Source organism: Streptomyces sp. NPDC057623 (assembly GCF_042800355.1).
Taxonomy (GTDB): domain Bacteria; phylum Actinomycetota; class Actinomycetes; order Streptomycetales; family Streptomycetaceae; genus Streptomyces.
This window is the reverse complement of the sequence record NZ_JBHVGZ010000002.1, coordinates 81,619-174,658: the sequence shown is the minus strand read 5'-3', so window position 1 is coordinate 174,658 and position 93,040 is coordinate 81,619. Positions and strand designations below refer to the sequence as shown.

Below are 93,040 nucleotides of genomic sequence, written 5' to 3'. Positions count from 1 at the left end.
GTTGGGGCGCCCTGCCCGGAGGGGGGGGGTTTTGGGCGTGTGGAAGAGGGGCCCGGAAAAAGGGGGAAGAGGGGGGCTCCCGGCCCCCCCTGCCCCCCGCCCCCCTCCCGTCTGTCCACGCTCCCCACGACCTGGATTCCTCCACGGACGGAGCACAGGTCGATCACAGAGGAGGATTGCATTCCGCAGGTCAGGGGTATGACGGGCTACGACCGTTTCGAGCAGGTCGGCAATGTGGGAGGGACCCCCAGCATGCTCTTGGAAGCGCTCAGCTCCGCGATCCTCGGCCTGGCCCTGGCATGGGCTGCCGCCCACCGCCTGCCGCACCGCCTGCCCGCCCGTTCCCTGGTCCTGCCGACCGGTGTCGCCGGTGCCCTCTTCGGCGCCTTCGTCACCCACACCGCGCTGGACTTCGGCAACCTCTTCGTGATCCTCATCGGCTCGGCGGTCGTCTCCGCCGCCTCTCTCTCCCTGCTGGTACGCCCCGCGGGAAGACTGAGCCGACACTCGGCGACCGCGTAGACCCCGAGGACTGACGGGCATCTCCAGCCCTTCGGAGAGGGGACGGGTAGGGGCGGCGGGGCGGGAACCCTACGCCGCCAGCCCCAGCGCGGCCATCCGCTTGGTGTGGGCCTCGGTGATCCGCGAGAACATCCGCCCGACCTCCGCGAGATCGAACCCGTCCGCGACTCCCCCCACCAGCATCGTGGACAGCGCATCCCGGTCGGCGACCACCCGCTGGGACTGCGACAGCGCCTCCCCCATCAGCCGCCGGGCCCACAACGCCAGACGCCCGCCCACGCGCGGGTCGGCATCGATGGCAGCCCGCACCTTCTCCACGGCGAACGACGCGTGCCCGGTGTCGTCGAGCACGGCCAGCACCAGCCCACGCGTGTCCGAGTCGAGCCGGGCGGCGACCTCCCGGTAGAAGTCACTGGCGATCGAGTCGCCGACGTACGCCTTGACCAGCCCTTCCAGCCAGTCGGAGGGCGCCGTCTGCTTGTGGAACCCGTCCAGCGCGGCGACGAACGGCTCCATGGCCTGCGTCGGCTCCGCCCCGATCTCGGTGAGCCGGTCCCGCAGCTTCTCGTAGTGGTGGAACTCGGCCGACGCCATCTTCGCCAGCTCCGCCTTGTCCGCCAGCGTCGGCGCCAGCTTGGCGTCCTCCGCCAGCCGCTCGAACGCCGCCAGCTCCCCGTAGGCCAGCGCGCCGAGCAGGTCGACGACAGCGGCCCGGTACTGCGGGTCGGCGGAGGCCCGCGCCCAGTCCTGGGCGGCGACCCCGGTGTGTTCGGCAGGGGAGTCGGAGGGGTCAGGGACGTCGGAGGTGTTGTCAGGCGTCGTCATGAAGCGCACAATAGCCCGCTCACCGTGTCACGGAAGTCCCTGGTCAATCACTGTGACGCCGACTACGTGACCAATTCGGCCATCGCATGTGCGCGTTTCCGGGGTATGGTGGTAATGCGCCCGCTGAGTACCTTGACGTATTCGACGGGCCGCACGTTATGAGGATGCCCGGTCGGTGGCCCGATCGGCTCCGACCCGACAGCCCTCCCCGGCCGTACGGCACTCTGCGTACGACGACCGGAGGGACACCCTCAGCGGTACGAGCGCTAGAGCGTCGGCAGTGGTCCCGTGCCTTACGGCCCGACCGTACGGCAGCCGACGTCCCCGGCACGGTCCGTCAAGACCCCCGCGCTCGCCTCGCACCGCGTACACAGAAGAGGCAGCACCCTGACTACGACTTTCCGAGAGCTCGGAATCCTTCCCGAGACCGCTGAGGCCCTTGAGGCCGTCGGCATCGTCAACCCCTTCCCCATCCAGGAGATGACCCTCCCCGTCGCCCTCTCCGGCACGGACGTCATCGGCCAGGCCAAGACCGGCACCGGCAAGACGCTGGGCTTCGGTCTCCCGCTCCTGGAGCGCGTCACCGTCCCCGCCGACGTGGAGGCCGGGCGTGCCAAGCCCGAGGCCCTCACCGACGCCCCGCAGGCGCTCGTCGTCGTCCCCACGCGCGAGCTGTGCCAGCAGGTCACCAACGACCTGCTGACCGCCGGCAAGGTACGTAACGTGCGCGTCCTCGCCATCTACGGCGGCCGGGCCTACGAGCCCCAGGTCGAGGCCCTCAAGAAGGGCATCGACGTCGTCGTCGGCACCCCGGGCCGGCTGCTGGACCTCGCGGGCCAGAAGAAGCTCAACCTCAAGCACATCAAGGCGCTCGTCCTCGACGAGGCCGACGAGATGCTCGACCTGGGCTTCCTGCCCGACGTCGAGAAGATCATCAACATGCTGCCGGCCCGGCGCCAGACCATGCTGTTCTCGGCGACCATGCCGGGCGCGGTCATCGGTCTCGCGCGCCGCTACATGTCGCAGCCCACCCACATCCGTGCCACCGCGCCGGACGACGAGGGCGTGACGGTCGCGAACATCGCGCAGCACGTCTACCGCGCGCACAACATGGACAAGCCCGAGATGGTCTCGCGCATACTGCAGGCCGACGGCCGGGGACTGGCCATGGTCTTCTGCCGTACGAAGCGCACCGCGGCGGACCTCGCCGACCAGCTCCAGCAGCGCGGCTTCGCGTCCGGCGCGGTCCACGGCGACCTCGGCCAGGGCGCCCGCGAGCAGGCATTGCGCGCCTTCCGCAACGGCAAGGTGGACGTCCTCGTCTGCACCGACGTCGCCGCCCGCGGTATCGACGTCGAGGGCGTGACGCACGTCATCAACTACCAGTCGCCGGAAGAGGAGAAGACGTACCTGCACCGCATCGGCCGTACGGGCCGCGCGGGCAACACAGGTACGGCGATCACGCTCGTCGACTGGGACGACATCCCGCGCTGGCAGCTGATCAACAAGGCGCTGGAGCTGAACTTCAACGACCCGCCGGAGACGTACTCCACGTCCCCGCACCTCTTCGAGGAACTGAAGATCCCCGCGGGCACGAAGGGTGTCCTGCCCCGCTCGGAGCGCACCCGCGCCGGGCTGGCGGCGGAGGAGCTGGAGGACCTCGGCGAGACCGGTGGGCGCGGTGCACGCGGTCGCGGTGGCAGCCGGGGCGGCCGGGACGAGTCCCGCTCGTCCTCGTCGGACCGCGAGCGCTCGGCGCGCACGCCGCGTCGCCGCCGCCGTACGCGCGGCGGAGCGTCGCTGGACGGGGCGGCCGCGCCGGCCGCCGGTCCCGCCGCGGCGGACGAGACCGTCGAGGCCGCCACGGCGGAGTCCGTGACCGCGCCGCGCACCCCGCGCCGCCGTCGCCGTACGCGCGGCGGGGCGGCAGAGCCGACCGCGGCCGTGTCGGCCACGTCCTCGGCGCCCGAGGCGGCAGAGGCGGCCGTCGCCACGGTTGAGGGCCCGTCCCTGGACACCACCGAGGAGGTGTCGGCCAAGCCGCGCCGCCGCCGGACCCGCAAGTCGGCGGAGCCGAAGGCGACTCCGGCGGAGGCCGAGGCCACGAAGGTCACGGAGGCCGTGCAGCCGTCCGAGGCCGCTGCGACTGCGGCTGCCCAGGTCGCGGAGCCCGAGGAGGCTCCCGCCGCCAAGCCGCGCCGCCGCACCCGCAAGGCGACGGCCCCGGCGGAGACCGCCGTCGCCACGGCCGAGGGCACCCCCGAGGCCGTGCAGGAGGCCCCGGAGGCCGCGGAGACCAAGCCGCGCCGCGACCCGCAAGGCGACGGCCGCCGCCGAGACCGCCCTCGACACGGCCGAGGCCACCGAGGCCAAGCCCAAGGCACGCCGCACCCGCAAGACCGCGGCCACCGCCGAAGCCGCCGCCCCGGCCGCCGACATCCCGGCCCAGGCGACGACGGAGCCGGTCGCCACGGAGGCGCCCGCGCCTCGCCGCCGTACCCGCAAGGCCACGGCGACGGCTGCGAGTGTGGCGACGGCCGACGGCACGGCCGAGGTGAAGCCCAAGGTGCGCCGTACCCGCAAGGCCACGGCAGCCGTGGAGCCCGCGGAGAGCTGATCTCCCGTACGACGGCCCGGTCCCGCCCAGCGCGGGGCCGGGCCGTCGGCGTTCGGCGGGGTCTACGGGTGGGGGTCTCGCGGTGCAGCGGTTACCCTCCCCCCGTGACCACCGAACCCGTCTTCACGCCGCCCCCGAACGCCCGCGCCTACCCCCTCCACACCTCCCGCGGCACGTTCGCCGTCGTCGACTCGCCCGCTGCCCCCGGGGTCGAGCCGCGCGGTGTCGCCCTGCTGCTCCCCGGGTTCACCGGCAGCAAGGAGGACTTCACGTTCATGCACGAGCCGCTGGCGGCGCGCGGCTACCGTACGGTCGCCGTGGACGGGCGGGGACAGCACGAGTCGGACGGGCCGGAGCACGACGAATCCGCGTACGCGCGAGGCGAGTTGGCCCGGGACGTGCTCGCCCAGGCGGCGGCCCTCGGCGACCTCGGCGCCCCGCTCCACCTCTTCGGTCACTCCCTGGGCGGCCAGATCGCCCGTGCCGCCGTTCTGCTCGACCACGCGCCGTTCCGCTCGCTCACCCTCATGGCGTCGGGTCCCGCGCAGATCTCCGACTCCCAGCAGCAGCGCGTGAAGCTGCTGCGGGACGCGCTCGCGGTGATGACCATGGCCGAGACCTGGGAGGCGATCCTCGCCATGGGGCCGCCCGAGGAGGTCGGCGGTCCGGCGCGCGGCATCGGCGGCGAGGACCTGCTGCGCCGCCGCTGGCTCGGCACGAAGCCCGCTCAACTCCTCGCCACAGGGCGTCAGTTGTGCACGGAGCCGGACCGTGTCGACGACCTCGCGGCCCTGTCGCTCCCGTTCCACGTCCTGTCGGGAGCCAGTGACGACACCTGGCCGGTCCCGGTCCTCGACGACATGGCCGCCCGGCTGAACGCCCGCCGCACGGTCATTCCCGGCGCCGAGCACTCCCCCAACGCAGACCAGCCGCTGCGCACGGCCCAAGCCGTGGCCGACTTCTGGGACACCCTGGACGGTGACCGCGCCCGCCCGGCAGGGGCCTAGTACTGCGTCTGCAGGTGCTCCCAGAAGCCGTCCCGCAGCGCCCTTCGCAGATCCGCCTGCCCGCGCAGGGAGTACTGCAACAGGCCCTCCGCCTCCACCAGCAGGTCCTGGTCGACGGACCCGGGCAGATACGGATGCCCGGGCAGCAGTTCCACGAGCGACTCCCGGCCGCGTGCCGCGAGCCACTTCGCCGCGATCTGCGCGCCGACGAACCGGACATCCTCCCGCGTCGGCCGGGACCCCGCGGCCTCGTACGCGGCGGCCGTGCGCCGGGAGACGTACGGCTTGAAGAAGTCGAGGTCGAGGGTGCGCTGGCTGTCGACCTCCCAGAGCAGCGGTTCGGCCTGGTTGCGGCCTTCCGGCGCCTCGATGCCCCACAGGTGCACCCGCGCCCCGTACCCCTGCGCCGCCTCGACCGCCGAGACCAGGTCCTCGTCGCCGCCGAGCAGGGCGGCGTCGCTGATGGCGCGGTGTCTGGCCAGGGACTCCAGATCGGTCCTGATCAGTGAGTCGACGCCCTTCTGCTGGTTGTTGGCGTTGAGGTTGCCCAGCCGCACCTTCACATCGGGGAGCTCGGCTATCGACTGCTGCTCCGCCGTGTGGATGCGGCGTCGCGCGCCGTCGTACCAGTAGACGCGCAGCAGCCTGCTGTCCGCGAAGATCGTGCGGGCCCGGTCGATGAGTGCCTCGATCAGCCCCTCGGCGTCCAGATCGAAGGCCCGGCGGTCCTCCGTTCCGGCGACGAGCCGTCCCGCGGCCGCGTAGAGGTAGCCCGCGTCGACGAAGATCGCATGGGTGGAGGGCGTCTTCGCCACCTCGGCGAGCATGCGCTGGAGCAGCTCGTTGGTGTGGTCGATGCGGGCGGCGAGTGCCGCGAGGTCGTCGTTCATCGCCTCTATTGTCCCGGCGGTCACGCTGCGAACACAACCGGTCCCGGTCAGTCTCCTCTTGATCTCTCAGCGACCGCTTACCGGTGAGTAGTTAGTCGTTCGAAAAATTTCTTTAGCGTAGGGAATGTTTGTAACACACAGCCCGTTGCATACGTGTGTAACCCAGTAGTTCTCCTCAGGAGGATGACCAGACGAAGGGAGAAGCCATGCGCTTCGAAATCATGCGACTCGACGAGTTCGACGGGACCCCCGTGGACAGCACCGTCGTGGACGCCGCCTCCGTCAACCGGATCGTTCAGCAGGCCGCCGCGATAGGGCAGCGACTGTGGATCCGACCGGCCGAGACCACGGCCTCATAACAGACGCGGATCACCGCAGCAGCTTCGAAGCCCCCGCACGGCACCAGGCCCGTACGGGGGCTTCGCGCTTACGTCGGGCTCAGGCGCCCCGGATCACCTGCGTGACGCCGTTGATGATCTGCTGCACCGCGATCGCCGAGAGCATCATGCCCGCGAGCCGCGTCACCAGGACCACACCGCCGTCCTTGATGACCCGGATGATCAGCAGCGAGTACCGCATCACCAGCCACAGCACGACATGGATGGCGAGGATCGCCGTCCACACCGACACCTGCATGCCGACGCCGTCCGCCTTCTGCACGGCGAGGATGACCGACACGATGGCACCCGGCCCGGCCAGCAGCGGCATGCCCAGCGGGACGAGGGCGACGTTGACGTCCTTGGTCTGCTGGGGCTCGTCCGTCTTGCCGGTGAGCAGGTCGAGCGCGATCAGCAGAAGCAGCAGTCCGCCCGCGATCATCAGCGCCGGGACGGAGACGTGCAGGTAGTCGAGGATCTGGTGGCCGAGGAGCCCGAAGACCGTGATCACCCCGCCCGCCACACAGACGGCCTGGAAGGCCATCCGCTTCTGCACCTTGGCCGGCCGGCCGGCGGTGAGCGCGAGGAAGATCGGGGTGATCCCGGGGGGATCCATGATGACGAAGAGGGTCAGGAAGAGGGAGCCGAAGACGGCGAGGTCGAACATGGGGAGGCAAGCCTTGCGAGGTGAGGGAAACGCACGGTGGGCGGGCAGCACCGCAGCACTACGCCGTGCCGCTACCGCTACCGCTGTGGGCAGTCGTTCCGCAGGGCGGAACGGGTGGGCACAGCCGGCAACGCCGGGTGCCCCAGAACGAACGTGAAGGTGGCCGGCCTAGACCCCGCCGGCCCCCGGGACCGGAAACGCTCCGGTCGCCCGCCGCGTGATCTCGCCGTACACCTCGGGGTCCGTCGTGTACTCGCCGAGCACGCACGTCTTGCGGCTGCCGTGGTAGTCGCTGGACCCGGTCGCCAGCAGCCCGAGCTCCTTGGCGAGCCCGCGCAGCCGCGCACGCGTGTCGGGGTCGTGGTCCATGTGGTCGACCTCGACGCCGTCGAGCCCGGCCGCGGCCATCTGGGCGATCGCGGACTCCGGCACCGTACGCCCCCGCTTGCTCGCGGCGGGATGCGCGAACACCGTCACCCCGCCCGCGGCCTTGACCAGCCGGATCGCCTCGAACGGATCGGTCTCGTGCTTCGCCACGAAAGCCCGCCCGCCGTCGGCCAGCCAGTCCTCGGTGAAGGCGTCCCCCACGGTCGGTACGACACCGAGCTCGACCAGCGCGGAGGCGACATGCGGCCGCCCGACCGAACCGTCACCGGCGATCCGCAGCACCTGCTCCCAGGTGACGGGCACGCCCAGCTCGTTCAGCTTGGCGACCATGCCCTGGGCCCGGGGCACCCGGTCGTCCCGCACCAGCTCCCGCTCGGCGAGCAGGGCCGGCTCCTCGGGATCGAAGAGATAGGCCAGCATGTGCATGCTGATGCCGTCGAGACGACAGGACAGCTCGGCACCGGCGACCAGGGTGAGCCCCTCGGGCAACGCGGCGATCGCCTCGGCGTGCCCACGGCTCGTGTCGTGATCGGTGAGCGCCACGACGTCCAGCCCCGCCGCGGAGGCGTTGCGCACCAGCTCGGCGGGCGTGTCCGTACCGTCGGAAGCGGTGGAGTGGGTGTGCAGATCGATACGCACGACGCGAACTCCAGACGGGGGACGACACGGAAGGGGCCGCTCAAGGATAACCGGATTTTCAACGACCTCATGTCACACCCACACAGCGCAAGAGACCCCTACACGCACCCACCTCAGGGGCGCGGGGAACTGCGCGACCAGCCACAGAAGACCCGCAGCCGCCACGCAAGAGCCGCCCCCACCCCCGTAGGCGCTACGGCCCGAGCAAGCGCGGGGACAACGCTCCACAGGGCACCAACTCGACCTCGGCCCCCGCATCCCGCAGATCCGTCAGGACGAGTTCGTCGTACATCAGCAACCCCGACTGTTCGGGCCACATGACCGCCCACAGCCACATCCCGAGCGCCTCCCCCGCGAACACGGCACGGTCGTCGGGCGTACCCGACACATGCCACAGCGGCGTCGGACGGCCCGCGGCGAGAACCTTGGCCTGGGGTGGCTTCTCGACGTTCATGTACGACCCCGGATCCGGCCCGTCGATGCCGGCGTAGCGCGCGCCGAGCCCGACCCCGAGTTCCTCGGCGACCAGGATCAGCTCGCCCATGCCGCCGAGCGGGCCGGGACCGGAGCAGGCCACAGCCGTCGCACGGCCTCCGCTGCGGTCGTCGCCCGCACTGGCGACACCCGTGAACAGCCAGCCGATCGGCAGCGGCCACGGCATCCACACCGGCACCTGGGCGCGGTGCACGACCACACCGAGGGCCTCGACACTGGGCGGGATCACGGGCTGCACCGGATGCACGGTGCCGTGCACGTCGCACTGCCAGGTGTCGGCGAAAAGTCCGGGAGCCCTGACCCGGCCACCACACTTCGGGCAACTGGGTTCGCCCCTCATAGGCCCCCACGGTCCTACCCCTTCCGCGTCACGTCAAGGACGATCACCCGTCCGGACGGAACCGGTTCGTCGGCCAATATAGATGTAGCTTGCATTAATTAGCCTAGCTAACATATTATGTGTAGCCGCCAGCTACCTCGTGCGGATCGGAGAAACGTCATGGACCCCCTCGACGCGGGAACGGGCAGCATCCTGCGGCAGCCGAAGGCCGTATGGGCGACGGCCGGCGCGTCCGTCGTCGCCTTCATGGGCATCGGACTCGTCGACCCGATCCTGCCGTCCATCGCCGGCGGCCTGAACGCCACGGCCGGCCAGGTCTCCCTGCTCTTCACCTCGTACTTCCTCATCACCGCCGTGGCGATGCTGGTCACCGGCTTCGTCTCCAGCCGGATCGGCGGCCGCCGGACCCTGCTGCTCGGCCTCGCGTTCGTGGTCGTCTTCGCCGGGCTCGCGGGCACGTCCGGATCGGTCGACGAGCTGGTCGGCTTCCGGGCGGGCTGGGGACTCGGCAACGCGCTCTTCGTCTCCACGGCCCTCGCCGTGATCGTCGGCGCGGCCGCGGGCGGCAGCGCGGCGGCGATCCTGCTCTACGAGTCCGCCCTCGGCCTCGGCATGGCCTGCGGGCCGCTGCTGGGCGCGCTGCTCGGGGACGCCAGCTGGCGCTACCCGTTCTTCGGTACGGCCTTCCTGATGGCGGTCGGCTTCCTGTGCATCGCGGTGTTCCTGAAGGAACAGCCGAAGCCGGCCCGCAGGACCTCGCTGCTGGACCCGGTCAAGGCCCTCGGGCACGGCGGCCTCGCGTCCGTGGCGGCCTCGGCGTTCTTCTACAACTACACGTTCTTCACCGTGCTGGCCTTCACCCCGTTCGTGCTGAACATGAGCCCGTACCGGTCCGGTGCGGTGTTCTTCGCCTGGGGCGTCCTGCTCGCCGTGTTCTCCGTGATCGTGGCGCCGCGCCTGCAGAAGCGGTTCGGTTCGCTGAAGGTGCTCGGCGCCTCGCTGGCGCTGCTCGCCGTGGACGTGCTGGTCCTCGGCTACGGCGACCACACCACCGCCGTCGTCTGCACGATCCTGTCCGGCGCGTTCATCGGCGTGAACAACACCGTCTACACGGAGCTGGCCCTCGGCGTCTCGGACGCGCCGCGCCCGGTGGCGAGCGCGGGCTACAACTTCGTGCGCTGGTTCGCGGCGGCGGCCGCGCCCTACTTCGCGCCGAGGATCGAGGAGTGGACCGGCAGTGTCCGCGTCCCGTTCGCGGTGGCGGCGGTCACGGCTGTCGCGGGCGCGCTCGTGGTCGTCGTACGGCGGAACTCGCTCACGCACGAAGCGGAGGAGCTGGAGACCAGGCACGCGACCGAGGACAGCGTCACCGTGTTCGCCAACTGACGGTTTTCAGCCACCGGTTGGTGAGGTTCCTCACTCCAGCGGGACGGACTTGCGGGCGGGATCCCGCAGGTCCGTCCCGCTCGTCAGCCAGCGCTCCTGGAGGGCCTGGGCGCCGTGCACACGCTTCCAGGCGGCCTCGTTCGCAGTCATGGGAAGCAGCGGCAGGAAGTGCACGGGGTCGGCGGGCCCGTCGAGTTCCAGGTCCTCGACCAGGCCACCCGACTCGGCGACCAGGACCGATGTGAAGGGTGCGCCGGGCCACAGCGGCTCGCCGACGTCCAGGGAGGCTCCGGGGGCGATGATCACACCTTCCACCTGCGGGGACGCGGCGAGCACGGCGAGCGGGCGGAGCGCCTTGTCGGTGTCGGCGATCCCGGCCCGGACGGAGAGGACCAGCTCGGCTCGGGGCCCCTTGACCGGGTCGGCGACCATCGCGGTGGGGTCGCTCATGGGGTGCGCGGACATGCCGAGCGTGGCGTAGCGGACGAGGTCGCCCTCCTGGAAGCGGAGCACCTCGATGCGGTCCGTACCGAGGAAGGTGACCGCCGCGCGCGCGTCCGGTTCGCCCAGCGCGGTGCGCAACCGGGCCTCGACCAGAGGAAGAACATCAGCCATGCGGCGAGCATAGAACTCGTCAGTACCCGGCAAAGCAGCGCCTTGACACTTCAGTCGGCTGATACTCTTGCCCGGTGTTCGGGGCAGCACGCAGAAGCGTCGCGATCGAGTCCCGACGCCTGAGAGACTCCCCTACGGGGAACCCCGAACGGGGTATGGAACGTCCCTTACGAGGGACCGGCCGGAGGAGGTGGGGCTGTCATGGATCGAAGTCGACCGTGCAGTACCACTCGCTCTTCCCGCCGCTGATGTAGCTGATTCGGCTGTTCCGCTCCGGCTGACCGCCGTCCTTTCACGCTTGCGTCCTCACACGGAAGAGCACTTCGTTTCGCTTTGCCTGATCGGCCCGATCTGAATCAGCAACGAAGCCCATCACCGCAACGGTGCGGTGCTCCCCGCTTTGTGGACGTGCCAAACATCCTGAGGCCAGGACGTCCCCATTCCGGGTAGTTCCAACCGTGCTGCGGTTCTTCACGCTTCGTTGCCCGTTGCGAAGGAGCCTGCTCATGTCGATGATCCGCGACCTGCGTGCCGTCGTCCGTCCCTCCCGCGTCTCGCTGCGCAAGGACAGCGGCGCGTACGACACCACCCGCGACCCCGCGACTCCCTCCGCCGTCGTCGACTGCGCCGTGTACCGCGACGGCCGTCGGCTGCAGACCGACAAGCCGCTGACCCCGCACCAGGCGATGCGTCAGGTGCGGCGCGACGGGGGCTTCGTGTGGATCGGCCTGCACGAGCCGACCGAGGCCGAATTCTCCGGTATCGCCGGTGAGTTCGGGCTGCACCCGCTGGCCGTCGAGGACGCCGTGCAGGCGCACCAGCGCCCGAAGCTGGAGCGCTACGACGACTCCCTCTTCACCGTCTTCAAGACCATCCACTACGTCGAGCACGACGAACTCACCGCCAATAGCGAGGTCGTGGAGACCGGCGAGGTCATGTGCTTCACCGGCCGGGACTTCTTCATCACCGTCCGGCACGGCGGGCAGGGCTCGCTGCGCGCGCTGCGGCACCGCCTCCAGGACGACCCCGAGCTGCTCGCCAAGGGTCCGTCGGCCGTGCTGCACGCTATCGCCGACCATGTCGTCGACGGGTACATCGCCGTCGCCGACGCGGTGCAGGACGACATCGACGAAGTGGAGACCGAGGTCTTCTCGCCGGGGCGGAAGGGGACGCCGCGCGGCACGGACGCGGGGCGGATCTACCAACTCAAGCGCGAGGTGCTGGAGTTCAAGCGCGCGGTCTCGCCCCTGCTGCGCCCCATGCAGCTGCTGAGCGAGCGGCCGATGCGGCTGATCGACCCGGACATCCAGAAGTACTTCCGGGACGTCGCCGACCACGTGGCCCGCGTGCACGAGCAGGTCATCGGCTTCGACGAGCTCCTCAACTCGATCCTCCAGGCCAACCTCGCGCAAGCGTCCGTCGCCCAGAACGAGGACATGCGGAAGATCACGTCGTGGGCGGCGATCATCGCCGTACCGACGATGGTGTGTGGCGTCTACGGCATGAACTTCGACTACATGCCGGAGACGCACTGGAAGTACAGCTACCCGGTGATCATGGGCATCACGGTGGGCATCTGCCTCGGCATCCACCGCACACTGAAGCGGAACGGCTGGCTCTGAGCGGGCCGGATCCGGCTGGATAGGCTGGGGGCCATGACAAGCGAGCTGCTCGACCAGGCCCTCGTCGAGGAGGCCACCAAGAAGTCCGGCCTCATCTGGGTCAACGGTCCCGGTGTGCCGGCCCGGACGCTGTGGCACGCGTGGCACGAGGGTGCGGCGTGTGTCGTCGGCGACGGTCCGGGCGAGCAGCCGCTGCCGGGGCTGGTCGACGGCGGCTCCGCCGAGGTCACCGTACGCAGCAAGGACAAGGGGGGCCGGCTGGTCTCCTGGGGCGCGAAGGTCGTCGAACTCGCGTCGGGCTCCGAGGCGTGGGAGGCGACGGTCGCCGAGCTGAAGGGCAAGCGGCTCAACGCCCCCGACGGCGAGGCGATGCCGGGGCGCTGGGCGCGTGAGTGCCGGGTGCTGCGGCTGGAGCCGACCGGCGTCACGGGCGTCCTGCCGGACGGGTCCCTGGCCGAGGCGCCGCTGCCGTCCCCGGCGACGACGCGTCAGCCGATCCCCGCGGGGCTTCCGCGGCTGCTGCTGAAGAAGAAGCGGCGCCGCTAGCCGGTCACGACGTCGGCAGCTGCCTGCCGTAGTCCACGGTGTCGCCCTTCTGCGGCTTCTCCAGGGCGAAGTCCTTGCCCCAGTCGGAGAAGGTCAGGGTGCCTCCGCCGCCCGCCCGGGTCAGCAGCAGGGGATACGGGTCGCCCTCCAGGGAGACGTCGAGGGTGCCGCCGGAGCCCTTGTCCCCGGTGATACGGATGGTGCGGACGCCCGCCTGCTCGTGGTGGCCGTCGGTCGCCACCTTGCCGTGCAGCGTCAGCAGGCCGTCGAGGAGCAGGTCCTTGTCCGTGAAGCCGCTGAACTTCTTGTACGCCGGGTCGCCCTGCGGCACCTTCACGTACTTGCCGTTCAGCTTGTCCACGGCCCCGGCGTCCGCCTTGCCGTCGTTGCCCGCGTCGCTCCAGAAACCGGAGTCGGCCTTCAGATACAGCTGCTCGCCAATCCGAAGCAGCTGGAACGTCGCCCCCTGCGCGGTGACCGACCCCGTGGCGCCGTCGGCCTTCAGCCGCATGTCGAGCTTGTAGGTGCGCCCGCTGGTCGCCACGTTCCCGGACAGGTGCACCGCCTCGGCGGAGTCCGCCGCCGTACGGGCCTTGCGCTGGATCTCGGCGACCGGCAGCTTGCCGACCCCGTTGGTGCCCTCGTCCGGGTCCTCACTGCATCCCGTCAGTCCCGTTCCCGACACGACCAGGGCGCAGATGGCGGTCACCAGCGCGGCCCGGCGAGTACGACCCTGGGGAATCGCAGTCACAGGTGGGGCTGCCTTTCTGTCGTGGGACCTGAGCGGCGTACGGCAGCGTACCCGCACGTCACCCCCCGGGCGGAGCCGGTTCGTCCGGACCGCTCACCAGGGCGTATCGGATCCGGACGGGCTAGCCTGAAGCTCACCCGAGCGGGCAATTCGGAAATGCGGCACACCAGCGCGGCCGCGACAGCGACACTGCACGCCCCGCATGCAAAGGAGCCTCAGCCATGGCAGCCGGCGCTCCCCGGATCTTCGTCTCGCACCTCGCCGGCGTCGCCGCGTTCGACCCGAACGGCGACCAGGTGGGCCGGGTCCGCGATCTGGTCGTCATGCTGCGCGTCGGCCGGCGCCCCCCACGGCTGCTCGGCCTGGTCGTCGAGCTGTCCACCCGGCGCCGCATCTTCCTGCCCATGACCCGCGTCACCAGCATCGAGTCCGGCCAGGTCATCACCACCGGCGTGCTCAACGTCCGCCGCTTCGAGCAGCGCCCCACCGAGCGCCTCGTCTTCGGCGAGCTCCTCGACCGGCGCGTCACCCTCGTGGAGACCGGCGAGGAGGTCACCGTCCTCGATCTGTCGGTGGGGCAGCTGCCGGCCCGCCGGGACTGGGAGATCGACAAGGTGTTCGTCCGCAAGGGCGGCCGGAGCAGGGCCTTCCGGCGGGCCAGGGGAGAGTCGCTGACCGTCGAGTGGTCCGCCGTCACCGGCTTCTCCCTGGAGGAGAAGGGACAGGGCGCCGAGAGCCTCCTGGCCACCTTCGAGCAGCTGCGCCCCGCCGACCTCGCCAACGTCCTGCACCACCTCTCCCCCAAGCGCCGCGCGGAGGTCGCCGCCGCCCTCGACGACGACCGGCTCGCCGACGTCCTCGAAGAGCTCCCTGAGGACGACCAGATCGAGATCCTCGGCAAGCTGAAGGAGGAGCGCGCCGCCGACGTCCTGGAGGCCATGGACCCGGACGACGCGGCCGACCTGCTCGGTGAGCTCCCGGAGGAGGACAAGGAACGGCTGCTGAGCCTGATGCAGCCCGCCGACGCGGCCGACATGCGCCGCCTGATGGCGTACGAGGAGCACACGGCCGGCGGTCTGATGACGACGGAGCCGATCATCCTGCGCCCCGACGCCACGGTCGCCGACGCCCTCGCCCGCGTCCGCAACCCCGACCTGTCCCCCGCGCTGGCCGCCCAGGTCTATGTCTGCCGCCCGCCCGACGAGACGCCCACCGGCAAGTACCTCGGCACGGTCCACTTCCAGCGTCTGCTGCGCGACCCGCCGTACACCCTGGTCAGCTCACTCGTGGACGAGGCCCTGGAGGCCCTGGAGCCGGACGCCGCGCTGCCGGTCGTCGCCGGGTTCTTCGCGACGTACGACATGGTCGCGGCGCCCGTCGTCGACGAGTCCGGGTCGCTGCTGGGCGCGGTGACCGTGGACGACGTACTGGACCACATGCTGCCCGACGACTGGCGGGAGACCGAGTTCCACCTTGACGAGGACACCGGTGAGGGGGTGGCGGTCCATGGCTCCTGAGCGGGAGGGCACGCGCGAGCGCGTGGCATCGGGCGCCACCGCGACCACCCGGGCGCCCCGCGCACGCCTCGACCAACCCCGGCCGCCGCGCCGCCGCTTCCTGCCCGAGTGGGACCCGGAGGCCTTCGGACGGCTGTCGGAGCGGATCGCCCGCTTCATCGGCACCGGACGGTTCCTCGTCTGGATGACGGTCGTGATCGTGGTGTGGGTGCTGTGGAACATCGCCGCACCGAGGGACCTGCGCTGGGACGAGTACCCGTTCATCTTCCTCACCCTGGTCCTGTCGCTCCAGGCCTCGTACGCCGCCCCGCTGATCCTGCTCGCACAGAACCGGCAGGACGACCGCGACCGGGTCAACCTCGAACAGGACCGCAAGCAGAACGAGCGGTCGATCGCCGACACCGAGTACCTGACCAGGGAGATCGCGGCGCTGCGCATCGGTCTGGGCGAGGTGGCCACCCGCGACTGGATGCGCTCGGAGCTCCAGGACCTGACGAAGGAGCTGGAGCAGCGGCACAACGGTCAACGGCACAACGGTCACCGCGAGCCCGGGGTATTCCCGGCAGATCGGTCGCCGGGACGTGACGTAGACGACCGCTGACGGCCTTACCGGGGCATGGCTACCGCGCCGTACCATCGTCCTTATGGCTACGGAAGACGCGGTGCGCGAAGCACTGGCGACGGTGAACGACCCCGAGATCAACCGCCCCATCACCGAACTGGGGATGGTCAAGTCGGTGGAGATCGGTGCGGACGGTGCGGTCGCGGTCACCGTGTACCTGACGGTCTCCGGCTGCCCGATGCGCGAGACGATCACGCAGCGCGTGACGGACGCCGTGTCCCGGGTCGAGGGCGTCACGCGTGTCGACGTCACGCTCGACGTGATGAGCGACGAGCAGCGCAAGGAGCTGGCGAACGCCCTGCGCGGCGGCACCGCCGAGCGCGAGGTCCCCTTCGCCAAGCCCGGCTCGCTCACCCGTGTGTACGCGGTCGCCTCCGGCAAGGGCGGCGTCGGCAAGTCCTCGGTCACGGTCAACCTGGCCGCGGCGATGGCTGCCGACGGCCTGAAGGTGGGCGTCGTCGACGCCGACATCTACGGCCACAGCGTGCCGCGCATGCTGGGCGCCGACGGGCGTCCGACCCAGGTCGAGAACATGATCATGCCGCCGTCCGCGAACGGCGTGAAGGTCATCTCCATCGGCATGTTCACGCCGGGCAACGCCCCGGTGGTCTGGCGCGGCCCGATGCTGCACCGCGCACTCCAGCAGTTCCTGGCGGACGTGTACTGGGGTGACCTGGACGTCCTGCTCCTGGACCTGCCGCCCGGCACCGGCGACATCGCGATCTCCGTGGCCCAGCTGGTCCCGAACGCCGAGATCCTGGTCGTGACGACCCCGCAGCAGGCGGCGGCCGAGGTCGCCGAGCGCGCGGGCTCCATCGCCGTCCAGACCCACCAGAAGATCGTCGGCGTGGTCGAGAACATGTCCGGCCTGCCCTGCCCGCACTGCGACGAGATGGTCGACGTGTTCGGCACGGGCGGCGGCCAGATGGTCGCCGACGGCCTCACGCGCACGACCGGTGCGACGGTTCCGGTCCTCGGCAACATCCCCATCGACGTCCGCCTCCGCGAGGGCGGCGACGAGGGCAAGCCCGTGGTCCTGACCGACCCGGACTCCCCGGCCGGCTCGGCCCTGCGCGCGATCGCCGGGAAGCTGGGGGGCCGCCAGCGGGGCCTGTCGGGCCTGTCCCTGGGGATCACGCCCAAGAACAAGTTCTGAAACACCCCAAGGGGCGCGGGGAACCGCGCGAGCGACCCCCGCTCCGACGGTCCGCAGCCGCGAGACCCCACAGAGCCCTACGGCCAAGGGGCGCCGCACAACCCACGGCGCCCCTTCGTCATGCGTACGACACGATGTCCTTGATCTTGGCGAAGCCCAACCCGTACGCGCTCATGCCCCTCCCGTACGCGCCCACGTGCACGCCCTCCTGGGTCGACCCGGCCAGCACCCAGCCGAACTCGGACTCCCGGTAGTGGAACGGCGTGGGCACCCCGTCCACCGGCAGGGACAGCGTCGACCAGTCCGGACCGTCCAGGTCGTCGGCCAGGGCCCACGCGGTCTCCGTCTGCTGCTCCAGCCAGTCGTCGCGCAGCGAGTGGTCCATCTGCCCCGGCCAGGTGAAGGACAGCAGTCCCACCCCCGCGAGCCACGCCGCCGAGGACACCGACGTGGCCTCCAGCAGCCCCGTACCGTCGGCGCTCCTGCGGTCCGGATTCGCCGCGACGGTCACGACCACCGCGAACTTCTCCCGGTCCTCCGTCGCCTCGTTCCGTACGGAGGGCTCGTCGCCGTGCCCGGTCGAACCGTGTTCCACGGACCCGTCGGCCGCCATGCCGACCTGCATCAGCCAGCGCGGTCCCGTGAAGGCCTCGTCGAGGCCGTACCACGGGAAGGGCGCCAGCAGGTAGCCGTCGACCGTGCGCCGGGCGGAGGGGACCTGCTGTCCGCTCTCCACGGCCGGTTCCTGCGCGACTGCCCGACTAGTCGTCTGACTCGTCGTCTCCATGTGCCCGGACGCCTCCTCGTTCTCGCCGGACCAGCCCGGCCCGCCCCCCTTCGGGCGTACTCGTCCGGTCCGCACAACAACTCGGCAGCATAGCCACACCACTCCGAGCAGCAGGGAAACCGCCCGGCGCGTGGGGCGCACAGAGGGCGGGTTCAGGCCGCGCGCGACCCGGGCGGAGTATGAGAAGGGTCACGTACGGGCGGAGTCCCGCTCGCCTGTCCGTACGGCTCAGGTGGCGTCCGCGTCGTAGGGCGGGCGCTCCTCGCGGGGGTTCTCGGGCTTCTTCGTCATGTCGATGGCGGCGCCGGAGGAACCCGCGGAGGACGACGACGAAGAGGAGGACGAGGATTCCGCGTCACGGCCGTGGACGGCGTCGGCGACCTCGGCCATTTCCTTCTTCATGTCGAAGCCGTTGCGGATCTCCTTGATCCCCAGTTCATCGTTGTCCAGCTGCTTGCGGATGAACGTCTTGGGGTTGAGGTCCTCGAAGTCGAAGTCCTTGAACTCCGGGCCGAGCTCCGACCGGATGTCCTGCTTGGCGCTCTCCGAGAACTCGCGGATCTTGCGAATCGTCCGCGTGACGTCCTGAATCATCTTCGGGAGCTTGTCCGGACCGAAAACGAGCACGGCGAGGACGACGAGCGTCACCAGCTCGAGCGGTCCTATGTCATTGAACACCTGAAGCTCCTTGCGATGTCCTCGGTCCTCGGCCCTCAGTGGTCGATTGCGGGTCTTCCGTGGTCCGGGCCGGATCCACGGTACCCGGCGATCCGCTACGACCGGTACTGTCCCGAGGCTTCCGAATGCGGGTGGGCGTGCGGTTTTCCGCGTTGTTTGCCTTGTCAGGGCATGAGCGGGGCGGGCGGGCGCCGTTAGGTGTGATGTTTCTGTGAGTCTCAGGCGCCGCTCGACGAGCCGAGCGTCAGCGAGATCCTTACCTTCTTGCCGCCGCGCTCCAGGGTCAGTTCCAACCGGTCTCCGGGCCGGTGGGCGCGGGTCCGGACGATGAGTTCCTCGCCCGAGTGGACGCGCTGGCCGTCGACCTCGGTGATGACGTCGCCCGGCCTGATGCCGGCCTTGTCGCCGGGGCCGCCCCCGGTGACCGCGGAGCCGCCGTCGCTGCTCTTGGTGCCGACGCGGGCTCCGTCGCCGGTGTAGTCCATGTCGAGGGTGACGCCGATGACCGGGTGGGTCGCCCGGCCGGTGTTGATCAGTTCCTCGGCGACGCGCTTGGCCTGGTTGACCGGGATGGCGAAGCCGAGGCCGATGGAGCCGGCCTGGCCGCCGTCGAGGTCGGACCCGCTGTCGGCGGAACGGATCGCGGAGTTGATGCCGACCACCCGGGCCTGGGCGTCGAGGAGCGGGCCGCCGGAGTTGCCGGGGTTGATGGGCGCGTCGGTCTGCAACGCGTCCACATACGACACATCACTCGCGTCGCCGCTCTCGCCGCCGGCCGTGATGGGCCGTTCCTTGGCGCTGATGATGCCGGAGGTGACGGTGCCCGCCAGGTCGAACGGGGCGCCGATGGCGACGACCGGGTCGCCGACCTGGACGTTGTCGGAGTTGCCGAGCGGCAGGGGTTCGAGGCCGCTGACGTCGGTGACCCTGACGACGGCGAGGTCGTAGCCGCTGTCGCGGCCGACGACGGTGGCCTTGGCGGTGTCCCCGCTGTGGAAGGTCACCGATATCTCGCCCTCGTCGCCCGCGGGTTCGACCACGTGGTTGTTGGTGAGGATGTGACCGCGGTCGTCGAGCACGAACCCGGTCCCGGTGCCCTGCTCGTCGCTGCCGCTCACATGCAGGGTCACCACGCTCGGCAGGGCCCGGGCGGCGATCCCGGCGACGCTGTCCGGCGCCCGCCCGGTGGGCTCGGCCGCGGCCTGCGGCAGCTCCACGTCCCCCACTCCACCGTTGCGCTCGAAATACGCCCCCACGACGCCGCCGACGCCTCCGGACACGAGCGCGAGCAGCAGGACGCCCACGAGGACGGCCTTCCTCCCCCGCTTGCGCCGCTGCTCGTCGGTGACGACCGCGGCGCCGTTCTGCTGGAAGGGGCCGGCAGGGTGGACCTCGCGGGACCAGGGGTCGTAGTTCTGCCAGGGGTTGCCGGGAGGCGGGGCGTCGGCGTAGGCGGGGGCCGGCACGGCCTGAGCGGGGACGTCGGCTGCCTGCGCCGCCGGGGCGGGACCGGGGGTGGGAGCGGGGTCGGGAGTGGCGCTGGGGGTGGCAGGGGCCGTCGGGACCACCGGGGGCGCCGCCTGCGCGGGGATGCCGGGGGCCGGCACGAGCTGGGCGGGGACGACGGCTGCCTGCGCCGCCGGGGCGGGACCGGAGGTGGGGGCGGGACCGGGAGAGGCGGCGGGACCGGGAGTGGCGCTCGGGGTGGCACGGGCCGACGGCTCGGCTGCCGGGACCACCGGGGGCGCCGCCTGCGCGGGGATGCCGGGGGCCGGGCTCGGCACGGGGGCGGGGGCCGGGGCCGGGGTTGGCGACGGCTCGGGCGCTGCGGGCGTGGCCGCGGGCAGGCCGTGCGTCGGTGAGGGCGGCGGCGGTACGGCCGTCCCGTGCGCCGGCGTCGTCGCCGGGTGCTGGACCGGCGGAGCAGGGGCCCAGGGGCCGGGCTCGCCGTAGGGCGGGGTGCTGTAGGGGTCGGGGTCGTGCAGGGGCCTGGGGCGGGCCTCGCCGGGCTCTGCGGGCGTCCGGGCGGTGTCGTCCGGCGACGGCACGGAGGCCACGGGCGCTCCGACCGGCCGCGCCAGCTCGAAGTCACCGTCAGCGGAACCCGCGTCGGCAGCGCCGCCGCTCACACCGCCGCTCGCGGCGGGCGGACGAAGCTCGAAGTCCCCCTCGGTTGAGCCCTGGTCGCCGACTGCCCCGGCCCGGGGCCGCGCCAGCTCGAAGTCACCGTCCCTGTCACCGCCAGGGCCCCGCTCACCGGTGCCTGCGGGTGCGGTGACCGGCGGCGCGTCCGAAACGTCCGGCGTGGTGTCGCTCAACTCGTCCGGCGTCGGTGCGGCCCCTTCCGCCTGGCCCGAAGGTCCGTGCGGTCGAGGCCGGTTCCACCACTTCGCCTTCGCGGGCTTCCCCTCGTTCATGCTCTGCTTCCTGCTCGCTGCTGACCGTTGCTCGAGTAGGACGTCGGCGGAAGCGGACGCAGGTGGTCCCTGGTTTCACGGCAGGCCGCCACCGGGAACGCCCCGGCGCCCGAATGCCTACTCAACTCTGCGCTGTCGCACTCGGCTTCCCTGAACGAAGCCGGGCGACCCCGTGCTACCTCCCCATCCGGCACGCGGCGTCAACGGCGGCCGCGGTGCATCGACTCCGCGCCCGGCCGACAGACACGGCACGCGGCCCACCCCGGATTCAATCAGGTTCGTGGGCCGCTGCGCAGAGGTCGGGTCAGGGGCCGGTGGCCTCAGAGGCGGAAGGGGATGAGGTCGCGTCGGGGACGGGTGCGGCGAGCAGGTCGGGGGACGCCGTGATCCCGGGGGTCTTGGACCACGCGGTCAGCGCGAGCGGCGGGTTCTCGCTGAGCGGGCGTATCAGCGGGGACATGGCGGCCGCGCCGGCCACCACGGGCGCCGTCAGGGTGTGCATGTCCTGGTCGGCGGGCTGGGCCGGCATCCCGGGCAGCAGCGGCGCCGACACCTCGGTCGGGGCCACCGGGGTGTCGGGTGTCCCCTGGCCCTGCGCGAGCAGCGGGCCGACCGCGCGGCGGCGCTGGTTCTCGGGTGTCGTCGCGGCGCCGGTGCTCTGGGTCCGCGCCGGCGTCACGTTGCTGCCGGATCCCGAGCCGCCGCGGGCCTCCGTGTCGGTCGGCGCGCTCGACGTGACGCCGCCCAGCGCGATGGCGGCCAGCGACACCGCGCCCGCCGCGACGAACGCGAACCGCATCCGGGAGGACGCGAAGCGATCGGCGTCATGACGGCCCACGGGGTGGGTGCGGAAGCCGCTGTCGGAGACGGGGAGCGTGGTGGCGTGCGCACGCGCGGGGACGTATCCGAACTCGAAGCGGTCGCTCCGCCTCACTCCGAACGCCCCGGTGGTACCCGGTCGTCCGGACAGTCCGCCCAGTCCTCCCCCGCCCAGCGGCGAGCCGCCGCCGTCCAGGTCACCTCCACCGGGGAGGCCCTGAAGGCGGGCCAGGAAACTCTCGGAGGGAGGCGGCGGGGCCGCCTCCGCGAAGACGTTCTTCAGTCGACGCTGGGCGTCGACCTCCGACTTGCACCTGGCGCAGGTCGCCAGGTGAGCCAGGACGCGCTCACGCGTCTCATGACCGAGCTCTCCGTCGACGAGGGCGGAGAGTCGGTCGCCAAGGTGCTGCTCGGCCAGGAGCCGTTCGGCGGGGTTGGGTCGAGTGCCACTCACGCGGTCGCGCCCCCTCCCCCCAGAGCGGCCACACGCGGCACGAAGGAGCGGCGCTCGGCGCGCGCCTCCGGCGAGCGGTGGGCGAGGGCCTTGCGCAGCTGCGAGCGCCCGCGGTGGATGCGGGACCGGACGGTGCCGAGCTTGACGCCCAGCGTCGCGGCGATCTCCTCGTACGACAGTCCCTCGATGTCGCACAGGACGACCGCGGCGCGGAACTCGGGCGCGAGCGTGTCGAGGGCCTGCTGGACGTCGGCGTCGAAGTGCGCGTCGTTGAAGACCTGCTGGGGCGTGGGCTCCTTGCTGGGCAGCCGCTCGGCCGCGTCATCGCCCAGCGCGTCGAAACGGATGCGCTGCTTGCGACGGACCATGTCCAGGAACAGGTTCGTGGTGATGCGGTGCAGCCAGCCCTCGAACGTGCCCGGCGTGTATGTCGACAGGGAGCGGAAGACGCGGACGAAGACTTCCTGCGTCAGGTCCTCGGCGTCGTGCTGGTTGCCGGTGAGGCGGTACGCCAGTCGGTAGACGCGGCCGCTGTGCGTGCTGACGATCTCCTCCCAGGTGGGCGGAGTCCACGCCTGCCCGTCCGCGTCGGTGGAGAAGGTCGCGGTCTGGGCGTAGTCGCCGGCGTGGCTGTGGTCAGCGGTGTTGTTCACGGATTTCGGCCTGCCCGCCGATCCGAGGAAGCGCCGCAGCACTCCTCCCCGATCCACAGGCGCAGCCGCACCTCCCCTATCGGCTCTGGTGGTGTCCAGCGGAGCCCCTACCATAGCCACCTCGCCCGTTAGCTCCGGATAAGCGGTTTTACGAGAATTTGATCTGGGCTGACACGGCTGATGCGCCTGCGTCAGCAGTTGCTCGCGGCCCCGCTCGGCATCGTGATCCAACTGTGTCCCCCCGCTCGTCTTCCCACCCCTCTAAACGCGCGGTCCCATCTGCGGGTTCCCGCCCGCAACGGATACAGTCACGCCCAGGCAACCACGGGGACAGGAGAGGGTCATTACCGGCAACCGGCAGACGAGCTGGGCGTTCGCCGACGCCTACGTCGCCGAGGACGACGTCCTGCGCTGGGCCCGCGACCGGGCCCGTGAGGCGGGACTGCGCTCGGTCTCGCCCGGCACGGGCGCCGCGCTGCGTTTGCTGGCCGCCTCGGTGGACGCGAAGGCGGTGGCGGAGATCGGTACCGGCACCGGCGTCTCCGGCATCCACCTCCTGCACGGCATGCGCCCCGACGGCGTCCTGACCACGGTCGACCCCGAACCCGAACACCAGCAGTTCGCCCGCCAGGCCTTCCGTGCCTCCGGCTTCGCCAGCAACCGCGCCCGCTTCATCCCGGGCCGCGCCCTCGACGTGCTGCCCCGCCTCGCGGATGCCGGCTACGACCTCGTCTTCTGTGACGGCGACCGGCTCGAATTCCTCGACTATCTCGCTGAATCGTTGCGCCTGCTGCGGCCTGGTGGCCTCGTCGTGTTCGAGGGCGTCTTCGCCAACGGTCGCACGGTGGACTCGGGTCCCCAGCCCACCGAGGTCATACGGATCCGGGAACTGCTGCGCGCGGTGCGCGAGAGCCAGGAACTGGTGCCGTCGTTGCTGCCGGTCGGTGACGGTCTGCTGTGCGCGGTCAAGCGGTAGACGCCGACATCCTGCCGACCGTACGCCACGCACGACCCTCCGTACGCCACCCGCACACCGGAGAAACAGCGACCCCGGCACCACCTGGGATGCCGGGGCCACCGAAAGGGTATGGTCGCTGCCGCGTCAGCCGACGACCTTCTTGAGGGCATCGCCGAGCGCGTCGGCCTCGTCAGGGGTCAGCTCGACGACGAGCCGACCGCCGCCTTCGAGCGGAACGCGCATGACGATGCCCCGCCCCTCCTTGGTCACCTCGAGCGGGCCATCGCCCGTCCGCGGCTTCATGGCCGCCATGCTCGTTCCCCTTCCTGAAACCAGCTCATCGTCAAAGCCGACGGCCCCATGGGAGGGCACGTGTGTCTGGCATGAGACACGCGACACCGGCATCGAACACATTGCTTCCAGGCCATTATCCCGCATCTCAGGACCCGATGACCAACATCAGTCGGCATCGCTTGGGCAACGCGCGCGAGCAAAACCACTCAATTCGGCGATGTGGCTGCGATACTGCGCCGCCGCACTCGCTTCCGCCGAACGGAAGCGGACTGTAATTCTTTGACGCAGGTCACACGTCCGGTCAGACCCGTGGTCGATGATCTCCGCCATGCTGTCCTTCAGACAGGGGCTTACCGACGAGTAGCCCCGTGCCACGACACCGGAGGGGATACGCCATGGCCGACACCGTGCTCTACGAGGTGAGTGACGGACTCGCGACGATCACGCTGAACCGCCCCGAGGCGATGAACGCGCTGAACGTCGAGACCAAGGTCGCCCTGCGGGACGCGGTCCGAGCCGCGGCGGACGACGACGCCGTACGGGCCGTGCTGCTGACCGCGGCCGGGGAGCGGGCGTTCTGCGTGGGGCAGGACCTGAAGGAGCACATCGGGCTGCTGATCTCCGACCGGGAGACGGGGTCGCGGAAGACGATGAGCACGGTGCGCGAGCACTACAACCCGATCACGCGGGCGCTGGCCGGGATGCGCAAGCCCGTGGTGGCCGGCGTGAACGGCGTCGCCGCCGGGGCGGGCTTCGGGTTCGCGCTGGCCGCGGACTATCGGGTGGTGGCCGACACCGCCGCCTTCAACACCTCGTTCGCGGGGGTCGCGCTGACCGCCGACTCCGGCATCTCGTGGACGCTGCCACGGGTCATCGGCCCGGGCCGCGCCGCTGACCTGCTGCTCTTCCCGCGGAACATCAAGGCGCAGGAGGCGTACGAGCTCGGTATCGCGAACCGTCTCGTGCCCTCGGCCGAGCTGCGCGAGGAGGCCGAGAAGGTGGCGCGGGCGCTGGCCGAGGGGCCGACGGTGGCGTACGGGGCGATCAAGGAGGCGATGGCGTTCGGGCTGTCGCACTCGCTCGAGGAGACGCTGGAGAAGGAGGACGAGCTGCAGACGCGGGCCGGCTCGTCCGAGGATCACGCGATCGCCGTGCAGGCATTCGTCAGCAAGGAGAAGCCGAAGTATCTGGGCCGCTGAGCTCGGGACTACTTCGCCGTCGGGGGCCGCGGGTTCGTCGTGGTTCAGCGCGCCCCCGCGGCGGAGCCGCGTCTCGGCACAGCCCCCGCCCCTGAAGGGCGCCTCGCGCCACGCAGGTCTCCAGGTGATCGTCGACCAGGCCGCACGCCTGCATCAGGGCGTATGCCGTCGTCGGGCCCACGAAGCGCAAGCCCCTCTTCTTCAGGGCCTTGGACAGGGCCGTCGACTCCGGGGTGACCGCGGGGACGTCGGCCAGGGTCTTCGGCACCGGGCGGGTGGCCGGATCAGGGGCGTGGGACCAGATCAGTGCGTCCAGGTCGCCCGGCGTCCAGTCGGCCAGCGCGCGGGCGTTCGCGAGCGTCGCGTCGATCTTCGCCCGGTTGCGGATGATGCCCGCGTCCGCGAGCAGGCGGTCCCTGTCGGTGTCCGTGAAGGTCGCGACCTCGGCGATCTCGAAGGCCGCGAAGGCGGCGCGGAAGCCCTCGCGGCGGCGCAGGATCGTGATCCAGGACAGGCCCGACTGGAAGGCCTCCAGGCTGAGGCGTTCGAACAGGGCGTCGTCGCCGTGGACCGGGCGGCCCCACTCCTCGTCGTGGTACGTGACGTAGTCCGGGGTGGACAGGGCCCACGGGCAGCGCAGGGCGCCGTCCGGTCCGGCGAGGGCCATGCCGTCGCTCACTGCTGGTCCTCCTGGGCGGGTTTGTCCATCGACACATGGCCGCCGGAGGTCTGCGCCCCGGCCAGCGCGGACTCCAGGTCGGCGATACGGGCGTCGCGCTCGGCGAGTTCGGCGCCGAGGCGGCTGAGGGCGTCATCGACGTCGGACATGCGGTAGCCGCGGGCGGCCAGCGGGAAGCGGAGGCTGTCGATGTCCGTGCGGTCGACCGGGCGGTCCAGCGGCAGCAGGTCCTGGAGGCGCTCGGGCGCGGCCTCCGGCAGCGGCCCGTCGCCCTCGCCACCGCCCACCACGGCGAGGGTCACCGCGGCGACCACGACGGCCAGCGCGACGACCAGGAACAAGAACATAACCATCGCGGTGGCCCCCACGGTCGATGAATGCGAGCGGTCGAATCTGTCAGGGTCCGATCGTGCCATGCGACTCTGACAGTTAGGGTCGCAGGCGGCTGAAAGGCCAGGACGTGCCAGGACATACAGGGAGAGGTCACAGGGGATGCTCAGGCTGGGCAGGCGTGAGTTCGACACGCACGAGCCGGTGATCATGGCGATCGTGAACCGGACCCCGGACTCCTTCTACGACCAAGGGGCGACGTTCCGGGACGAGCCGGCCCTCGCGCGCGTGGAGCAGGCGGTGGCGGAGGGCGCGGCCATCATCGACATCGGCGGGGTGAAGGCCGGTCCGGGAGAAGAGGTGTCCGCCGAGGAGGAGGCGCGGCGCACGGTCGGGTTCGTGGCCGAGGTGCGGCGGCGCTTCCCGGAGGTCGTGATCAGCGTGGACACCTGGCGGGCCGAGGTCGGCGCGGCGGTGTGCGAGGCGGGGGCGGATCTGCTGAACGACGCCTGGGGCGGGGTGGATCCCGGACTCGCGGAGGTCGCCGCGCGGTACGGCGTGGGGTTGGTCTGTACGCATGCCGGGGGCGCGGAGCCTCGGACCCGGCCGCACCGGGTGACGTACGACGACGTCATGGCCGACATTCTGCGGGTGACCGTGGGGCTGGCGGAGCGCGCGCTGGAGCTGGGGGTGCCACGGGAGGCGATCCTGATCGATCCCGGGCACGACTTCGGGAAGAACACGCGGCACAGCCTTGAGGCGACGCGGCGGTTGGACGAGATGGTGTCGACGGGGTGGCCGGTGCTGGTGTCGCTGTCCAACAAGGACTTCGTCGGGGAGACGCTGGACAGGCCCGTCAAGGAGCGGGTGGTGGGGACGCTGGCCACGACCGCGGTGTCGGCGTGGCTGGGGGCGCAGGTGTACCGGGTGCACGAGGTGGCGGAGACGCGGCAGGTGCTGGAGATGGTGGCGTCGATCGCGGGGCGTCGGGCTCCGGCGGTGGCGCGGCGGGGGCTGGCGTAGGCGTCTCCCCGCCCGCGCCGCCCCTGCCCGTCCCGTCCCTTGAGGGCGCTAGCGCCCCGCCTCCTTCGACACCAACGCCACCGCCTCCTCCACCTCGTCCGTGACGTGGAAGAGGAGTAGGTCCTTCTCGGAGGCCTTGCCCTGGGCGATCAGGGTGTTCTTGAGCCAGTCGACCAGGCCGCCCCAGTACTCGCTGCCGAAGAGGACGATCGGGAAGCGGGTGACCTTCTGGGTCTGGACGAGGGTGAGGGCCTCGAAGAGTTCGTCGAGGGTGCCGAGGCCGCCGGGGAGGACCACGAAGCCCTGGGCGTACTTGACGAACATCATCTTGCGGACGAAGAAGTACCGGAAGTTCAGGCCGATGTCGACGTAGGGGTTGAGGCCCTGCTCGAACGGCAGCTCGATGCCGAGGCCGACCGAGACGCCGCCCGCCTCGCAGGCGCCCTTGTTCGCCGCTTCCATGGCACCGGGGCCACCGCCGGTGATCACCGCGAAGCCGGCCTCGACCAGGCCGCGGCCGAGGCGGACTCCGGCGTCGTACTCGGGAGAGTCGACCGGTGTGCGGGCCGAACCGAATACGCTGATCGCCGCCGGGAGTTCGGCGAGGGTACCGAAGCCCTCGATGAACTCCGACTGGATGCGCAGGACCCGCCAGGGATCGGTGTGCACCCAGTCCGAGGGCCCGCCCGCGTCCAGCAGTCGCTGGTCGGTCGTACTCGCCGTCACCTGGTCCCGCCTCCGCAGAACCGGTCCCAGACGCTGCTCCGACGGTGGCTGCTTCTTCCCCTCGGGGTTACCGGTAGCCATGTGCGCTCCCTCCGCTGCGGGGCCTGCGAGTGCAGGTCGTTCCACCTCAGCGTAGATCCACGCGGGTTACGGACGGGGGACGTGAGCATGACCGCCGTGAAGCGGTGTCCCGCCCGCCCCCGCCCGCGCGGCTACGCCGTGAGCCACGCCCGCAGCCGCTCCTCGCCCGCGAGGATCTTCGCCGTCTCGACACGCTCGTCCCGCTTGTGCGCCAAGTGCGGGTTGCCGGGGCCGTAGTTGACCGCGGGGATGCCCAGGGACGAGAAGCGGGAGACGTCCGTCCAGCCGTACTTGGGGCGCGCGGTGCCCCCGACCGCCGCCATGAACGCCGCGGCCGCCGGGTGGGACAGGCCCGGCAGCGCGCCGCCACTGTGGTCGTCCACCACGAACTCCTCGACCCCGCAGTCGGCGAAGACCTCGTGGACGTGCGCGATGGCCTCCTCCTCGGTGCGGTCCGGCGCGTAGCGGAAGTTGACGGTCACCACGCACTCGTCGGGGATGACGTTGCCGGCCACACCGCCCTTGATGCCGACCGCGTTCAGGCCCTCGCGGTACTCCAGGCCGTCGATCACCGGGTAGCGCGGTTCGTACGAGGCGAGGCGCGCCAGGATCGGGGCCGCGGCGTGGATCGCGTTCGAGCCCATCCAGCCGCGCGCGGAGTGGGCGCGCTCGCCCTTGGTCCTCAGGAGCACCCGGAGCGTGCCCTGGCAGCCGCCCTCGACCTCGCCGTCCGACGGCTCCAGGAGCACCGCGAAGTCGCCCTCCAGCCACTCGGGGCGGGCCTCGGAGATGTGCTTGAGGCCGTTGAGGTCCGCGGTCACCTCCTCGTTGTCGTAGAACACGAAGGTCAGGTCGCGGTTGGGGGCCGGGACCGTGGCGGCGATGCGCAGCTGGACCGCGACGCCCGACTTCATGTCGCAGGTGCCGCAGCCCCACAGGACGCCGTCCTCGTCCAGCCTCGACGGGACGTTGTCCGCGATCGGCACCGTGTCGATGTGGCCGGCGAGGATCACCCGCTCCGGGCGCCCCAGGTTCGTACGGGCCACGACGTTGTTGCCGTACCGGTCGACCGTCAGATGCGGCAGGGCGCGCAGGGCGGTCTCGATCGCGTCCGCGAGAGGCTGCTCGGTACCGCTGACGGAGGGGAAGTCGACGAGCTGCGCGGTGAGCTTCGCGGCGTCCAGCGTGAGGTCAAGGGAGGTGTCGGCCATGGATGCGACCCTAACGCGCCTGGCGGTGGGCCCACTTTTCCCACTGGGCCCATACCGCTCAGTAACCTCGGCTACCTTGTAGGCGTGCCAGAGCCGTCACCCTCCTCCAAACGCCGTGGCCGCATCTTCCGTCGCGGGGCGGCCTTCATGGTCCTGCTCGCCGTCGCGGGGTATCTCGCGGTGCAGTACGTCACCGGCGGCACCGGCACGCCGGGCTGCGAGGTCGTCTCGGACAAGGGCGACGGGACGCGGTACGAGTTCACGCCGGAGCAGGCGGTGAACGCGGCGACCATCGCCGCCGTCGGCACCGGGCGCGGTCTGCCCGAGCGGGCCGTGACGATCGCGCTCGCCACCGCGCTCCAGGAGTCGGCGCTGCGCAACATCACCCACGGCGACCGCGACTCGCTGGGCCTGTTCCAGCAGCGGCCCTCGCAGGGCTGGGGCACCGAGAAGCAGATCCAGGACCCGATCTACTCGGCCGGCATCTTCTACGAGCACCTGGTCAAGGTCCGCGGCTATGCGCAGCTCCCGCTCACCGTCGCCGCGCAGCGCGTGCAGCGCAGCGGCTATCCGGAGGCGTACGCCAAGCACGAGCCGGACGCGACGCTGCTGGCCGCCGCCCTCACCGGGCGCTCGGCGGCCACGCTGACCTGCGAGGGGCGCCCGGCGACCACCGCGCGCGCCTCGGGTCCGGACGCCGTACGGGCCGCGCTCGTACGGGACTTCGGGCAGGACGCGCTTCAGTCGGCCGGGGCCGAGGTGGGCGCCCGGAAGGCCACGCCCACGCCCGCTCCTTCCGTGATCGAGCGCGACGGGCGGACCGTCCTGCTGCCGGTGACCGGCGCCTCCGGCGGGCGCGGTGTCCGCGAGCGCGGCTGGCAGCTGGCCCACTGGGCCGTGGCCAACGCCTCCGACCTGCACATCAAGCGGGTGTCGTTCGCGGGGCGGGAGTGGACCGCCGGGAACACCGACAGCCGGTGGCGGACGGTCACGGCGTCGGGTGCCGCGGGGGCGGAGAGCGCTCTGGGGTCGGTCCGGATCGTGACGACCCACTAGGACGCCAGGGCGGTACGCGCAGGCGTTCGGCGGCTCACTCCCGAGGATTACCCGAGGTGTCGGCCGGCATTGGTGTGGGCAGGTTTCCGCGCGGTCACCCCGACATCCGCCAAAGCCCTTGGGAATCAAGGGCTGTAAGGATTCCGCAGGCTTTCGGGCGAGGATCTTTTTGCCCGTATTTATCCGCAGGCGATAATGCGACGCATTGCCAACTCTTTACGTTGCGGCGCCGCAACCTTCGCGGGCTTCGAGCGGTAGTCACTGCGTCCGAGCCCGGAGATCAACAGCCAGTCGGTCAACTGCCGGGTGCGGTCGGACACTTCATCGTTCTCATCCGACATACCCGTCGAAGGAGCATCATGTCCCTCCCCCTGACCCGCCGGATCGCCCGTGCTGCGCTGATCGTCGCTGCGGGAGCGGCTGCCGGGGTCGGTGCGGCCGGCTCCGCCAGCGCGGCCCCCGAACTGCCCGACGCCTCCAAGGTCGGCGGGCTGACCGCCCTGGACGGCGCGAGCGTCGTCGACGGCGCGGCCACGAACGCCACCGGGCTCGCGGGTGGTGCCGTCGACACCGCGGTCGACGGTGCGCTGCCGACCGCGGCCAAGGCCGGCGACAAGGTGACCAAGACCGGTGGCAAGGCCGCGAAGAAGGCCGTGCCGACCGCGACCAAGGCCGGCGGCAAGGTCGCGAAGAAGGCGACGCCCGCGGCTCAGCAGACCGCTGGTGGCGTGGCCGGGTCGGTCGGGACCGTCCTCGGCGAGGCGGCCGGTACGGCCACGCAGGGCGGCGTGCCGGCGACCGGCTCGCTGCCGGTGCAGGGGCTTCCCCTCAGCTGACGGTCGGCCCGCGACCGGCTTGAGCCGGCGGGGTTCAGGGAGTTCCCTGAACCCCGCCGGCTTCTTTGTGCGCGCCTGGGGAACGACTGCCCCAGCGGTTCACGACAGGCGCCGCACCGCCGCCCTCACCCGCTCGTCCGTCGCCGTGAACGCCACGCGTACGTGCTGGGCGCCCGCCTCGCCGTAGAAGTCGCCCGGGGCGACCAGGATGCCGAGGTCGGCCAGGGCGGCGACGGTGGTCCAGCAGGACTCGTCCTTCGTGGCCCAGAGGTAGAGGCTGGCCTCGCTGTGCTCGATACGGAAGCCGTGGCCTTCCAGGGCCTCGCGCAGGGCCTCGCGGCGGGCGGCGTAGCGGTCGCGCTGGACGCGGACGTGCTCGTCGTCGCCCAGGGCCGCGATGACCGCCGCCTGGGTCGGCGCCGACGTCATCATGCCGCCGTGCTTGCGGATCTGGAGCAGGGGGCCGAGGACGGCCGGGTCGCCGGCCAGGAACGCGGCGCGGTAGCCCGCCAGGTTGGAGCGCTTGGAGAGGCTGTGGACGGCGACGATGCCCTCGTACGAGCCGCCGTTCACGTCCGGGTGCAGGACCGAGACCGGGTCGGCGTCCCAGCCCAGCTCCAGGTAGCACTCGTCGGAGAAGAGCAGGATGCCGTGCGAGCGGGCCCAGGCCACGACGCGGGTGAGTTCCGCCTTCGACAGGACCTTGCCGGTGGGGTTGGACGGCGAGTTCAGCCAGAGGAGCTTCAGGCCCCGCGGGTCGAGCTCCGTCGGGTCGTCGTACACCTCGTGGTCGGCGCGGGCCAGACGCGCGCCCACCTCGTAGGTCGGGTACGCCAGCCGCGGGTACGCCACCCTGTCGCCGGGGCCGAGGCCCAGCTGGGTGGGGAGCCAGGCGACCAGTTCCTTGGAGCCGACGATGGGCAGGACGTGCCGGTGGGTGACCTCGCGGGCGCCCAGGCGGCGCTCCACCCATCCCGTGATCGCGTCACGCAGCGCCGGGGTGCCCCAGACCGTGGGATAGCCCGGGGAGTCCGCGGCGTCGATCAGGGCCTTCTGGATCAGCTCGGGTACCGGGTCGACCGGCGTGCCGACGGACAGGTCGACGATGCCGTCCGGGTGCGTGGCGGCCGTCTTCTTGTACGGCTCCAGCTTGTCCCAGGGAAAGGTCGGAAGACGGTCGGAGACTGCGGACACGGGATCTGGCTCACTTTCTGGTACTGCCGGTACTGGCCGGACACTGCCGGATACGGCAACGCCTCGGTCCCGTACGGCGATCAAGGGTGATCGAGCCGTACGGGACCGAGGCGGCGCGCGTGCGGGCCGCTCTTACTGGTTCTGCGGCGGCAGCGCGGCGACGAAGGGGTGGTCGCGCTCGATCAGACCCAGCTTGCTGGCGCCGCCGGGGGAGCCGAGCTCGTCGAAGAACTCGACGTTCGCCTTGTAGTAGTCCTTCCACTCCTCCGGAGTGTCGTCCTCGTAGAAGATCGCCTCGACCGGGCAGACCGGCTCACAGGCACCACAGTCGACGCATTCGTCCGGGTGGATGTACAAGGACCGGGAGCCCTCGTAGATGCAGTCGACCGGGCACTCCTCGATGCACGCCTTGTCCTTGACGTCGACACAAGGCTGCGCGATGACGTAGGTCACGCTGTCGTTCCTCCTCGATAGGGCGCTGGCGGGCCTCCACAGGCTCCGCCGCCTGGCGCGCGGGAGCGCGGCGTCGTCGATGCCCGCCCCTAGTATCTCCGTTCTTGGGCATGATCCGAACAGGAGGGGTGAACTGACCTGTGGAAATCTCTGCGACGGGGCGCCTTGCGGTCCGTATCACCGCTGCTGACGTGGGTAAACGGGTCTCCGTACGCCGCCGACACGATCCTGCGACCGAGGGTGAGAAGTTCACCGACACGGTGGGTGTTCTCGCATCATGGGACGACGGTGTGCTGCTGATCACACGGAAGAGTGGCGAAACCGTCCGCATCGCGGAATCCTCGCTGGTCGCGGGCAAGGTGGTGCCCGCCGCTCCGGCCCGGCGCCGGGGGCCCTCCGCCTCGTACGGGGAACTCGCTCGGGCCGCCACGCGCGCGTGGCGGCCGGTGGAGAGCGAACGGCTCGGCGAGTGGGAGCTGCGGGCCGCCGCCGGGTTCACCCGGCGGGCCAACTCCGTGCTGCCGCTCGGCGACCCCGGGATGCCGCTGGAGGCCGCGCTCGACGTCGTACGACGCTGGTACGGCGACCGTGGGCTTCCCGCGTATGTGCAGACCGCGACCGGGGCCGAGGGCACGCAGGAGCTGCTGTGCGCGGAGCTGGAGCGGCTGGGGTGGGTGCGTGAGGTGACCGCCGAGCTGTGGGTCGGGGCGTTGGCACCGGTCGCCGACCTGGACGAGGGAGCCGGGGTGGTGCTGGGCCGGGAGGCGGACGAGGCTTGGCTTGCGCGGTACCAGCGCAAGGGGGTGAGCGAGGTGGCCCTGAAGGTGCTCGGGAGCGGGCCGTCGGTGTGGTTCGCGACGGTGCCCGGTGCGGGCGGTGGTGCGCCCGCCGCCATCGGCCGGTGTGTCGTGGACGGGCGGTGGGCCGGGTTCGCCGCCGTGGAGGTCGATCCGGCGCTGCGGCGGCAGGGGCTGGCCACCCGGGTGATGGCCGCGCTGGCCCGCCGGGCGCTCGACGAGGGCGCGTCGGCGGCGTGGCTCCAGGTCGAGGCCGAGAACGCGGGCGCGCGGGAGATGTACGCCGGGATGGGGTTCGGTGCGCATCACGCGTACCACCACTACCGATCAGTGTGAGCAGTGGTACCGATCGCCGCGAAAGGGCACTAGCCGGCTATGCGTCCCCCCTACCCCCCACCGCCCGAACGCTCCGCCGAGCTGCGGCGGCGGTTCGCCGAAGAGGCACGGTCCGAGCGGCCCGACCTGTCCGCGCTGTGTCTGCTGCTGGGCGCCGAGGCGGACGGGGCGCTGGACGAGGCGGGCATGGATTCCGTGCAGGTGGAGCTGGACGGGCTGGCCGGCCGGCTGCCGTTCCGGCCCGGCGGGCCGCGGTCGTGGGCGGTCGCCCTGCGGGAGCTGCTCGGGGAGCGGTACGGGTTTCGCGGCTCCGCCGCGGACTATCAGCGGCTGGAGTCGTCGCTGCTGCATCAGGTGCTGAGGCGGCGGCGTGGGCTGCCGATCCTGTTGTCGGTGGTGTGGATGGAGGTGGCCCGGCGGGCCGGGGCGCCGGTGTACGGGGTGGCGCTGCCCGGGCACTTCGTGGTCGGGTTCGGGCCGACCGAGGAGCAGGTGCTCGCCGATCCGTTCGACGGGGGGCGGGTGCTGGCGGGGAGCGATGCGGAGCTGCTGGTGGCGGGGGCCACCGGGGCGGCGCTGGAGCCGTCGATGCTGACGCCGGCCGATCCGCTGGATGTGGTGCTGCGGATCCTGAACAACATCCGGGCGTGGGCCGCCGCGCGGCCCGAGCGGACGGATGTGGGGCTGTGGGCGGTGGAGTTGTCGTTGCTGCTGCCTTCGCATCCGGCTCGGTTGCGGGTCGAGCGGGCGCGGTTGCTCGTCCAGCGCGGTGACTTCGTCGATGGGGCCGTGGGGTTGGAGGAGTACGCGGAGTTGATCAGTGGGGTGGATGAAGGGGCCGCGGAGCGGGTGCGGGGGGAGGCTCGGGCGGCTCGGGCGATGTTGAACTGAAGGTCCGCCCAGGCGCCGTGGGAGGTTGTGTCGTTGTGCGCCTGCGGGTGCTTCGTGGCGTGTCGCGCAGCTCCCCGCGCCCCTTACGGGGCGCTACAGCCAGCCCTTCTCCCGTGCGATCCGTACCGCCTCAGCCCTGTTTCGTACCGCCAGTTTCTGGATGGCCGTCGACAGGTAGTTGCGGACCGTTCCCTGGGAGAGGTGCAGGGCCGCTGCCAGTTCCGCGTTCGTGGAGCCGTCCTCCGCCGCTCTCAGGACCTCCCGCTCGCGGTCGGTGAGCGGGTTGGCACCCTCTGCCAGGGCCGCTGCCGCCAGAGTGGGGTCGATGACCCGCTCCCCCGCCAGTACCTTGCGTACCGCCTCGGCGAGTTGGGCCGCGGGGGCGTCCTTGACCAGGAAGGCGTCGGCGCCGGACTCCATCGCGCTGCGGAGGTAGCCGGGGCGGCCGAAGGTGGTGAGGACGACCAGCTTCACGGCCGGCAGCGCCGCGTGCAGCTGGGCCGCCGCCTCTATGCCCGTCGCGCCCGGCATCTCGATGTCCAGGAGCGCCACGTCGACGTCGTGCTCGCGGGCGGCCGGCAGGACCTCGTCGCCGCGGGCCACCTGGGCGACGACCTCGATGTCGTCCTCCAGGCCGAGCAGGGCGGCCAGGGCCTCGCGGACCATCGACTGGTCCTCGGCCAGCAGGACCTTGATCGTGGGGCTCATGGGGCGGATTCTACGGCCGGCGCGGTGGCGGTGACCGGGACCCGGGCGATCAGGCGGAAGCCGTGCCTGGTGCCGCCCGCGTCCAGGGTGCCGCCCGCCTTCTCCAGGCGTTCCGTCAGGCCCGTCAGGCCGTTGCCGGGGCCCTCGCCCTTCTCGCCCGAGCCGTTGTCCTCGACGGAGAGTTCGAGGACGGGGCCGTCGAGGGTCTGGCGGCGCAGGAGTTCGACGGTGCAGCGTCGGGCGCCGCTGTGGCGTACGACGTTGGTGATCGCCTCGCGCAGGGCCCAGGCCAGGGCCGTCTCGCTGCCTTCGGCGATGCCGGTGAGGTCCGGCTCGTCCGCGGGCAGGTCGGCGACGACTCCGGCGGCGGTCAACGCGACCTTGGCGCCCGCCAGTTCGGCGGCGAGGCGGGGGCGGCGGTAGCCGGTGACCGCCTCGCGGACGTCCACCAGGGCCTGGCGGCTGACCTGTTCGATGTCGGCGACCTGCCGGGCCGCCTTGTCGGGGTGGTCGGGGAGCATACGGCCGGCGAGTTCGCTCTTCAGCGTGATCAGGGAGAGGGAGTGGCCGAGCAGGTCGTGCAGGTCGCGGGCGAGGCGCAGTCTCTCCTCGTTGGCGGCCAGTTGGGCGACGGTGGCGCGGGCCTCGCGCAGCGCGACCGTCGTACGGACGAGTTCGCGTACGCCCGTCATGGCGAAGCCGCCCAGCAGGGCCGGGATCAGCAGACCGGCCAGGAACTCCTTGCCGCCCGGTGTCGCGAGGGCGATCAGGGTCATCAGCGCGCACGCGCTCGGGATGGTCCAGCGGGCCATGCGCAGCGGCAGGGCCGCTCCGGACGCGATCGAGACGTACACGAAGAGCACCAGCCACTCCCGGCCCAGGGTGAGGGCGAGGACCGTGGACTGGGTCGCGAGGACGCCGAGCGAGGCGAGGACGACGCTGTTGCGTTCGCCGCGGCCCGTGCGGAAGAGCAGCAGCATGTACCAGGTGACGAACGCGGCGAGGCCGATCCAGCCGAGGATCCGCACACCCGTGCTGTGGCCGCCGTGCAGCAGGTCGTTCGCGGGCGCGCTCAGGTAGACCAGCCAGATGCCGGTCCACAGGAGCTTGACGAGCCGCTGCTTGATGTTCTCCGGGCGCTGCCCGATGCCGACGCCGGTCCCGCTCACGCCTTCAGTGTGTCCTTCCGGTACAGCCAGGCCGCGCCGCCCGTGAACAGGGCGAAGGAGACGGCGAGGACGACGAGGTCCTTCGCGTGCGGGGCCTGGCTCTGCTCGATGGCCTGCCCCAGGGCAGCGTACGCGTGCGTGGGCACCCAGGCGGCGATGTCCTGGAGCCACTGCGGGAAGGTCGTCGTGGGCATCCACAGGCCGCCGAGCATGGAGAGTCCGAAGTAGACGATCATCGTGATCGGGCGCACCGCGTCCCCGGTCGCGGAGTACCCGATCGCCACCCCGAGCGCGGCGAAGACCAGGCTCCCGGCCCAGATCGCACCGGTGAGCGCGAGCCACTGCCAGGCGTCCAGGCGTACGTCCTTCACCACGGCGGCGACGACGAAGATGACGACGATGGACGGCAGGCTCACCACGGCCGCGCTCGCCGTCTTGGCCAGCACATACCCGCGGCCCGGCAGGGTCGTCAGCCGCAGCTGCCGTACCCAGCCGCTCTCGCGCTCCTTGGCTATGCGCTCGCTGTTGCCCATCAGGACGGCCGTCAGGGCGCCGAAGGAGGCCATGGAGACCATCATGTACGTCGGCAGGGTCAGGCCGGTGCCGTCGACCTTCGTCGTGCTGTCGGCGCTGCCCGCGATCAGCAGGAACAGCATGGACGGGTAGAGCACCGAGAAGAACAGGAACTTGCGGTTGCGCAGGGCGCGGGTGAGTTCCAGCCGGATCAGGCCCTTCATGACGTACGTGCCTCCTCGGCGGTGGTGATGGCGACGAAGGCCTGCTCGAGGCCGAGCCCGGCGACTTCGAGGTTGCGGGGGTAGAGGCCGAGGCCGTAGAGGGAGTGGACGGTCGCGTCGGCGTCGGCGGACTGGAGGCGGACCGTCCGGCCCGATATGTCGAGGGTCGTGAGGAAGGGCAGGGCACGCAGCGCGGCCTCGTCGACCGGGCCGTCGGCCAGGTCGAAGGAGATCCTGCGCGCGCCCGCCTTCGCCTTGATCTCGGCCGCCGTGCCGTCGGCCAGCAGCCGGCCCCGGTGCAGGACCAGCACCCGGTCGGCGATGGCGTCGGCCTCCTCCAGGTAGTGCGTGGCGAAGAGGACAGTACGGCCCTGGTCGGCCTCTTCGCGCATGGTGGCCCAGAAGGCCTGGCGGGTGGTGACGTCCATGCCGGTGGTCGGCTCGTCCAGCACGATCAGGTCGCTGTCACCGGCGGTGGCGAGGGCGAAGCGGACGCGCTGGGCCTGGCCGCCGGAGAGCTTGTCGACCTTGCGGTCGGCGATCTGTGCGATGCCCGCGCGGGCGAGGACGTCGGGGACGGGGTACGGCCGCGGATGCAGGTCGCAGGCCAGCCGCACCACCTCGGCCACCGTGACCTCGCTCATCAGCCCGCCGCTCTGGAGCATGGCCCCCACCCGCCCGGCCACGATCGCCTCGCGCGGGTCGGTGCCGAAGAGGCCGATCGTGCCGCTGTCCGGCCGCTTGAGGCCGAGCAGCAGATCGAGCGTGGTCGACTTGCCCGCCCCGTTCGGGCCCAGCAGGGCCACGGTCTCCCCCGGGTACAGCGTGAGCGTCAGGCCGTCGACGGCCCGCACATCCCCGTAGCTCTTGCTCACCTGGTCGAATACGACCGCTGTCGTTGTCATGTGCTCCAGGGTGGCCGCGCGAGCCCCGGGCCCGGCAGTGTCGGCGGTCCTGACTGCCGGATGACAGATGTCATACGGCGACGGGGTCACCCCTGGACGCGGCGAGAGGGGGCACCCGGTCGCGCCGGGTGCCCCCTCTCGCCGTGAGCGACGAACCGCTTAGCTGGGGTTCGTGTCGATGACCGCCACGCGGTCGGTCTTGCTCTTCAGCGCCAGCCGCAGGGCGCCGTAGACGTCCTCGACCGTGACGGGCGTCTTCTTGCCGTTGGCCCGGCTGATGACCACGCCGTCGAAGGCGCCGCCGTAGAGCTCCTTCAGCGCGACATAGTCAGGGGCGTCGACGAGCTTGCCGTTGACGGCCTTGACCCGCAGGAACTTCCACAGGGAGTTCTCCGGGCTCAGCGGGACGCTGTGCGCGGCGTCCGTCTGCACGGTCACCTTGGCCGACATCGCCGGCTCCGCGAACTCCTTCATCATCCGGTCGACCTCGGCGTTCGAGACCGTCGGCTGCTGCGTCGTCGTCGGGACGGTCACCGCGCCGGCCGCGCCGGTCTCGACCTGGGCCCGGTAGGCGGACTCGACGGCGTCGGTGGACTTGGCGACGTCGATGCCCTTGCCCGCCTTGCCGTAGACGGCGACGGCCTTGCCGGACTCGAACTTGATCGTGCCGTCGGTCACCGAACCGGAGCCGCCGGAGGCCTCCTCCAGGGCGGCGTGCAGCTTCTCCTCGTCGGTGGGCATGACCGGGTCGACAACCCGGTGGTTGCCGAAGAGGGAGCCGATGACCGAGACCGGGTTGTAGTCGCTGGTCGCGGCCGCGCTGACCGTCTGCTGCATGTCGAACTGAAGCCCGGCCTTGTCCGGCTCCAGCGTCACGGTCTTACCGCCCACCGACAGCTTCAGCGGCTTGTTGACCCGCTCGTCGAAGGCGTCGTTGAGCTTCTGGACCGCTTCGTCGCGGGTGCCGCCGCCGATGTCGACGCCGAGCACGGTGGTGCCCTTGGGCACGTCGGAGTGGGCCATCAGCAGGCCGGCGCCGTAGACGCCGCCCGCGAGGACGATCACTCCGCCGCCGACCAGCGCCAGCTTGTTGCGGCCCTTCTTCTTGGGCGCGCGCGAGGCCGGGGCGTCCGACGAGCCGGTTCCGGGCAGCTTCGGGGGCGTGTGCGGACCGGAGGGCTCGGCGCCGCCCGGGCCGAAGGGGCCGCTCTGGGCGCCGGCGGGCACGACGGGGATGCCGCTGGTGACGGTGTGGCCGGAGACGTTGTCGGCGACGCCGCCGTAGTGCGGGTTGCCGGGCTCGGGGGCAGGCTTCTGCGGGGTGAGGATCGCGGTGTCGTCGCTGAGCCCACCGCCGGGACCGTGGCCCGGGGCGTGGGGGGAGGCGCCGGGACCGGCGGAGATACCGGGGCCGACCGGGGCACCCGGGCCGGAGGGTCCGGGAGGACCACCGGGGCCGCCGGGACCACCGGGACGGCTCGGACCCGCGGAGATACCGGGGGCACCCGGGCCACCCGGACCGGCGGAGATTCCGGAGCCGCCGGGACCACCCGGGCCGCCCGGACGGCCGGGCGCACCGGAACCGCGCGGGCCGCCGGGACCACCAAGGCCGCCCTGCCGGGCGCCGGCGACCGGCGGCACCACCGGTCCGGCGCCGGTGACCGGGCCGGTCGTCGGGCCCGCGGGGCCCTGCGGGCCACCCTGCCCGCCATGGCCGTTCGGGCCGTTGAAGTCGCTCGGGCCGCCGAAGTCGTCGAGGCCGTTCGGAGCGCCGAAGTCGTCGAAGTCGTTCGGGGCGTTGAAATCGGCGGACGGGTCGAAGCCGCCGGGGCCGCCCTGGGCGCCGTAACCGCCCGGGCCCGTGGGGCCGCCCTGCGGGCCGTAGCCGCCCTGGCCGCCGCTCCCGTTCTCCGAGAAGTACGGCAGGTCGTCGCGGCGCGCATCGCCACCGCGGGCACCGTTGCCGTTGCCCAGCGGGCCTGCCGCCAGCGCCTCGGTCACGTCGAAGGAACCGGTGCCTCCGCCGTGCCCGGGAGCCACGGGGCCGCCGGTGGCGCCGCCGGGGAGGCCCGCGCCGTTCGTGCCGCCGGGGCGGGAGCCGCCCGGCACGCTCATCGAGCCGACGACACCGCCGGGCCGACCGGCACCGGCACCCGGACGCGCCCCACCGGCGCTCGCGCCGGGGCCTGGACCAGCGGGGCCCGAACCACCGGGCAGACCGGCTCCGTTGGAAGGCGGTCCACCCTGACCGCCCTTGGGCGCGCCGGACTTGCGCGGCGCGAACCAGTCGCTCGTCTTCTCGCCCGCCTGCGCCGCTGGCTCGGCCGGGGGCTCGACGGTGCCCGTGGACATCGACGTGGCGGCCGACGGCGTCGGCGGCTCGATGTCCGCGCCGCCGCCGGTGGCCTGGCTCTCGGCATCCGCGACGGGCTGGCGCACGACGACCGGCGGAATGGGCCGTGATCCGGGGATGTTGATCCGGATCCGGGTCGTCAGCGTGGTCTCGGTCTTGCGCTCCTCCGGCTGCGCGGCCGAACGGCCCGCGTCCGCACCGCTGTCGGAAGCCATGGGGGTCCCGTACGGCGGCGTGCCCGAGGGGTATGCGGCTCCGCCGTGCCCGTTGGGCCCGGAGGACGGAGTGTCAGTTTCACGACTCAAGGCAGGTTCTCCCGGTTGGCTCCGCCGCCGTTTCGACCCCATTGCTCCGGGCGGCTCGGCGGCGCGCACCACCATACTGGCCACTTCTGGCCCGTATCCCACGACCGCCTGGGAAACCCACACGGGACTCGCACGTGTGCGTCGTGGAGAAGTGGTACGTCACTTGCCAAGTCGGACGCCGTCGCCACCCGGTTGCCGCACCGGGGCGAGGGTGGCGCAGATCACAGCCACAGCCATGCCGCCGAGCAGGAAGAGGTAGGACGCGGCCCCTGTGCCGAAGACGAAGTCGCCCTCCGGGCGGCTGGCGGTGAGCAGGATGACGGTGATCATCCAGCCGCCGGCGGGCGCGACGGCCCCGGCCCGGCCGCCTGTCGCCCTGGCGGCGCCCAGCAGGAGCCCGGCCTCGGCGGCGAGCGCGAGCAGCAGACCGCCCGGGAACCACGCGGGCTGCACCAGCGCCCCGGCCAGGCCGACGACCGCGCCGAGCACGAAGAGTCCGAGGTGGGCGAGGGCGCGCAGGACGGAAGGCCGCTTCAGCTTCAGCGGCTGGGCGAGCATCGAGCTCATGACGCCTCCCCGGGGGCCACACCGGCGAACAGGTCGGTCTCCGTCCCCGCCACCGGATCCGCCGCTCTCTCGCCGCGCACCAACTCGTAGTACTCGGTGGTGAAGAGGGGCTGCGCGAGTTCGTTGGAGAGCGCGAAGTACGGCTCGGTCACCTCGGCCACGTCGATCTGCGTGGCGTGCGCCCGCATCGCGGCGGCCTTGGCGGCGGCGTACGCGGTGCCGTCGATCACGGTGGTGATCCGCTCGTCGTCCACGACGCCCGGTACGTCGTCGATGACGGCCGCCTTGTCGAACGGCAACCCGGGCAGATCCGCCTGAAGCCGGGCGAAGGCCCCCTCGGCGACCGTGCGCGGGACGCGGTTCCAGTAGACCTTGGGGATCTGCCAGCCGGAGTCGGCGGCCAGCTCGGCCGCGCGCGTGGCGATGCGGTGGGCCTGGATGTGGTCGGGGTGGCCGTAGCCGCCGTCGGGGTCGTAGGTGACCAGGACCTGGGGGCGTACCTCCAGGATGACCTCGACGAGAGCCCGGGCCGCGTCGTCGACGTCCGCCTGCCAGAGACTGGCCGGGTCGTCGTTGTCGGCGAGGCCCATCATCCCCGAGTCCTCGTAACGGCCGTTGCCGCCGAGGAGACGGAAGTCCTCGACGCCGAGCTCGCGCATCGCGGCCGTGAGCTCACCCAGGCGGTGTTCGCCCAGAGCGGCGCCGGTCAGGTGCCGAAGCTCAGGGGGGATGACCTCGCCGTGCTCGCCGAGGGTGCAGGTGACCAGGGTCACCCGGGCACCCTCGGCCGCGTACTTGGCCATGGTGGCGCCGTTGTTGATCGACTCGTCGTCCGGGTGCGCGTGCACCAGGAGCAGACGCCGGTCGGGCAGTTCCGTCATGGAGCCCACCCTACGAGGCGGCACCGACAGTGCCGCCCGCGCGGCTCAGAACTTGATGCCGCCGATCATGCCCGCGATGTTCGTCGTCAGCTCGCTGATGGTGGGGGCGATGGTCGAGGACGCGAGGTAGAACCCGAGCAGCATGCACACGACCGCATGGCCCGCCTTCAGTCCTGACTTCTTGATCAACAAGAAGACGATGATCGCCAGCAGCACCACCGCCGAAATCGAGAGTGCCACGGCGGTTCACCTCCAAGAATCCCAAGGGTGGGGGGTCGGAATATGGGGGCAGATAAATCCATACGACAGCCAGCAGGTTCATACCCACTATGCGCTATTGATCATAACTATCCGCCCGTGCGCATCGATCGGCGCACAGCCGCACAAGGGGGCGCACTGGCCAATATGGTCGGGGCATGACGACCGAGCCAGTCTCCTTTCCCCGCCGGCACGCCCGCACCCAGAGGTTCACGCTCGGCGCGCCGCGCGCGTTCGCGGTGGCGCCCGACGGTTCCCGTGTCGTTTTCCTGCGCTCCGGCTCCGGTACGGACCCGGCCAGTTCGCTCTGGGTGCTCGACACGGCGGACGGCGGGGAGCGCGTGGCGGCCGACCCGCGCGCCCTGCTGGGCGGCGGCGCCGAGGACCTCTCGGCCGAGGAGCGGGCGCGGCGCGAGCGCAGCCGTGAGGGCGGTGCCGGCATCGTCGCCCACGCCACCGACAGCGCCGTCGAGTTGGCGTCTTTTGCGTTGTCAGGGCGGCTTTTCACCGCCGAGCTGCGGGCCGGTACGGCACGTGAACTTCCGGTCCCCGGGCCGGTGATCGACCCGCGCCCCTCCCCCGACGGACGGCATGTCGCGTACGTCGCGCGGGGCGCCCTGCGGGTGGTGGGCGCCGAGGGCGAGGGCGACCGTGCGCTCGCCGAGCCGGAGTCGGACGGGGTGACGTACGGACTGGCCGAGTTCATCGCCGCCGAGGAGATGGGGCGCTCCCGGGGCTTCTGGTGGGGGCCCGAATCGGACCTGCTGCTGGTGGCGCGCGCGGACGACACGCCGGTGCGCCGGTGGTGGATCTCCGATCCGGCGCATCCTGAGCGCGAACCGCAGCAGGTGGCCTACCCGGCGGCGGGAACCGCGAACGCGGAGGTGCGGCTGTTCGTGATCGGCCTGGACGGCGTGCGGACGGAGGTCGCGTGGGACCGGAAGCGATACCCCTATCTGGCGCGAGTGCACTGGTCAGAGGCGGGTGCGCCACTGTTGCTCGTACAAGCGCGCGACCAGCGCAGCCAGTTGTTCCTGGCCGTTGACCCGGCGACGGGGGCGACGCGGATGGTGCACGCGGACGAAGATCCACAATGGCTTGATCTTTTCCCCGGGGTGCCCTGCTGGAGCCCGTCCGGTCACCTCGTGCGCATCGCCGACGAGGGGGGCGCGCGCGTGCTCACGGTGGGCGAACGTCCGCTGACCGGGCAGCAGTTGCACGTCCGGGCGGTCCTGCACGTCTCCGCCGACGACGTGCTGGTCTCGGCGTCGGCGGGTGCGGCCGCGGCGGCCCCCGAGATCGGTGAAGTGCATGTGTACCGGGTGAACGAGCTCGGCATGGAGCGCCTGTCGCAGGAGCCCGGCGTGCACTCGGCGGTGCGTGCCGGGGGCGTGACCGTGCTGGCGTCCCACACGCTCGGCCGACCCGGGGCCCAGGTGCAGGTGCTGCGCGACGGGAAGCGGATCGCAACGGTCCGCTCCTATGCCGAAGATCCCGGTTTGACCCCGCGCGTGACCCTCACCGAGGGGGGCGCACGCCGCATCCCGTGCGCCGTGCTTATGCCTCGGGACTACGCCGGGGACACCCCGCTCCCGGTTTTGCTGGATCCCTACGGGGGACCGCACGCCTCACGGGTCGTCGCCGCGCACAACGCGTACCTCACCTCGCAGTGGTTCGCGGACCAGGGGTTCGCCGTGATCGTGGCGGACGGTCGCGGTACGCCGGGACGCTCGCCCGCGTGGGAGAAGGCGGTGCACGGGGACTTCACGGTCTCCCTCGACGACCAGGTCGACGCGCTCCAGGACCTCGCGAAGTCCCATCCCCTCGACCTCTCCCGGGTGGCCGTCCGCGGCTGGTCGTACGGCGGCTGGCTGGCCGCACTGGCGGTGCTGCGCCGCCCGGACGTCTTCCACGCGGGCATCGCGGGCGCGCCGGTCACCGACTGGCGGCTCTACGACACGCACTACACGGAGCGGTACCTGGGCGACCCGGCCGCGCGGCCGGAGCCGTACGCGAAGAGTTCGCTGATCACCGCGGACGGGCTCTCCTCGCCCGCCGGGCCGCATCGCCCGCTGATGATCGTGCACGGGCTGGCCGACGACAACGTGGTGGTCGCGCACGCCCTGCGCCTGTCCTCCGCCCTGCTGGCCGCCGGCCGGCCGCACGAGGTGCTGCCGCTGTCCGGGGTGACCCACATGACCCCGCAGGAGCAGGTCGCCGAGAACCTGCTGCTCCTTCAGGTGGACTTCCTGAAGCGGTCGCTGGCATAGCCGCACAAAGGTGCACGAACTGCGTTAACACGCAGGCAACTTCACGGAAGCGGTACCGATATACGGACGGTGGAGGCTGAACAGCGTACGGCCGTGCGGGTGCCGTGAACGGGCCGGGGTGCGCCATGTCACCCCGGCCCGTTGCTTTGCCCCTCCGTCGCGAAGTGGCACGCCGAGTCGTGGGCCTGCGGCCCGCTCAGCGCCCGGAACCGCGGGGGCACCGCGAGCTGCGGCACCTCCAGGGCGCAGCGGTCCTCGGCCTTCCAGCAGCGGGTGCGGAAGCGGCAGCCGGAGGGGACGTTCGTCGGGGACGGCACGTCGCCCGCGAGGATGATGCGCTCGCGGCGGTCCCGGGCCCGAGGGTCGGGGACGGGGACCGCGGAGAGCAGCGCCTGGGTGTAGGGGTGCGTGGGGTGGTCGTAGATCTCGGCGTCCCTGCCGATCTCCACGATCCGGCCGAGGTACATCACCCCGACCCGGTCGGAGATGTGCCGCACGATCGACAGGTCGTGGGCGATGAAGACGTAGGAGAGGGCGAACTCGTTCTGGAGGCGGTCCATCAGGTTGATGACCTGGGCCTGGACGGAGACGTCCAGCGCGGAGACGGGTTCGTCGGCGACGATGACCTCCGGGCGCAGGGCGAGGCCGCGCGCGATGCCGATGCGCTGGCGCTGGCCGCCGGAGAACTGGTGCGGGTAGCGGTTGATGTGCTCGGGGTTGAGGCCGACCACGTCCAGCAGCTCGCGCACCCTGCGGCGCCGGTCGCCCTTCGGGGCCGCGTCGGGGTGGATGTCGTACGGCTCCCCGATGATGTCGCCCACCGTCATGCGGGGGTTGAGGGAGGTGTACGGGTCCTGGAAGACCATCTGGATGTTGCGTCGTACGGCCTTCAGCGCGCGGCCGGACAGGCGGGTGATGTCCTCGCCCTTGTACTTGATCGAACCGGCCGTCGGGCGCTCCAGGTTGACCAGCATCTTGGCGACCGTCGACTTGCCGCAGCCGGACTCGCCGACGATGCCGAGGGTTTCACCGCGGTGCAGGGTGAAGTCGACGCCGTCGACGGCCTTGATCGCGCCGACCTGCTTCCTGAACAGGATGCCCTGGGTGAGCGGGTAGTGCTTGACGAGCCCGCCGACCTCCAGAATCGCCTCAGCCATGCAGGCACTCCCTCCAGAAGTGGCAGGCGCTGCCCCGGTCCGTGTCCGACTCGGTGACCTCGTGCAGCGGGGGTACGTCGGTGCGGCACAGGTCCCTGGCCGTGGGGCAGCGGGGGTGGAAGGCGCAGCCCTGCGGGATGTTCATGAGGTTGGGTGGCAGGCCCTTGATGGCGTAGAGCTCCCGGCCCTTGTGGTCCAGGCGCGGGATGGAGTCCAGCAGGCCCTTGGTGTACGGGTGGGCGGGCGCCTTGTAGAGGTCGTGGACCGGTGCGGACTCGACGATCCGGCCGGCGTACATCACGGCGATCCGGTCGGCGACGTCGGCGACGACACCGAGGTCGTGGGTGATGAGGATGAGCCCCATGCGGTACTCGCGCTGCAGCTCCGCGAGCAGATCCATGACCTGGGCCTGGACGGTGACGTCGAGGGCCGTCGTCGGCTCGTCGGCGATGATGAGCGCCGGTTCGAGGGCGAGGGCCATCGCGATCATGATGCGCTGGCGCATGCCGCCGGAGAACTGGTGCGGGTACTGCTTGACGCGCTCCCTGGCGGCCGGGATCCGCACCCGGTCCATCAGCTCCACCGCCTTGGCCCGCGCGTCCTTCCTGGACATGCCGCGGTGCACGACGAACATCTCGCCGAGCTGGTCGCCGACGGTCAGGACGGGGTTCAGTGACGACAGGGCGTCCTGGAAGATCATCGCCATCTCGGCGCCGCGGACCTTGCGCCGCTGCTCTTCCTTCAGCTTCAACAGGTCCCGCCCCTGGAAGAGGATCTCGCCCCCGGTGATCCGCCCGGGCGGCATGTCGAGGATCCCCATCACGGCCTGCGCGGTGACCGACTTCCCTGACCCGGACTCCCCGAGCACGGCGAGTGTCTCCCCCGCGTCCACGCCGTAGCTGACACCGTTCACGGCCTTGGCGACGCCGTCCCGCGTCCGGAACTCCACCTGCAGATCACGCACTTCGAGCAACATGCCGCGGGCTCACCTCACTTTCGGGTCGGGGTGTTGGCGCTCCGCTGCTTGTGCCGCGAGTGCCGATGTGCCGTCGGTCGCCTGCGGCCCCGCCGTGGCCGGTCGCGCAGTTCCCCGCGCCCCTGAGCGTCGGTCGCCTGCGGCCCCGCCGTGGCCGGTCGCGCAGTTCCCCGCGCCCCTGAGCGTCGGTCGTCTGCGGCGCCGCCGTGGCCTGTCGCGCAGTTCCCCGCGCCCCTGAGCGTCGGTCGTCTGCGGCGCCGCCGTGGCCTGTCGCGCAGTTCCCCGCGCCCCTTGGGGCACTGCCGAACCGGAGCGGACTTCGCTCGGCCTGTCTCGGGGTACGAAGCGAACCACGCCGCCCTCACCTCAGCTTCGGGTCGAGGGCGTCGCGTACCGCGTCGCCGAGCATGATGAAGGCCAGGACCGTGATGGCGAGGGCGCCCGAGGGCCACAGGAGGGCGTGGGGGGCGTTGCGGATGTAGGGGGAGGCCGCGGAGATGTCGATGCCCCAGGAGACGCTCGGGGGTTTCAGGCCAACGCCCAGATACGACAGGGTCGCCTCCAGGGCGATGTAGGTGCCGAGGGCGATGGTCGCCACCACGATCACCGGGGCCACGGCGTTGGGCGCGATGTGGCGGAGCAGGATGCGGGAGTTGGAGGCGCCCAGGGCCCGGGCGGCCTGGACGTAGTCGTTCTGTCGGGCGGTGATGACCGCGCCCCGGGCGATGCGGGAGATCTGCGGCCAGCCCAGCAGCACGATGAAGCCGATGACCGGCCAGATGCTGTTGCTGGTCACCACGGAGAGGAGGACCAGGCCGCCGAGGATCACCGGGATCGCGAAGAAGACGTCGGTGACGCGGGAGAGGACCGAGTCCCACAGGCCGCCGAAGAAGCCGGCCAGCGCCCCCAGCACCGAGCCGAGGACCGCGACCCCGAGCGTGGCGCAGACGCCGACGGCGACGGACGTACGGGCGCCGTAGACCGTGCGGGTGTAGACGTCACAGCCCTGGCCGTCGTAGCCGAAGGGGTGGCCGGGCCCGGAGCCCTGCTGGGCCTTGGCGAGGTCGCACTTGAGCGGGCTGCCGGAGGCGATCGCCGAGGGCCACAGGGAGATGACGACCAGGAAGAGGATGATCAGCGCCGAGACGAGGAAGACGGGGTTGCGGCGCAGGTCGTGCCAGGCGTCGGACCAGAGGCTGCGGGGCCGGTCGGCGGCGGGGGCGGCCTCCGAGGGGTCCTGGCCCTCGGGGGCGGTGCTCTTCGGTCCGCCGGGCAGGGGGGACGGGCGCCGTTCGAGGGTCTCCGCCTCGCTCGCGGCCAGGTGCATCGCGCCGCCCGGGCCACCGCTGCCGGCGATCGCGCCCTCGGGCTGGAAGGGCTGCTCAGGCATAGCGGATCCTCGGGTCGAGTACGGCGTACAGGAGGTCGACGACCAGGTTGCAGAGGAGGAAGACGAGGACGAGCACCGTCACGAAGCCGACGACCGTCTGGGTGTTCTGGCGCAGGATGCCCTGGTAGAGCTGGTAGCCGACGCCGTGGATGTTGAAGATCCGCTCGGTGACGATCGCGCCGCCCATGAGGAAGCCGATGTCGGCGCCGATGAAGGTGACGACGGGGATGAGGGAGTTGCGCAGCAGGTGCCGGGTGACCACGCGGTGTCTCGGCAGGCCCTTCGCGATCGCCGTGCGGACGTAGTCGGAGCGGCGGTTCTCCGCGATGGAGGTGCGGGTCAGGCGGGTGACGTAGGCGAGGGAGACGGAGGCCAGGACGAGGCCCGGGAGGAGCAGCTCCGCGAAGGGGGCGGCCGGGGAGACGGAGGGGCGGATCCAGCCCCACTCCACGCCGAGCAGCAGTTGGAGCAGCAGGCCGGTGACGAAGGTGGGGACGGAGATGACGACCAGGGTGAGCAGCAGGACGCCGGTGTCGACGGGGCGGCCGCGGCGCAGGCCGGTGAGGACGCCCAGCGTGATCCCGATGACGATCTCGAACAGGATCGCGACGACGGTGAGCCGGAAGGTGACCGGGAAGGCCGTCGACATCAGCTCGGTGACTTCCTGACCGTTGAACGCCGTACCGAAGTCTCCGGTGAAGACGTTCCCCATGTAGGTCAGGTACTGCTGCCACACGGGCTTGTCGAGGCCGAACTCCTTGCGCAGCTGGGCGGCCGTCGCCGCGTCGCACTGCCGGTCGCCGCACAGGCCCGCGACGGGGTCGCCCATCACGTTGACCATGAGGAAGATCAGCAGGGTGGCCCCCACGAACACCGGGGCCATCTGCAGCAGGCGCCGGAGGACGTACCGCCCCATGGCGGGCTCAGCCGACCTTGATCTCGTGGTAGACGGGGACGCTGAAGGGGTTCAGGGCCACGTTCGACAGCCGCTGGGACCAGCCGGCGCTGCCGTTCTGGTACCAGAGCGGGATGGCGGCCATGTTGTCCCGGACGACCTCCTCGGCCTTCTGGAACATCTCCACGGCCTTCGCGGGGTCCGTCTCGGCGTTCGCCTCGTCGACGAGCCGGTCGAACTCCTGGCTCGACCACTTGCCGTCGTTGGAGGAGGCGTCGGTGTAGTAGAGGGGCTGGAGGAAGTTCTGGGTCAGCGGGTAGTCCATCTGCCAGCCCGCCCGGAAGGGCCCGGAGAGCTTCTGGGTCGTGCTCTTGCTGCGGAAGTCGGCGAAGGTGCCGATCGGGTTGCCGACGCAGGCCCGGTCGTTGCCCAGGGCGTTGTTGATGGAGTTGCAGACGGCGTCCACCCACAGCTTGTGGGAGCCGGTGTCCGCGTTGTACGTGATCTTCACCTGGCCGCCGGGCAGCCCGCCGCCCTCCTTGATCAGCTTCTTCGCCGCGGCGGCGTCGTAGCGGCACCACTCACCGCACAGTCCCTCCTTGTAGCCGCCGTCCTTGCCGAGGACGGGTGAGGTCCAGTCGGTGGCGGGGGTGCGGGTCCTGTGGAAGATGGTGGCGGTGATCTGCTCGCGGTCGATCGCCCGGGACAGCCCCTTGCGGACGCTGACCGAGCCGGCCGTGTTCCATTCCTTGTCGTAGTGGGGGAAGGCCAGGGTCTGGATGATGCCGGCCGGGGTGTTGAGGTAGCGGTCGCCGAGGTCGCTGCGGACGTTCTTCAGCTGCTGGGCCGGGACGTCGTCGAGGAGGTCGAGGTTGCCGGCCATCAGGTCGGTGTAGGCGGTGTTGTTGTCCGTGTAGACCTTGAGGGTGACGCCGCCGTTCTGCGCCGCGTCCGGGCCCGGGTAGACGTCCCACTTCGTCAGGCGCATCTCGGAACCCTTGGTGTACGACTCCACGGCGTAGGGGCCGTTGCCGACGGGCTTGTCCAGCCAGCCGGCGTGGTCGTCGTAGAACACGCGCGGCAACGGGACGAAGGCGTTGTAGCCGAGGGTGTCCGGGAAGCTGGAGAACCTCTGGCTGAGCCGGACGGTGAACGTCCGGTCGTCCACCACCTTCAGTCCGGACATCGTGTCGGCGCGCTGCTCGCCCTTCTCGGGGTGGACCTTGTCGTAGCCCTCGATGTAGCTGAAGAAGTAGGCGTTCTTCTGGTTGTTGCGCAGGCTCGCCCCGTAGTTCCAGGCGTCCACGAAGGACCTGGCGGTGACCTTCTCGCCGTCGCTGAAGGTCCAGCCGTCCTTGACGGTGATCGTGTAGTTCCGCGAGTCGGAGGTCTCGATCCGTTCGGCGAGCATGTCCTCGGCGGCGCCGGTCTTCGGGTTGTACTGCTTCAGCCCCCGGAAGATCATGGAGAGCACCTTGCCGCCCTGCACCTCGTTGGTGTTGGCCGGCTCCAGCGGGTTCTGCGGATCGGTCCACGAGGAACTCAGCACCGCGCCGACGTCGCCGCTGCCCTCCCCGCCGTCACTCCCGCCTCCACAGGCCGTCGCGGCGAGCGCGACCGCCACCGCGCTCGCGGCCCATCTGGCGTGCGTGGCTCCGCGCATGGAGTGCCTCCTGCTCTGGTGATGATCCGTTACGGGCCAATATCGAGTCAAAAGCCGTATAACGCACACGGACTCCGGCCAATGGAGCAACACACCATCCAGATGCACGAACCAGCACGGCACCCCCGTGCGCGACGAAACGGACTTCTCCCACCCGGTTCGATGGATCTTCGATGTAGGGCGCAATGGATCTTCGCGATCCGATGCCGAACCGTTGAATTAGGACCGCTGGATGTACACATTTCGATACGGAGCCGTCCGCATATCGAACTTGTTGCCCGAATAGTCCAGTTAGTCCGAGTCAAGGCACAACTCAATCACGTTGCGCTACCCGCGTAGCTACGGAATGGTCAAGACAGGGTAAAGAACGTAAAGAGACAACCAAGTCGGCCGAGAATTTATTGACCTTGAATGAATTGCGTTGAAAAAGTCCGGCGTAGCCCGTAGGGGAGCGTGCCCTGCGGAGTCATCAGACCCTCCCTTGGGCCAGGAGCACCATGACCCCCCCAACTCCATCTGCGGCTGCCCCGCTTGAGGTGACCGACGAGAGCGTCGAGAAGTCGATCACTTCTCCCGCCCCCTCGGCCAACGAGAGCAAGTCCCCGGGACAGCTGGCTTGGCGTCGCTTCAAGCGGGACCGCACAGGCGTCGCTGCCGCGTGCATCGTGATCTTCTTCTTCGTGATCGCGCTGTGCGCGCCTCTGATAGCCAATCTGTACGGGAAGGATCCGTACACGACGTACGGACTGAACACGCCCGGACTGCTGGGTGACAACGGATACCCGGTCGGACCGAACGGCGGCATCAGCGGCGAGTTCTGGTTCGGCATCGAGCCCCAGCTCGGCCGGGACCTGTTCACCTTCCTGCTCTACGGGATCCGCAACTCCCTGCTCATCGCCGCGGCCATCACGATCCTCGTGGTGATCATCGGCGTGACGCTCGGAGTCACCGCCGGCTACCTGGGCGGCAAGACGGACTGGCTGATCGGCCGGGTCATCGACATCCTGCTGGCCTTCCCGTCGCAGCTGTTCTTCGTGGCCTTCACGCCCGTGGTGCTCGCCCTGTTCGTGAGCGCCGACGAGAACACACCCGTCTGGCTCACCGTCGTCTGCCTCGTCGGCCTGCTCACCGTCTTCGGCTGGGCCTCCATCGCCCGACTTCTGCGCGGTCAGGTACTGGCCCTGCGCGAGCGGGAGTTCGTCGAGGCCGCCAAGGTCACGGGCGCGTCTCCGGCACGCATCATCTTCAAGGAACTGCTGCCCAACCTCTGGACGCCGATCCTGATCCAGGCGACTCTCGCCGTCCCGGCGATGGTCACCACCGAGGCGGGCCTCGCCTTCCTCGGCGTGGGCATCCAGGACCCGACGCCGGACTGGGGCGTCATGATCGGTGCGGCCGCCAAGGTGTACCAGGACGACATCACCTTCCTGCTCTTCCCGGGTGTGTCCATGGTGATCTTCGTCCTGGCGTTCAACCTCCTCGGCGACTCGGTGCGTGACGCACTCGACCCGAAGACCAAGCGCTGACTCCGGCCCATTTCAGGACCCCGGCGAAGGTGCCGGGGTGCCGGATCTCTCTCATCACTCTCATTTCGAAGGCAGGATGCGATGTCCTTCTCGCGTAGAAACTTCCTGATAGCCACGGGCGTTGTCGCGGCGTCGAGCTCCGTGCTGAGCGCGTGCAGCAGCGGCGACTCCACCAACAACACCGGTGGCGGCAAGCAGGATGCGGCCAAGGCCGACGCGACCGTCGTCAAGATCGGCACCGCCGAGGACTCCAAGGGCCCGGCCCCGGAGGTCTCCGGCGCGAAGAAGGGCGGCACCGTCTACCTTCTGAACGACGACGACTTCTCGCACCTCGACCCGCAGCGCATCTACTACGCCTGGAACTCGCTGGCGGCGATGGTGCTCTCGCGCACCCTGACCGGCTACAAGATCGCCGACGACGGCTCCCAGACGCTGGTCGGCGACCTCGCCACCGACACGGGCACCATGAAGGACGGCGGCAAGACCTGGTCCTTCACCCTGAAGGACGGCGTCAAGTGGGAGGACGGCTCCGACGTCACCGTCGACGACGTCCGCCACGGCATCGAGCGCTGCTTCGCCAACTTCGTCACCGAGGGCGCCTTCTACGTCCAGACCTGGCTGACCGGCTCGGCGGAGTACCGCAAGTCGTACCCGGGCCCGTACGGCGGCAAGCACCTGAAGTCGATCGAGACCAGCGGCAAGACCATCACCTTCCGCCTCTCCGAGGCGCGTCCCGACTTCAACTACGTCATGGCGATGCACTCCTACGCGCCGACCCCGGTGAAGAAGGACACCAAGCAGGACTACGACAAGAAGCCGGTCTCCAGCGGCCCCTACCGGGTCAAGACCCACGTCACCGACAAGTCGATGACGCTGGTGCGCAACGAGCACTGGGACGCGGCCACGGACCCGATCCGCAACGCCTACCCGGACCAGTTCGACTTCACCTTCGGCATCGAGCAGCTGACGGCGATCGACCGCCTGCTGGCCGACGCCGGCAAGGACCAGTACGCCACCAGCTGGCGCACCATCCCGCAGGAGCGCGTCCAGAAGGCGCAGACCGAGGCCAAGGACCGCGTCTTCGAGCAGCTCGGCAACGGCGTCAGCTGCTACTGGATCAACACCGGCCGGGTCAAGGACAAGTCCGTCCGCGAGGCCATCATCAAGGCCTGGCCGACCGCCGCGATCCGCCAGCTGCAGGGTGGCTCGGTCCGCGGTGACTACGCGACCGGCATCATGAGCCCGCTCGTGGCCGGCTACGAGTCGCAGGACGTCTGGGGCAAGCTGAAGAACCCCGCCGGCGACCCGAAGGCCGCGAAGGCGATCCTGAAGAAGGCCGGCAAGTCCGGTTACAAGGTCGTCTACGCCTACCAGAACGACCCGACCCAGGCGAAGATCAAGGTCGTCGTCGAGAACGCCCTGAAGGCGGCCGGCTTCGAGGTCGTCACCAAGGGCATCGACTCCACGACCTGGTACGACCAGGTCGGCAAGCTCGACAACCAGTACGACGTCTACTGGGGTGGCTGGTCCTCCGACTGGCCGACCGGCTACTCGGTGTTCCAGCCGCTGTTCGACAGCAAGAACGTCGTCGACCAGGGCCAGAACTACTCGCACCTGAAGGACCCGGCCGTCGACGCCGCCATCAAGGCCGCGACCGCCGAGACCGACCAGGACAAGGCCAACAAGATGTGGGCCGCCCTGGACAAGCAGGTCACCGAGACCGCCGCATTCGTTCCCGATGTGTACATGAAGCGCATCTACATGCACGGCTCCAAGCTCGGCAACGTCAAGATGGACCCGAACTTCGACGGCAGCATGCTCTACAAGATGTACGTCAAGTCCTGATCCACACCTGAGAGGTGGGGCGGCACCACGGTGCCGCCCCACCCTCGGCTCGTCCACCGTGGCCCCCGGAAACCCCGGTCCGGCCCCTCCTTACGACGGCCCTCCCAGGAAAGCCACTCCCCATGCTTCGCTTTCTAGTCCGCCGGCTCCTCGGCGCCGTGATCACGCTGTTGATCATCAGCTCGGTCACGTTCATGCTCTTCTACGCGGTGCCGCGCGACCCGGCCCGGATCGCCTGCGGCAAGCTCTGCACCCCGGAGACGCTGGAGCTGATCCGCCACAACATGGGGATCGCGGACCCGATGCCGGTCCAGTTCTGGCACTGGCTCAGCGGTATCTTCCTCGGCCGGGAGTACCCGGGCTTCGGCAACTGCGAAGCGCCGTGCCTCGGCTACTCCTTCGTCAACCGCGAGCCTGTCCTGGCCACCATCCTCGACCGGTTCCCGACGACGTTCTCGCTGTTCATCGGCTCGTCCGTGGTGTTCCTGGTCTTCGGCGTCGGCGCCGGCATGCTGGCCGCCCGCAAGCAGGGCAAGGCCACCGACAAGATCGCCAGCAGCGCCTCGCTGGTCGCCTCGTCGATGCAGATCTACTTCGTGGGCACGCTGGCCCTGTTCTTCTTCGTGTACCAGTGGCAGATCCTCGACCAGCCCGGGTACACGCCCTTCTCCCAGAACCCCGGCGCGTGGTTCAGCGGTCTGCTGCTGCCCTGGCTGATCCTGGCGCTGATCTTCACCGCGAACTACACCCGTATGACGCGCTCCCAGATGGTCGAGCAGCTCAACGAGGACTACGTGCGCACAGCCCGGGCCAAGGGCCTGTCCGGCCCGAACGTGTTCTTCCGGTTCGCCTGGCGCGGCGCCATGGGCCCGATCGTCACCATCTTCGGCATCGACATGGGCGTCCTCCTCGGCGGCGGCATGATCACCGAAAAGACCTTCAGCATCCAGGGCATCGGCATGCTCGCCGTCAAGTCGGCGACCAACAACGACCTGCCCATGCTGCTCGGCGTCATGGTGGTCACGGCCAGCTTCGTCGTCCTCGCCAACATCGTCGTCGACGCCTGCTACGCCCTGATCGACCCACGTATCAGGCTTGCCTGACCCCCGCCCCCACCAGCTACCCCGCATCACCCCTCACTGGAGCGTCCCCGTGACGAGCACCGATCAGCAGCCCTTCCTCTCCATCAAGGACTTGAAGGTGCACTTCTCGACCGAGGACGGCACCGTCAAGGCCGTCGACGGTCTGTCCTTCGACCTCGTACGCGGCAAGACGCTGGGCATCGTGGGCGAGTCCGGGTCCGGCAAGTCGGTCACCAACCTGACCATCCTGGGCCTGCACAACCCGGACAGCACCAAGGTCGAGGGCTCGATCACCCTGGACGGCGAAGAGCTGAACGGCGCCTCGGAGAGGAAGCTGGAGAAGCTGCGCGGCAACAAGATGTCCATGATCTTCCAGGACGCGCTGACCTCGCTCTCCCCGTACCACACCATCGGCAAGCAGATCGGCGAGACGTACCGCAAGCACACGGGCTGCTCCAAGAAGGCGGCACGCGAGCGGGCCATCGAGATGCTGAAGCGGGTCGGGATCCCGCAGCCGGAGGTCCGGGTCGACGACTACCCGCACCAGTTCTCCGGCGGTATGCGCCAGCGCGCGATGATCGCGATGGCGCTGGTCTGCGACCCCGAGCTGCTGATCGCCGACGAGCCGACCACGGCTCTCGACGTGACGGTCCAGGCCCAGATCATGGACCTTTTGAAGGACCTCCAGAAGGAGTTCGGCACGGCGATCATCTTCATCACGCACGACCTCGGTGTCATCGCCGACATCGCGGACGACGTGCTGGTGATGTACGGCGGCCGGTGCGTGGAACGCGGCACGAAGAAGGAGGTGCTGCGCGACCCGCAGCACCCCTACACCTGGGGCCTGCTGAGCTCCATGCCGAGTCTGGACCACCCGGTCGATGTGCCGCTGAACCCGATCCCGGGCTCGCCGCCGTCGCTGCTGAACCCGCCGTCGGGCTGCCGTTTCCACCCGCGGTGCGCCTTCGCCGAGAAGGTCGAGGGCGGCCTGTGCTCGTCGGAGCGTCCGCTGCTGGAGCTCGTCGACGGACGTGGCTCCGCCTGCCACCTGACCGCCGAGCAGCGCGGCGAGTACTTCTCCGACCTGGCCGGCAGCGCGGCCAACTGACGTACAAGAGACGGGATTTCACCACCATGAGCAGCACCACTCCCCTCCTGGACGTCTCCGGGCTGACCAAACACTTCCCGATCAAGGGCGGCTTCCCGATCCGTCGGACGGTGGGCCATGTCCAGGCCGTCGACGGCCTCGACTTCCAGGTCAACGAGGGCGAGAGCCTCGGTCTGGTCGGCGAGTCGGGTTGCGGCAAGTCGACGACCGGGCGCCTGATCACCCGCCTGCTGGAGCCCACGGCCGGCAAGATCTCGTACCAGGGCAAGGACATCACGCACGCCAGCCGCAAGGAACTGGCGCCGGTCCGCTCCGAGATCCAGATGATCTTCCAGGACCCGTACGCCTCGCTGAACCCGCGGCACACGGTCGGCAAGATCATCGCCGGTCCGATGGAGATCAACGACATCAACCCGGCGGGCGGGCGGGAGAAGCGCGTCCGTGAGCTGCTGGAGATCGTCGGCCTCAACCCCGAGCACTACAACCGCTTCCCGCACGAGTTCTCCGGCGGCCAGCGCCAGCGCATCGGCGTGGCACGGGCGCTGGCGCTGGAGCCGAAGCTGATAGTCGCGGACGAGCCGGTCTCCGCCCTCGACGTCTCCATCCAGGCGCAGGTGGTGAACCTGCTCCAGAAGGTCCAGCAGGAACTCGGCATCGCGTTCCTGTTCATCGCCCACGACCTGGCCGTCGTACGGCACTTCTCGCAGCGCGTCGCGGTCATGTACCTCGGCAAGATCGTCGAGATCGCCGACCGCGACGACCTGTACGACAACCCGCGCCACCCGTACACCCGGGCGCTGCTGTCCGCCGTACCCGAGGCGACCGTGGACGAGACGCCCGCCCGTGAGCGCATCCGGCTCCAGGGCGACGTGCCGTCCCCGATCAACCCGCCCTCCGGCTGCCGCTTCCGCACCCGTTGCTGGAAGGCGACGGAGAAGTGCGCGACCGAGGCCCCGCCGCTGGTCCAGGTCGAGGGCAACAAGCCCGGCCACCTCACGGCGTGCCACTACCCCGAGACGGCCGACGTCGCGTCGGCTCCGCGTCTCGTCAAGGACCCCGAGCCGGCGGCCTGACACACCCCTTTTCGTCAGCCGCCGCGCACGGAACGGACTTTCGCCGGCCCATTGACCCGAGCCCATGATCGTCCGGTTCCCGGGGAACAGAGGCCCGCACCCTCCCGGGGTGCGGGCCTTCCTCCGTCTCTCACCGGTGCGGCAGCTCCGCCAGCGTGTCCAGCGGGTTGCGTACGTACTCGTCCAGCAGGCGGATGTACTCCTCGGCCCAGGCTTCGATGGTCGAGTGGTCGAAGAGATCCGTCGAGTACTCGAACGTCACGGTCATGACGTCGTTCTGCTGGGCCAGGACGACGTACAGCTCGTTGCGTGCCACGCCTGCCGTGGGCAGGTCGGTGACGGTGGCCGACACCGCGTCCAGGTCGAGGGCCGGAGGCGGGGTGGTGACCACGGTGAACAGCACGTCGGGGAACAGGCCGTCCGAGGTTCCCGGGGCGACCAGGTCGGCCACCTCCGTCAGCGGCAGCTCCTGGTGGTCGAGGGCCGTGAAGAGGGTCGTGCCGAGCTGGCGGACCAGGTCGGCGAAGGTGTCCGCCTCGGCCGTCCGGGCCCGCAGCAGGACGGCGTCGCCCAACAGCCCGACGACGCCCGCGCGTTCGGGATCGAGCCGGTTGGCACTGGACGAGGCCAGCACGAGGTCGGTGCGCACACCGCGGCACCGGGCGGCCCAGGCGGCGAATCCCGCGGCGAGTACTGCGTACGGTGTGGCGTCCAGCCGGCCGGCCGTCTCCGCGATCCGCGCGGGCAGGCAGCCCTCGACGGTGCGCGTGTGCAGTGCTCCCCGGCCGGACAGGGCCGGGGGCCGGGGCCGGTCGGCGGGCAGGTCCAGGGTGAGGGGCACTCCTTCGAGTTCGGCGCTCCAGAACCGTTCCAGCTCGGCACGGCGGGCCTGGTCGAGGCCGTGCTCCGCGACGGCGCAGTCGGTGAACTGGACGGCAGGCGGCGGGAGCGGGCTGCCGGTGCCCCGGCGGCGGGCGTTGTAGAGCTCCGCCAGCTCACGCCGGACGATCCCCATGGACCAGCCGTCGCAGATCGCATGGTGCAGGACGGTCAGCAGCGTCCAGCGGTCGGGACCGAGCCGTGCCAGCCGGAAGCGGAACAGGGGGGCGTGGTCCATCGCGAACGGTCGGGACGCGTGTTCCCTGCACCAGCGCTCCACACGGTCCTCGTCCCCGGAGTCCCCGGCGTGCCCTGAGCGGCCGGAGAGGTCGCTGACGGGCAGGTCCACGGGTACCCGGGCCAGCACCTCCAGGAGGTGTTCGCCGCCGCGCACCACCGCCCTGCCGCGGAGTGCGTCATGGCGTGCCACGAGGTCCGCGAGGGCGCCGCGCAGGTCGTCGGTGGACAGGTCGCCACGCAGGTCGACGCGGTGCGCGACGTTGTAGACGCTCGGGTCGGGACGTTCGTGGTGGCGCCGCCAGAGTCTGCGCAGGACGGAGGTCATGGGCACCGTGGCCCGCACCTCGCCGGTGGCGGCCCGCGGCGGCGGGTCCGCGGTCGCCGCGCCGGTCTGTTCGAGCCGTGCCGCGAGGCCCCGGATCGTGGGGGTGCGGAAGAAGTCGGCCATGGACACGGCCCGGTCCAGCTCCGCCGCCATGCGGTTCACCAGCCGGATCGCGCTCAGGGAATGGCCGCCCAGCTCGAAGAAGGAGTGGGTCACCGGGGCCCGGCTCAGGCCGAGTTCCTCGCACCACAGATCGTGCAGCGCCTTCTCCGTCGGTGTGGAGGGGTCCTCGCCCGTCGGCCGTTCCGCGGTCTCGGCGGGTTCGGGCAGGCCCTGCCGGTCCAGCTTGCCGGACGCGTTCACCGGCAGCCGGTCCAGGCGCACCCAGCGGCGTGGCACCAGAGGGTCGGGGAGTGCCGCGGCCAGCGCGGTGCGCAGGGGGGTGAGGTCGTCGTCCCCGACGGTCACGGGCACCACGTAGGCGACGAGTTCCCACTCGCCGTGGCCATCGCGCCGGGGCACGATCGCCGCGTCACGGACGCCGGGGAGTGCGGTCAGCGCGGTGCGGACCTCGGCGGGTTCGACCCGGTGTCCGCGGATCTTGACCTGGTCGTCGGTGCGGCCGTGGTAGGCGAGGGCGCCGTCGGGGCGCCAGCGCCCCAGGTCCCCCGTGCGGTACCGCACCGCCCCCGCACCGTCGGTGAGGAAGGCGGCGGCCGTCTCCTCGGGCCGGGCGTGATAGCCGTACGCCACCGGGACGCCGCCCACGTGTATCTCCCCGACGGCCCCGACGGGCACCTGCCGCCCGTCCCGGTCCAGCAGCAGGATCCGCGCGCCCGGCACCGGAGTGCCGATCGCCGGGCGGTCGTCGCCGTCGGGGTCGACGCGCTGCGAGGTGACGATGACGGAGGTCTCCGTGGGTCCGTACTGGTTGTGCAGGGCGCATTGCGGGTGGGCGGCCAGGAAGCGCCGGAACGCGTCGGTGAGCCGCAGCTCCTCCCCGGCGGAGAACAGCTCCCGCAGGGACGGCATCTCGGGGGCGGTCTCCATCAGGTACGTCAGGGGCGTGCGGGGCATGAACATCCGCTCCACGCCCCGCGCGCGCACGGCCGCCGCGACGGCTGCCGGATCGTGCCGCACCTCGTCGGCGATGAGGACGAGGGCCGCTCCCGAGGCCAGCGTGGTGAAGATCTCCTGCACGCTGACGTCGAAGGCCGGGGACGTCCACTGCAGGGTGCGCAGTGCCGGATGCCGCCGCAGGTGCTGGCGCACGAGGTTGGCCGGCCCGCGGTGGGGCACCAGGACGCCCTTGGGGTGCCCGGTGGAGCCGGAGGTGTAGATGCAGTACGCGGGGTCGTCGGGCCCCGCCCCGCCCTCCGCGGCACCGCCCGCGGGGGTGCCGTCCGCGGGGGTGCCCCCCACGGGGGTGTCGTCCGCCTCGTCGGTGAGCAGCACGGGCAGATCGGCCGCGACGCCGGGATGGCGGGCCAGGGCGGCGTCGCTCGTCAGCAGCAGGGCCGGGGCGCCGTCCGCGAGCAGTGCGGCGAGCCGCGGGGTGGGCAGCGACGGGTCGAGCGGCAGGTAGGCGGCACCGCTGACGAGCACCCCGAGAAGGGAGGCGACCAGTTCGGGGCCCCGGGGCAGCAGGACGGCGACGCGCTCGCCCCGTCCCGCGCCGCGGGCCCGCACCCGGCGGGCGACGCCGTCGGCATGGGCCTCCAACTCGGCGAAGGTCACCCGGCCCTGATCGTGTATCAGCGCGACGGCGTCCGGGGTCCGGCGGGCCTGCCGGCGGAACAGTCCGTGCAGGGTGTCCTCGCCGCGGGGCGGCGGCTCGTCCAGGTGGCCCAGCCGCGCCAGGGCCGACCGGTCGGTGTCGGTGACCGCGGTCAGTTCGCTCAGCGGCCCGGCGGGCGTGTCGAGGGCGCGGCGCAGCACCTGCTCCACGTAGTCCACGAGCCGGGCCACCGTGCTCTCGTCGAAGAGCGCCGTGTCGTACTCGACCATGAACCGCACCCCGTGCTGATGGTGCGTCAGATAGATGCTCAGGTCGAACGGGGCGCGGGCGCTCGGCATGTCCAGGAGGGTGGCGGAGAGCCGCGGCGGGTCGAATTCCACCCGGCCCTCGTTCTCGTACTCCACCATCACCTGGAACAGCGGGTTACGGCTCGCATCGCGCCGCGGGTTGACCGCGGCGACCAGGTCCTCGAAGGGGACGGCGCGGTGTTCGTACGCCGCCGTACTGCTGTCCCGCACCCGGCGCAGCAGCGCCGGGAAGTCCGGGTCGCCGCCGAGGTCCAGCCGCAGGGGCACGGTGTCGAGGTAGAGGCCGACCCGGTCCTCGATGCCGGTGGATCGGGCGGCGACCGCGGTGCCGACGACCAGGTCGCGCTGTCCGGCGAACCGGCCGAGCACGGCCGCGACGGCGGCCGTCAGCGTCATGAAGAGGGTGGCACGGTGTTCGGCGGCGAACCTCCTCAGGGCGCCGACGAGTTCGCCGTCCAGCGTGTGGGTCAGGCTCGCGCCCGCACCGGTCCTGACCGGCGGACGCGGCCGGTCGGTGGGCAGTTCGAGTTCGGGGGCCCCGCTCAGGGTGCGGCGCCAGAAGGCCAGGGACTCGCCGGTCCGGGCGGCATCCGGGCCGTCGGACGCGGGTGGTGCGGCGAGCGGCGGCAGTGCCGGGTCGCCGTGCGGCCGGGAGCGGTAGCAGGCGGCGAGGTCCCGGGCCAGTACGGCCGTCGAGGCGGAGTCGAAGACGATGTGATGGGCCAGCAGGAACAGCAGGTGCCGCTCCGCCGACAGACGGAGCAGGCGGGCGTGGAGCAGCGGTCCGGTGCCGAGGTCGAGGATCCGCCGTCCCTCGGTCTCCAGGACGGCCCTCAGCGCCTCCTCCTCCGAGGCCCCGGTGCGGTCGTCGACGGGGCAGTCGAGCCGCACCCGGTCGAGCACCTCCCGGTACGGGACGCCGTCGTGCTGCCGGAAGACCGTCCGCAGGGCCTCGTGCCGGTCGACGACGCTCTGGAGCGCCTGGCGCAGCGCCGCCACGTCCAGCGGGCCGTCCAGGCGGATGGCCTTGGGCTCGTGGTACATGCTCGTGCCGGGGTGCAGTTGCTCCAGGAACCAGATGCGGCGCTGGGCGGGCGACAGCGGCTCGCGGCGTGCCGCGGGCGCGGCCGGCTCACCCGCCTCGTCCCGCAGCCGGCGGTGGACGCGCTCCAGCACCGGCAGGGCGGAAAGGACCCGCTCCCTCGGCACTCCGAAGTCCACGAAGCAGGCGACCTCGTCCGCTCCGGCGGCCACCAGGCGCCGCACCGCCTCCTCGGCGGTGTGCTCGTCGCCGATCAGGGCGCGCGACTCGCAGTAGCGCTCGTAGGCGCGCCCGAGCAGGAACTCCACGTCCTCCTCCGGGGTGTTCTCCAGGTCCACGTCGAAGCCGAGGCTGTTCGTCACCTGGTCGAAGAGGGAGAGCGAGGAGCGCAGGTACGACACGAACGGCCGGTACGCCTCGGCCCGCGCGCGCTCGGCGTCGTCGCCGAGGTAGGTGTGGACCAGGACCACGACCCGTCCGGCCGCCGGATCGAGGCCGTGCTCGGCGCGGGTGCGCCGGTACAGCGCGATGTTCTCCGCGAGCTGCTCGACGGTCTGGGTCATCAGGTTGGTGACCACGCCCAGGTCCTCGGCGGCCGCCCGGCGGTAGCTGTCGGGGTTGCCCACCACGGCCACGTACAGGGGCAGCTGCCGCTGCACGGGACGTGGCTGCAACCGTACGTCGACGGGCTCGCCGTCGCCCGAGGTGGTCCGCAGCGGCTGTCCGGACCACAGCTGCCGTACGGTCTCCAGCTGCTCGTACATCACCTCGCGGTGCCGGCCGAAGTTCTCCGGTGCGAGCGCGAAGTCCGTGGCGTGCCAGCCGGACGCCACGCACAGGCCGGCCCGGCCGCCGGAGATGTTGTCGACGACCGACCATTCCTCGGCGACCCGCACCGGATGGTGCAGCGGCAGCACGACGGAACCCGCGTGCAGCCGTATCCGGCTGGTCCGCGCCGCGAGTGCGGCGGCGAGCACGGAGGGGTTGGGGAAGAGCGCGCCGAACGAGTTGAAGTGGCGCTCGGGGAACCACAGGGCGTGAAAGCCGTGCCGGTCGGCGAAGTCGGCGGCCTCCATGATGAGCCCGTACTTGTCGTGGGCGGTGTCGTCGGGGTAGTCACCGAAGAAGTAGAGGCTGAGTCCGCAGGCGGTGGCGGATGCCGGGGCGGGCCGGGTGGGTGCCGGGGCGGCGTGCGGGGGTGGCGTCGGCGCCGATGGCCGGCTCGGGGCGGGGGCTGTTGCGGCCGGCGTCAGGACAGGGGCGGGCGCGGGGGCCGGGATCCGGCCGGTAGCCGTCGTGGTCGGCGAGGTCGGCACGGTCTCCGTGGTCGCCGTGGTCGCCGGTCCGGGCCTGAGCACGTCGAGCTGGCGGGAGATCACCTCGGACACCTGGTCGGACAGCTTCTCCAGCAGCCTGAGTTGCTGCTCGAACAGGACGTGGGTCTCCGGGGGCGCGACGGCTGCCGGTGGCCGCGCCGCCGTGACCGGTTCCACCGGCTCCACCCGTTCGACCGGCTCCACCGGCTCCACCGGCTCCACCGTGCCGGTGTGTTCCTTCGGCTTCCCCGGTGTCCCGCCGCGCAGTAGGACCAGACGTTCGGCCAGCCTGCGCGGGGTGTCGGCCGATTCGAACAGCTCGCGCACCGGGACACGGACGCCGTGCCGCTGGTCCAGCTCGGTCGTCATGCCCATCAGGGAGAGCGAGTCCGCACCGAGTGCGAAGAACGAGCTGTCGGGTGCGACGTCCGCCGCCCGCAGACCCAGCTTGCCGGCCGTCAACTCGACGATGTCGTCGAGCAGTTCGCCGGGCACCGCGCCCGTCTCCGGGGCAGGGACGCGCTCCGGCGTCCGCCCGGCCCGAGGCGTGACCGGCACCCGCCGCAGCGGGTGGCCGGGCAGCGGCACCCGGCCCGCCCGGCCGGTGATCCGTGGCCAGTCCAGCTCGGCGCCCCGGCGGTAGAGCGAACCCAGCGCGGTCAGCAGACCGTGGACCTGTTCGGTACGGCCGCCCTCGCCCTGCCCGCTCAGCCAGCGGCTGGTGGGCAGACAGTGCCGGCCGAGTCCGGTGAGGGTGGCCCCTGCCCCGGTCTCCACGAAGTCCGCGCACCCCTGTCCGGCGGCCGCGGCCATGGCCAGGTCGAACCGGACCGGCTGCCGCGCCTGACGGCAGAGATGGTCCGCGTCCACGGTCCAGCCCGCGCGGCGGACCTCGCCGTCGGCGGTGGTCACCACCGCGGTGTGCAGGGGGCGGTACGTCACTCTCTCGGCGTGGCCGCGGAACTCGCTCAGCGCCGGTTCGATCTCGGCGCAGTGGAAGGCCCGGTCGACGGGCAGCTCCCGCCACCGCACCCCCTCCTGGTCGAGCAGCCGCTCCGCCGCCCGCACGGCCTGCGGCGACCCGGTGATGACCTGGGCGCTCGGACCGTTGAACGCGGCCACCTCGGCACCGGCACTCCGGGCGACGCGCCGCGCGGTGGGCGGGTCGGCGCGCACCGCGAGCATGGCCCCGGGCGGACAGGCCAGCTGCATCAGCCGCCCGCGCCAGGCGGTGAGCCGCAGCCCGTCCTCCAACGTCATGGCTCCGGCCGCGTACAGGGCCGCGTACTCGCCGACGCTGTGCCCCAGCAGCAGCGCCGGGCGGACACCGGCGGCGCGCCACACCTCGGCGAGTGCCGACTGGTGGGCGAACAGCGCCGCCTGGGCCGTCTCGGTGGGCCACACCCACGCACCGTCCGGCTCGGCACCGTCCAGCAGGAGCGGCAGCAGATCGCCGCGGAACTCGTCGGCGAAGAGCCGCGCGCACTTCTCCAGCGTGCGCCGGGCCTCGGGATACGCGGCGTACAGGCCGCTCGCCATCCCGCGGCGCGCGCTGCCCTGCCCGGGGAAGGCGAAGGCGAGCGGCCCGAGCGGAGCGTCCGGCACGGGGCGGGGCGCGGCCAGGGCGCGGGCGAGTTCGTCGGCCGTGCGGCCGACGGCCGTGGTGCGTGCCGCGCGGTGCGGTCTGCCGAGCGCGAGGGTGGCGGCCACGTCGGCGGCCGACAGCTCCGGCCGTTGCCGCAGCCGGTCCTGGAGCCGGCCGGTGAACTCGTCCAGGGCCTCGGTGTCCCGCGCCGATACCGGTACGAGAACGGGCAGCAGGGGTGCGGCGGCGGGGGGCGCGGGCGGGGCCTCCTGGAGCACCACATGGGCGTTGGTACCGCCGACGCCGAGCGCGCTCACCCCGGCCCGGCGCGGCACTCCGTCCGGCACCGCCCAGGGTCGCAGCTCGGTGGCCAGGGTCAACGGGCCGTTGTCCAGGCCGAGTTCGGGGTTGGGGCTGGTCAGGTGCGGGGTGGGTACGAGGGTGCGGTGGCGCAGCATCAGGATCGTCTTGATCAGTCCGGCCATGCCGGCGCAGCTGTCGAGGTGCCCGATGTTCGGCTTCACCGAGCCGACCGCGCAGAAACCGGTGCGCGGGGTGTCCTCGCCGAGCGCCCTGCCGAGCGCCTCCAGTTCCACCGGGTCGCCGAGCCTGGTGCCGGTGCCGTGCGCCTCCACGTACGAGATCGTGTCCGCCGGGACGCCCGCCGTGCGCAGGGCCCGGCGAACGACGTCGGCCTGTCCCGGGACGCCCGGTGCGCTGAAGCCGACCTTCTCGGCGCCGTCGTTGTTGACGGCGGAGCCCAGGATGACCGCGTGGACGGTGTCGCCGTCGGCCAGTGCCCGGTCGAGCCGCTTGAGCAGGACGGCGGCCACGCCGTTGCCGCCCACCGTGCCGTCGGCCTCGGCGTCGAAGGGCCGGCACCGGCCGGTGGGCGACAGGATGGAACCGGGGTGGCTGCGATAGCCGGTCCGCTGCGGCAGGTGCACGGCCGCGGCGCCCGCCAGGGCGAGGTCCGCCTCACCGCTCAGCAGCGACTGGACCGCGAGGTGTACCGCGACCAGCGAGGTCGAGCAGGCCGTCTGCACGCCGATGGCCGGCCCCGTGAGCCCGAGGCGGTAGGCGACCCGGGTGGCGAGGAAGTCCGGCTGCCGCCCGATGGCCCGGCGCATGCCGGTGGCGGGGTCCGTCCCGTCGGACGGCTCGGAGGGTTCGTACGGCTCATACGGCTCGGACGGCGAACCGGGCCCGGGTGCCAGCTGATGGTCGTACAGGTTCATGCCGGAACCCGCGAACACGCCGATGCTGGTGCCGGGCCGGGCGGACGCGTACCCCCCTTCCTCCAGGGCCTGGTGGCAGCACTCCAGGAACAGGCGGTGTGCGGGGTGCGTGAGTTCGGTCTCCCGGGGGCTCATGCCGAAGAACTCCGGGTCGAACTCCTCGACGCCGTCGAGGACTCCGGAGACCGGAACGAGGTCCGGGGCGCGCCGCTGTTCCGGGGACAGGCCCGCCTCCGCGAGTTCGTCCTCGCCGAAGACCTGGACGCTGACCACTCCGTCGCGCAGGTTGGCCCAGAACCGGTCCGCCGAGTCGGCCCCGGGGAAGCGCAGCGACAGTCCGACGACCGCGACCCGCCGGTCGGCGGCGTCGGCGTCGGCGTCGGCGTCCGAGCTCGCGTGGGTGTCCGTGTCCGCGGGGGTGCTGCCGGCGGGCGTGGGGTGCTCGCGCGTCTCCCCTTCGGCGAGCGCGCCGGTGTCGTACAGGTGTGCGGCGAGTGCGGCGACCGTCGGGTGCTCGAAGAGGGCGGTCTGGGCGATCCGTGTGCCGAGGCGCTCCTCCAGCCGTCCCCGCAGGCGCACGATGAGGACGGAGGTCATCCCGAGCTCGTAGAACGGCAGGTCGGTGTCGGCCGGGCGGCCGAGCACGGCGCCGAGTTCCTCCCGCACCAGCCGCGTCACCGCGTCGGGATCCGCCGGTGAGCGCCGTGCCGGGCCCGTCGCCGCGCCGAAGCCGCCGGCCGCCAGGCGGTCCCGGAGTTCGGTGCGGCGGACCTTTCCCGCGGGTGTCCTCGGGAACTCGTCCCGTGGAACGGGCAGGACGTGGGCGGCGGTGAGCCGCAGCCTCTTGAAAAGCGCCGCCTTCACCTCGCGCACGACGCGTGCGTCGTCGTCCGGGCCGCGGCTGACGAAGAACACGGCCAGTTCCTCCGTGCCCCGGTCCGGATGCGGGACGCCGCACGCGGCCACCTCGCCCTGCCGGATGCCGACGACGGCGGTGGCCGCCTCCTCGACCTCGTGGCAGTAGACGTTGTGCCCGTTGAGGATGATCACGTCCTTGCGGCGGCCCGTGATGACGACCTGGCCGCCGTCGAGGAAGGCGAGATCGCCGGTGTCCAGCCAGTCCCGGCCGGCGGGGAAGGCCGCCGCGTCCGCCTCCGGGTTGCCGACATAGCCGGGGGTCAGACGCGCGGGCGAGTGGACCTGGAGCCGCCCGATCCGGCCCGCGGGCATCAGGTCGCCGCTCTCGTCGACGATGCGCAGGGTGACGCCGTGCGCGGGTGCGCCGGAGGCGACGAAGGTGACGCAGTCGTCGTCCGGGGTCTGCTCGTCGGCCCGTAACAGGTCGCCGCTCAGGCTGCTCTTGAGCAGGCGATGCACCGTGCCGGGCCGGTCGAGCCGGCCGTAGGTGACGGCGGTGACGGTCTCGGCCATGCCCCACGCCGGAACCACGTGCCGCTCGCGGATTCCGTACGGGGCCGTCGCGTCGAGGAAGCGGCGCAGCACCGGCAGCGCGATCCGCTCGCCCCCGCACACCAGGGACTTGAGGCCGCCGAGGTCCCAGTGCCCCGGCTCCCGGCCGGTGAGCGCGTCCGCGACGAGCTGGTAGGCGAAGGTCGGCGCCCAGGCGTGCCGCGCCCGGTGCTCGTGGAGGAGGTCGAGCCAGCGCAGGGGCTCGGCCACCACCAGCTCGGTCGCCGCGTGGACGTTGCCGCACCCCGCGAAGACCGCGAGCAGGTGGTAGAGCAGGAAGGCGCCGCTGTGGTCGAGCGGCAGCCAGTTCACCATCGTGTCGTCCGGACGCACGTCCAGGATCCGCCGGCTGCTCGCCGCGAAGTCCGCCAGTCCGGCGTGGGTGAGCCGCGCGGCCTTGGGCACGCCGGTGCTGCCGGAGGAGAGCATCAGCAGGGCGGTGCCGTCCGCGGCGGGCTCGACGTGGTCGTCGGCCGGTGGCGCGTTCAGGCAGTCGCGCGCGATCTCGACCCGCAGCCCGGACGCGGCCCGGCCGACCGCCGCCGCGCCGGCCGCGTCACTGAGGACCAGGGGACCGCCGAGCAGTCGGTGTGCGTCCAGCAGGCGTTGGAGGGCCGGGGTGCCCGGCAGCGGAGAATCCGCGATGGCCACGGGATGCGCGCCGCCCAGCACACAGGCCCAGAAGGCGGGGAAGAACTCAGCCGGCTGCAGCCCGCACAGCACCACGGTGTCCCCTGCCCGCAGGCCGCGCTCCCGCAGCCCCCCGAGCAGCCGCCGTGCCCGGTCGAGCAGTTCGGGATACGACTGCTCGGTCGTGGTGCCGTCCGCGGCGACGGTGACGACGGCCGCCCCGGAATCGGCCCGGGCCGCTCGCAGCAGCGCCGCCACGGCGTCACCCGGATCGTCCCCCGCACGATCGGGCTCAGGGCCCCGGCATAGTGCGTGCCCCCGTACTCGTTCCATGCGAGTCCTCTTCCTTTTCGCCAGGTGTGGCGGCCGGGCGCGGCAGACCTGTGCCGCGCCGGCCGGAGGTGAACAACAGCAGAGCCACCGCCCCGCACACGGCCGTACCGTGGAAGGCGGCCACGACGGCCAGGGCGGGCAGTGACTCGAGTGCGGCCGCGGCGGCCACCGCGCCCAGCGCGAACCCGGACTGCTCCGCCGTGGCGGACAGGGCGAACAGCCGACCGCGCTGCCGGTCGGGGGCCGCCTGCAGACGGGTGGTGTAGACGATCTCGGTCCAGCCGTCCGCGAACCCCGCCGCCGCGGCCGCCATGACGAGCCCGGCCGCGGGCAGTCCCAGGAACGCGGCGGTGAAGCAGAACGACATGGCGCAGGTCCCGACGGCGAAGGCGCGCTCGCCCCACGCCGCCTCGGGCCGGCTGCGCCGGAGCGCCCAGTGGGCGAGGACGGTGCCCACCGCCCAGGCCGCCCAGAACCGGGCCATGAACACGGCGGGCTCGTCCGGAGCGGCGAGGTGGGCGACCACGGGCAGGGCGGCGTTGTGCGAGGAGGAGGCCAGGGCGTCCACGCCTCTGAGCAGGATCATGCCGAGCAGCAGGCCGGGCAGGCCGGCCGTGGCGAACAGGCGCGGTCCGCGGCGTGGCGGTGCGGCCTGGTCCTTCTCGTCGGCGGGCGCCTCGTCGTCCGTACGCGGTCGCAGGACCAGCAGGGCGGCGGCGGACACGGCGAAACTCGCGGCGTTGCAGGCGAACGCGAGCGCGTAGCCGCCCGCCGCGATGACGGGTGCCGCCGAGGCGAAGCCCAGCACCGTGGCCAGGGAGCGCGCCGACATCAACAGGCCGTTCGCCCTGGCACGGTTGTGCGAGCCGACCATGACCGGAACGGCGCTGCGCAGGGCGACGCCGAAGAACGTGTTCCCGGCTCCCAGGACCACGACCACCGCGGCCAGCAGCCACATGGGGGTGCCCGGGGCGCTGAGCGCCAGCGCGGTCATGGCCGCCGCCTGGGCGACGTCCGCGCAGACCATCACCGTGCGGCGGGTCAGGGCGGCGGGCAGCGCCCCGGCCGCGAACCCCGCCGCGAACCCGGCGAGCAGCCGCAGCGCCATCACCGCGCCGACTCCGAAGGCCGTACCGGAGACCTCGTAGGAGAACAGACCGAGCGCGATGAGATTCAGATAGTTGCCGAAGGCGGAGGTGGCATAAGCGGAGACGAGAAAACGGAATCGCCCGTTCACTTCTCCCACCGAACCCCCTCTGCCCACACGGCCGATTCATCAGTCACGTGCCCGCACGATTCTAACCGGCGCATCGGGGACCCCCGAATTCCCTTTTCCGGCTCGGCAGTTCACCGGGTTGCGCCACTGCATTTCCCGTGGAATCCACCCACGATGTCGGAAATAGCTGTCAGTTGGGTGAGATACGCGCATCACGCGAGAACCCGGCGGATCCACATCGCGAATGCCTCGGTGATCAGGGTCACGGTGAGCAGCATCAGGACGATGGTGGTCACCAGCCCGAACTCCAGCACCCGCGCGGCGTTGAGCAGTTCGAAGCCGATGCCGCCCGCCCCGACGATCCCCAGCAGCGTCGCCGACCGGATGTTGACGTCGAGCTGGTACAGCGTGTGGCCCGCCAGTGCGGGGAGCGCCCGCGGAAGGACCGCGGCGAAGAACACCTGCCACCGGGAGGCCCCGGTGGCCACCAGCGACCGGGCGGGGCCCGGATCGAGCTCCTCCAGGGAATCCGCGACCAGCTTGCCCAGCAGGCCCAGGGAGCCGACGGCCAGCGCCAGCGCGCCGGCGACCGGGCCCAGCCCGGTGACCACCACGAGAACGATGGCCAGCACGACCTCGGGTATGCCGCGCACGGCGACCGTCAGCGTACGGAACACGCGGGAAACCCGTGGAGAGGGCGAGGTGTTCCGGGCCGCCAGCACTCCCACGGGCAGGGCCAGGACCATCCCCAGCAGCGTTCCCGCGAGAGCCGTCTTCACTGTCACCCACAGCGCGTCCAACAGCCCTTCCAGCCCGCCGGGCGCGGTCGGCGGAAGATACTGGCCGAGCACCGGGGGGAGATCGGCCAGCCCGGCGGCCAGCTGCGTCGCGGACAGCTCGGCGCCCCGGACACTGGCCCAGAGGACGACGACCGTCACCACCGCGTACGCCCAGCGCCGGAGCCGGGCCGGTGGCCAAGGCGGGCCGGCGCCGGGACTGCCGGACGTCCGGCCGGCCGGCGTCCCGGTGCCGTTCACCGCGCGTCCCCGGCCTCGGACGCGGCCGGGCAGACGGCTCGTCAGCCGGTCGCGGCGTGCCTTCCCTTCCTGCACCGCGCTGCGCAGGATCGCGTGGCGGACGGTCCCGGAGAGCAGTTCCATGCCCAGGCACAGGGCGAGCACCACCACGGCCAGTGCCATGCCCCGGCGGTAGTCGAGCCGCTGGAAGGACTGGGCGATCTCGAAGCCGATCCCGCCGACACCGACGAACCCCAGCAGCACCGATCCGCGCAGATTGATGTCCAGCCGGTGCAGTGCCGTCGCGATGAACGCGGGCAGCACCTGGGGCAGGACGGCCGCGACCAGTTCCTGGGGACGGGAGGCGCCGGCCGCGCGCAGGGCCCGGCGCGGGCCTTCGTCCGCCTCCTCCAGCGAGTCGGCGTACAGCTTCGCGACCATGCCCACCGAGTGCAGGCCCATGGCGACGACACCCGCCGTGGCGCCGAGTCCGAACACCCGGACGGCCGCGATGGCCATGATCACGTCGGGAATCGCCCGCGCCAGGACGATCACACCGCGCGCGCCGCCACGGGCGTACCCGTTCGAGGTGATGTTGCGAGCGGCCAGCATGCTCACCGGCACGCTCAGGACCAGGGACATCACCGTGGCGCAGACGGCGATCGACAGGCTCTCCCCGGCCAGGCGCACCACCTCGGCGAGCGGCGGGAAGTCGAGCGGGAGCATCCGGCCGGTGAAGTCCACCGCGTTGTGGGCGCCGTCGACGAGCGTCGCGATGTTGATGCGCAGGTCGACGACGGCCCAGCAGGCGGTCACCGCCAGTGCCCACAGGGTCAGTTGGGGGAGGGCGCGAGCCGCGGCCCCGGTGCGGGGCCGGGGAGCGGTGCCGACGGATGCCGTACGGACCTTGGGATCCCTGGTCCGCGTGCGTGAAGTCATGACCGCGCACCGACGAACAGCGCCGGCTCGTCGTCTCCCTGGTAGATGCGGGCGATGTCCGTACGGCTCACGCGTTCGGCCGGGGAGTCGAGCACCATGCGGCCCGCGTTCAGGCCGATGACGCGGTCCGACCAGGTCAGCGCCGCGTCGACCTGGTGCAGGGTGCAGATGGTGGTGAGCCCCTCGGTCTGCCTGATGTCCGCCAGCAGTTCCATGATCTGCTGCGAGGACCGCGGGTCGAGCGAGCTGACGGGCTCGTCGGCGAGCAGGACGCGCGGTTCCTGCATCAGGGCGCGAGCCACACCGACGCGCTGCTGCTGCCCGCCTGACAGTGTGTCGGTGCGCTGGAGGGCCTGGTCCGCGAGCCCGACCCGGTCCAGCTGGGCCAACGCCTGCTCGCGGATCGCCCGCGGGTAGGTGACGAGCCCGGAACGCGGTCCGCGCAGTCGGCTCAGCGCCCCGGTGCAGACGTTCTCCAGCGCGGTCCTGCTGCCCACGAGGCCGAAGTTCTGGAAGATGAACCCGACCCGGCGGCGCAGGGCCCTCAGCTCCGCCTTCCCCGATCGGCTGGGCTCGGTTCCCAGCACGCTCACCAGGCCGGCGGTCGGCGCCTGGAGACCGTTGAGCAGCTGGAGCAGCGTGGACTTCCCGGAGCCGGAGGGGCCGAGCAGGGCCACGAACTCCCCCGGCGCGACGGTGAAGGAGATGCCGTCCAGGGCGCGCACCTCCCCCTCACGCCCGGCGAAGGACTTCGCCACTTCCTCCAGTCGGACGAGCGGGTCTTCGGTCATCTGCTGCTCCCCGGGCCTCGCACGACGTCGCGTATGCCGCTCACTGGTCGGCCACGCACTGCTCTTCGCCGACCAGCCGGCACACGTCGCGCACGCTCTCGAAGTCGGCGTCGTCCGTGGGAACGAAGCCCCAGTAGCCGTCGATCTTGCAGCCCTCGCCCTCGCAGAAGCCCTGCTGCTCCAGGTAGTCGGCGTTGGCCTTGGTCCGGAACGTGTCGACGATCTTCTTCTTGAGTTCCGGCGCGAGTTCGTCGCTGACGGTGAGGGGCGAGCCGGGAATCTGCTCGGACCTCCAGATGATCTCGAAGTCGCCGGCCTTCGCGTTGCCCCGTTCGACGAGCAGCTTGTCCACCATCGCGTCGTAGGCGAAGCCGCCGTCGCACTGACCGCTGCGCACGGCGAGCGCGGAGGCGTCGTGTCCGCCCGCCATCACCGGCTGGAGGTCCTTCTCCCGGACGCCGGCCTTCTGCAGTCCCGCCATGGGGTAGAGGTAGCCGGACGTCGAGGTGGGGTCGACGAAGCAGATCTTCTTCCCCTTGAAATCGGCCAGCCGGTTCAGCTTCGAACCGCGCTCGACGATGGCGTAGGACCGGTATCCCGAGCTGTCGCCCTTGGCCTCGACCTGTGCGGCGACCGGGGTGACCGCGACGCCGCTGCGGCGGGCGGCCACGTACGAGAGCGGGCCGTGCATCGCGATGTCGATCTTGCCCGCGCGCTGCCCCTCGATGACGGACGCGTAGGTCGTCGCCTTCTCCACGCGCACCTTGCGCCCGGTTTCCCGCTCCAGCAGCTTGGCGAGGGGCTCGTATTCCGTCTGCACGCTGGAGGAGCTTTCGTCGGGAACGGTCGCCAGAACCAGCTCTTCCGGATTACGGCCGTTGCCGGCGGAATCCCCGTTCCCCCGGGTGTCCGCACTCGACCCGCACGCCGAAAGCCCGAGGCCCAGCAGAGCGACAACCGCACATCTGACGAGTGAATTCGACAGGGCAGCCATTGGTTTCCCCCTTGGATGGTGATCGGTTCGATATCTGCCACAGAAAAGTGCGGGCGGTGTCAGAGGCCGAGCTGTCTCAGCAGGGCGAGACCGCTCTGGTCGAGTTGGTAGAAGACCCGCCCGCCGAGCCGTTGCTTCCAGACGATCCCCGTGTCGTTCAGCACGGCCAGATGCTGGGAGACGGTGCTCTTGGCCATGCCGAGCGCCTCCGCGACCGCGGTCGTCGTCCTCGGGGCGTCCAGCGCGCGCACGACCTGCGCGCGGCCCTTGCCGAGCAGGAGTGCCAGCCGGTCCTCGGCCTGCGGTGTGTGTTCCCGCGCGGTGAGGACGTGGAAGTAGCCGGTCGCGCGCGCCTGGTACGACATCGCCACCACGCCGCGCTCCTCCAGGAACAGCCGGATGCCGCCCGCGAACACCGTCGGCACCAGCAGCAGCTTCGACCGGGACAGGGTGACGTCCAGATCCCGGTGGTACGGCGCGGTCAGTACCGGCCGCGCCCACGCGACGCGCCCGCCCAGCTCGGTGAGCATGGGTTCGGCTCCCTCGACGGCGAGCGTACGGCCGCGGAAGAGGATCTCCTCCTCCAGCGAGGCGCGGACGGAGTTCCAGTGCGGGGCGATGGCCCGGTCCCAGTACTCCTCCAGCAACGGGACGAGGCGCTCCGCCTCCGGATCGCCGACGCTCGCCTCCCGTATGTGGTCCAGCTCCGCGGCCAGGGTGTTGCGGGCCGGGTCGGGAATGGGCACGAAGCCCGCGGGAAACGGCCGCGGGTCCGGGCGCCGCAGCGGCTCCACCAGCATCCGGACGAGATCCGCCGGCAGTCTGTCCCGCACCCGGCGGGCCCAGTCCGTGTACGGGGAGGGCGCCGCCCCGCGGTAGCGGGCCAGGATGCCCAGGCTTCCGATGATCTCCCACAGCGGGCTGAAGGTCAGCCGTACGGTGCTGAGGCTCGCGTCGTCGACGGTGAGGCGTATCACGACGCGTCCCGCCCCGGTGACCGGCGTGCCCGGCTGATGACCGGCGTCATCACACCTCCACCCGCATGGCGATGTCCTGGCAGATGGTGAGCACGTTCTTGATCCAGGGCCGCGGGTCGACGGGGTCGTGGCCCTGCATCGTCTCGATCTTCCAGTACTCGTCGAAGGAGAGCGCCCGGGGAGCGCAGGCCCTGAACCGGTTGGGCCGCCACTTCAGCAGATGGCTTCCGTACTCCCCCTCGGCCTCCAGCAGCGCGTCGATGGCATGCCCGAAGGCCATCCGGGCGGAGATCGTGGCGCTCTCCAGGTCGCCCGCCTCCATCTGCCCCAGGGCGTCCTCCACCGCGTCGTCCGCGGCGCCCAGCGACCGGACGACGACGAAGGAACGGAACGCCGAGTCCACCAGCCGCGCGCGGGTCCGCGTGATCCAGTCCTGTCCGAGGACGGGGAAGCAGGTCCCCAGGTGGGCCAGCAGCAGCTCCTCACGGCGGGTCAGCGCCTCCTCGGTGACCCGGCCGCCCTCGTACGCCTCCCAGGAGACCTTGGCGAGGGCCTGCCCGATCTGCCGCTCAAGCCAGTAGGTGACCTCCCAGCGCCTGTCCTTGCGGTGGAAGACCTCGCTGCGCACATACGGCGGGTCCAGTGGAACGGTGCTGGTCCTGCTGGTGGCCGAGACGCGTTCGGTCCGGGTGACGACGTGGATGTCGAAGTCACTGCGCGCGTTGTGCCAGCCCCGGGCCGCGGATCCCACGACGAACGCCGCGACGACCCCCTCCGGGACGAGGCCGCATTCCTGGAGCGGGGTCAGCCAGTGGGCCACCGACTCGTCCATCAGCACCTCGAAAGAAGGTCGGTGAGTTCGTCCCGGGAGAAGCGGACCGGGTTGTTGTCGAGCCGTTGGACGTTCGCGGCGGCGACCAGTCCCCGTACCTCGGCCGCGGACCCGACCCCCACCTCGGACAGGCTCATGGGCAGGCCGAGGCGGCGCGCCAGCGCGACGAAACGACGGCCGGACCCGGCCGGGTCCGACGCGCCCAGCAGCCCCGCGATGTCGTCGAGGGCCCGCTGGTACGCCGCCGGCCGGACCGCCGGCCGAAGGTCCGAGGCGCCCGCCCGGGCATGCGCGTCCATGAAGGCGCCCAGGGTGAGCGCGACCGCGTGCCCGTGGCTCACGCCGTACCGGCGCGTGATTCCGTAGGACAGCGCGTGTGCGCCCGTCGTCCTGGACAGGTTGATCGCGCGCCCCACGAGGTGGCTGCCCACGGCCATGGATCGCGCGGCCCCGGGGTGCGGGGAGCACACGAAGTCGACGATGCCGGACAGCAGCAGCCGCAGACCGCGCAGGGCGAGGCCACGGCTCTCCGGGCGACCGTGCACGGCCCAGAGGCTCTCGATGCCCTGGGCGACGGCGTCCACGCCGGACGCGGCCCGCTGGTAGGCGGATCCGCTCTCGCTGAGCGCCGGGTCGAGGACCGCGGCGTCCGGGAGCAGGGCCGCACCGGCCACCGAGAACTTGGCGTCGCCGATGTACACGACGGCGAAATGGGTGGCCTCGCTGCCGGACCCGGCGGTCGTCGGCACCAGTACGAGCTTCGTACGCCGTGTCTCGATCGCCGCCCCGGACCGGATGCGCTCCTCCACGTCGCCGGGGGGCACGTCCAAAAGCGCGCACAGCAGCTTGGCCATGTCCAGTGCGCTGCCGCCGCCCACGCCGACGACGGTGTCCGGGCGCAGGTCCCGGACCAGGGCGAGCCCCGGCTCCAGCTCGCGGATGTCCGGGTTCGGGGAGAAGCCGTGCCAGCGCCGGACCCGGGTCCGCGGTCCGAAGGCACTCAGCATCCGCGAGGCACCGGACGCCTCGAACGAGCGCGCCCCGTGAACGACGAGGACGCTGCCGGCGGACATGCCTTCCACCAGCTCCGGCACCGATGTGACGGCACCCCGGCCGTACCGGACCACGGGCTTACCGGGTTTCACGGTGCCGCCCGTTCCGCCAGCGCGCGCATCGTCGCCGTCCTGCTCTCGGCCGGGGTGGCCCGGGGACGCCCGAGGTCGGCGCGGCTGCCCGGCCTGACGCGGATCTCCAGCAGGGCGGGGCCGCCGGCCTCCCGCAGTTCGGCCACCGCGGCCGGCAGCGCCTGCGGCGAGGACACGCCGGCCGCGTGCCGGTAGCCGCAACTCCTGGCCAGCGCCGGCACGTTCACCTGGTCGATCGAGGTGGGCTGGCCGCCCACGCTGTCATGGACCCCGTTGTTGAAGACGACGTGGAAGAACGTGCGCGGGGCATGCCGCGCGGTGACGGCAAGGGCGCCCAGGTGCATCAGCAGTGATCCGTCGCCGTCCAGACACCACACCTCCCGCTCCGGCTCGCGCAGGGCGATGCCCAGGGCGATCGAGCTGGCGTGGCCCATGCCGCCCACGGTGAGGAAGTCCAGCGCCGCCCCGCTCGCGGTGCGTTCGCGATACTCGAAGAGCTCGCGGCTGAGCATGCCGGTGCTGGACACCACGACCCGCCCGGGGCCCAGCTCGTCGGCGAGGGTGACCAGCGCCTCCTCACGGCTCGGCAACCCGGCTGCCGGCTCGTCGGCCGACGGCTCGCCGGCTTCGGTCGCGGCCGGCGCGAAGGTGCCCTTCTCCACCAGCAGGACATAGGGCGTACCGGCGGCGACGGAGTGCGCGACCGCCTTCTGGACGGCCTCGCCGGCCGCCGCCGTCTCGCGCGGAAGCACCGCCCAGGGCAGCTCCAGGGCGTCCAGCAGCGCCGGCGTGATCCTGCCCTGCTTGCGGTGCTGGGGTTCGTCGGGAACGCCCGGCTGCCCCCGCCAGCCGATCAGGAGCAGCATCGGGATGCCGTAGACCTCGGGATCCGCCAACGAGGCCAGCGGGTTGACCGTGTTGCCGAGTCCGGAGTTCTGGAGGTAGACCAGCGCGGGCGACCCGGTGCGCAGGTAGTGGCCGATGGCCAGTCCGACGGCGTTGCCCTCGTTCGCGGCGATCACGTGCCCGCCCGGGGGCATCGCGCCGCCGACGCAGGCGTTGAACTCCTTGAGCAGACTGTCCGGCACCCCGCAGTACAGCGACACACCCGCTGCCGCCAGCCCGGCCGCGAGGTCCTCGGGGCGGATCACGCGGCGTTCTCCGGGATGATGGACAGTGCTTCCTTGATCGAGGCGAGCATCGGCTCGGCCTCGAACGCGCGGCCGTGCTGGAGGATCGACTCGGCGACCCTGGTCATCTGGGGATAGACCGCGCGCATGAGGTGGTTGGCGTAGATGACCATGTTCACGCCGGCGTCGGCGAGTTCGGCCTCGCGCACACTGCTGTAGCTGGTCGGGACCACCACGAGCGGTACCCGCCGGGTCAGCTTGTTGAAGTGCTTGCAGAACTCGAAAATCTCGGAGGGCTCCGACCTCCTGCTGTGGATCATGATGCCGTCGGCTCCGGCGTCCACGTAGGCCTCGGCCCGGCTGACGGCGTCGTCCATCCCCTTGTCGAGGATCAGGCTCTCGACGCGCGCGATGACCATGAAGTCATCGGTGATCTGCGCCCGCTTGCCGATGCGGATGCGCTCGCAGAAGTCCTCCACGGGAGCCTGGGTCTGCGCGACGTCCGTACCGAACAGCGAGTTGCGCTTGAGCCCCTCCTTGTCCTCGACGATGACCGCGGAGACACCGAGCCGCTCCAGGGACCGCACCGTGAAGCCGAAGTGCTCGGGCTTTCCGCCCGTGTCGCCGTCGAACACCAGTGGCTTCGTGGTGACTTCGAAGAGTTCGTTCAGCGTCTGGAGCCGCGAGGACACGTCGACCGCTTCGATGTCGGGCTTTCCCCGCGCGAGGGAGTCGGTGAGGGACGACGACCACATTCCGTCGAACTCGCGGGTCTGGTTGTCGATCAGGACCTTCGCGTTCTCGATGATCAGCCCCGTCAGGCCGTTGTGCGCCTCCAGGATCCGCACGATGTCCTTGCTGTCGAGCAGCCGGCGGAGCCTGGAGAGCCGGATGTTCGGCGTCGTTCCGATCTCCTTGACCGACCTGTTCAGCTGGGTCGACGAGATCCCCGTCGTGTAGGGGATCTCCACCAGCTCCCCGCCCCACTCCGCCAGGACCTCGATCACCCGTCGACGCGTGTGCTGCTGCACGCCCGTGCGCCAGTCGTCGCCGTGCACGACGAAGTCGGGACGGACGGTGCGGAGGTTCTCCGCGTAGTCCAGGGTGTGCTGGGGCACCACGGCGGTGACGCCCTTGAGGTTCTCGACGACCGCCCGCCGCTGTTCGTACGTCATGTGCGGAAGCCGCTTGTAGCTGGCGATCGCCTCGTCGGTCAGCAGACCGATGACGATGTCGCCGAGTTCCCCCGCCCGCTGGATGATGTTGATGTGCCCCGGATGAATCAGATCGGCGCTCATACCGACATAGACAACCGGCTTTTTCACGCGATTCTCCTCCCCCATGGTTGCCTGATTCACGCGGCGAGCTGTTTCAGCGCCGCGTTCCGGGAATCGATGTCGAGCATGTCGACATTGGCCCGGTAACACTCTGCTCCCTCGACCAGCTGCGTCAGTTGCCGTCGCATGCGTCCCAGGGAATCGACGTAGGCGTCGAAATCGGATCCGTGATGAGCCAGCAGGTCGTCCTTGAGTCCATAGGTGGTGACCGCGAACGAGAACTGGTCCATGAAGACTTCGGCCGCACCGGGGGAGATACGGGTCAGCCCCTGCGGGGACGCGGGGTTGTAGTCGACGATGACGACGTTGCGCACCGCAGCGCTGTCGGTCCTCGGACTGTCGAAGAGCGTCGAGGCGTCGGTGACGTAGTCGCCGGACTCCATGTGCGGGGTCAGCCCGTGCCGGTCGATCAGCTCGCCGAAGCACTGGTCACGGCGGACCCGGATGGAGGACGGGACGCCGTGCGCGACCCCCTCGCGCACCAGGGTGTGGGTGTTGCTGAGGAACCGGGCGCCCGCCAGGCACGCCTGCGCCAGGAAGACCGTCTTGCCGGCGCCGTTGCGGCCGGCCAGCAGGGTCGCGCCCGCTCCGGGCAGCTCGAATCCGGCGGCCTTCAGATGCAGGAAACCCTGGTCCGCGGCGAAGATCGTCAGAATGTGCTTGACGAAGTAGGGCCAGACCGTCTTCTCCAGTGCCCGGCCGAAAACGTAGAACGTCCGGCCGACCGTCACCAGATGGGCGGGTTCTCCGAAGTAGTGCACGAGAAAGTAGCCGGACTTGAAACGCTTGCCCCTGAAGGTCTTGTCCACCTTGTCCGCGTAGACCGACTCCGGTATCTCGTCCCGGTCCAGATCGACGCAGACGACCTCGTAGTCGGCGGTCGCCTGCTGGTCCGCGCAGAAGGACGAGAAGTAGGAATAGGCGGGGAACTCCTCGAGGTTCGAGGCGACCCTGACCTTGAGCAGGTTGAGATCGACCAGCCGGCTGCTGCGTGTCGTGAGGTTTTCCATGGTCTTCGTGCTCTCCTCAACCCGTGCCCGACGCGATGATCCGTGTGGACCGCACATGCGACGGCCATGAGTCGTAGGGGTCGGCCAGGAAGTCGAGTTCCGTTCCCGGGTCGCCGCGCATGATGAAGCACTCGGCTCCGGCGCGGGCGCACGCGACTAGGGCGTCCAGCTTCGTGTGCATGGCGCCGGTCGCGTCCCACTCGCTGCTCCCCCACAGCGCCGCGTAGGCCGGCTCGGGCGCGCGGGCGTCGACCTCCGCCAGGATGCGGTCTCCCCCGGCGCCGTCGGTGACGATCCCGTCCACGTCGGTGAGGGTAACCACCCGCAGGCGCCCGGTGACCAGCGGCAGCAGTGCCTCCGGTACGCGGTCGCTGGAGAAGGTGGCCAGACCCGCGTGCTCGTCGAGCAGGGCGTCACCCGCCAGGACCGGCACGACGCCCCGGTCCAGCAACTCCCGCAGGACGGACGAGCCGAGCTGCGGGGCGCCGTCGCGGAGCGTGCACATCGCCGCGAGCTGCAACGGGAAGGCGTCCACCCCCTCCGCACGCAGCTGCGCGGCCCACCTCTTCTTCACCTCGAAGGTGGCCTCGGTCAGGGCGGCGAGCGAGAGGGTGTTCGCGGTGTCGTGATGCCGGATGGCCCCGTGCCCGAAGGCCCCGCCGCCGCTGATGAGGACCATGCGGCCGGGGAACGCCCGGCTGAGCTTGGTGAAGCTCCTGGCGAAGCGCGACACGGCCGTCTCGTCCACGTGCCCGGGCTCGTCCTTGCGTGAGAACAGGCTGCCGCCCACCTTGACGGCCAAGAAATCCGGGGTCATTCCCCTAGAACCCTTCCCTTTCGGAAGTCTGCGACGAGAGCGGCCCCCAGTCACCCGGCGCCTCCCACAGCGCCCAGCCGCTCTCCCACCACTGCGTGCCCTCGGCGACCGACCGTGCGACGCTCGCCGCCTCCGCACGTATCGCGGCCGCTTCCTCCGGGGTGAAATGCCCTCGCCGCACCCGCAGTTCGAACTTGTCGAGGTCCTTCCACCGGCACACGTTCGTCCCCGTCGGCACGATGAGGTCGATCTCGTGGTCCAGCGTGCTGAACCCGGTGGCGTTCCTGCGCAGGGGCGCCTCCAGGTTCACGTACCACTTCTCGAACGCACCGGTCTCCGGGTCCTTCGACACCCACACGGAGTGCCCCCGGCCCGGTCGGTGCAGTTGGAGGACGCCGGCGCTCTGCCACCGGTCGCCGATCTGCTTCCAGGGGTGCGGGCCCCAGCTGAACGGGCCGTTGCCGAACCGGAGTCGAGTCCCCCGGGACAGGTAGAGAGCCACCAGCCGGGGGCTGTCCACCACTACCCGCACGGGGTAGGAGATCCAGGTGCGGCCGTCCAGCACGTCACGCCGTTCGACGATCGTGCCGGGGCCGAACCCCTGCGCCCCGGTGCCTTGGGGGCCTGCCCCGCTCATCACGCCGTTCCCATCCATCCAGCAGCAACTCGGCAGATCCGGCAGACGGCCGGTGTCACGGGTGGAGGTGCCCCACCCGTGACGGCGGACGTCAGAAGTTCACGGCGATGAGCTTGGCGCTGCCCGTTCCCTTTGCCGCGGTGAAGGCGTGCGGCACGTGCTCCTCCACGAACAGGCTGGCCCCGGTCGGGAGCACGGCCTCCTGGGGGTTCTCGGCGTCGCCCCACTTCATGTGGATCTCACCCTCCAGCACGAAGAGGAACTCGTTGCCGGCGTGGCCGGAGTTGAACTTCGCCTCGTCGGGGTCGTCCGTGAGCACGTCGACCACCAGGGGAACCAGCGAGGGCGCCCTCTTGGTGCGGACCAGGCAGTTGTAGACGTAGTAGTCGACGTTGTCGCGCACGCCCTTGAGGATCGGACGGTCCTCGGGGAGCTGGATGACGACGCCGTTGTTCAGGTCGCTCTCGGCCGGCGGAGTCAGCGCTCCGATCGAGGTGCCGAGTACGTCCGCGATCTTGGCGAGTTGCGTCAGCGTGAGCTCTCCGCCGTCGCCGTTCTCCCAGGCGGCGACCGTGTCCGGTGTCTCGCCGAGGAGCTTGGCCAGGGCGGCGTGATCCATCTTGACCTGCTCGCGCCGCTCCTTGAGCCGCGCTCCGAAGCCACTCGCCGTCATGGTGTTGCTCACTTTTTCCTCCCTGAAGTCAGTACTGCTGTTCGTTCCACTGCTTCTGCGGCGTGTAGGCACGTTCCTTACGCGCGTTGAAGTCCCGGTTGAACTTCGCGGCGAGATCGGCGATCTCCTCGCCGCCCCACAAACCGGGAACGTTGATGATTCCCTGCTTGTAGGTCATCCGGTACAGGGACTCCTGCTTGTCCACGAAGCCCTGCCGAATGCATTCACGGAGGAGTTCGGAACCGACGATCGGCGACGCCGCGAAGAAGGAGGCGCTGTTGAAGCCCGCCTCCTCGGCATAGTCGTACGATGCCTGCATCTCCTCGATCGTCTCGCCGTCGTGTCCGAACATCGGCGGCATACCGATGATGAAGAACCCGTGCACGTGCATTCCGAGCCCTCGGGCGTACTTGATGAGGTGTGAGGTGCGCTCGAGATTGAGCGGCTTCTTGATGAGCTCCTTGAGAACGCGCTGCACCCCGCTCTCGATGGCGAACGTCACCTGGTAGGCCCCGGACTCCGCCATGAGGTCGAGCAGTTCTTCGTCCATCCGCCACAGCGCCGTGCCCTGAGGTGTCGCCCAGGGCAGACCCACCTCGCGGAACGCCCGGAAGAGTTCACGGGCGTGGTCCATGTCGTTCGTGATGTTGTCGTCCTGAATATGGAACTCGTCGATTCCGTATTCGTCGCGCAGCCGCACCACCTCGTTCACGACATTGTCCACACTGCGCCGCCGGAGCTTCTGGCCCCAGAAGTGAGTGGTCGTGCAGAACGTGCAGTGCGCCGTACAACCGCGACTGGTGTACAGCTGGCCCACCCGGGAGCCGACCGTGTACGGCGACTGGTAGGCCTTGATCTCGAAGTACTTCTCCATGTTGAAGTGGTGCCAGGCGGGGAACGGAATGTGGTCCAGCTCCCCCGCCATGCTCAGCATGGGAGACGACTTCCCGTGCTCGGGTCCTTCCGGACGCATGGAGCTGATGAGCGGCAGTTCCGGCTTGATCTGGATGGCGCCGTCACGGTCCCGCAGCGCGATGCCGTGAACCTCGTCCTGGCGCACGGTGCCGTTGAGGTACTCCATCCACAGCAGGAAGGTCATCTCGCCCTCGCCGAGGAACACGGCGTCGAGATTGGGGTCCTCCAGGCACGCCTTGGGGAAGTACCGGGCGTGGGCACCTCCGATGGCCGTCACGGCCTCGGGTACGACCAGGTCCGCCAGGCGGAGCAGGTTGTGCACGTTGTCGGCCTGGTTGCTGAAAATGCTGGAGACGCCGATGACATCGGGGCCGAACTCGCGCATCACCTTGATGACGTCGTCGTCCGACAGCCCGTAACGCAGGAACTGCGGGTCGCCCTCGACCGACTCGGCGTTGTAGTAGCCCTCGGCGAACACATCGAGGACCCTGACCTCGTAGTCGTACTTCTCCAGGACGGCCGCGAGGTATCCGATACCGAGCGGATACGTGCAGCGCGGCAGGTCGTGCCGGTACAGGGTAGCCGCGGGATTGAGCAGCAGAACTTTCTGATAGCGTCGCGCGGACTTCCTGCCGACGCGTTGCGGCAGATCGCCCCATCTAATGGACGGCTTTCCATGCAGGGCGAATTCGGTAGAGCCCAGCGAGCCGATCGTCAGGAGATTCTGTGTGTTACTCAAAGCCGCCGCGTTTCTCTCGAATGGAACTCTTCCGGTGCGGAACCCGATCCGGTCGTGAAGGATGACTGAGCATGAGAGGGAAGCCGCATCAACGTAAGCCCAGACTTTGAATCGCGTCAACATAAAATCTCCACGGCCGACCGCCTGCCCAGTTTGGGCCACTTTCCGTTTGGCGCATGGGTGCCATGGCCGGTGGCGGCCATGCCGACACGGTTGATTTCCGGCCGCCGCTGAACGCAGTGTGGTGCGCGTGTACTGCGCCGCGCCGAATCATGCGCGGCAGCAGACGCGGATTATCAGCGGCTCTTGAATTGCCGGAAGCGGCAAGCGGCCGGCGACATCCCTAGATCATTTCGCTGTCGAGCCCGACGGTCCCCAGCGGCCTTGCCCGATGACGGGCCGGACGCCCGCGTTCCGCCTTCCGCCCACGGATCTGTCCTCCCCGGCCGCTTCCCGCGCTGCCGCCGGACGGCCACGACATGGCACCCCGGCCTTTTCCTGCCATGGCCGATCTGCGCCACCTCGAAGGGTTGTTCTGATTCCGTCACGCAAGAAGAATCGTGGCTATCCAGTGATTCGCCCCCGGAGGAACGAGAGCCGCAGCTTCCTGGGCCTGAGGAATAGAAGAGAACCCACGTGGCACACACTTCGCGCAACCGGAATCCGCAGATACCCGGCCTGAGGCCCGTTCAGCGTATCGCCATGACCGCAGGCATCGCGATTACAGCGGCCAGCCCCTTCTTCGCGGCAGCGGAAATCTCCCTGGCCAAGGAAACGGACGTGCGCGCCGGCAACAGCGCATCGGCCGTGGAAGCCACCGCCAACGATCTCATCTGGGGTTAGCGGGTAATCCGTTCCGCCCCGCTCCCGGTCCATGGCTCCGGGCAGGTCGGCTTCGGGCAGGTCGGCTTCGCCCGACGCTGCTCACGGAGCCACCCGGTCAGTCGAGCCACCCCATGCTCATGGCCTTCGCTCCGGCCTGGAACCGGGACTCGACGCCCATGAGTTCCATGAGGTTGGCGAGAAGACGCCGGTACGTGCGTATGGACACGCCCAGTTCGCGGGCGACGGCCTCGTCCTTCATCCCGGACGCCATCGCCTTGAGCATGACCTTCTGCTGGGGGCTGAGCTCGCCGCCCCCGTGGCCCTCGGCCGCCAGGACCGGGGAGGCCATGAGCCAGGAGTGCTCGAACACCTTGGTCAGCAGCTTGACCATGCTTCCCCCGCGGAACAGCAGCAGGGCGACCTCGTCCTCGATGTCCGGGGCCGGGACCATCGCCCAGTGCCGGTCGACGACGATGAGGCGGAAGGGGAGCGCGTTGGCGAGGCGCACGGCCACGCCGCTCTCGACCAGCGACTGGAGGTGCGCCGCACCGTGGGGCACACGGCTCATCGGGGTGAGGTGGATGGTGCGCATGGCGACGCCCTCGGGCAGACTGCCGTTGCGATTCCTGCCGTTGGCCAGCTCGTTCGGGGACAGGACGACGCCCGGGTGCATCGAGATGATTTCCTCTTGGGCGAGTGAGGACATGCTGTTCAGCAGCGTCGCGATGCGGTCCTGCCCGACGACGAGTTCCGCGTTCACCGCGGTCTGGTGAGTATCCCGCATTCGCACGAGTCCGTTCGCGGCCGCTTCGATCCTGGCCGAGATCTCATCCGCTTCCCGCACGGCCTGATGCAGGCACTCACGGGCATGCGCCACGGCCCGCCGGAGTTCGCCCTCGGGGAGAGGTGGCGAATCAGACTCAAAGGAAAAACGGGATCGAACAATCGCTGACATGAACTCCCCCACCCCCAGTTCACGCCATCGGAAGCACCTTTCACACCACCCCATTTGGTGAAACAGAGAGCCCGATGGCAGCTGCCAAGCGTACCTCATCGAGCGACTGACGACCTGAGCCGCGGGACTGCACAGATGCGCGGAGGTATTTGCATCTGTGCAACCGGCGGAACCAATTCCCTTTGCGACCGAGTCCGCTACGGCGCCCACCTTGTCATTTTCGGCCGAAAAAGAGCGGCCGGATTTCGACCCGGGACTCTGCTCCGTACGGAACCCAGCGTTTGTCCGGACGTTGACTCAACTCGGGATTTCCCGTTGTCAGGGCGCCTGGTCCGGGAGGACGGCCCCGCTTCGGGCGCGGACCGCGGCCAGTTCACGGTTGCTCCACGCCGGGTCGCCCGTGACCTCCGCGCCGAACCACTCGGGAGGCTCGAAGGCGCCGGCCTCGTCGACACTGTCGAACTCGATCTCGGCGACGCGCAGTCCCGCCAACGGCCCCTCGTACACGTCGACCGTCACGGTCCGGCCCTCGTACGGGATGTTCCAGCGCCGCTTGTCCAGGCAGTCGCCGCGGGACAACTTCCAGAGCTGCTCGAAGACATCGGGGGCGATCTCGAACTCGACCTCCCGGCGCACCAGTGGCCCCGCCCCGGCCGCGGCGGCCTTCACGGTCAGGACGCGTGCGGCGCCCTTGGCCCGCACCCGGATCTCCGGGTCGGCCCCCCGAGGGGTCAGGTAGGCCTGTCTCACATGCTGCGAGGCCGCGTCGGACGGCACCTCCCAGCCGTCCTCGATCTTGAACTTGCGCTCGATTTCCAGGTTTGTCACGGGGCCTCACAATCGGCTTGTACTGTCCGGCGGGCGGCCGATGTCATGCCGGCTCCGTCCGGTGGGTGGCCCGCTTCACCGTCCAGAACATGAAGCAGGAGCTCACCACGAACCAGCCCGCTCCCACGGCGGCCTCGGCGAACAACTGCCGTGTGTCCCAGCCCGATCCGGACAGCCGGTCGGTCACCGCGGCCATGATGTGGGTGATCGGGAGAAGGTCGCTGACCGGCTGGAGGAAGCCCGGCAGCCTGTCGTAGGGGACGAGTGTCCCCGTGAGCATCATCAGGACCAGTTCGGCGGCGTTGGGTCCGATGAACAGGTCCTCGACCACGAGCGCCAGCGCGGACAGCGCGAGGCCGAACCCGGCGGTGGTCAGTACGGCGAGGGTCAGCAGGCCGGTGAACGGTAGTACTCCGATGGGCATTTCCCCGTACAGCAGACCGCACGCCAGGTAGGTCCACAGACCGCCGAAGACACCGTCCGCGATGTGCGGCAGCGCCCGCTGAGAGGCCGCGGCGAGCTTGCTCTGCGGCGACGCGAGCCAGATTCCCAGGGTGCCGTAGGACCGTTCGTTGCCCACGGACAGGGCCATCCCGTAGATGACCGCCCCGGCACCCGCCAACAGGCTGGAGCCGATGAGCATCCTCCCGATCGCGGCGCCGTAGTAGGAGGAGAGGGAGATGAAGGCGATCGCCATGCCGACCGGCCGGACGATGCGTGAACTCAGGTAGCCGAGCGGGTTGAGCCAGGTGAACAGCGCCTTGTAGGAGAGCAGAGCTCCTCTCAGCACGGTGGTCATGATCAGACCTCCAGGGGGACGGACTTCCGGCGGACTGCTGCCTCCAGCCGGTGGACCAGCAGCACGACCAGCGCCGCGTAGCAGGCGGTGAGCAGCACGGCCGCCGCGATGTCGCCGATCGCGCCGCCGCGCACCCACGCCATGACGTGCGACTGGGGCAGCAGGAGGGCGGCCGCCCGCACCGGTCCCGGCAGCGCGGACTGCGGGACGATCAGTGCGGAGAGGGCCATCAGCAGGCCGGTCAGTCCGTTGGTCATGCCGGCGGAGTAGGGGAAGCGGAGCACCGCCACCGCGAGCAGCCCCACGACGGAGGCGGTGGCCAGCGCGAGCAGCACCCCGCCGACCAGCCAGCGCCCCCAGGCGAAGCCGCCGTCGATGCCCCAGAACAGCGCCAGGACCACGAACGTGCCCGGAAGGGCGATCAGGGACTGGACCACGATGCCGCCCAGCCGCCCGAGCACGACGGGCACCAGGCCGCCCGGGCTGCCGAGAGCCGCGTAGAGCGTCTTCCACTGCTTCTCGCCGAGCAGGCTGAAGACCACCATGACGATGATCGCGTCGAGCATGCCGATGCCCGCGGTGCCGACGGACAGGTCGGCGGTGAGTTCCGCCGCCCGGTTTCCTCCGGTGGCGTTGCTCCGGATGACGAAGGCGAAAGCACAGGGGAAGGCCACGGCCATGAAGGTGGACATGGGGCTCTTGGCGTGCATGCGGAGCTGATCCGCCGCGGACCGCAGGAAGGTGGTGTTCACGTGGCGCTCACCATCTCCAGGAAGACCTCTTCGAGGGTGGGCGGGGTGACGGACACGCTCACCGTCCGGCCGGGGAAGTTCGTCAGGACCCACTGCACCGTGCCCGCGCCGTCGATCGCCCGCAGGGTCACGCTCCCCCCGTCCCGCTGCTCGCTGAGCGTCCCGGGGCAGGCGGCCATCTCGTCGGGCACCGTGCCGCCGGCGAAGACGACGTTCACCGTGTGGCCGAGCCGTTCGGCCGCCGCCAGGCGCAGCTCGGAAGCGGTGGACTCGGTCTGGATGCGGCCGTCCTTCATGAGCACGATGCGATCGCTGAGCTCCTCGGCCTCACGCATGTCGTGCGTCGTCAGCAGAATGCTGCGCCCCTCACCGGACAGCCGGGCGACCAGTGCGCGCATGGCCGCGGCCGACTGCGGGTCGAGGCCCGCCGACGGTTCGTCGAGAATGAGGACGGCCGGGTCGTGCAGCAGCGACCGCGCCAGGTGCAAGCGCTGCTTCATCCCACGGGAGAAGGAACCCACCACGTCATCGGCCCGGTGTTCGAGGTCCACGGCCGCCAGCAGCTCCCCGGCCCTGGCCTTGAGGGCCTTGCCCCGCAGGCCGTACATCATGCCGAAGAACGTCAGGTTCTGCTGGGCCGTCAGCCGGGGGTACAGGCCCGTGTCCCCGCCGAGGCTGAAGCCGCAGGCCAGGGACGCCCGGCGGCGGTCCCGCACCACATCGTGCCCGTCGATCACGACCGTGCCCGAGGTCGGCATGAGCAGGCCGGTCAGCATCCGGACCGTGGTGGTCTTGCCCGCCCCGTTGGGCCCGAGCACGGACACCAGCTCCCCCGCGCCCACGGTGAGACTGACGTTGTCCACCGCCTGGCGCACTTTCCCGTCGCGGGCGGTGAACTCGCGGCACAGGTTGGTCACGTGAAGGCCACGCTGAGTCGACATGATCACGCCTCACTCTTCGAACGCAGTCGGGAAAGATCCATCACCAGGTCGGCGCCACCGACGGCGAAGGGACCGGGGTGGTAGGAAACGGTCTCGCCCGCACCCGTGATCGCGGCCAGGAAGGCGGCGGCCTCCCCCTCCACCACCATCGGTGTGTACGCGTGTGCCGGAACGCCGTCCACGGCACGGACCGCCAGCAACCGGAAGGCCAGCTTCCCGCTCGACCGGTGCTCCTCCACGCCGAGGCTGCGGACGTCGGCCACGACACAGCGCTCCCCGCTCCAGGGGGCCTCCAGGCGGTCGGCGGGCACCAGCCGTACGTTCGTCGCGGCCGGCAGCGGGAGGTTGCGGACCGGGTCCCAGCGGGCGTGTCCCGTCAGCCGGTCCACCGGCGCGCCGTCCGTCCCCGCCACCGAGGTGAGGCGGGTGGCGATGCCCTGCTGGGCGCCCTGGCCGGTCACCAGCTCCATGGCGCCGGTGGGCGTGCCCTCGCAGTCGAAGGCGTGGGCCGCCGGACCGTCCTCGGCCCGGCCGTCGTCCACCAGGGCCACGCCCAACGGGGGGCAGTCCACCATCGGGTTGAGCAGCAGACCGGCCACGACCGCGCGCAGCAGCTGCGCGGCCGCCGACGGGGTGAAGCGCACCTCCGGTCCGTCGAAGTCCTTCGTGGGCGGGGACAACGCCTTGACGGTGAGGGCCAGTTCACGTCCCAGTCCGGCCGCGTCCACCCGGTCCAGGGTGGCCGCGTAGCGGGACAGCGAGGCACCGACGGCGCCGTCGGCGTCGGCCGCGGTGGCGTGCAGTTCCACCCCACGGCACCTGCTCACCGCGCGGGTTCCCTCCGACGCCGCGCAGACGGACTCGCTCAGCACTTCGGTCACGTTCACCGCCCGCAGGGCGCATCGCGGTCCCATGCCGTCCGTCAGGCGCTCCAGGAGCGGTCCGGGTCCGGCGGCGAGCGGCTCCAGTTCGTCCGACTCCTCGACGTTGTGCCAGTCGCCGTCCACGACCGGGGTTTCCCGGCGCGACGCCCCGGACGCCGCGGCCCCGCGCGGCCGGCCCAGCGAGATCTGTGCCCGGCCGGCCGTCAGAACCCGGGCGGCCTCGCCGGCGGCCATGTCGGGCGTATGCACATAGAGCTCGTGGCGGTCGCGGGACAGCAGCACATAGCCGCCGAGCTTGCCGTTCTGGACGGTCAGCCGGGCGGCACCGGAGGGGTCGATGCCCAGGCCGCGCCGTCCGGTCCGGCTGATGTACGTGAAGGACCGTTCCTCCGGCCGCAGGCCGCGTTCGACGGCGTCCGCGAACGCCAGCGCCTCGTCGGTCCGGCTGTGCAGGCGCCTCATCCCGCACTCCAATCAAGCGCCGCGTAGCGCATCGACGGGGAGTAGATCCCGATTCCCAGGGACTGGCCCTGCTTGCCGCAGGTGACGTTGTCGCCGCCGAAGTCCGACCCGATGCCCTCCAGCCGGGCCAGCGTCGCGAGCGCGTCACCCACCAGGCTCACGTCGCGCACGGGCACCCGGTCGCCGGCGGGTGTGACGTAGGAGCAGTTGAGCGCGGCGAAGGAGAACTCGCCCGTGCTCAGGTTGATCATTCCGGCGCCGAGACAGCCGACCTGGAGCACCCCGTTCGACGGGTCCTCGGCCAACCGGCCGGGGTCGTCCGGCCCGGGGAGGGCGACGGTGTTGGTGGCCCGGGGAATCGCGAGGAACCGGTAGTCCTGACGCCGGCCGTTGGCGGTGGGCCGGTGCCCGCCCCGCTGCGCGGCCCGCAGGGCGGTCAGCGGTGCGCCGATCTCCCCGTTCTCCAGGAGCGTGGTGACGCCCGCCGCTCGTCCCTCGTCGTCGGTCGCGTACGAGCCGTACCCGTGGGCCACCGTGGCGTCGTCCCGGAGGGTGAGCGCGGCAGGAACGATGCCGGGCCTGCGCAGGCGCGTGATGTAGTCGCTGCCGAGCGAGAAGTTGTCGGCCTCCAGCGCGTGTCCGACGAGCTCGTGCAGGAATCCGGCGGCCGCCGCGGGGCCGAAGACCACGGGGGTCCGGTGCCTGCCGGTCATGACCGCCGCGGCGGAGTTCCTCGCGTGCTCCAGGGCCACCCGGGAGACCTCGTGGGCGCCGGGGTGGATCCGCTCCTCTTCGCCGTTGCTGAGCCAGCGGTTCAGGCCGCGGTAGAGGCGACCGTGCACGGACACGGTCGCCTCCACCCGCTGACGCAGCGTCCGCGTGGTGGTGAGGGACCGAACTCCGTTCGTGTCCGCCACCGCGGTGTTGCGGCAGACGAAGTCCTCCACCGAGCGGAGGGTGTGCGCGCGGCCGGCACCCTGGTGATCAGGAACGGACCAGGCGGGGGCGGCGAGCGGAGTGAACCCGTCGGCGGTGGCCGAGGTCTCCCAGGGCGGCGCGGCGGCAGCGCCCGCGGCGCCGAGCCGGCTCGCCAGGGCGGGCAGTTGCGAGGGAGCGACCGCCTTGAACCGCCACAGGCCGTCCTTCGTCACCAGACAGCAGAGCCCGTCACGGGGCTCCACGCAGACCGCCAGCACCCCGCCGTCGACGCACTCCACCTTCACATGGAGGGTCGACTCGGCGAAGACCTGTACGTAGTCGGCCGCCGCTCCCAGCTCGCCGACGGCCCAGTCGGCGAGCTCCAGCAGTCGCCCGGTGTCCGGTTCGACCGGACGCAGGAGATTCGACACCGCCGTCCGCCTCGGTCAGACCGTGCCGAGGGAGGAGAACGGCTCGGTGCCGACGAGTCCCCTCTTCTGGAGCGCGGCGAGGACGGCCTCGACACGCTCCCTCGTCACGCCCTCCAGGGCCGGCACGCTCTCGCCCAGGGATCGCACGCCGGCCACGATCTCGTCCACCGAACGTCCGTCGCACAGCGCCCAGACGTAGGCCGGCTGTTCCTTCAGGACGAGCTGGCGGTTGAGTTCCCAGTGCAGGAGCACGCCCTCGGAGACCCGCAGCACGTTGAACGTGGTGTTGCGCCACAGGCGCGTTCCCCGGGTGCCGGGCTGCCAGGACGGCCAGACGCCGAGCGGCACACCGGCCTCCGCGAGCAGCTGGCTGACGGCGACGCACGTCTGGGTGAACAGCACGAGGGACTCGGCGGCGGCGGTGCCCCGCTCGGTCCAGGCGCCCCGCTGGTAGTGACGGAACAGGTCCAGCGGGAAGCCGTCGATCGGAGTGCGGGTGAGCTGCTTGTACACCCACTTGTTGCTGAAGTAGAGGTCGCCCGAGGCGGCCGCGAGGGCCTTGCCCGCGTAGGCGACGAGGTCCTGGCCCGCGAACGCCGCCGTGTCCAGGTCGCCCTCCGACGCGGCCCCGAGGAAGTCCTCCAGGTGGCCGTTGAGCGCGATGGCGGAGTAGTTGATCGACGTGCGGCGAAGGGCCGCCGCGGAGTCGGCGATCCGCCGCTTCATCAGCGTCAGGGCCTCCGACTCGACCACCGTCTCGGAGGAGTTCAGCCGCAGGACGAAGTCCAGCTTCTTCGGCAGCTTGTGCAGGTCGGTGAGGCTGTCCCGGCTCAACTCGAAGCCGACGACCTCCTCGACCATGGCCTCGACCTCGTCCAGGGGGAATCGCTCGACGTCGACGCGGTGGCCGTCGACCGTGTACTGGCCCGCGTCGTCCGGGACCGGAACGCCGGGCCCGAGCAGGACGAACAGGTCCGCGTCGCTGGTGGGGTTGCCGAGACCGGCGGTAAGGCTCCCGGCAATGTAGACGGAGTCGATGGCTCCGCCGGCGTCCGCCGCCAGCGCGTGGCCCAGTTTCCGGGCCGCGTCCATCTTCTCCTCGATCGCGGAGTTCCCCATCCTCGGTGAGTCCTTTTCTTTGCGGAGGCGCGGTTCTGACGTGGCGAGAGCCGGAGAAGCTCCCCCCCCCGCCTTCCTCCGACAGTGGCAAAGTTCGCCCCATTGGCGGCGTTCGCCCCATTCCCCACAGTCG

At 71.0% G+C, this 93,040-nt stretch carries 78 protein-coding genes and 2 pseudogenes; 24 read left to right on the top strand and 56 right to left on the bottom strand.

Annotated elements, in window-relative coordinates; genetic code table 11:
• The first annotated feature begins 252 nt into the window (after positions 1-252).
• Positions 253-522, top strand: coding sequence for a hypothetical protein (locus ACFU95_RS02965; protein ID WP_383821400.1), 270 nt, complete (start codon positions 253-255; stop codon positions 520-522).
• A gap of 69 nt (positions 523-591) precedes the next feature.
• Here the strand turns inward: ACFU95_RS02965 and ACFU95_RS02960 are convergent, their stop codons facing one another.
• Positions 592-1,356 (bottom strand): ferritin-like fold-containing protein, encoded by a 765-nt coding sequence (locus ACFU95_RS02960; RefSeq protein ID WP_383820817.1) that lies wholly within the window; start codon positions 1,354-1,356, stop codon positions 592-594.
• A 471-nt stretch (positions 1,357-1,827) separates the two neighbouring features.
• On the opposite strand from ACFU95_RS02960, the pseudogene ACFU95_RS02955 reads away from it, so the two are divergent.
• Together ACFU95_RS02955 and ACFU95_RS02950 are read left to right on the top strand one after the other, a co-directional pair.
• A pseudogene (locus ACFU95_RS02955) lies at positions 1,828-3,961 on the top strand (DEAD/DEAH box helicase); the annotation flags it as partial.
• A 71-nt stretch (positions 3,962-4,032) separates the two neighbouring features.
• Positions 4,033-4,971 carry an alpha/beta fold hydrolase gene (locus ACFU95_RS02950; RefSeq protein WP_383820814.1) on the top strand — a complete coding sequence of 313 codons (939 nt, stop codon included), beginning with the start codon at positions 4,033-4,035 and terminating at the stop codon, positions 4,969-4,971.
• Here ACFU95_RS02950 and ACFU95_RS02945 read toward each other — a convergent pair.
• Entirely contained in the window at positions 4,968-5,861 is an 894-nt protein-coding gene (locus tag ACFU95_RS02945) for an NYN domain-containing protein (protein WP_030053072.1), read from the bottom strand. The genes ACFU95_RS02950 and ACFU95_RS02945 overlap by 4 nt on opposite strands.
• A 206-nt stretch (positions 5,862-6,067) precedes the next feature.
• Between ACFU95_RS02945 and ACFU95_RS02940 the strand changes: the two genes are divergently transcribed.
• On the top strand, positions 6,068-6,220 hold the full coding sequence (locus ACFU95_RS02940; RefSeq protein WP_107083726.1) for a hypothetical protein: 153 nt from the start codon (positions 6,068-6,070) through the stop codon (positions 6,218-6,220).
• A 79-nt stretch (positions 6,221-6,299) separates the two neighbouring features.
• Here ACFU95_RS02940 and ACFU95_RS02935 read toward each other — a convergent pair whose 3' ends face one another.
• The 3 genes from ACFU95_RS02935 to ACFU95_RS02925 form a co-directional block, all read right to left on the bottom strand.
• Positions 6,300-6,905 (bottom strand): MarC family protein, encoded by a 606-nt coding sequence (locus ACFU95_RS02935; protein ID WP_383820811.1) that lies wholly within the window; start codon positions 6,903-6,905, stop codon positions 6,300-6,302.
• Positions 6,906-7,073: 168 nt separating this feature from the next.
• Complete coding sequence (locus ACFU95_RS02930; protein ID WP_383820809.1) at positions 7,074-7,931, bottom strand: PHP domain-containing protein; 858 nt, start codon at positions 7,929-7,931, stop codon at positions 7,074-7,076.
• Positions 7,932-8,124: 193 nt separating this feature from the next.
• A complete protein-coding gene (locus ACFU95_RS02925) occupies positions 8,125-8,766 on the bottom strand; it encodes a DUF6758 family protein (protein WP_383820807.1) in 642 nt (213 codons plus the stop codon).
• A 159-nt stretch (positions 8,767-8,925) separates the two neighbouring features.
• Here ACFU95_RS02925 and ACFU95_RS02920 point away from each other — a divergent pair, with 159 nt between their 5' ends.
• Entirely contained in the window at positions 8,926-10,152 is a 1,227-nt protein-coding gene (locus ACFU95_RS02920) for an MFS transporter (protein ID WP_383820805.1), read from the top strand.
• 30 nt (positions 10,153-10,182) lie between these two features.
• Here the strand turns inward: ACFU95_RS02920 and ACFU95_RS02915 are convergent, their stop codons facing one another.
• Positions 10,183-10,767 carry a suppressor of fused domain protein gene (locus tag ACFU95_RS02915; RefSeq protein ID WP_383820802.1) on the bottom strand — a complete coding sequence of 195 codons (585 nt, stop codon included), beginning with the start codon at positions 10,765-10,767 and terminating at the stop codon, positions 10,183-10,185.
• Positions 10,768-11,273: 506 nt separating this feature from the next.
• On the opposite strand from ACFU95_RS02915, the gene ACFU95_RS02910 reads away from it, so the two are divergent.
• A complete protein-coding gene (locus ACFU95_RS02910; RefSeq protein ID WP_383820800.1) occupies positions 11,274-12,389 on the top strand; it encodes a magnesium and cobalt transport protein CorA in 1,116 nt (371 codons plus the stop codon).
• A gap of 33 nt (positions 12,390-12,422) precedes the next feature.
• Positions 12,423-12,935 (top strand): hypothetical protein, encoded by a 513-nt coding sequence (locus ACFU95_RS02905; protein WP_383820798.1) that lies wholly within the window; start codon positions 12,423-12,425, stop codon positions 12,933-12,935.
• Positions 12,936-12,939: 4 nt separating this feature from the next.
• Here ACFU95_RS02905 and ACFU95_RS02900 read toward each other — a convergent pair whose 3' ends face one another.
• On the bottom strand, positions 12,940-13,686 hold the full coding sequence (locus ACFU95_RS02900) for a hypothetical protein (protein WP_383820795.1): 747 nt from the start codon (positions 13,684-13,686) through the stop codon (positions 12,940-12,942).
• A gap of 221 nt (positions 13,687-13,907) precedes the next feature.
• On the opposite strand from ACFU95_RS02900, the gene ACFU95_RS02895 reads away from it, so the two are divergent.
• Genes ACFU95_RS02895 through ACFU95_RS02885 form a run of 3 tightly spaced genes read left to right on the top strand, consistent with a single transcriptional unit; the run spans position 13,908 to position 16,981 of the window.
• Positions 13,908-15,203, top strand: coding sequence for a magnesium transporter MgtE N-terminal domain-containing protein (locus ACFU95_RS02895; RefSeq protein WP_383820792.1), 1,296 nt, complete (start codon positions 13,908-13,910; stop codon positions 15,201-15,203).
• Positions 15,193-15,804: a DUF1003 domain-containing protein gene (locus tag ACFU95_RS02890; protein ID WP_383820790.1), complete on the top strand. Its 612-nt coding sequence runs from the start codon at positions 15,193-15,195 to the stop codon at positions 15,802-15,804. The genes ACFU95_RS02895 and ACFU95_RS02890 overlap by 11 nt, the downstream gene beginning before the upstream one ends.
• Before the next feature lie 43 nt (positions 15,805-15,847).
• Entirely contained in the window at positions 15,848-16,981 is a 1,134-nt protein-coding gene (locus ACFU95_RS02885; RefSeq protein ID WP_383820789.1) for an Mrp/NBP35 family ATP-binding protein, read from the top strand.
• A 118-nt stretch (positions 16,982-17,099) separates the two neighbouring features.
• On the opposite strand, the gene ACFU95_RS02880 is transcribed toward ACFU95_RS02885, so the two are convergent.
• The 5 genes from ACFU95_RS02880 to sigE form a co-directional block, all read right to left on the bottom strand.
• Positions 17,100-17,768: a hypothetical protein gene (locus ACFU95_RS02880; protein ID WP_383820786.1), complete on the bottom strand. Its 669-nt coding sequence runs from the start codon at positions 17,766-17,768 to the stop codon at positions 17,100-17,102.
• A 228-nt stretch (positions 17,769-17,996) separates the two neighbouring features.
• The gene (locus ACFU95_RS02875) at positions 17,997-18,446 is read right to left on the bottom strand and encodes a sec-independent translocase (RefSeq protein ID WP_383820784.1); all 450 of its coding nucleotides are present in this window, start codon (positions 18,444-18,446) and stop codon (positions 17,997-17,999) included.
• Positions 18,447-18,664: 218 nt separating this feature from the next.
• Positions 18,665-20,863: a trypsin-like peptidase domain-containing protein gene (locus ACFU95_RS02870; RefSeq protein WP_383820781.1), complete on the bottom strand. Its 2,199-nt coding sequence runs from the start codon at positions 20,861-20,863 to the stop codon at positions 18,665-18,667.
• Between the two features lie 304 nt (positions 20,864-21,167).
• Complete coding sequence (locus tag ACFU95_RS02865; protein ID WP_383820779.1) at positions 21,168-22,136, bottom strand: zf-HC2 domain-containing protein; 969 nt, start codon at positions 22,134-22,136, stop codon at positions 21,168-21,170.
• Entirely contained in the window at positions 22,133-22,831 is a 699-nt protein-coding gene (gene sigE, locus ACFU95_RS02860; protein WP_079055891.1) for an RNA polymerase sigma factor SigE, read from the bottom strand. Before sigE ends, ACFU95_RS02865 begins: the two co-directional genes overlap by 4 nt.
• 301 nt (positions 22,832-23,132) lie before the next feature.
• Here sigE and ACFU95_RS02855 point away from each other — a divergent pair, with 301 nt between their 5' ends.
• Positions 23,133-23,765, top strand: a complete 633-nt coding sequence (locus ACFU95_RS02855) for an O-methyltransferase (protein WP_217214855.1) — start codon at positions 23,133-23,135, stop codon at positions 23,763-23,765.
• Between the two features lie 126 nt (positions 23,766-23,891).
• Here ACFU95_RS02855 and ACFU95_RS02850 read toward each other — a convergent pair whose 3' ends face one another.
• Positions 23,892-24,059, bottom strand: a complete 168-nt coding sequence (locus ACFU95_RS02850; RefSeq protein WP_003966491.1) for a DUF3117 domain-containing protein — start codon at positions 24,057-24,059, stop codon at positions 23,892-23,894.
• 147 nt (positions 24,060-24,206) lie between these two features.
• The gene (locus tag ACFU95_RS02845) at positions 24,207-24,371 is read right to left on the bottom strand and encodes a hypothetical protein (protein WP_383820777.1); all 165 of its coding nucleotides are present in this window, start codon (positions 24,369-24,371) and stop codon (positions 24,207-24,209) included.
• 65 nt (positions 24,372-24,436) lie between these two features.
• Here ACFU95_RS02845 and ACFU95_RS02840 point away from each other — a divergent pair, with 65 nt between their 5' ends.
• Positions 24,437-25,240: an enoyl-CoA hydratase/isomerase family protein gene (locus ACFU95_RS02840; RefSeq protein WP_383820775.1), complete on the top strand. Its 804-nt coding sequence runs from the start codon at positions 24,437-24,439 to the stop codon at positions 25,238-25,240.
• A gap of 97 nt (positions 25,241-25,337) precedes the next feature.
• Here ACFU95_RS02840 and ACFU95_RS02835 read toward each other — a convergent pair.
• Together ACFU95_RS02835 and ACFU95_RS02830 are read right to left on the bottom strand one after the other, a co-directional pair.
• A pseudogene (locus tag ACFU95_RS02835) lies at positions 25,338-25,919 on the bottom strand (DNA-3-methyladenine glycosylase I); the annotation flags it as partial.
• Positions 25,916-26,266: a DivIVA domain-containing protein gene (locus tag ACFU95_RS02830; RefSeq protein WP_383821396.1), complete on the bottom strand. Its 351-nt coding sequence runs from the start codon at positions 26,264-26,266 to the stop codon at positions 25,916-25,918. The gene ACFU95_RS02830 and the pseudogene ACFU95_RS02835, both read right to left, overlap by 4 nt.
• Before the next feature lie 145 nt (positions 26,267-26,411).
• Between ACFU95_RS02830 and folP the strand changes: the two genes are divergently transcribed.
• Positions 26,412-27,272 (top strand): dihydropteroate synthase, encoded by an 861-nt coding sequence (gene folP, locus ACFU95_RS02825; protein WP_383820772.1) that lies wholly within the window; start codon positions 26,412-26,414, stop codon positions 27,270-27,272.
• Between the two features lie 48 nt (positions 27,273-27,320).
• Here folP and ACFU95_RS02820 read toward each other — a convergent pair whose 3' ends face one another.
• Both ACFU95_RS02820 and dapE read right to left on the bottom strand, forming a co-directional pair.
• A complete protein-coding gene (locus ACFU95_RS02820; protein ID WP_383820770.1) occupies positions 27,321-28,079 on the bottom strand; it encodes a TIGR00730 family Rossman fold protein in 759 nt (252 codons plus the stop codon).
• Between the two features lie 131 nt (positions 28,080-28,210).
• On the bottom strand, positions 28,211-29,290 hold the full coding sequence (gene dapE, locus ACFU95_RS02815) for a succinyl-diaminopimelate desuccinylase (RefSeq protein ID WP_383820767.1): 1,080 nt from the start codon (positions 29,288-29,290) through the stop codon (positions 28,211-28,213).
• A gap of 84 nt (positions 29,291-29,374) precedes the next feature.
• On the opposite strand from dapE, the gene ACFU95_RS02810 reads away from it, so the two are divergent.
• Positions 29,375-30,346: a heavy metal transporter gene (locus tag ACFU95_RS02810; RefSeq protein WP_383820765.1), complete on the top strand. Its 972-nt coding sequence runs from the start codon at positions 29,375-29,377 to the stop codon at positions 30,344-30,346.
• Positions 30,347-30,705: 359 nt separating this feature from the next.
• Entirely contained in the window at positions 30,706-31,182 is a 477-nt protein-coding gene (locus ACFU95_RS02805; RefSeq protein WP_383820762.1) for an ATP-binding protein, read from the top strand.
• A gap of 99 nt (positions 31,183-31,281) precedes the next feature.
• On the opposite strand, the gene ACFU95_RS02800 is transcribed toward ACFU95_RS02805, so the two are convergent.
• Both ACFU95_RS02800 and fdxA read right to left on the bottom strand, forming a co-directional pair.
• Positions 31,282-32,376, bottom strand: a complete 1,095-nt coding sequence (locus ACFU95_RS02800) for a bifunctional succinyldiaminopimelate transaminase/glutamate-prephenate aminotransferase (RefSeq protein WP_383820760.1) — start codon at positions 32,374-32,376, stop codon at positions 31,282-31,284.
• Positions 32,377-32,508: 132 nt separating this feature from the next.
• Entirely contained in the window at positions 32,509-32,829 is a 321-nt protein-coding gene (gene fdxA / locus ACFU95_RS02795) for a ferredoxin (protein WP_019058397.1), read from the bottom strand.
• Positions 32,830-33,020: 191 nt separating this feature from the next.
• Here fdxA and ACFU95_RS02790 point away from each other — a divergent pair, with 191 nt between their 5' ends.
• Together ACFU95_RS02790 and ACFU95_RS02785 are read left to right on the top strand one after the other, a co-directional pair.
• Positions 33,021-33,962, top strand: coding sequence for a GNAT family N-acetyltransferase (locus ACFU95_RS02790; RefSeq protein ID WP_383820757.1), 942 nt, complete (start codon positions 33,021-33,023; stop codon positions 33,960-33,962).
• A 39-nt stretch (positions 33,963-34,001) separates the two neighbouring features.
• On the top strand, positions 34,002-34,853 hold the full coding sequence (locus tag ACFU95_RS02785) for a transglutaminase-like domain-containing protein (protein ID WP_383820755.1): 852 nt from the start codon (positions 34,002-34,004) through the stop codon (positions 34,851-34,853).
• A 93-nt stretch (positions 34,854-34,946) separates the two neighbouring features.
• Here ACFU95_RS02785 and ACFU95_RS02780 read toward each other — a convergent pair whose 3' ends face one another.
• The 8 genes from ACFU95_RS02780 to ACFU95_RS02745 all read right to left on the bottom strand — a co-directional run bounded on the left by ACFU95_RS02780 (position 34,947) and on the right by ACFU95_RS02745 (position 42,718).
• Positions 34,947-35,561 (bottom strand): response regulator transcription factor, encoded by a 615-nt coding sequence (locus ACFU95_RS02780; protein ID WP_383820753.1) that lies wholly within the window; start codon positions 35,559-35,561, stop codon positions 34,947-34,949.
• Entirely contained in the window at positions 35,558-36,730 is a 1,173-nt protein-coding gene (locus ACFU95_RS02775; protein WP_383820750.1) for a sensor histidine kinase, read from the bottom strand. The genes ACFU95_RS02780 and ACFU95_RS02775 overlap by 4 nt, the downstream gene beginning before the upstream one ends.
• A complete protein-coding gene (locus ACFU95_RS02770) occupies positions 36,727-37,467 on the bottom strand; it encodes an ABC transporter permease (protein WP_383820747.1) in 741 nt (246 codons plus the stop codon). The genes ACFU95_RS02775 and ACFU95_RS02770 overlap by 4 nt, the downstream gene beginning before the upstream one ends.
• A complete protein-coding gene (locus tag ACFU95_RS02765; protein ID WP_383820744.1) occupies positions 37,464-38,372 on the bottom strand; it encodes an ABC transporter ATP-binding protein in 909 nt (302 codons plus the stop codon). Before ACFU95_RS02765 ends, ACFU95_RS02770 begins: the two co-directional genes overlap by 4 nt.
• Before the next feature lie 159 nt (positions 38,373-38,531).
• A complete protein-coding gene (locus ACFU95_RS02760) occupies positions 38,532-41,030 on the bottom strand; it encodes a hypothetical protein (RefSeq protein ID WP_383820742.1) in 2,499 nt (832 codons plus the stop codon).
• Positions 41,031-41,189: 159 nt separating this feature from the next.
• Positions 41,190-41,597, bottom strand: a complete 408-nt coding sequence (locus ACFU95_RS02755) for a DUF6113 family protein (protein WP_383820739.1) — start codon at positions 41,595-41,597, stop codon at positions 41,190-41,192.
• Positions 41,594-42,478: an N-acetyl-1-D-myo-inositol-2-amino-2-deoxy-alpha-D-glucopyranoside deacetylase gene (mshB, locus tag ACFU95_RS02750; protein ID WP_383820736.1), complete on the bottom strand. Its 885-nt coding sequence runs from the start codon at positions 42,476-42,478 to the stop codon at positions 41,594-41,596. Before mshB ends, ACFU95_RS02755 begins: the two co-directional genes overlap by 4 nt.
• A gap of 45 nt (positions 42,479-42,523) precedes the next feature.
• Positions 42,524-42,718: a hypothetical protein gene (locus ACFU95_RS02745; RefSeq protein ID WP_030048865.1), complete on the bottom strand. Its 195-nt coding sequence runs from the start codon at positions 42,716-42,718 to the stop codon at positions 42,524-42,526.
• Positions 42,719-42,894: 176 nt separating this feature from the next.
• Here ACFU95_RS02745 and ACFU95_RS02740 point away from each other — a divergent pair, with 176 nt between their 5' ends.
• On the top strand, positions 42,895-45,006 hold the full coding sequence (locus ACFU95_RS02740) for a prolyl oligopeptidase family serine peptidase (RefSeq protein WP_383820732.1): 2,112 nt from the start codon (positions 42,895-42,897) through the stop codon (positions 45,004-45,006).
• Between the two features lie 128 nt (positions 45,007-45,134).
• Here the strand turns inward: ACFU95_RS02740 and ACFU95_RS02735 are convergent, their stop codons facing one another.
• From ACFU95_RS02735 to ACFU95_RS02715, 5 genes are all read right to left on the bottom strand, one after another.
• Positions 45,135-46,163: an ABC transporter ATP-binding protein gene (locus ACFU95_RS02735; protein WP_383820729.1), complete on the bottom strand. Its 1,029-nt coding sequence runs from the start codon at positions 46,161-46,163 to the stop codon at positions 45,135-45,137.
• Positions 46,156-47,139 (bottom strand): ABC transporter ATP-binding protein, encoded by a 984-nt coding sequence (locus ACFU95_RS02730; protein WP_383820727.1) that lies wholly within the window; start codon positions 47,137-47,139, stop codon positions 46,156-46,158. The genes ACFU95_RS02735 and ACFU95_RS02730 overlap by 8 nt, the downstream gene beginning before the upstream one ends.
• A 361-nt stretch (positions 47,140-47,500) precedes the next feature.
• Positions 47,501-48,529: an ABC transporter permease gene (locus ACFU95_RS02725; protein WP_383820725.1), complete on the bottom strand. Its 1,029-nt coding sequence runs from the start codon at positions 48,527-48,529 to the stop codon at positions 47,501-47,503.
• A complete protein-coding gene (locus ACFU95_RS02720; protein WP_383820722.1) occupies positions 48,522-49,445 on the bottom strand; it encodes an ABC transporter permease in 924 nt (307 codons plus the stop codon). Before ACFU95_RS02720 ends, ACFU95_RS02725 begins: the two co-directional genes overlap by 8 nt.
• A gap of 7 nt (positions 49,446-49,452) precedes the next feature.
• Positions 49,453-51,087, bottom strand: a complete 1,635-nt coding sequence (locus ACFU95_RS02715; RefSeq protein WP_383820720.1) for an ABC transporter substrate-binding protein — start codon at positions 51,085-51,087, stop codon at positions 49,453-49,455.
• 497 nt (positions 51,088-51,584) lie between these two features.
• Here ACFU95_RS02715 and ACFU95_RS02710 point away from each other — a divergent pair, with 497 nt between their 5' ends.
• The 5 genes from ACFU95_RS02710 (at position 51,585) to ACFU95_RS02690 (ending at position 57,721) form a co-directional block, all read left to right on the top strand.
• Positions 51,585-52,613, top strand: a complete 1,029-nt coding sequence (locus tag ACFU95_RS02710; RefSeq protein WP_383820717.1) for an ABC transporter permease — start codon at positions 51,585-51,587, stop codon at positions 52,611-52,613.
• Positions 52,614-52,694: 81 nt separating this feature from the next.
• Positions 52,695-54,458 (top strand): ABC transporter substrate-binding protein, encoded by a 1,764-nt coding sequence (locus ACFU95_RS02705; RefSeq protein ID WP_383820714.1) that lies wholly within the window; start codon positions 52,695-52,697, stop codon positions 54,456-54,458.
• Between the two features lie 122 nt (positions 54,459-54,580).
• Complete coding sequence (locus ACFU95_RS02700) at positions 54,581-55,561, top strand: ABC transporter permease (RefSeq protein ID WP_383820712.1); 981 nt, start codon at positions 54,581-54,583, stop codon at positions 55,559-55,561.
• A gap of 49 nt (positions 55,562-55,610) precedes the next feature.
• Entirely contained in the window at positions 55,611-56,648 is a 1,038-nt protein-coding gene (locus ACFU95_RS02695) for an ABC transporter ATP-binding protein (protein ID WP_383820709.1), read from the top strand.
• Between the two features lie 26 nt (positions 56,649-56,674).
• On the top strand, positions 56,675-57,721 hold the full coding sequence (locus tag ACFU95_RS02690) for an ABC transporter ATP-binding protein (protein WP_383820706.1): 1,047 nt from the start codon (positions 56,675-56,677) through the stop codon (positions 57,719-57,721).
• A gap of 130 nt (positions 57,722-57,851) precedes the next feature.
• On the opposite strand, the gene ACFU95_RS02685 is transcribed toward ACFU95_RS02690, so the two are convergent.
• From ACFU95_RS02685 to ACFU95_RS02615, 15 genes are all read right to left on the bottom strand, one after another.
• Positions 57,852-68,825 carry an amino acid adenylation domain-containing protein gene (locus ACFU95_RS02685; RefSeq protein WP_383820704.1) on the bottom strand — a complete coding sequence of 3,658 codons (10,974 nt, stop codon included), beginning with the start codon at positions 68,823-68,825 and terminating at the stop codon, positions 57,852-57,854.
• Positions 68,785-70,062 carry an MFS transporter gene (locus ACFU95_RS02680; RefSeq protein ID WP_383821393.1) on the bottom strand — a complete coding sequence of 426 codons (1,278 nt, stop codon included), beginning with the start codon at positions 70,060-70,062 and terminating at the stop codon, positions 68,785-68,787. The genes ACFU95_RS02685 and ACFU95_RS02680 overlap by 41 nt, the downstream gene beginning before the upstream one ends.
• Before the next feature lie 191 nt (positions 70,063-70,253).
• Positions 70,254-71,996 (bottom strand): phosphonate ABC transporter, permease protein PhnE, encoded by a 1,743-nt coding sequence (gene phnE, locus ACFU95_RS02675; RefSeq protein WP_383820701.1) that lies wholly within the window; start codon positions 71,994-71,996, stop codon positions 70,254-70,256.
• On the bottom strand, positions 71,993-72,787 hold the full coding sequence (gene phnC / locus ACFU95_RS02670; protein ID WP_383820699.1) for a phosphonate ABC transporter ATP-binding protein: 795 nt from the start codon (positions 72,785-72,787) through the stop codon (positions 71,993-71,995). Before phnC ends, phnE begins: the two co-directional genes overlap by 4 nt.
• A 40-nt stretch (positions 72,788-72,827) precedes the next feature.
• Positions 72,828-73,781 carry a phosphate/phosphite/phosphonate ABC transporter substrate-binding protein gene (locus ACFU95_RS02665; protein WP_383820697.1) on the bottom strand — a complete coding sequence of 318 codons (954 nt, stop codon included), beginning with the start codon at positions 73,779-73,781 and terminating at the stop codon, positions 72,828-72,830.
• Between the two features lie 59 nt (positions 73,782-73,840).
• Entirely contained in the window at positions 73,841-74,758 is a 918-nt protein-coding gene (locus tag ACFU95_RS02660; RefSeq protein WP_383820694.1) for an ArsR/SmtB family transcription factor, read from the bottom strand.
• Between the two features lie 49 nt (positions 74,759-74,807).
• Entirely contained in the window at positions 74,808-75,590 is a 783-nt protein-coding gene (locus ACFU95_RS02655) for a nucleotidyltransferase domain-containing protein (RefSeq protein ID WP_383820692.1), read from the bottom strand.
• On the bottom strand, positions 75,590-76,735 hold the full coding sequence (locus ACFU95_RS02650) for a phosphonoacetaldehyde reductase (RefSeq protein ID WP_383820689.1): 1,146 nt from the start codon (positions 76,733-76,735) through the stop codon (positions 75,590-75,592). Before ACFU95_RS02650 ends, ACFU95_RS02655 begins: the two co-directional genes overlap by 1 nt.
• On the bottom strand, positions 76,732-77,886 hold the full coding sequence (gene aepY / locus ACFU95_RS02645) for a phosphonopyruvate decarboxylase (protein ID WP_383820687.1): 1,155 nt from the start codon (positions 77,884-77,886) through the stop codon (positions 76,732-76,734). Before aepY ends, ACFU95_RS02650 begins: the two co-directional genes overlap by 4 nt.
• Positions 77,883-79,190 carry a phosphoenolpyruvate mutase gene (aepX, locus tag ACFU95_RS02640; RefSeq protein WP_383820685.1) on the bottom strand — a complete coding sequence of 436 codons (1,308 nt, stop codon included), beginning with the start codon at positions 79,188-79,190 and terminating at the stop codon, positions 77,883-77,885. The genes aepY and aepX overlap by 4 nt, the downstream gene beginning before the upstream one ends.
• A 29-nt stretch (positions 79,191-79,219) precedes the next feature.
• Positions 79,220-80,212, bottom strand: a complete 993-nt coding sequence (locus ACFU95_RS02635) for a FomB family phosphonate monophosphate kinase (protein ID WP_383820682.1) — start codon at positions 80,210-80,212, stop codon at positions 79,220-79,222.
• Positions 80,213-80,228: 16 nt separating this feature from the next.
• Positions 80,229-81,029 carry an isopentenyl phosphate kinase family protein gene (locus ACFU95_RS02630; protein ID WP_383820680.1) on the bottom strand — a complete coding sequence of 267 codons (801 nt, stop codon included), beginning with the start codon at positions 81,027-81,029 and terminating at the stop codon, positions 80,229-80,231.
• A 4-nt stretch (positions 81,030-81,033) separates the two neighbouring features.
• A complete protein-coding gene (locus ACFU95_RS02625) occupies positions 81,034-81,666 on the bottom strand; it encodes a DUF402 domain-containing protein (RefSeq protein WP_383820677.1) in 633 nt (210 codons plus the stop codon).
• A 91-nt stretch (positions 81,667-81,757) separates the two neighbouring features.
• Positions 81,758-82,351 (bottom strand): helix-turn-helix domain-containing protein, encoded by a 594-nt coding sequence (locus tag ACFU95_RS02620; protein WP_383820675.1) that lies wholly within the window; start codon positions 82,349-82,351, stop codon positions 81,758-81,760.
• Positions 82,352-82,367: 16 nt separating this feature from the next.
• Positions 82,368-83,993: a B12-binding domain-containing radical SAM protein gene (locus ACFU95_RS02615; RefSeq protein ID WP_383820672.1), complete on the bottom strand. Its 1,626-nt coding sequence runs from the start codon at positions 83,991-83,993 to the stop codon at positions 82,368-82,370.
• Positions 83,994-84,695: 702 nt separating this feature from the next.
• On the opposite strand from ACFU95_RS02615, the gene ACFU95_RS02610 reads away from it, so the two are divergent.
• Positions 84,696-84,836: a hypothetical protein gene (locus ACFU95_RS02610; protein WP_383820670.1), complete on the top strand. Its 141-nt coding sequence runs from the start codon at positions 84,696-84,698 to the stop codon at positions 84,834-84,836.
• 97 nt (positions 84,837-84,933) lie between these two features.
• Here the strand turns inward: ACFU95_RS02610 and ACFU95_RS02605 are convergent, their stop codons facing one another.
• The 8 genes from ACFU95_RS02605 to ACFU95_RS02570 form a co-directional block, all read right to left on the bottom strand.
• Complete coding sequence (locus ACFU95_RS02605) at positions 84,934-85,602, bottom strand: LuxR C-terminal-related transcriptional regulator (protein ID WP_383820667.1); 669 nt, start codon at positions 85,600-85,602, stop codon at positions 84,934-84,936.
• 489 nt (positions 85,603-86,091) lie between these two features.
• Positions 86,092-86,601: a CYTH domain-containing protein gene (locus ACFU95_RS02600; protein ID WP_383820665.1), complete on the bottom strand. Its 510-nt coding sequence runs from the start codon at positions 86,599-86,601 to the stop codon at positions 86,092-86,094.
• Between the two features lie 43 nt (positions 86,602-86,644).
• On the bottom strand, positions 86,645-87,400 hold the full coding sequence (locus tag ACFU95_RS02595; RefSeq protein ID WP_383820662.1) for an ABC transporter permease: 756 nt from the start codon (positions 87,398-87,400) through the stop codon (positions 86,645-86,647).
• A 2-nt stretch (positions 87,401-87,402) separates the two neighbouring features.
• Positions 87,403-88,152, bottom strand: a complete 750-nt coding sequence (locus tag ACFU95_RS02590; RefSeq protein WP_383820659.1) for an ABC transporter permease — start codon at positions 88,150-88,152, stop codon at positions 87,403-87,405.
• Entirely contained in the window at positions 88,149-89,093 is a 945-nt protein-coding gene (locus tag ACFU95_RS02585; protein WP_383820657.1) for an ATP-binding cassette domain-containing protein, read from the bottom strand. Before ACFU95_RS02585 ends, ACFU95_RS02590 begins: the two co-directional genes overlap by 4 nt.
• A 2-nt stretch (positions 89,094-89,095) precedes the next feature.
• A complete protein-coding gene (locus ACFU95_RS02580) occupies positions 89,096-90,439 on the bottom strand; it encodes a metallopeptidase TldD-related protein (RefSeq protein WP_383820654.1) in 1,344 nt (447 codons plus the stop codon).
• Positions 90,436-91,788, bottom strand: coding sequence for a metallopeptidase TldD-related protein (locus ACFU95_RS02575; RefSeq protein WP_383820652.1), 1,353 nt, complete (start codon positions 91,786-91,788; stop codon positions 90,436-90,438). Before ACFU95_RS02575 ends, ACFU95_RS02580 begins: the two co-directional genes overlap by 4 nt.
• Before the next feature lie 15 nt (positions 91,789-91,803).
• A complete protein-coding gene (locus ACFU95_RS02570; RefSeq protein ID WP_383820650.1) occupies positions 91,804-92,907 on the bottom strand; it encodes a PqqD family protein in 1,104 nt (367 codons plus the stop codon).
• Positions 92,908-93,040 lie beyond the last annotated feature (133 nt).

Bases quoted from the DNA above. Each gene is read 5' to 3' on its own strand.
- ACFU95_RS02965 (WP_383821400.1), top strand. From the start codon at position 253: ATGCTCTTGGAAGCGCTCAGCTCCGCGATCCTCGGCCTGGCCCTGGCA.
- ACFU95_RS02945 (WP_030053072.1), bottom strand. From the start codon at position 5,861: ATGAACGACGACCTCGCGGCACTCGCCGCCCGCATCGACCACACCAAC.
- ACFU95_RS02940 (WP_107083726.1), top strand. From the start codon at position 6,068: ATGCGCTTCGAAATCATGCGACTCGACGAGTTCGACGGGACCCCCGTG.
- ACFU95_RS02935 (WP_383820811.1), bottom strand. From the start codon at position 6,905: ATGTTCGACCTCGCCGTCTTCGGCTCCCTCTTCCTGACCCTCTTCGTC.
- ACFU95_RS02925 (WP_383820807.1), bottom strand. From the start codon at position 8,766: ATGAGGGGCGAACCCAGTTGCCCGAAGTGTGGTGGCCGGGTCAGGGCT.
- ACFU95_RS02920 (WP_383820805.1), top strand. From the start codon at position 8,926: ATGGACCCCCTCGACGCGGGAACGGGCAGCATCCTGCGGCAGCCGAAG.
- ACFU95_RS02915 (WP_383820802.1), bottom strand. From the start codon at position 10,767: ATGGCTGATGTTCTTCCTCTGGTCGAGGCCCGGTTGCGCACCGCGCTG.
- ACFU95_RS02910 (WP_383820800.1), top strand. From the start codon at position 11,274: ATGTCGATGATCCGCGACCTGCGTGCCGTCGTCCGTCCCTCCCGCGTC.
- ACFU95_RS02905 (WP_383820798.1), top strand. From the start codon at position 12,423: ATGACAAGCGAGCTGCTCGACCAGGCCCTCGTCGAGGAGGCCACCAAG.
- ACFU95_RS02895 (WP_383820792.1), top strand. From the start codon at position 13,908: ATGGCAGCCGGCGCTCCCCGGATCTTCGTCTCGCACCTCGCCGGCGTC.
- ACFU95_RS02890 (WP_383820790.1), top strand. From the start codon at position 15,193: ATGGCTCCTGAGCGGGAGGGCACGCGCGAGCGCGTGGCATCGGGCGCC.
- ACFU95_RS02885 (WP_383820789.1), top strand. From the start codon at position 15,848: ATGGCTACGGAAGACGCGGTGCGCGAAGCACTGGCGACGGTGAACGAC.
- ACFU95_RS02880 (WP_383820786.1), bottom strand. From the start codon at position 17,768: ATGGAGACGACGAGTCAGACGACTAGTCGGGCAGTCGCGCAGGAACCG.
- ACFU95_RS02870 (WP_383820781.1), bottom strand. From the start codon at position 20,863: ATGAACGAGGGGAAGCCCGCGAAGGCGAAGTGGTGGAACCGGCCTCGA.
- ACFU95_RS02850 (WP_003966491.1), bottom strand. From the start codon at position 24,059: ATGGCGGCCATGAAGCCGCGGACGGGCGATGGCCCGCTCGAGGTGACC.
- ACFU95_RS02845 (WP_383820777.1), bottom strand. From the start codon at position 24,371: ATGGCGGAGATCATCGACCACGGGTCTGACCGGACGTGTGACCTGCGT.
- ACFU95_RS02840 (WP_383820775.1), top strand. From the start codon at position 24,437: ATGGCCGACACCGTGCTCTACGAGGTGAGTGACGGACTCGCGACGATC.
- ACFU95_RS02830 (WP_383821396.1), bottom strand. From the start codon at position 26,266: ATGTTCTTGTTCCTGGTCGTCGCGCTGGCCGTCGTGGTCGCCGCGGTG.
- folP (WP_383820772.1), top strand. From the start codon at position 26,412: ATGCTCAGGCTGGGCAGGCGTGAGTTCGACACGCACGAGCCGGTGATC.
- ACFU95_RS02820 (WP_383820770.1), bottom strand. From the start codon at position 28,079: ATGGCTACCGGTAACCCCGAGGGGAAGAAGCAGCCACCGTCGGAGCAG.
- dapE (WP_383820767.1), bottom strand. From the start codon at position 29,290: ATGGCCGACACCTCCCTTGACCTCACGCTGGACGCCGCGAAGCTCACC.
- ACFU95_RS02805 (WP_383820762.1), top strand. From the start codon at position 30,706: ATGTCCCTCCCCCTGACCCGCCGGATCGCCCGTGCTGCGCTGATCGTC.
- ACFU95_RS02785 (WP_383820755.1), top strand. From the start codon at position 34,002: ATGCGTCCCCCCTACCCCCCACCGCCCGAACGCTCCGCCGAGCTGCGG.
- ACFU95_RS02780 (WP_383820753.1), bottom strand. From the start codon at position 35,561: ATGAGCCCCACGATCAAGGTCCTGCTGGCCGAGGACCAGTCGATGGTC.
- ACFU95_RS02770 (WP_383820747.1), bottom strand. From the start codon at position 37,467: ATGAAGGGCCTGATCCGGCTGGAACTCACCCGCGCCCTGCGCAACCGC.
- ACFU95_RS02765 (WP_383820744.1), bottom strand. From the start codon at position 38,372: ATGACAACGACAGCGGTCGTATTCGACCAGGTGAGCAAGAGCTACGGG.
- ACFU95_RS02755 (WP_383820739.1), bottom strand. From the start codon at position 41,597: ATGAGCTCGATGCTCGCCCAGCCGCTGAAGCTGAAGCGGCCTTCCGTC.
- mshB (WP_383820736.1), bottom strand. From the start codon at position 42,478: ATGACGGAACTGCCCGACCGGCGTCTGCTCCTGGTGCACGCGCACCCG.
- ACFU95_RS02740 (WP_383820732.1), top strand. From the start codon at position 42,895: ATGACGACCGAGCCAGTCTCCTTTCCCCGCCGGCACGCCCGCACCCAG.
- ACFU95_RS02735 (WP_383820729.1), bottom strand. From the start codon at position 46,163: ATGGCTGAGGCGATTCTGGAGGTCGGCGGGCTCGTCAAGCACTACCCG.
- ACFU95_RS02730 (WP_383820727.1), bottom strand. From the start codon at position 47,139: ATGTTGCTCGAAGTGCGTGATCTGCAGGTGGAGTTCCGGACGCGGGAC.
- ACFU95_RS02725 (WP_383820725.1), bottom strand. From the start codon at position 48,529: ATGCCTGAGCAGCCCTTCCAGCCCGAGGGCGCGATCGCCGGCAGCGGT.
- ACFU95_RS02720 (WP_383820722.1), bottom strand. From the start codon at position 49,445: ATGGGGCGGTACGTCCTCCGGCGCCTGCTGCAGATGGCCCCGGTGTTC.
- ACFU95_RS02715 (WP_383820720.1), bottom strand. From the start codon at position 51,087: ATGCGCGGAGCCACGCACGCCAGATGGGCCGCGAGCGCGGTGGCGGTC.
- ACFU95_RS02710 (WP_383820717.1), top strand. From the start codon at position 51,585: ATGACCCCCCCAACTCCATCTGCGGCTGCCCCGCTTGAGGTGACCGAC.
- ACFU95_RS02705 (WP_383820714.1), top strand. From the start codon at position 52,695: ATGTCCTTCTCGCGTAGAAACTTCCTGATAGCCACGGGCGTTGTCGCG.
- ACFU95_RS02700 (WP_383820712.1), top strand. From the start codon at position 54,581: ATGCTTCGCTTTCTAGTCCGCCGGCTCCTCGGCGCCGTGATCACGCTG.
- ACFU95_RS02690 (WP_383820706.1), top strand. From the start codon at position 56,675: ATGAGCAGCACCACTCCCCTCCTGGACGTCTCCGGGCTGACCAAACAC.
- ACFU95_RS02685 (WP_383820704.1), bottom strand. From the start codon at position 68,825: ATGGAACGAGTACGGGGGCACGCACTATGCCGGGGCCCTGAGCCCGAT.
- phnE (WP_383820701.1), bottom strand. From the start codon at position 71,996: ATGACTTCACGCACGCGGACCAGGGATCCCAAGGTCCGTACGGCATCC.
- phnC (WP_383820699.1), bottom strand. From the start codon at position 72,787: ATGACCGAAGACCCGCTCGTCCGACTGGAGGAAGTGGCGAAGTCCTTC.
- ACFU95_RS02665 (WP_383820697.1), bottom strand. From the start codon at position 73,781: ATGGCTGCCCTGTCGAATTCACTCGTCAGATGTGCGGTTGTCGCTCTG.
- ACFU95_RS02655 (WP_383820692.1), bottom strand. From the start codon at position 75,590: ATGGACGAGTCGGTGGCCCACTGGCTGACCCCGCTCCAGGAATGCGGC.
- ACFU95_RS02635 (WP_383820682.1), bottom strand. From the start codon at position 80,212: ATGGAAAACCTCACGACACGCAGCAGCCGGCTGGTCGATCTCAACCTG.
- ACFU95_RS02630 (WP_383820680.1), bottom strand. From the start codon at position 81,029: ATGACCCCGGATTTCTTGGCCGTCAAGGTGGGCGGCAGCCTGTTCTCA.
- ACFU95_RS02625 (WP_383820677.1), bottom strand. From the start codon at position 81,666: ATGAGCGGGGCAGGCCCCCAAGGCACCGGGGCGCAGGGGTTCGGCCCC.
- ACFU95_RS02610 (WP_383820670.1), top strand. From the start codon at position 84,696: ATGACCGCAGGCATCGCGATTACAGCGGCCAGCCCCTTCTTCGCGGCA.
- ACFU95_RS02605 (WP_383820667.1), bottom strand. From the start codon at position 85,602: ATGCGGGATACTCACCAGACCGCGGTGAACGCGGAACTCGTCGTCGGG.
- ACFU95_RS02595 (WP_383820662.1), bottom strand. From the start codon at position 87,400: ATGACCACCGTGCTGAGAGGAGCTCTGCTCTCCTACAAGGCGCTGTTC.
- ACFU95_RS02585 (WP_383820657.1), bottom strand. From the start codon at position 89,093: ATGTCGACTCAGCGTGGCCTTCACGTGACCAACCTGTGCCGCGAGTTC.
- ACFU95_RS02580 (WP_383820654.1), bottom strand. From the start codon at position 90,439: ATGAGGCGCCTGCACAGCCGGACCGACGAGGCGCTGGCGTTCGCGGAC.
- ACFU95_RS02570 (WP_383820650.1), bottom strand. From the start codon at position 92,907: ATGGGGAACTCCGCGATCGAGGAGAAGATGGACGCGGCCCGGAAACTG.